Below are 83169 nucleotides of genomic sequence, written 5' to 3' on the forward strand. Positions count from 1 at the left end.
CGCACCCCGCAGCAGGCCTACCTGAACCCGATTACCCAAGAAAACCCGCCAATTTCTTGACTCAAGACACGAATCCATCGAGCAGGATGGCCGCCCGCACACGTCAGCCGCCGCATTGTGGATAGCACCCACACTGGGGATAACCAGCTGGCGGTGATCAAGGCCACCGCGCGACTCGACGGCCTGTTGGCCGCACCGGAACTATCCTGCGTCGCCACGAGCGTTTGGTTCGTCCGGCCAAAGCCCCAAACGCTCCCCGGTTGCCTTCCGCATCCGGGCAAAACCATCACCACAGCCCAGTACCCGCAAAGCGGCTTCGGCCACCGTCCACGGACAGTCACCCGGACAGCTGCCGTCATCGGAGCGGCGGTTGATCACCGACTCCACCAAGCGGAACGGGAGGTCGTCGGCCTCGCCAGGGCCGTGGTGCTCGGCGATGACCGCGCGGGACAGCCCCCGGTAGTACGCCCGCAACTGAGCCCGACGCCAGCGGAACTCGGCGAAACGCTCGACGCGAAGTTCCGGAAGCAGATACAAGGTGCCCAGATTCCAGCGGCCGCCGCACAGTTGGGTGGCGTCGGCGACAACGAGCGTGTGCAGCCGGGGCGCCGCGGGGCCGCCTTCGGCCAACAGCTCGCCGGCCAACTGCAGCGAGATGTCCACGGTACCGGCCAGCAGCGCGTCGAGGATGTCGTCCTTCGCGGCGAAGTGGTGATACAGCGAGGCCTGCTGGATGCCGACGCTCTCGGCGATGCGCCGGGTGGAGGTGGCGGCATAGCCGATGGTGGTGAACAACTCCGCTGCCGCATCGAGGATCTCGTCGCGCGCGCTGTGGCCCGGGCGGCGAGAGGCCACCAGCCGGGGACGTCCGCGTCGATCGCTCTGCATGGCCCCCCGTCCCAGTATTTCTGTCGGGTGATAGATAATCATGTTACGGTGCCGGATGTCGAGAGGAGACACCCCGATGAGTACCGCCTCCACCGGCGGGGCCCGTTCACACGCCCGCGCGCAGGCGCACCAGGCCGAACTGCGGGTACCGGCGGTTCCCGACGACGTCGACCCGTCGACGCTGTTCTGGGCCGAGACCATCCCGGCGGACGGCTACGCCACCAAGGTGCTGGCCCGCGGCAGCCGGATCCGGCTGATCGACGCCGACGGCGGCGCCTGCGCGCATCTTCTGCTCTACCGCGCCGAAGCGCCCTGGGAGCGGCTCAACGTCGCCGACACGATGAAGGTGCCGTGGCAGGCCTACCTGGGCACCGGCCATCCGCTGCTCTCCGATCAGGGCCGCGTCCTGGCCACCGTCGTCGCCGACTCCTCGGGTCACCACGACCTGCTGTGCGGACCCGGCGCCACCGGCAGCCAACTGCTGCTGCTGGGCGCGATCAAGCACGGGATGAACATTCGCGACGTGGCGCCGTCGGTGGCGTTGTTCCGGGGTGTTCGGGTCGATCCGCCCAGCGGCGCAATGGAGTTCACCGGGTCGGCGGGGCCGGGGGCGGCAGTCGACCTGCTGATTCATCTGCCGGTGGTGCTGGTGGTAGCCAACGCCGCGCACCCGCTGGATCCCGACCCGCCCGCGACCGCGCTGGATGTGCTGGGGTGGAAAGCCGGCGAACAACTGAGCGCCCTGTCCAACCAAGACCCGGAATACCTGCGGGCGCTGGAGAACACCGAGGCGGTGGTGGCGGCATGGTGATCATCTCCGAGAATGTGGTGCCGGCCCGCGCGCCCTGGTCGGCGGTGGTGCGCGCCGGGGATCGGCTGCAGATCATCGACCTGCACGGCAACCAGGCGGTGGACTGCCTGCTCTATGACGCCAACGATCACACCCGCCGCTACAGCGCCCAGGCCACCGTCGCCGCCCAGCGCAACATCTTCGTGAGCACCGGTACGGCGCTGCGCAGTGCCGACGGCACCGCCCTGATGACCGTCGTCGCCGACGACGTCGGCAACCACGACACCATCGCCGGGGCCTGCTCGCAGGAGTCCAACACGCTGCGCTACGGCCACCACACCGCCCACCAGCATGCCTGCGTGGAGAACTTCCTGCTCGAAGGCGCCAAGCACGGGCTGGGCAAACGCGACATCGTCTCCAACATCAACTGGTTCATGAACGTCCCGGTCGAAGCCGACGGCACCCTGGGCATCGTCGACGGCATTTCGGCGCCCGGCAAAAGCGTGACGCTGCAGGCCGAGATCGACACCCTGGTGCTGGTGTCGAACTGCCCGCAGATCAACAACCCGTGCAATGGTTTTGACCCGACCCCGGTCCGCATGGTGATCACCCGACGATGATCGGCATCGAGGTGGTCCGCCCGGGCATGTTCACCACGGTGCAGGACTGGCCCGGGCGCGTCGGCTACTGGCATGTCGGAGTGCCGCCGTCCGGACCGATGGACGACCTGTCGTTTCGCCTCGGCAACCGGGTGCTGGGCAACGCCGAAGGCGCCGCCGGTCTGGAATGCACCAAATCCGGTCCCACTCTGCGCTTTTCGAGCCCGGCCTGGGTATGCGTCACCGGTGCGGGGGTGCCGGTCAGCGTGGACGGCGCCCCGGCGTCGCAGTGGCGGCCGGTGCGGGTACCCTCCGGCGGCCTACTGGAGATCGGGACCATTACCGGGCCCGGCATGCGCTGCTATCTGCTCGTCGAGGGCGGGCTATCGGAGCCGGAATACCTTGGCAGTGCTGCGACTTTCACCCAAGGCGCGTTCGGCGGGCACCACGGGCGGGCCCTGGGCGAAAAAGACCTACTCGGCGCGGCCGGCGGCCACGGCACCGCACCGGCGCTCACCCGGATACCCAGCCAGAGCCAGCCCAGTATCGGTCGGCACTGGGAACTGGCGGTGACCGAGGGCCCGCACGCCGCGCCGGAGTTTCTGACCCGCGCCGACATGGACACCCTGACGCGCACCGACTACACCGTCCACTTCAACTCCGACCGCACCGGCGTGCGGCTGGTCGGGCCGAAACCGCAGTGGGCACGTCATGACGGAGGAGACGCCGGCCTGCACCCATCGAACATTCATGACACCGCCTACACCGTTGGCGCACTGGACTTCACCGGCGACACCCCGATCCTGCTCGGGCCCGACGGCCCCAGCCTCGGCGGATTCGTCTGCCCGGTGACGGTGGTACGCGGCGACCGCTGGAAACTCGGCCAGCTGGCACCCGGCGACACCGTGCGGCTGGTGCCGATCCGGGCCGAGCACGCACCACCGGCTGCAGCGCTGAACGCGCAGCGGCGCGCGGCACTGCCCGTCGTGGTCTCGCGCTGCGGCGACGGCGACGACGGCGTGCTACAGCGCTACACCGGCCGTGACGGCACCCCCGTCACCCTGCGACGTGCCGGTGACGGCGGGATCTTACTCGAATACGGGCCGATGACACTGGATTTGGCGCTACGAGCGCGGGTGCAGGTGCTCTACGACCAAGTCCGGCAGCGGGGACTGCCCGGGCTGGCCGAACTGACGCCCGGTGTGCGATCCCTGCAGATCCAGTTCGACACCGAGTTGTCCTCGTGCGCCGAGGTGATCGAGCAAGTGGCCGCCCTCGATGACGCGCTTCCGCCGTGCGATGAGCTCGTCGTGCCGAGCCGCTCGGTGCGCCTGCCGCTGAGCTGGGACGACCCCGCCACCCATGAGGCCATTCGGCGCTATGAGTACGGCGTGCGGCCCGACGCGCCGTGGTGCCCGTCGAACATCGAATTCATCAGGCGCATCAACGGACTCGACGACGTCGCGCAGGTGTACGACATCGTGTTCGACGCGCACTACCTGGTGCTGGGTCTGGGCGACATCTACCTCGGCGCCCCGGTGGCCACCCCGCTGGACCCGCGCCACCGACTGGTCACCACCAAGTACAACCCGGCCCGCACCTGGACCCCGGAGAACGCCGTCGGGATCGGCGGCGCCTACCTGTGCATCTATGGCATCGAGGGACCCGGTGGCTACCAGTTCGTCGGGCGCACCACCCAGGTGTGGAATCACCGACACGCCACCGCAGGCCTGTTCGAACCCGAAACACCCTGGCTGCTGCGCTACTTCGACCGCATCAGCTTCTATCCGGTACCCGCCGAGGAGCTACTGGAGCTGCGCGCCGACACCGCGGCCGGACGCGGCCGGGTCGAGATCACCGACGGCGAGTTCGCATTGTCGGACTATCGCCGGTTCCTGGACGGCAACGCGGAGAGCATCGCCGGATTCCGCCGGCAACAAACGGCGGCGTTCGCCGCTGAACGCAGCGCCTGGCGCCAGGCCGGCGAAATCGGGGCCGCCGCGGGAAGCCCCTAGAGCACCACCGTTTCGTTGTCGACCCGGATCACCCGGTCCTGGCAGTGCCACTGCACCGCCCGCGACAACACCGCCCGCTCCACATCGGCGCCCAGTCGCACCAGATCGCTCACGCTGTGGGTGTGGTCGACGCGCACCACGTCCTGCTCGATGATCGGCCCCTCGTCGAGAACCTCGGTGACGTAATGCGCGGTGGCGCCGATCAGCTTGACGCCACGCTCCCGCGCTCGTTGATAGGGCGCCGCACCGACGAACGCCGGCAGGAAGGAGTGGTGGATGTTGATCAGCGGACAGGCAAGCGCCTCGATGAACTCACCGGTGATGATCTGCATGTAGCGCGCCAGCACCACCAGGTCGACGTTTCCGCAGAGCAGTTGCAGCTGACGCTGTTCGGCTTCGGCGCGGATCTCGCGGGTGGCGGGGATGTGGAAGAACGGCACCCCGAACGGCCGCACCTGTTCGGCCAGATCCGGATGATTGGAGATCACCATCGCCACCGTCATCTCCAGCTCGCCCCGTCGGTTGCGCCACAGCAGGTCCAGCAGGCAGTGGTCGGCCTTGGAGGCCATGATCGCCACCCGCTTGGGCTTGGCGGCTTCGGCGAACCGGTAGTGCATCGCGAACCGCTCGGCCACCGTGGCGCCGAACCGCTGCTGGAGCTCATCGATGGCGGCGGGTAGGCCGGGCAGGTGAAAGATCGCCCGCTGCACGAACGTCCCGTCTTCGGGGGCCGTCGAGTGCTGATCGAGCGAGATGATGTTGGCGCCGGCGTCGGCCAAAAAGGCGCTGACCGAGGCGATGATGCCGTGGCTGTCGGGACAGCGCAGCAGCAGCCGGCCGATGTCGGCCATCGGTTGAGCACCGGACCGGTGCGGATGGCCCTGCGGCGGCTGTGCCGGCGTCGGGGAACCCGCGGGCCCCCGAGCCTCCCCGGAACCGTTCGTCATGGCCGCCCTTCGCCGATCCGGAATATCAACGGGTCAGGCTACCGGTGAAGTGGACCAAAATCCGACACACCGGGCGGCTAACGCAGTCACATAGGTAACAGAGGGCACACTGGTAACAACAACGATGCCTGGAGGGTGCTGCCGTGTACCGAGTGTTCGAAGCCCTTGACGAACTGGGCTCCATTGTCGAAGAAGCCCGTGGCGTGCCGATGACGGCCGGCTGCGTGGTGCCCCGCGGCGACGTCCTGGAATTGATCGACGACATCCGGGATGCGATCCCCGGCGAGCTCGACGACGCCCAGGATGTGCTCGACGCCCGCGACTCGGTGCTCAACGAGGCCAAGGAGCACGCGGACTCGATGGTCAGCTCCGCCACCGCCGAATCCGACTCGCTGGTCAGCCATGCCCGGGCCGAAGCCGACCGGCTGCTGGCCGACGCCAAGGGGCAGGCCGACCGGATGGTGGCCGAGGCGCGCGGGCACAGCGAGCGGATGCTCGGCGATGCCCGCGAGGAAGCCGCCCGGCTGACCGCGACCGCCAAGCGTGAGTTCGAGACCGCCACCAGCCGTGCCCAGGCCGAATGCGACCGGCTGGTCGAGAACGGCAACGCCGCCTACGAGAAGGCGGTTCAGGAGGGCATCAAGGAACAGCAGCGGCTGGTTTCGCAGAACGAGGTGGTGACCTCGGCCCGCGCCGAGGCCACCCGGCTGATCGACTCGGCGCACGCCGAGGCCGACCGGATGCGCGGCGAATGCGACATCTACGTCGACGCCAAGCTGGCCGAGTTCGAGGACTTCCTCAACGGCACGCTCCGCTCGATCAATCGCGGCCGTCACCAACTGCGTACCGCCGCCGGCACTCACGACTACGCCACTCGCTGACCGGCGAGCGTGGTGATGCCCGCTGCGTAGAATCGCGGCATGGCGAGGCATCCGGACACAGGCGTGAAGAGCGGGCGGCGAAAGCTGCCGTCGCCGTTCGTGGTGAACGTCGCCCGGTTGGGCCGGCGTCCCGGCTCGATGATCGCGCTGCACGAGCAGCGCCGCAGCCCGCACCGCATCGGGCTGGACCTGGTGGCGATCCCCTCCGACACCGCCGTCGAGCTGGATCTGCGGGTGGAGTCGGTCTCCGAGGGCGTGCTGGTCACCGGCGCGGTGTCGGGGCCCACCGCGGGCGAATGTGCGCGCTGCCTGCAACCGCTGACCGGTGACATCGAGGTCGAGTTGACTGAGCTGTTCGCCTACCCGGACAGCACCACCGACGCCACCACCGACGACGACGAGATCGGCCGCGTCGTCGACGACGCCGTGGACCTCGAGCAGGCGATCGTCGACGCGGTCGGGCTGGCGCTGCCGCTGTCCCCGCTGTGTGACCCCGACTGCCCGGGCCTGTGCCCGGACTGCGGGATCGTCTTGGCCGACGCCGAACCGGGCCACCACCACGACAAGATCGACCCGCGCTGGGCCAAGCTCGCCGAAATGGCCGGGCCCCCGGGCACGCAGGTGACCGACGACGGTGACCGGTGAGCCGTCCCCGGCAGGCCGTGCTCGACGCACTCGGAGTGGATCTCTCCGACGACCTGCTCACGCTGGCGGTCACCCACCGCAGCTACGCCTACGAGAACGGCGGCCTGCCCACCAATGAGCGTCTCGAATTCCTTGGGGACGCCGTCCTCGGGCTGACCATCACCGACGAACTGTTCCACCGGCACCCCGACCGGCCCGAGGGCGACCTGGCCAAACTGCGCTCCAGCGTGGTCAACACCGCCGCGCTGGCCGCTGTGGCGCGGCGGCTGACCGACGACGGCCTGGGCGCCCACCTGCTGCTCGGCCGCGGGGAGATCAACACCGGCGGGCCCGACAAGGCCAGCATCCTGGCCGACGGGATGGAGTCGCTGCTGGGCGCGGTGTACCTGCAGCACGGCATCGACACCGCGCGGGCGGTGATCCTGCGGCTGTTCGGGCCGCTGCTGGACACCGCGGCCACCCTGGGGGCGGGCCTGGACTGGAAGACCAGCCTGCAGGAGCTGACCGCGGCCCGCGGCCTCGGCGTGCCCGGCTACCAGGTCAGCTCGACCGGACCGGACCACGACCGGGAGTTCACCGCCGTCGTCGTTGTGTCCGGCACCGAATACGGCACCGGTGTCGGACGGTCGAAGAAAGAAGCCGAACAAAAGGCGGCGGCGGCGGCCTGGACGGCGCTGGACGCCTCGGACACCCCGGCCGCCGGCACGCCCGGGTAGCGATGCCGGAGCTTCCCGAGGTCGAGGTGGTGCGCCGCGGCCTGCATACCCACCTGGTGGGCCGCACCATGACCGGTGTCCGGGTCCATCACCCGCGCGCGGTGCGCCGCCACGAGGCCGGCCCCGCCGACCTGACCGGCCGGCTGCTCGGTGCCCGCATCACCGGCACCGACCGCCGCGGCAAGTATCTGTGGCTGCTGCTCAGTACCGACGAGGCGCTGGTGGTGCACCTGGGCATGAGCGGACAGATGCTGCTGGGGGAGCTGCCCGACACCAAACACCTGCGGATCGCCGCGGTGCTCGACGACGGCACGAAGGTCAGCTTCGTCGACCAGCGGACGTTCGGCGGCTGGCAGCTCACCGACCTGGTCACCGTCGCTGGCAGCAGGGTCCCGCTGCCGGTGGCGCACCTGGCCCGCGACCCGCTGGACCCGCGCTTTGACGCCGAATCGGTGGTGAATGTGCTGCGGCGCAAGCATTCCGAGATCAAACGTCAACTGCTCGACCAGACCGTGATCTCCGGGATCGGAAACATCTACGCCGACGAGGCGCTGTGGCGGGCCGGCATCCGCGGCACCCGGATGGCCGACACGCTGTCCCGCCCGCGATTGCGGGCACTGCTGGAGGCCGCCGCGGCGGTGATGGGTGACGCGCTGGCCGCCGGGGGCACCTCGTTCGATTCGCTGTATGTCAACGTCAACGGCGAGTCCGGCTACTTCAGCCGGTCGCTGGACGCCTACGGCCGCGAAGACGAGCCGTGTCGGCGCTGCGGCACCGCGATCCGCCGGGCGAAGTTCATGAACCGCTCGTCGTACTACTGCCCGAAATGCCAGCGCTGACTCGCGCCAGGGAGGAGTTCACTCGAAGATGTCGCGGTACACCCGCCCCGCGGGCAGTGTCGGATCGACGAACCACTCCCGGCCGAACATCAGCCCGGCAACTTGCGGAGGAAGCCGCATCAACACCGCGAACAGGCGTGCCGCCGCGCCGGTGGTGCCGATCTGCGAACGGTGCGCGGCGAGCGCGTCGCGCTTCTGCCGGGCGAACCGAAAGACGTTGATCCGGTGGGTGATCGATGAGCTAGGTGCGTATGCAGCGCGAAGCACGTCACGCCCGTAGGGTGCCGGCAACCGCAACAGCCGAGCGGCATTGGCGACTCGGATCAACATCTCCCGGGGCATGGTCGCCTCCAACACCCGCGGGGTGCCCGCGAGTTCGGCGGCGCGCTTGCCGACGTGATGCACCTGCACGTGGTCACGATGCCCGTAGCCGCCGTTGGCCTGGTAGCTCAACAGCAGGTCCGCTTCCTCCTCGCGCAGAATGGCGGCCAGCCGCTGGGCCGCCTCCTCGGTGTCTGCACGGGCGAATCGGACCCGGCCCGGCGGGTCGGGATAGAACTCCGTGCCGAACCCGCTGTCGGCGTACCCGAGGCATTCGACCCGCTTCGCGCCGAGAGTCCGTGCACTGTTGCGTAATTCGCTGACCCGGTCGACGTCGTCGTTGCGCACGCGTCCATCGGTCGCTGCCACCACCACCACGCGATGCCCGCCGGCGGCCGCGCGTGCCAGGGTCCCGCCGGTCAGCACCACCTCGTCGTCCGGATGAGCATGGAACGCGACGACGGTGGCCATGAACGATCAGTATGCTCGGCGCGCATCCTCACCGCTGCAGCGGGTCAAGGGTGATCAGGAGGCGAACGAGTTCGGCCTGGCGATGCACACCGGTTTTGTCGAACACATGCCGCAGGTGGGTCTTCACGGTATTCGGCGACACGGACAACGCCTCGGCGATCGGAGCCAAGCCCTCGCCCCGCGTCACCAACAGGGCTACCTGCGCCTCGCTTTGCGTCAGCCCGTAGAGGCGCCGCAGCAGCATAGCCGGAGGTTCCGGCTGCCGCTCGGGATCGACGATGATGACCATCGCCCGCCCGTCCTGCGCCGCAACGGGATTCGGCTCGATCGGCAGCACATGCAGAATATAGGGCCGCCGGCCCGAGGCCCGCGCACACAGAAATGAGCCACCCCAGATATCGCAGCCGTCCAGATCCGATGCGCGGCCGATGCTGCGTTCCAACTCCGCGTCGGCGCAGCGGGCCTCAGCCTTGATGCAGCCGTTGTCGATCCGTAAACCGTCACCTGCGCACAGCACTCGCTCCGCGGCAGAGTTGACGTACACCGCCCTGCGCCCTTCGACGATGACGATCCCGTGGCTGACGGCCTCACTGGCCCGGGCGAGGTCGCCGCTGCGGTGATCGAGGTCCTCGAGGCGGCCCTGCATACGCAGCGCCTGCTGCAGATGGGTGCTGAGACAGTCGATCAGTGCGAGGTGCTCCGGACTGTCGAACCGATCCGATCTCTTCACACTCGCGATGGCCAGGCTGGTGACCGCCGGCCCGTTGGTGAGGCGCACGAAGAGCCCGTCGTCCAGCCCGTTCGGGCGCGCCCAATCGGTCTGAAATTCACAATGCTGGTAGGGCCACATCAGTTCTGCGCCCGTTCGCACTGCCCCGACCGGGCCCGCCTCGACCGCGCAGAGCACGTGATCCAACCGGTCGTAATGCGCCGCGTAGGCCTGCGCCGCGGACGGCGGCATCTGAGCGTGCTTGATGATGCGCGAGCCGTTGTCGCTGAACACCAGCGAAGCGGTGTGCGCGTCGAAGGCGCGGGCGATCGCGGCCATGGAGGCATTCCATTGCTCCGGTGCCAGCACCGCGGAGTAAATACCAGCGATCAGTTGTGAGAATTCATCGACCGCGAACATCGCCTGCCCCGAATTCCCCGATCGGACTGCACATCCCACACATCCGCATCTCCCGGTTGCGAAGCGCTAGGAAGACCGCTGTCTTCTTGCCGCAAAAGTGTACTCGGATCTCATCCATTGGGATGAGGCAATTTCGGGGTCGCAGTGCTTGCCTGAAGATGTGTTCGCCGGTGGTTTACGGACACGAAAATATCACTGCCGCAAGGAGGTGACGGCCATGGCGCAATTGGCCCTCAACCCCGGGGTGGCGTCTGCCTACGGCGCCGCCGCACACCATGTGCAACAGCGCGGCCATGAGGCTGCCGCAACATTGTTCGTCGCGATGGGCCGTATCCGCAGATTGCTCGAACCGGGAGATCCTGTCCCGCGATTCGAGTCGGTCTGCATGGAAAACGCGCGGATGTCGCGGGAGATGTACCGGCTGTGACGACGAAAGTCGGCCGGGGCAAGGGAAATTCCCAGGAAAGGAATCGAAGGATGTCTGAGCAGAACATCGAACTGGTCCGGAGCGGTTATCAGGCGTTCGCCAGCGGCGACAACGAAGCCTTGATGGCGCTCTTCGATGACGACATCGAATGGGTGCAACCGGGTGAGAGTGCGGTCAGCGGAACCTACCGGGGCAAAACGGAACTCGGCCAGTTCCTGGCGGGTTTGGCCACCAAGGAGCCGATCATCGCTCCGCATCGTTTCCTGGCAGACGGCGACACGGTCGTGGTGCTCAGTGAAGCCTCGGTCGGTGGCGAACGTGCGCACAGCGCCGAGGTTTACACCATCCGCAATGGCAAGACGCTGCGGGTCGAGGTGTACGGCGACACCGCCATGATGGAACGCCAGTACGGCCGAAAGAACGTCGCGGCCGTCTGATCGGCCGCCGGCGTAGCGAGGCGCCGGGTTGGCGGTAAAAATGTCCCCATGACGCAATTGTGGGTGGAACGAACCGGAACCCGGCGCTACACCGGCCGCAGTTCCCGGGGCGCGCAGGTGCTGGTCGGCAGCGAAGACGTGGACGGCGTCTTCACCCCCGGCGAACTGCTGAAGATCGCCTTGGCGGCGTGCAGCGGCATGTCCAGCGACGCCCCGCTGGCGCGCCGGCTCGGCGACGACTACCCGGCGACGATTCAGGTCTGCGGTCCAGCCGACCGGGACCAGGAGCGCTACCCGCTGCTGGCGGAGACCCTGGAGCTGGACCTGTCGGCTCTGGACGACTCCGAAAAGCAGCGGCTGCTGACCGTCGTGCGCCGCGCCGTCGATCAGGTCTGCACCGTGGGCCGCACGCTGCAATCCGGCACCGAGGTGCGCTTCGAGGTCGCCGATCGTGGCCGGCCCTGACGCCCGGCTCAGCGCCTGGGTCCACGGCACGGTCCAGGGGGTGGGCTTTCGGTGGTGGACGCGGTCGCGCGCGCTGGAGCTGGGGCTGACCGGTTACGCCGCCAACCGCCCCGACGGGCGGGTGCACGTCGTGGCCCAGGGGCCACGCGAGAACTGCCAACGCCTGCTGGAGCTGCTGCAGGGCGGCTCGGCTCCGGGCCGGGTGGAGACCGTGGTTGCCGACTGGGTGGTCGCCACCGAGCCGATCGACGGATTCAGCGAACGTTAGACCGGTAGTCTCACACCCCGTGCACCTCAAGAGTCTGACGCTGAAGGGCTTCAAGTCCTTCGCCGCGCCGACGACTCTGCGGTTCGAGCCGGGCATCACCGCGGTGGTCGGGCCCAACGGGTCCGGGAAATCCAACGTGGTCGACGCGCTGGCCTGGGTGATGGGCGAACACAGCGCCAAGACGCTGCGCGGCGGCAAGATGGAAGACGTCATCTTCGCCGGCACCTCCTCACGTGCCCCATTGGGCCGCGCCGAGGTCACCGTCACCATCGACAACTCCGACAACGCCCTGCCGATCGAGTACGCCGAGGTGTCGATCACTCGCCGGATGTTCCGCGACGGCGCCAGCGAGTACGAGATCAACGGCGCGAGCTGCCGGCTGATGGATGTCCAGGAGCTGCTGAGCGACTCGGGGATCGGGCGTGAGATGCACGTCATCGTCGGTCAGGGCCGGCTGTCGCAGATCCTGGAATCGCGGCCCGAAGACCGCCGGGCGTTCATCGAAGAGGCCGCCGGGGTGCTCAAGCACCGCAAGCGCAAGGAAAAGGCGGTCCGCAAGCTCGACGCGATGGGGGCCAACCTGGCCCGGCTGACCGACCTGACCACCGAGCTGCGCCGTCAGCTCAAACCGTTGGGCCGTCAGGCCGAGGTCGCGCGCCGGGCCGCCACCATCCAGGCCGACCTGCGGGACGCCCGGCTGCGGCTGACGGCCGACGACCTCGTCACCCGGCAGACCGAGTTCGCCGGAACCACTGACGCCGAGGCGACGCTGCGCCGCGAACACGACCAGATCACCGAGCGGCTGACGGCGGCCGCCGACGAGCTGACCGCGCACGAGTCCGCGGTCGCCACCTTGACTCAGCGCGCTGAGGCCGCCCAGCAGACCTGGTTCTCGCTCTCCGCGCTGGCCGAGCGGGTCAGCGCCACCGTGCGCATCGCCAGCGACCGCGCCCAGCATCTCGACGAGGACCCGATCACCACCGGTGGCGTCGACCCGGACGCGCTGGAGGCCGAGGCCGAGCAGGTGGCCGCCGCCGAGCAGCAGCTGCTGGCCGAACTGACCGAGGCCGGCACCCGGCTGCAGGCCGCCCGTGCCGAGTTGGCCGAACGCGAACGGCGCAGCACCGAGGCCGAGAAGGCACACTTGGCCGCGGTGCGCGCCGAAGCCGACCGCCGCGAGGGCCTGGCCCGGCTGACCGGACAGGTGGAGACGATCCGGGCGCGCGTGGAGTCGATCGACGCCCACGTGGCGCAGCTCTCGGCGCGCATCGAGGAAGCCGCCGCGCGCGCCCAGGCCGCACAGGCAGAGTTCGAAACGGTGCAGAGCCGGGTCGGCGAACTCGATCAAGGCGAGGTCGGACTCGACGAACAGCATGAGCGGACGGTGGCCGCGTTGCGGCTGGCCGATGAGCGGGTCGCCGAGCTGCAGGCCGCCGAGCGGGGCGCCGAACGGCAGGTGGCCTCCCTGCGCGCCCGTATCGATGCGTTGTCGATGGGACTGGAACGCCGCGACGGCGCCGCCTGGTTGGCCCAGAACCACAGCGGGTCTGGGCTGTTCGGGTCGATCGCCACGCTGGTCAAGGTGCGCTCGGGCTACGAGGCGGCGCTGGCCGCGGTGCTCGGCTCGGCCGCCGACGCGCTGGCCGCCGAGAACGCCGGTGCGGCGCGCACGGCGCTGAACGCGCTGAAGAGTGCCGACGGTGGGCGGGCCGCGATCGTGCTGGGGGACTGGCCGCTGTCGCCGCCGGTGGAACAGACCGGCCTGCCCGACGGGGCGCAGTGGGCGCTGGAGTTGATCGAGGCCCCCGACCGGCTGCGCGGCGCGATGACCGCGATGTTGTCGTCGGTGGTGGTGGTGCCCGATCTGCCCGCGGCCCTGGATCTGGTGGCCGCCCGCCCCGGCGTGCGTGCGGTGACCGTCGACGGCGACCTGGTCGGGGCGGGCTGGGTCAGTGGCGGTTCGGACCGCAAGCCCTCGATGCTGGAGATCAACAGCGAGATCGACAAGGCGCGCGGCGAGCTGGCCGGCGCCGAAACACAGGTCGGACAGCTCAGTGCGGCCCTGTCGGGCGCGTTGGCAGAGCAGGCCGCCCGCCAGGACGCCACCGAGCAGGCGCTGGCCGCGCTCAACGAATCCGACGCCGCGATCGCCGCCACCCACGAGCGGCTGGGCCGGCTGGGCCAGGAGGCCCGCGCGGCCGAGACCGAGTGGCGCCGCCGGCTGCGGGAACGCGACGAGTTGGAGTCCGGCCGGGCGCAGGCCGTCACCGAGCTCAGCGAGATCGAGGCCCGGCTGCGCAACGCCGAGCAGGACCAGCCGACCGCCGCTGCCGAGCCGGTGGACCGGGAGCAGATCGCGGCCGCCGCCGAGGCGGCCCGCAGCGTCGAGGTGGAGGCCCGGCTGGCGGTGCGCACCGCCGAGGAACGCGCCAATGCCGTTCGGGGCAAGGCGGATTCGCTGCGCCGGGCCGCCGCCGCCGAACGCGAGGCGCGGGTGCGCGCCGAACAGGCCCGCGCGGCCCGTGCGCTCGCAGCGACCACGGCGGCCGCGGTGGCCGAGGCCGGGACGGAGCTGGCCCGGCGTTTGCAGCTGGTGGTGGCGGCGGCGGCGCGGATCCGAGACGGGCTGGCCGGCGAACGCCAGCAGCGGGCCGCCGCGATGGCCGCGGTCCGCGAGGAGGTGAACTCGCTGAGCACCCGGATCACCGCACTCACCGAGTCGCTGCACCGCGACGAAGTCGCCAAGGCGCAGGCAGCGCTGCGCATCGAGCAACTCGAGCAGACGGTGCTCGAACAGTTCGGGATGGGCTCGGCGGACCTGATCGCCGAATACGGGCCGGACGTTCCGTTACCGCCGACCGAGCTGGAAATCGCCGAATTCGAGCAGGCCCGCGAACGTGGCGAGCAGGTGACCGCGCCCGCCCCGATGCCCTTCGACCGGCCCACCCAGGAGCGCCGGGCCAAGCGCGCCGAACGCGAACTTGCCGAATTGGGCCGGGTCAATCCGCTGGCGCTGGAAGAGTTCGCTGCCCTCGAAGAGCGCTACAACTTCCTGTCCACCCAGCTGGAGGACGTCAAGGCGGCCCGCAAGGATCTGCTCGACGTGGTCTCAGACGTCGACGCGCGCATCCTGCAGGTGTTCACCGACGCCTACGCCGATGTGGAACGCGAATTCACCGAGGTGTTCGCGGCGCTGTTCCCCGGCGGCGAGGGCCGGCTGCTGTTGACCGACCCGTCCGACATGCTGACCACCGGCGTCGACGTCGAAGCCCGTCCACCCGGCAAGAAGGTCAAGCGGCTGTCCCTGCTGTCCGGCGGTGAGAAGTCGCTGACCGCGATCGCCATGCTGGTCGCGATCTTTCGGGCCCGACCGTCGCCGTTCTACATCATGGACGAGGTCGAGGCAGCGCTCGACGACACCAACCTGCGCCGGCTGCTGGCGCTGTTCGAGATGCTGCGGGCCCGCTCGCAGCTGATCGTGATCACCCACCAGAAGCCGACGATGGAGGTCGCCGACGCGCTGTACGGGGTGACCATGCAGGGCGACGGGATCACCGCGGTGATCTCCCAGCGGATCCGCGGCGAAGAGCTGGTGTCCAGCCAGGGCTAGCTGGTCAAGTCGGCCAGGGTGAAATTCATCTCGGCAGGCTCGTGCACCTGAACTCTGCCCTCGTGGAGTACGACCAAGGGCCGGTACAGCTCGCCGTCGAGGCGGTAGGCCAGAAACCATGCGGGTGCCTCGGCGTCGACGATCCAGTAGTGCTCAATGCCGGCTTTGGCGTACTCGTGCAGCTTCATGACGGTATCCATCCGGCGCGAGCCGGGTGAGACGATCTCGACGACGAGCACCACATCCGCTGCCGGAAGCCGAACGGTACGTCCGTCGACGCCGTCACTACGGATCACTACGATGTCCGGGTCGCGGACACTGGGCGGAAATGTGGCGCTGGTCGTCACCTCCATTTCGGCTAGCGCCTCCAGCCTGTCGGGCAGGTGATCTTGCAGGAGGCGGGTGAGCTGTCGTGAAATGCGCTGATGGGTGACTTGCGGCCGCGGCGACATGATGAGGGTTCCCTCGCTGAGCTCCCACCGTCGCTCGTGGGCGATTTCCAGGGCGTCCCACTGCTCCAGGGTGATCAAGCCATACGGCAGATCGGCCAGCTCAGACATGGTGCACCTCCTCCCGATGGGAGCTCGAGTAGTTGCAGATTACGCCGGAAGGCGTGTTGACCGCAGTCTGCCGGGCCCCACCGACAAGCCCTGCCCACCACGGCCCTGAAACAATGGCGGGGTGTCTGAAGGTCTCTGGATCGCCATCGCGGTCGCCGCCGCACTCGTCGTCATCGCCGCACTGATCTTCGGCCTGGTGCGCCATCGCCGGCGGCGCATCAGCTTGTCCGCGCCCCAGCGTGAGAGCCTGGACCGCTCGGGCGGCTACGCTGCTTCGTCGGGCATCACGTTCAGCCGGACCGATGAGGCACCAGTCATCGGCGACGACGCGACCGTGCCGCGGGACGCGCCCCGGCGCACCATTACCAATGTCGAACTGCCCGAAGTGGCCCCCGAGGCGCCCCCGGAAGCGCCCGCCGAGCCCCCGGTGGCGCCCGCCGAAGCCGTCGAACCGGACATCGAGCCGGTGGACGGCCGGATGCAGCGCCTGCGCGGCCGGTTGGCCAAGTCGCAGAACGCGTTTGGCCGCAGCATGCTCGGGCTGCTCGGCGGCGGAGACCTGGATGAGGACTCCTGGCAGGACGTCGAAGACACCCTGCTGCTGTCCGACCTGGGGCCCACCGTCACCGAATCGGTGGTCGCGCAGCTGCGCGAACGGCTGGCCGGCGGGCAGGTGCGTACCGAAGCCGACGCCCGCGCGGTGCTGCGCGAGGTGCTCATCGGCGAACTGCACCCCGACCTGGACCGCTCCATCCGGGCGCTGCCGCACGCCGAGCACCCGTCGGTGCTGCTGGTGGTCGGCGTCAACGGCACCGGCAAGACCACCACGGTCGGAAAACTGGCCCGGGTGCTGGTGGCCGACGGCCGGCGGGTGGTGCTGGGCGCGGCCGACACCTTCCGGGCCGCTGCGGCCGACCAGCTGCAGATCTGGGCGGCGCGGGTCGGTGCGGAGGTGGTCCGCGGCCCCGAGGGAGCCGATCCGGCCTCGGTCGCGTTCGATGCCGTCGACAAGGGCGTCGTGGCCGGTGCCGACGTGGTGGTCATCGACACCGCCGGCCGGTTGCACACCAAGACCGGCTTGATGGACGAGCTCGGCAAGGTCAAGCGGGTGGTGACCCGCCGTGCTGCGGTCGACGAGGTGCTGCTGGTGCTCGATGCCACCATCGGGCAGAACGGCCTGGCGCAGGCTCGGGTGTTCGCGGACGTCGTCGATATCACCGGGGTGGTGCTGACCAAACTGGACGGCACGGCCAAGGGCGGCATCGTGTTCCGGGTGCAGCAGGAGCTGGGGGTGCCGGTCAAGCTGGTGGGGCTCGGCGAGGGCCCCGACGACCTGGCTCCATTCGAGCCGGCGGCCTTCGTCGACGCTTTGCTCGGCTGAGCGATCCCGCGCCGATCGTGACCACCCTGTTACCAGGGTCGGCCGCTACGGTAATTTTTCCCTATGCTCCCCTCAGCATTTGGTGCCCTCGCGCGCCGTCTCGCCCCCCTTTTGACTGTTGCGGCCCTCGTCGGCGCCGCTCCGGCCTTCGCCGACGGGGACAACCCGCTGGCCGGCATGCCCTTCTACGTCGATCCCATCTCCAAGGCGATGCATGCCGCCAATGCCCAGCCCGACAGCGCCGAGCTGGCCCGAGTCGCCAACACGCCGCAGGCGTACTGGCTCGACCAGGCGTTCGGGCCCGGTGCGGTCGGCGCAACCGTGGCCCGGCACACCGGGGCGGCGGCCGCGGCCGGTGCCATGCCGGTGCTGGTGCTCTACGCCATCCCGCACCGTGACTGCGGCAGCTACGCAGCCGGGGGTTTTTCCTCCGGCGCGTCCTATCGCGCCTGGGTCGACAGCGTCGCCGACGGGATCGGCGGCAACCCGGCCGCGATCATCCTCGAGCCCGACGCGCTCGCGATGGCCGACTGCCTCTCCGGTGATGCGCGCCAGGAGCGCTTCGACCTGATCAGCTACGCCGTGGATACGTTGGGCCGCAACCCGGCCACCGCGGTCTACGTCGACGCCGGGCACTCGCGTTGGGTGAACGCCGGCGAAATGGCCAACCGGCTCAACCAGGCCGGGGTGGGGCGCGCCCGCGGTTTCTCCCTCAACAGCACGAACTACTTCACCACCGAAGAGCAGATCGGTTACGGCGAAGAGATTTCCGGGATGACCGGCGGCAAGCACTACGTGATCGACACCTCGCGCAACGGTGCCGGCCCCGCCGAGGGCGACCCGTACGGCTGGTGCAACCCCAGCGGCCGGGCGCTGGGTGCGGCGCCGACGACCGACACCGCGGGCGCGCACGCCGATGCCTACCTGTGGGTCAAGCGGGTAGGGGAGTCCGACGGCAGTTGCGGCTCCGGCGAACCCGCCGCGGGACACTTCGTCAGCGACTACGCGATCAACCTGGCGCGTAACGCGGGATAGCCGTCCGCGCCGGCACGGTTCCCGTCGGGTAAACCAGAAGCCATGAGCGCACTTGCCGAAGAACTCCGGTGGACCGATGCCACCGCCCAGGCGGCGTTGGTGGCCCACGGTGAGGTCACGCCGACCGAGCTCCTGGACGCCGCGATCGAGCGGATCGAGCGCTCGAACCCGGCGTTGAACGCAGTGGTCATGGAGTGGTTCGACCATGCCCGGTCGGTTGCCGCCGGCACCGAGCTGCCTCGGGGACCGTTTCGCGGGGTTCCGTTCCTGCTCAAGGACCTCTACGCCGACTTCGCCGGGCAGACGCTGTCCAATGGCAACGCCGCTCTGAAAGCAGCCGGCAGACTCGCCAGTTCGGACAGCACCCTGGTCGCTCGGTTCAAGGCGGCCGGGCTGGTCATCGCCGGGCGGACCAACAGCCCGGAGTTGGGCAGCCTGCCCACCACCCAGCCACTGGCGTGGGGACCGACCCGCAACCCGTGGGCGCCGGAGCGGACGCCGGGCGGGTCCAGCGGCGGGGCGGCGGTCGCGGTGGCCACCGGAATGGTGCCGTTCGCGCACGCCTCCGACGGGGGCGGCAGTATCCGCATCCCGGCCTCGTGCTGCGGGATCGTGGGTCTCAAGCCGAGCCAAGGCCGGATCACGGTCGGTCCGGTCCGGGCCGAGGCGGGGCTGGGGGTGGAACTGTGCGTCAGCCGTTCCGTACGTGACACCGCCGGGCTGCTCGACGCGGTGCGCGGTCCCGGTGTGGGGGACACCGTCATCGCGCCCGAGCCGCAACGCAGCTATGTCGAGGAAGTCGGTGCCGACCCGGGACGGCTGCGAATCGGATTCCTCGATGCGCATCCGCGCGGCGACTTTCTGCACGAGGACTGCCGATCGGCGGTCCGGGCGGCGGCGTCGATGCTGGAGGGCCTCGGGCACATCGTCGAACCGGCCTGGCCGTCCTGTCTTGCCGACAGCGCGCTGGTGCACCGGTTCATGGCACTGTGGGCGACGCAGATGGCGCTGGCCGCCCGCGGTATCGGCGCCACTCTCGGACGCGAGGTGACCGCAGCGGACATGGAGCCGGTGAACTGGGCGCTGGTCGAGCAGGCGCAGCGGTTGACCGCCGTCGACTACGCCGCCGCGCAGGCGGCGGGCTGGACCTTTCGGCGCGCATTGCAGCAGTGGTGGGCGGACGGCTGGGATCTGCTGCTGACACCGACGGTCGCCGAGCCGCCACCACTGCTGAGCGAGTTCGAGAACGATCCCGCGCTTCCGACCGCCCCGCAGCGGCGGGCCGGCCGGTTCGCCGCGTTCACGCCGCCGTTCAACATGAGCGGACAGCCCGCGATCAGCCTTCCGCTGTACCGCAACGCCGATGGACTGCCGATCGGCGTCCAGCTCGCCGCCGACTACGCCCGCGAGGACATCCTGATTCGTGTTGCCTCGCAGCTGGAATCAGCGCACCCGTGGTCGGCGGCGCATCCGCCGATAGCCGGTTGAGCGCGCGAAACCTACTACTACCTACTTCGGGGGCATCCGGATGCCGCCGTCCACCCGGACGACCTCGGCGTTCATGTAGGAGTTGGTGAGCAGCTCGACCACCATCGACGCGAGCTCCTCAGGCTTGCCGAGCCGGTGCGGAAACAGCACGGACTCACCGAGCTTGGCCTTGAACGCCTCCGAGGCCTCGCCCTCGCCGTAGATCGGGGTGTCGATCAGGCCCGGCGCGACGGTGTTCACCCGGATACCGACCGCGGACAGGTCGCGGGCCACCGGCAGGGTCATGCCCACGACGCCACCCTTGGACGACGAGTAGGCGGCCTGGCCGATCTGGCCGTCGAAGGCCGCGACGCTGGTCATGTTGACGATCGCGCCCCGCTCGCCGGTGTCGGTGAGCTCGTTGCGGCCCATCGCGGTGGCCGCGATCCGGATGCAGTCGAAGGTGCCGACCAGGTTGATGTCCAGCACCTTCTTGTACGCATCCAGGCTGTGTGCCGAGGAGAATTCGCCGTCTTTGCCGATGGTGCGCTGGGCCCAGCCGATGCCGGCCGAGTTCACCAGTGCCCGCAGCGGGCCGAGGTCCGCGGCGGTGTTGACGGCGTCGATGATCTGCTCGGTGCTGGTCACGTCCACCGGCACGAACACCCCGCCGATCTCGTGGGCCAGCGCCGTACCTTTGTCCGCCTGCAGGTCGGCCACGACGACCCGGGCGCCCTTGTCGGCCAACTGGCGGGCAGTTGCCGCACCGATTCCTGATGCGCCACCGGTAACGATCGCGCTTGCTCCAGTTATATCCACGGCAGACACTTTACGCGGACGCCTTTCCGGCCCGGGTTTCGGTCGAGGGAATTGGCCGACATTATCACTACGTCCAATAACCGAAGTTATGTCAGCCTGGCTGGCGTTCGGCGGAACGACTGACTAAAACTGTTGCGGGTGGTCTAATTTCGATCAGGTAACGGTTCGATCGCAGGGTCAGTGGGTTGGGAGTTTTCATGGGAGAACTGGTTGCGATGTCGCGTGCGGGGGGAGCGGCTGCGCCCCGCCGTAGGCGCGTAGTCGTCGCTGCCGTAAGCGTTTTCGCCGTGTTCGCCGGCATGGTCGGCGCGTTGCCGCTGACTGCGCGGTCGTCCGCTGCTTTGCCGCCGGCGGTGCAGTTGACCGGCGGGGGTACCGCATTCGTTATGGGCGGCAGCGGTATTCCATTGCCGTCGGACGGATATGTGAACACCGCCGACCTGTTCTATTTGCAGCCGCACGGCTTCACCGGCACCGCGCAATCACTGTTCACGCCCCAGTTGTACTTCCCGGGAAACGTCTCGGAAGTCCAAGGCGCCCAGATCCTGGCCGAGGCGATCAACAAGGAGATCGCCACCGGGCAGGTGAACGCCGACAACCCGGTGTATGTGTTCGGTTACTCCCAGAGTGCGGCGATGTCGTCGATGACGATGGAGCAGCTCTACCACCAGGGGGTGCCGGCTGAGGACGTCCACTTCGTGCTGGTCGGCAACGCCGCCAACCCCAATGGTGGCATCGTCGAAATGCTCAACCTCTGGGATGGCGACGTCAGTTTCTGGAACGGATTGATGCTCGGTCACCCGACTCCGGACTACTTCACCACCGACGTCTACACCCTGGAATACGACGGCTACGCCGACTTTCCCCGGTATCCGCTGAACCTGCTGTCGACTCTCAATGCCATAGCCGGCATGTTCACCCAGCACATCGCATATTTGGGCCTGAGCCACGACGACATCGCCAACGCAATTCAGTTGGACACCACCGACCCGGACAGTCTCACCAACTACTACATGATTCCCAGCGAGCACCTGCCGCTGCTCGAGCTGTTGCGGCTCAACCCGGTCTGGGGTGCCCCTCTGGCTGCGCTGCTGGAACCGAGCATGCGCATCCTGGTGAACCTGGGATACGGCAGCCTCACCGAAGGCTGGAACCAGGGCCCGGCCAACGTGCCCACCACCATCAGCTGGGACCTGTTGCCGAGCAACATCAGCTGGGGCGACATCAACGCCGCCCTGGCCAACGCCTGGACTCAAGGGATCCAGGACGCGTTCAAGGAACTGCAGAATCTGAACACCTATCTCCCCGGGGGATTCCTTGGCGACGACCTGTTCTCGTCGATCTTGACCGCGGCGCAGCGCGTCTACTTCGACATCCAGGACACCGGTTGGTGGTTGGGCGGTTCGGCTGCGGCCACCGACCCTGCGGACGGTTCGGACCTCGCGAGCTCCCTCGGGTCTCTCGTGGACGGCAACTCCGACGCATCCTGGATCGCCGACCTGCTCGGCCTGGACACGATCGCCCCCGCCTAAACCGGCTTCGGCCGGTGGGCACAGCCCAGTCGCAGAAAGGTCAATTGACAATGAATCGTCGTCATCGTCGCAGCTCCGGTGGGCGTGGTCGCGCCGCGGCCGGCCGGTTGTGTCGTGCCGTGGGCGGTGCCGCAGCGGCGTTGGCGCTCGCGCTGACACCCATGGTGACCGCACCGTCGGCCCAGGCGGATTTCGATTTCTTCGATCCCGGAGCCTGGTTCGACCTGTCTGACCTCAACCCGGCTGGCCTGGAGGGGGCCGACATCGGCGTGGCCAGCTTCGACCCCGCCGACATCGGCTCGGTCGACTTCAATGCGTTCGAGCCGGCCGACTGGGCGCAGCTCTACCAGGATGCTTTCTACCTCCCGATCCACAGTGCGCTGCAGAGCTTCCTGCACAACGCGGGCAATCAGCTGGTGATCGACTTGATCAACACGCCGTGGGTGCTGATGTTCGGCCGGGATCTGATCGGCGACGGTATCGATGGCTTTACCGGCGTCAACAACTCGCTGTTCGGCTGGCTCGGGTTGGGCGATCTCGGTGACGGCGGATTCCTGTTCGGCGACGGTGGCACCGGTGCTGCCGGTGTGGCCGGGGTCGACGGCGGCATGGGCGGTGCGGGCGGCGATGCCGGCTTGTTCGGTAACGGCGGTGCGGGCGGTCAGGGGGCCGCCGCCTACCTGGGCGCCGACGGCACGGTGGTCGAGGCCGGTGCCGGTGGCCAGGGCGGCTCGGGTGGTTGGTGGTTCGGCGACGGCGGCGTCGGCGGCCAGGGCGGTACCGGCTTCCACGACACTCTCAGCGGCCCGAGGCTGGTGGCGCATGACGGCGGTGACGGCGGCTCCGGGGGCGACGCCCTGGCCGGGTGGGGCTTCGGCGGAGCCGGCGGCCGCGGCGGATCGGGCTGGGTCGGTGTCAACGGTTCCGAGGTGACCGCCCTCAACGGCGGTGACGCCGGCAACGGCGGGACCGGCGGCAAGGCCGGGTGGTTCCTGGGCATCACCGGCGACGGCGGTGAAGGCGGTACCGGAGGAGCCGGAGCGGCCGGCTCGGCCGGCACGGCTTCCCAGCCGATGGGCGGCCACGGCGGCAACGGCGGCGACGGCGGTCAGGGCGGCGCGGCCGGTGCTAGCAACGCGTGGGTCGGCGGAGCCGGCAAGGCCGGTATCGACGGTGACGGGGGCTCCGGAGGCAAGGGCGGTGCCGGTTTGAACAACCCGCTCGGCGTCGGGGGCCGCGGTGGCGACGGTGGCTCCGGCGGAGCCGCGGGCCACGGCACGACCGGTGGCACCGGCGGTGCAGGCGGCGCCGGCGGAGCCGGTGGAAGCGGCCTGACCGGCGCTGACGGCGGCCGCGGCGGGAACGGTGGCGCGGCGACCAACCTGGTGGACAGTGCCGGCGGGGCCGGCGGTGCCGGTGGGTCCGGCGGCAACGGCATCGTCGGACCGGGCGGCGACGGGGGCCACGGCGGCAACGGCGGAGCCACCGACGGCGCATCCGGCAGCCCGGGCTTGCCCGGTGCATCCAACGACGGCAGGACAGGTGGCGCCGGCGGTGCCGGCGGTGCACCGGGCAATCCCGCCTAGCGTCGCGGGCTGCCGGCGGGAGGTGGCGGCGTGAGCACAGCGATCGTGGTGGGCGGCGGGCCCAACGGGCTTGCCGCCGCCGTGACGCTTGCTCAGCACGGGGTGCAGGTCACGGTGCTCGAGGCCGCCGACGAGGTCGGTGGTGGGGCGCGCAGCAGCGAGGCGATCCTGCCGGGTCTGCTGCATGACGACTGCTCGGCCATTCACCCGATGGCGGTCGGCTCCCCGTTCCTGTCCGGGCTCGATCCGGATCGCTATGGGTTGCAGTGGCGCTGGCCGCAGGTCGACTGTGCGCATCCCCTCGACGACGGCAGCGCCGGAGTGCTGTACCGCTCGGTCGAGCAGACCGCGGCCGGCCTGGGCCGCGACGGCGGCCGCTGGCGACGTCTATTCGAAGGTCCGGTCGCCCGGTTCGATGCGCTCAACACCGACATCATGGGCCCGCTGCTGCGGTTGCCGCACCACCCGCTGACCCTGGCCCGCTTCGGTGCCCCAACGGCACTGCCCGCCTCGGGGCTGGCCCACTGGTTTCGCACCCCGCAGGCCCGGGCGCTGTTCATCGGCGTGGCCGCGCACGCGTTTCGGCCGCTGCACTATCCGATGACCTCGGCGATCGGGCTGGGCATCCTCACCGCGGGCCACCGGCACGGCTGGGCCGTGGCCGCGGGGGGATCGCAGGCGATCGCCGATGCGATGGCCGCCGCGCTGATCGAACTGGGCGGCACCATCGAAACCGGCGTGCGGGTGGCTTCGGCATCGCAGCTGCCGCCCGCCGACGTGACGCTGTTCGACCTGGCGCCCGACGCCGTCGCACAGATCCTCGGCGACCGGTTGCCGCGCCGGGTGGCCCGGGCCTACCGCCGGTTCCGCCGGGGCCCGGGGGCCTTCAAAGTTGACTTCGCCGTGGAGCAGAGAGTGCCGTGGACCAACCACGATGCCCGGCTGGCCGGCACCGTGCACCTGGCGGGCACCCACCGCGAGCTGGCCGCCACCGAACGCGACGTCCACGCCGGACGCATGCCCGAGCGGCCGTTCGTCCTGGTCGGTCAGCAATACCTGGCCGACCCGCAACGATCCGTCGGCGATGTGCATCCGGTGTGGACCTACGCCCATGTGCCCCACGGCTACACCGGGGACGCCACCGCGGCGATCATCGCCCAGATCGAGCGGTTCGCCCCGGGTTTCCGCGACCGCGTCGTCGGTCAGGCCGTGCGCAGCACCGGCGAGATGGCGGTCTACAACCCCAATTTCGCCGGCGGCGACATCATGACCGGCGCAAAAGACGTTCGCCAGTTGGTCTTTGGCCCACGCATCACGCTCTCGCCGTACAGCACCGGAATTCCCGGTACCTATATCTGCTCGGCTGCCACCCCACCGGGGCCGGGAGCGCACGGCATGTGCGGGGCCAACGCAGCGCGCCTTGCACTGCGCCATCTGTAGCCGAATCCGGATGTCGCGGCCTGAATTGTGGCCCCGGCGGTGTGAGCAGGTTGTGACATGTCCGCAACAGCGCGGCGCTGCAGCCGAAACAACCACTACGCATTGTTTGACCAACTTGATCTACATATCGCACAGCTGGGTCGGCGAGGGGGTCTGGACACTTGGATCGTTTTCCGATTTTGGGGGTGCCGGACACCGGCGATACCGCCTGGATGCTGATGAGCGCCGCGCTGGTGCTACTGATGACACCCGGTCTGGCGTTCTTCTACGGCGGGATGGTGCGCGTCAAAAGTGTGCTGAACATGATCATGATGAGCGTCAGTGCCATGGGTGTGGTGACCGTGTTGTGGGTGCTCTACGGGTATTCGCTGGCCTTCGGTGAGGACGTGGGCAATGTGCTTGGCCGCCCTACCGATTACTGGGGCCTGAAGGGACTAATCGGTGTCAATGCGGCGCCCGCCGGTTCGGGCGGCACCAGCTCGGCGGTTGAGATTCCGGTCGTCGGTACCGTGCCGCAGAACGTTTTTGTCGCGTTTCAGTTGATGTTCGCGATCATCACGGTGGCGTTGATCTCCGGGGCGGTTGCCGATCGGTTGAGGTTCGGAAGCTGGCTGCTGTTCGCCGCTCTGTGGGTGAGTGTGGTGTACTTTCCGGTCGCGCACTGGGTGTTCGCGTTCGACGGAGCGGCGGCGGCCCACGGTGGCTGGATCGCCAACAAGCTGCATGCGATCGACTTCGCCGGCGGCACCGCAGTGCATATCAACGCCGGCACCGCCGCGTTGGTACTGGCGGTCATCCTGGGCAGGCGCAGCGGCTGGCCGGCGGCGATGCGTCCGCACAATCTCCCGTTGGTGATGCTCGGCGCGGCGATGCTGTGGTTCGGCTGGTATGGGTTCAATGCGGGGTCGGCGGTCAGCGCGAACGGTGTCGCGGGGTCGACATTCATCACCACCACGGTGGCAGCCGCCGCGGCAATGCTCGGTTGGCTGTTGGCTGAGCGAATCCGAGACGGGCATGCCACCTCGCTGGGTGCGGCGTCGGGGATTGTGGCCGGTTTGGTTGCCATCACCCCGTCGTGCGCCTCGGTGAACGTTGTCGGCGCCCTGATCATCGGTGCCGTTGCCGGCGTCGCCTGCGCCTTTGCAGTGGGCTTGAAATATCGTTTCGGCCTGGATGATTCGCTTGATGTCGTCGGGGTACACCTGGTCGGCGGGTTCGTCGGTACCGTGCTGGTGGGTTTCTTGGCGGCGCCTGCGACCGCTGCGATCGCCGGTGGTGCCGGCGTATCTCCCGGCTTGTTCTACGGCGGCGGTACGCAGCAGTTGTGGCGCCAGATCATCGGCGCGGGCAGCGTTGCGGCCTATTCGGCGGTGGGCACGGCTGCCGTGGCATGGATCGTCAAATACACCATCGGACTGCGTCTGGGCGCGGAAGCTGAAGCCTCGGGCATCGACGAAGCGCTACATGCTGAAAGCGGCTACGACTTCGCGGTCGGCGGCAGCCCGGGTCCTGTCCATTCCGCCGAGGAGAGAAGTGAATATGAAGCTGATTACCGCGATCGTGAAGCCCTTCACGCTGGAGGACATCAGGACCGGCTTGGAACAGGCGGGGCTGCAGGGCATAACGGTCAGTGAAGTTCGGGGTTATGGGCGGCAGAAAGGCCACACCGAGGTCTATCGGGGGGCGGAGTATTCGGTTGATTTCGTGCCGAAGTTGCGGGTTGAGGTCCTGGTCGAGGACGCTGCGGTAGAACAGATTCTGGACATCATCGCGCGCGCGGCACGCACCGGAAAGATCGGCGACGGCAAGGTATGGGTGAGCCCGGTGGAAACCGTGATGCGGGTCCGCACCGGTGAGCGTGGAGCAGATGCCCTATGAGATCTGACCCGAGTTGACCTCGGTGGGCCGCGATGACGCAACGCGAAGGGGAGCCCGCAACACGGTCAGTGCGATCTTTCTGCGCGACTACTGATTTGGCGCGGGCACGGGCAGCGCTTCGCTCAGAGAGCGCGGACCGGCTGGATTCGGCTGGGCTGCGGGATGAGTGGCGACGGCTGCACGAGTGCTGGTTGACCGCGAAGGCGGCGGAGATCGGCATCGTGGCAGACAGCGGATTCGCAGTCGCCGCGACCGGTTCACTGGGCCGGTGCGAGTTGCTACCCCACTCAGACTTGGACCTGTTGCTACTGCACGACGGCAAATCAGCCGAGGCAGTCGAGGAGGTTGCGGCGCTGTTGTGGTATCCGCTGTGGGACGCAGGAGTTCGCCTCGACCACAGCGTGCGTACCGTAGCCGAGGCTATCGAGGTCGCCGGAGCTGATCTGCTTGCGAACCTGGGCATGCTGGATGCGCGCCATATCGCCGGAGATGAGTGGCTCTCGACGCAACTGATCCGCGAGGTACGCCACCGGTGGCGGTACGGAATCGGTTCTCGCTACGGTGAACTCGTCGAAACGACGCACGCGCGGTGGCGGCGTAGCGGCGAAATCGCGCATCGCGTCGAGCCCGACTTGAAATGCGGACGCGGAGGGTCGCGCGATGTGCAGTTGCTCAACGCCTTGGCGATCGCTCAACTCGCGGACCGTGCGACTGTCTGCAGTTCGGAGATCGGAGGTGGTTCGGTCGATGCGTCCTACGTCCGGCTGCTTGACGTCCGTACCGAGTTGCATCGAGTCTCCGGGCGCGGGCACGAGCTGCTGATGGCCCAATACGCCGACGAGATCGGTGCTGCGTTGCGCATCGGCGACCGGTACGAACTGGCGCGCAGCCTGTCGGATGCGGCTCGCACCATCAGCTATCGCGTTGACGCGGGTCTGCGAATCGCTGCCAATGCACTGCCAAGACGCGGAATCTCCGCGGTGCGGCCGCGGCTACGGCGACCCCTGGATGACGGGGTGGTCGCATTCTCCGGAGAGGTGGTACTGGCCCGCGACGCCCGGCCGCAGCGCGATCCCGGTCTGGTGTTGCGGGTGGCGGCCGCGTCTGCCCGCACCGGATTGCCCATCGCGTCAGCCGCGTTGAGCCGCCTGGCCCGCGATCCGCCCGAGCTGCCGGAGCCGTGGCCTCGGGAGGCTCTCGATGATCTTTTGGTGGTATTGGCCGCCGGCCCGGCAATCGTGACAACCATCGAAGCGCTGGATCGCAGCGGGCTGTGGGGTCGGCTGTTCCCGGAATGGGCGACTATCCGCGATCTGCCGCCCCGCGACCCTGCCCACATCTGGACCGTCGACCGGCATCTCATCGAGACCGCGGTTCGGGCCCAGGCGTTCACAACCCAGGTGGCGCGCCCCGACCTGCTGGCCCTAGCGGCCTTGCTGCACGACATCGGCAAAGGCCGGAGTGGCGATCACAGCCTGATCGGGGCTGAGCTGGTGGCCCGGATCGGTACTCGGCTGGGTCTGTGGCCCAGTGATGTCACGATGCTCTCCACTTTGGTGAAGCACCACTTGCTGCTGTCGAAGGTCGTCGCCCGGCACGACCTCAACGATCCGGATGTCATCGCGGGTGTTGCGGCGGCGCTGGGCGGAGACATGGTGACGATCGAGGCGCTGCACGCGTTGACCGAGGCCGACGCGCTGGCAACCGGTCCGGAGACGTGGAACGGTTGGAAGGCAACGCTGGTCGCCGACCTGGTTCGGCGCTGCCGCCTCGTCATGGCCGGTGAGCCGCTGCCGCAGGCCGACCCGATCGACCCCGAGTACGTCTTGCTGGCGAAAGCGGGTGACATACACGTGGACCTGCGCCGCGACGCCGGTGGACGCGGCTACCGCGCGGTCATGATCGCCCCCGCGCAGCGGGGTCTGCTGTCGAAGGCTGCGGGAGTGTTGGCCATGAATTCGTTGCGGGTGCACACCGCGACGGTCAATGTTCGGCATGGGGCGGTGATCACCGAGTTCGTGGTGTCTCCGCACTTCGGCGCACCGCCGGTTGCCCAGCTCGTCGGTGAGCAGTTCCGCCTGGCGCTCGCGGACGGTATCGACGTCCACGCCGGGGTGCAGCGACGCCACGACGAATCGCACCGGACCACCTACGGTGAGGTTCCCGTCGGGGTGCCGGTGAGCGGTCCGGCGGCCCCGCCTCGAATCTTGTGGTTTGACAGCACACCGGGCCGGCCGATCATCGAAGTCCGTGCTGCGGATCGCCCCGGCCTCCTGGCACGGCTGGCCGCGGCGCTGGAACGGGCCGGCGCCGACGTCGTGTGGGCAAAGGTCACCACGAGGGGGTCGACGGCAGACGACGTGTTCTGTGTCGTCCTGCCTGGGCCGGTGGATCGAACAGTGATCGAGAAGCATCTGCTCACCGCATTGGCCTGACTCAGTACGTTTCGGCCATTATTCAGACCGCGGCCCGCCGTTTTCCTGTTCCCGGGTAGGCGTGGAGTTCATCGGTAGTTCGAGTGTGTGCCGATTAATTGGCACTCGCGTTAATTGGCGCTCGCGGAAAAATGTGGCTCCAGGGCTGGTTGTATCTCGGGCAGGATCCCGACGAATTGATCCAATAAGTGATTGGATAGTTGCATTCTCCCGAGATGGGCTTACCGGCGACCGCGGCAGGCCGCTCGGTGAGCGAGCGGCTGGGAGTCAGAGAGCTGCCAGGAATGACGCGTAGCGTGTGAGCAGGGTGAAACACGGACGAAACATCAGGACGTGGTGATGAGGCTTTGCAGCACGATGACGTGCGCGCGGTTGGGTGCTGTCGGCGTGGCCTTGGCGGTCGGGCTCAGCGGTGCCCCCGCGTTCCTGACCGGGCCGGCGAGCGCGGCGACCGCGTCGCCCGGTCGGGTGGTGTCAGCGCCGAGCGCAGGTCCTGTTGGTCCCGAGGCATGCATCATCGGCCTCAACTGTGGCTGCATCCGCTACCGAACCTGTCCGGGGCATCGGCGTCCGCCGGCCCGTACCCCTGAGCCCCAGATGGACGGGAAGGCCCCCGCAGTGACCAGAGACCAAGGGGCCGCTCCGGCAGCTGTCACACGAACACTTGTTTGGGCATCACTGTCGGCTTGATGCCGTAGCGGGGCAGACCTGAACCGGACCCGGAGCGTCCGGCTGAGGTCGCTGACCCGATCCCGGCCGGCACGGCATGCATCGGCGCAGCCTCGTCGGCGGCAGCGGTCCAGCCCGAGCCTGTCGATGCCGCGACTTGCGTTCCCGCCGCGGCCGACCAAGAAGCCGGGACGGACACCTCGCCGATCGTGGCCGCTTGGCCCAGTCCCGCCAACACCGGCGCCGCGCCGGAAGCCACCGCCCCCGCCGGTTGCGCCACGCCGGCCAGCACCGCTGGGCTCAAACCGGCTGCGAGACCTTCGGCGCCGACAACGTCGGAAGCCAGGCTGGCCGGGCCCGCCAAGGCCAGGGTGTGGCCCAGCGACACCGCCGTCGGGATCGCGGTACATACAAACCAAGCCGCAGTGTTCACGCCTCCGTTAATGGCATTCGAGAACAGTGGGGTGCCGAGAAAGAGGTCAACGGCGTTGCCGAGGGGCATGGCCGCCGATGTTGACGATGCCAGCGGTGAGGTGACCGTCTGTAGCGCCCCCTGCAGGGTCGTGAGGGCGTGGGCCAGCTCCTGCTGCAGCCCGACGGCTGCACTGGCGCCGGCGACCGCCGCCCCGGCCGGATTGGTGGGCTGCGGCGCCGGAGACATCGGCGACAACTCAGCTGCGCTGGCCGACGATGTGCTGTAGCCGAACATGGCCAGGGTGTCCTGCGCCCACATCTCCATGTAGTGGGCCTCGGTGGCCAGGATCGCCGGGGTGTTCTGCCCGAGCAGATTCGACGCGACGAGTGCTGCCAGCTGGGCCCGATTGGCAACGATCACAGGCGGGGGCACCGTCGCCGCGTGGGCGGCCTCGAAGGCTGCCGCCGACGCCATCGCCTGCGAACTGGCGTGGTGGGCGGCAGCGGAGGTGGTGTTCAGCCACGCCAGATAAGGCGCTACTGCGGTGGCCATCGCCGCCGCCGCCGGCCCCGTCCACAGTTCGTCGGTCAGCTCCGAGATCACCGACTGGGCGGACGTTGCCGAAGTTTCCAGCTCGGCGGCCAGGCTGCTCCACGCCGAGGCGGCTGACACCAGCGGTCCCGAACGGGCTCCGCTGTACATCCATGCCGACACGATCTCCGGCGGCAATGCTCCGAAATCGAAAGACATGCTGGTATCCCTTCTCGTCGGCTGGACTAGACGGCGGGCTGTCTGGGAATGACGGTGGGCTTGGTGCCGTAGCGCGGTACGCCGAATCTTCCGACGCCACGGTCGCCCGATGCTGCTGACGGCAGGGCGGCCGGCACGGCTGCCATGGTTGGCGCGGTTTGCGGGGCAGCCACGCTCGCGGCCGCCAGGCGAGCCGGAGTGGCGGCCGCGGCCGCGACACTGTCCCCGGCCCAACCCGGCGCGGTTGCGGCGCCCATTGCGGTGGCCGGCGCGACTCCAGCTGCCATCGGTGTCGCGCCCATGCCGGCCGTCGCGATCGGTCCCGCCATCCCGCCCAGCATGGCCTGGTCCAACCCGGCCAATCCGCCGGCATCGGCGGCGACCTCTTCGGGAAAGTCGAGAAGGCCGCCACCGGCCAAGCCGAGCAGGGCCGAGCCGGCTGAGGCCCAGTTGCCCATCCCGATGTTGCCGATGTTGGCGGCGTTTCCGGACAACAGCGAAGAACTGCCACTGGTCGGGACACCCAGGACGTCGGTCAAGAACCCTTGGATCGCCGCGTCCAGCGACGTCGTGGATTGGTTGGTCGCCTCGGCGGCGGAGTACATGACGGCGTTCTGCCCGAGGGCCCGCACAAGCTGCTGGTGAACGACCGCCGCCTGGTCGCTGATCGACTGGTAGAGGCTGCCATAGGTCGCAAAGAGGGCGGCTTGTAGTTGCGAAACCGGGTCCGTGCCGGCCGGGGCGATGGCGGTGGTGGGGATTCGCGCCGAGGCGCTCTGTGCGACGAGGACTTCGCCGATACCTTGGAGTTGTCCCGCGGCTGACGTCATGGCTGCGGGCGCCGCTTTCACAAATGACATGCGTTCTCCTCCCAGATTGCGGGCCCGACCGTCGAGTGATCCGCGGTGTTTGGTGCCACCCGCACGCTGAGAATTTCACGAATTCGGGTGGGCGGAAGAGGCGTAACATCCTGTTAGCGGCTGCATGCAGAAGTATTAACGCAGCCAATGGTCCGTGAGTAGTATGAAACATTGCATTAATCGCCATGATTCGTCGCATTAACTGTGCGATATTTCTAACTTCGCAGTTACATTATCGTCAGGTCCGACTGCCCCCACCGCCTCGACCGCGCCCAGTGGGCCGACACCCTTTAGGCTGGCTGCGTGTTCGAATCACTGTCCGACCGGTTGACCGGTGCTCTTCAGGGGCTGCGCAGCAAGGGTCGTCTCACCGACGCCGACATCGACGCCACCGCCCGGGAGATCCGGCTGGCACTGCTGGAGGCCGACGTATCGCTGCCGGTGGTGCGGGAGTTCATCGGCCGGATCAAGGACCGGGCCAAGGGCGCTGAGGTCTCCGGTGCCCTCAACCCGGCCCAACAGGTCGTCAAGATCGTCAACGAGGAGCTCATCGGCATCCTCGGCGGGCAGACCCGCACGCTCACCTTCGCCAAGACTCCGCCGACGGTGATCATGCTGGCCGGTCTGCAGGGTGCGGGCAAGACCACCCTGGCCGGCAAACTGGCGACCTGGTTGCGGGGGCAGGGCCACACCCCGCTGCTGGTGGCCTGCGATCTGCAGCGCCCGGGCGCGGTCAACCAGCTGCAGGTCGTTGGCGAACGCGCCGGGGTCGCCGTGTTCGCCCCGCATCCCGGTACCTCCGCCCAGGCGCACGAGGCGCAGATCGGCCCCGGTGACCCGGTCTCCGTCGCCGCCGCGGGCCTGGCCGAAGCCAAGGCCAAGCACTTCGACGTCGTCGTCGTCGACACCGCCGGTCGCCTCGGCATCGACGAGGAGATGATGGCCCAGGCCGCCGCCATCCGCGATGCCGTCCAGCCCGACGAAGTGCTGTTCGTGCTGGACGCGATGATCGGCCAGGACGCCGTCACCACCGCCGACGCCTTCCGCGAGGGGGTCGGTTTCACCGGTGTGGTGCTGACCAAGCTCGACGGTGACGCCCGCGGTGGTGCGGCGCTGTCGGTGCGTGAAGTCACCGGCGCGCCGATCCTGTTCGCTTCCACCGGGGAGAAGCTGGAGGACTTCGACGTCTTCCACCCCGACCGGATGGCCGGTCGCATCTTGGGCATGGGCGACGTGCTGAGCCTGATCGAGCAGGCCGAGCAGGTCTTCGACGCCCAGAAGGCCGAGGAGGCCGCCGCCAAGATCGGGACCGGCGAGCTCACCCTGGAGGACTTCCTCGAGCAGATGCTGGCGATCCGCAAGATGGGCCCGATCGGCAACCTGCTGGGCATGCTGCCGGGCGCGGGCCAGATGAAGGACGCGCTGGCCGCCGTCGACGACAGTCAACTCGACCGGCTGCAGGCCATCATCCGTGGCATGACTCCCGCCGAGCGGGCCGACCCGAAGATCATCAACGCCTCCCGCCGGCTGCGTATCGCCAACGGCTCGGGGGTTGCCGTGTCGGAGGTCAACCAGCTCGTCGACCGGTTCTTCGAGGCCCGCAAGATGATGTCGTCGATGATGGGCGGGATGGGCCTGCCCGGCATGGGCCGCAAGAGCAGTACCCGTAAGGCAAAGGGCAAGGCGGGCAAGAAGGGCGGCAAGAAGCGGGGGCCCACCCCGCCCAAGGCGCGCAACCCGTTCGGTGCCATGCCGGCCGGTTTCCCCGACCTGTCGCAGATGCCCGAGGGGCTCAACGAGCTGCCGCCGGGGCTGGCCGATTTCGACCTGTCCAAGCTGAACTTCCCGGGACAGAAGTAATTTGGCGGTGCACGTTCGCGGCCGCGGGCTGCCCGATGACGAACCGGTCGAGTATTGGATCGTCGACGGCGCGGTCAGCCTCGAGCCGGTCGACGACGCCGAGACGGTGTTCTCCGACGGCTGGATCATCCCGGGTCTGGTCGACGGGCACTGCCACATCGGGATCGGACCCGGCGGTCCGGTCGACGCCGAGGAGGCGTTGCGCCAGGCCGAAACCGAGCGTCGCGCCGGGGTGCTGCTGATCCGCGATGCCGGCTCACCGATCGACACCCGCGGCTTCGACGACCGCGCCGATCTGCCGCGCATCATCCGAGCCGGGCAGCACCTGGCCCGCACCAAGCGCTACATCCCCGGCTTGGGCCTCGATATCGACGACGAGAGCCGGTTGCCGGAAGCTGTTGCGGCCCAAGCCCGTCGGGGCGATGGCTGGGTGAAGCTGGTCGGGGACTGGATCGATCGGGGGATCGGCGACCTGGCGCCGCTGTGGTCCGACGAGGTGCTGAAGTCGGCCATCGACGCCGCGCACGTCAACGGCGCCCGGGTCACCGCGCACGTATTCGGTGAGGACGCCCTGCCCGGTCTGATCAACGCCGGTATCGACTGCATCGAGCACGGCACCGGGATCACCGACGACATCATCGCGCTGATGCTGGCCCATGGCACCGCCCTGGTGCCGACGTTGATCAATATCGAGAACTTCCCCGGGATCGCCGATTCGGCGGCCAGGTACCCGGCCTACGCGGGGCACATGCGGGCGCTGCACGCGAGCTGCCGGGAGCGGATCGGCGCCGCCCGAGAGGCCGGGGTGCCGATCTATGCCGGCACCGACGCCGGCGGCATGATCGCCCACGGCCGGATCGCCGACGAGGTGCACGCCCTGACGGGTGTGGGGCTCAGTGCCACCGAGGCGCTCGGTGCGGCCTGCTGGGATGCCCGGCGCTGGCTGGGAGCACCGGTGCTGGAACACGGCGCTTCGGCCGACCTGCTCTGCTTCGCCGAGGACCCGCGCGGCGGGCCGGAGGTGCTGAGCCGGCCGGATCTGGTGATGCTGCGCGGGCGCGTGTACTGAGTCGCGCCGGCCTACAAGCTGCCGACTCCCGACATCGGGCCCTGCGCGAAACCCCAGTCCAGCAGCGCGGAGGCCTGATCCCAGTAGGTCGGACCACCCTCGTGGATCAGCCCGTACATCATCGCGACCACCAGCCGCCGGCCGTCGCGGGACGCGGCGCCGACATAGGTTTTGCGGGCCGCGTCGGTGAATCCGGTCTTGCCGCCGAACGCACCCGGATAACGGGCCAGCAGCTCGTTCATGTTGACGATCGGGCGCTCGCCGGACTCGGTGGGAAACATCGCCGACGGCTGCGCGGTGATCTGCGCGAACACCGGGTTGGCCATCGCCGCCCGGAAGATCGCCGCCAAGTCGTGCGGGGTGCTGCCGCCGGGGCCGCCGGGGCCGTCGAGACCGGACGGCGTGCTGGCGTGGGTGTTGGTCGCGCCGACCGCGGCGGCCTTGGCGTTCATCTTCGCCACGGTCACCTCGGGCCCGCCGAGCATGTCCGCGAGCGCATTTGCGGCGTCATTACCCGACACCAGTAGCAGGCCTTCGAGCAACTGACGCGCGGTGTAGCTGCGGCCCGGCTTGAGCCCGACGCAGTTGCACTCCACCGCGGTGTCGGCCGGGGTGGCGACCACGGCGTCGTCGAGGTTGAGCTCATCGAGCACCACCAGCGCGAGCAGCACCTTGATCGTGCTGGCCGGCGGGGTGACGGCGTACCCGTTCTGCTCGGCGAGCACCTGCCCGGAGTCCAGGTCGGCGATGAGCCAGTTCGGCGCGGGGCCGGCCGGAACCGGTGCGGAACCCAGCGGCTGGGCGACATCGGCGGAGGCGGTCACGGCGGTGGCGGCGAGCACGGTCAGCACAGCCGCGATTGCGGCCAGAAGTTTCCGCATGGCGGGTTACCTTACCGTCCCCTACCACTGCAGTGTTGAATCGAGAAATGCTGAGCCAGGCCGAAATGTCGGATCGGTGGCAGATCCAGCAGCTGCTGGTCGACTACTCCACCGCCATCGACACCCGCAGCTTCGACGACCTCGACGCGGTCTTCACCGAGGATGCCTACATCGATTACCGCGCGATGGGCGGTATCGAGGGGCTTTATCCCCAGGTGAAGGCCTGGCTGGCGGAGGTGCTGCCGAATTTCGCCGGCTACGCCCACATGCTGGGCCTGCCGTCGATCCGGGTCGACGGGGACACGGCCACCGCGCGCACCTTCTGCTTCAACCCGATGGTGTTCGGCGGGGAGAAGCCGGCGACCATGCTGCTGGGCCTGTGGTACGACGACGCCTTCGTCCGCACCGCCGACGGCTGGCGGATGACCCGCCGCGTCGAGACCAAGTGCTTCGAGAAGCTGCCGTAGGGCGATTTCTGCGCAGCGGGCCGGTTCTGGCACAATGGGCGGCTGTCCGTCGTGTGACCGTGCCCGTATCGGGCGTGCGGTCTCCCGGCGCAACACGCGAGGCAAAACCGGAGGTGGGCAATCCGCCCGCATCGCTGAATTGCAGCGTGCTACCCAGGAGTGATTCATGGCTGTCAAAATCAAGCTCACCCGGCTCGGCAAGATCCGCAACCCGCAGTACCGCATCGCGGTCGCCGACGCGCGCACCCGCCGGGACGGCCGGTCCATCGAGGTCATCGGCCGCTACCACCCCAAGGAAGAGCCGAGCCTGATCGAGATCGACTCGGAGCGCGCCCAGTACTGGCTGTCGGTCGGGGCTCAGCCCACCGAGCCGGTGCTCAAGCTGCTGAAGATCACCGGTGACTGGCAGAAGTTCAAGGGCCTGCCCGGTGCCGAGGGCAAGCTGAAGGTCAAGCCGGCCAAGCCGAGCAAACTGGAGCTGTTCAACGCCGCGCTGGCCGAGGCCGAGGGTGGCCCGACCACCGAGGCGACCACGGCCAAGAAGAAGAAGGCACCTGCCAAGAAGGCCAAGGACGACGCCAAGGACGATGGCGCCGAGGCCAAGGACGAGGCTCCCGCTGCCGAGGCCGCCGAGCCGGCCACCGAGAGCTGAGTGCGGCCGTGAGTGCCGTGGTGGCAGATGCCGTCGAGCACTTGGTGCGCGGCATCGTCGACAACCCCGATGACGTTCGCGTCGACATGGTGACCAACCGGCGTGGCCGCACCGTGGAGGTGCACGTCCACCCCGACGACCTGGGCAAGGTGATCGGTCGCGGCGGTCGTACCGCCACGGCGTTGCGCACCCTCGTCGCCGGTATCGGTGGACGCGGTATCCGCGTGGACGTGGTCGACACCGACCGGTAGCCGGCCGGCTCATGGAGCTGACGGTCGGGCGGGTGGTCAAAGCCCACGGGATCACCGGCGAGGTCGTCGTCGACGTCCGCACCGACGATCCCGAAGAGCGATTCGCTCCCGGCGCCGTGCTGTGTGCCAAGAAGCGCGGCGAGCGGCCGCGCGATCACGTGGTCGAAGCCGCGCGCCCGCACGGTGCCCGGCTGTTGGTGCGCCTGGCCGGGGTATCGGACCGGGAGGCGGCCGACGCCCTGCGCGGAAGTCTGCTGGTGATCGACTCGGCCGACCTGCCGCCGATCGACGAGGACGACACCTACTACGACCACCAGTTGGAAGGTCTGCGGGTGCGCACCGAGGCGGGCGAGGACCTCGGCACGGTGACCGAGGTGCTGCACACCGGGGCGGGCGAGCTGCTGTCGGTCCGGCGTACCGGTGGCGGTGAGCTGCTGGTGCCGTTCGTGTCCGCGATCGTCACCTCGGTGTCGCTGGCCGAGCAGCTGGTGTGCATCGACCCCCCCGACGGCCTGCTGGACCTGTCACCGTGAGGGTCGACGTCATCACCATCTTCCCGGACTATCTGGACCCGATCCGGCAATCGTTGCCGGGCAAGGCGATCCAGACCGGACTGGTCGAGCTGGCCGTACACGATCTGCGGCGTTGGACCCACGACGTACACCGCTCGGTCGACGACACCCCGTACGGCGGCGGGCCGGGGATGGTGATGAAGGCACCGGTGTGGGGCGAAGCGCTCGACGAAATCTGTTCGGAACACACGGTTCTGGTCATACCCACGCCGGCGGGCACGCTGTTCGACCAAGCCACCGCCCAGCGGTGGAGCCAGGAACGGCATCTGGTGTTCGCCTGCGGCCGCTATGAAGGCATCGACCAGCGGGTCGCCGACGACGCTGCCCGGCGGATGCGGGTCGAAGAAGTCTCGATCGGCGATTACGTGCTGGCCGGCGGCGAGTCCGCGGTGCTGGTGATGCTCGAGGCGGTGCTGCGGCTGATGCCCGGAGTGCTGGGCAATCCGGTCTCCCGCCACGATGATTCGCATTCTCCGGATCGCGATGGACTGCTGGAGGGGCCGAGCTATACCCGGCCGCCGAGCTGGCGGGGCCTGGAGGTGCCGGAGGTGCTGCTGTCGGGCGATCACGCGCGAATTGACGCCTGGCGCCATGAGGCCGCGGTGGCGCGGACCAGAAAGCGCCGCCCGGACCTACTCGGCGGCGACGCAGCCCGCTAGATCCGGCCGCCGGGGAAGATCGTCTTGACGGCCTGGGTGATGGTGGCACGCGCGGTGGCGTCGTCGCTGGGCTGCAGCGACTCGATCACCACCACGTAGCGACGGTCCGCGCCGACCACGCCGGTCGACAGGTGCATCCAGTTGTTGCCGATGCAGCACATCCAGCCCTGCTTGACGGCCACCGGCTCGTTGTACAGGCCCTCGGGTATCCCGAACCGCTGCGGGTAGCCGTCGATGCCGGTCGGGGTGGACTGCGCCAGGTCGTTGACGATCATGTTGGCCCGGTCCGCCGGCAGACCACCGGAGCCGTTGAGCAGCATGTCGTAGTAGCGCGCCAGGTCCGGCGCGGTGCTGATGGTGTTCCACCAGGCGCCGTTGGACGGCGGCGCTGTGCCGGCCAGGCCGTAACGGCTCGCCACCCGGGTGATGATGGCGTTGCCGCCGCCGGAGTTCCAGAACGTCTCGGCGGCCCCGTCGTCCGAGGCACGCAGCATGACTTCCAGGGCGGCCTGATCATCGGCCGACAGGGCGGCCTCCGACTGGTGGATCAACAGGTCGTCGGCGATGAACAACTTGGCCACCGAGGCGGTGGCGATCGACCGGGTGTTGCCGTTGGTGACCAGTTGATGGGAGATCCGGTCGAGCACGGCCACCGAGATGTCGGCGCCGACCTTGGCTGCTTCCTCGGTCGCGTCCTGCATGCGTGCCGCCAGCCCGTCGACCACGGCGGCCGGGGGAATCGCGGGTGCGCGGGGCACCTCGATCGCGGTCGCCACCGGCGCCACCTCCGGCGCCCGGTACTGCGGGGGCCGCGGGGCGGCGGCGCCGTAGACCTTCTCGTCGCAGCCAAACACCACCGTCGAGATCACCATGACGATGGTCAGCATCAGCATCGATGGCCGCACGGCGGGTGGCCTCCTCAACAGGTGTTAGTCGCGTAAGACGCCGACATCTACGGGCTCGCCACACGTGCTGCCATCGGCCCGCCGGATAGGTTACCGCGAGCGCACCCAGATCGCGCAGTCCGCCTTCTCATCAGGCTTATCACGATCCGGATGCTTCCGGCGGGAGCGACCAGCGGCGATTTGCACGATTTCGCTGGTTGCGTCGCGTCTGGCACAATTGAGCAGTTGTTGCCCGGCAGTTGATTCTGCAGCGGGAGCCCGACGGCTCACCGAACCGCACGATGCGACAATATGCCCGAACCCATCGGCTCGGTTACCGTCTGCACGCGCACCGGCGTGCGGCCCGGTCGGCAGCCGCGACCCGCGAGGAAGTGTTTCCGCAATGAACACGCTGGACATCGTCGACAAGGCGTCGCTGCGCGACGACATCCCGGCCTTCGCCCCCGGCGACACGGTCAACGTGCACGTGAAGGTGATCGAGGGCACCAAGGAGCGCATCCAGGTGTTCAAGGGCGTGGTCATCCGCCGGCAGGGCGGCGGCGTGCGTGAGACCTTCACCGTTCGCAAGGAGAGCTACGGCGTCGGTGTGGAGCGCACCTTCCCGGTGCACTCGCCCAACGTCGACCACATCGACGTCGTGGTCCGCGGTGACGTCCGCCGGGCCAAGCTGTACTACCTGCGCGAACTGCGCGGCAAGAAGGCCAAGATCAAGGAGAAGCGCTGACCCGCACCTCCGCTCGGGCGATAGCCTCCGGTCGGTCTTCGGCGCTGCCGACGCGGTCACTACCCTGATCACGTGACCGAAACCACGGGCTCGTCACCCGAGAACTCTCCCGAGGCCGACCAGCCCGAGGCCCCCGAGGTCGCCGAGGCCCTTGAGGCCGATGCCACCGAGGCCGCCGAGGCGCCCGATGAACGCAAGCACTCCACGCTGCGCGAGTCGGTCGTGCTGGTGGCGATCGCGCTGGTGCTGTACTACCTGGTGCTGACGTTCGTCGCACGCCCCTACCTCATCCCGTCGGAGTCGATGGAACCGACGCTGCACGGCTGCCACGGCTGCGTCGGCGACCGGATCATGGTTGACAAGGTCACCTACCGGTTCAGCGCCCCGCGACCCGGCGACGTTGTCGTCTTCCGCGGCCCGCCGGCGTGGAACGTGGGGTACAAGTCGATCCGGTCCGACACCACCGCGGTGCGCTGGGTGCAGAACGCCCTGTCCTTCATCGGATTCGTCCCGCCCGACGAGAACGATCTCGTCAAGCGGGTCATCGCAGTCGGCGGCCAGACCGTGCAGTGCCGCAACGACACCGGCCTCACCGTCGACGGCAAGACACTCGACGAGCCCTACCTGAACCCGGCCACCCTGATGGTCGACCCGATGGTCTACCCCTGCCTGGGCCCCGAATTCGGTCCGGTGACCGTACCGGATGGCCGGCTGTGGGTGATGGGCGACAACCGCACCCACTCGTCGGACTCCCGCGCGCATTGCGACACCGTGGCCATCCAACCCGATCTGCAGCGCCGGACCCTGTGCACCGGTGAGAACGTCGACGCCGGCACCGTGCCGGTGAGCAACGTGATCGGCAAGACCCGGTTCATCGCCTGGCCGCCGTCGCGGTGGGGGCCGGTGAGAGCGATAAACCCGCAGCAGGGGCCGTAGACGATGGCCCCGGCCTGGCCGCCGCGCACGGTGATCCGCCGCTCACCGGGGCTGCGCACCCTGGAGTCGGCGCTATACCGCAGCGGGCTGGGGCCCGTGGCCGGGGTCGACGAGGTGGGCCGCGGCGCCTGCGCCGGACCGCTGGTGGTGGCCGCCTGTGTGCTCGGGCCGAGCCGGCCCGCCGCGCTGGCGGCGCTCGACGACTCCAAGAAGCTCACCGAGAAGACCCGTGAACAGCTGTTCCCGGTGATCCGCCGGCACGCGCTGGCCTACCACGTGGTGTTCATCGCACCGGCCGACGTCGACGTGCGCGGCGTGCACGCGGCCAACATCGAGGGCATGCGGCGCGCGGTGGCCGGGCTGGCCCTGCGCCCGGGTTACGTGCTCTCCGACGGGTTCCGGGTGCCGGGACTGCCGATGCCGTCGCTTCCGGTGGTCGGCGGCGACGCCGCGGCGGCCTGCATCGCCGCGGCGAGCGTGCTGGCCAAAGTCACCCGCGACCGGTACATGGCGGCGCTGGACGACCCCGGCTACGGCTTCGCCGAGCACAAGGGGTACTCCACCGCCGCGCACGCCGCGGCGCTGATGGCGCTGGGGCCCAGCAGTCACCACCGCTACTCATTCATCAACGTGCGCAACGTGGCGGCGCTGGCCGCGCCGGCGACAGGGACAATGGAGACGAACCGAGCAGAAGGACAGCTGAGCCGATGAGTGCCGAAGATCTCGAGAAGTACGAAACCGAGATGGAACTCTCGCTGTACCGCGAATACAAGGACATCGTGGGGCAGTTCAGTTACGTCGTGGAGACCGAGCGGCGGTTCTATCTGGCCAACAGCGTGGAGATGGTGCCGCGCAACGCCGACGGCGAAGTGTATTTCGAGCTGCGTCTGGCCGACGCGTGGGTGTGGGACATGTACCGACCGGCGCGGTTCGTCAAGCAGGTACGGGTGGTCACCTTCAAAGACGTCAACATCGAAGAGGTCGAAAAGCCCGAGCTGCGGCTGCCCGAATAACACCGCAGCGGCACCGGCGGCTTCGGTCTAGGCTGACTGGCATGACCGCTGTCGACCGTGCCGTCTCCCGTCGGGAGATCACCGATGCCCTGCTCAAAGCCATGGAACGTCGCCACGAGGTACTCGACGTGATCGTGGACGCCGAGGACCGCGCGTCGGCGGTGCGGGCGATCGCGAACCTGCTCGGCACCTCACCGGCGGGCTGCGAAGCGGTGATCGGGATGTCGTTGGATCAGCTGACCAAGGATTCCCGGAGCCGGATCGCCGCCGAACTCGACGACCTCAACAACGAGCTGACCTTCACCCTGGGCGACCGCCCGGCCAGCTCCGGGGAGACGCTGGTGCTCCGGCCGTTTGCCGGTGAGTCCGATCGTGACATCTTCGAGCTGCGCACCACCGACGTCGGCGCCAGCGGCGACGGGTCCGGCGCTCCGGCCGGGGTTCTCGACGACGAGATCCGCTCGGCGCTGTCCCGGGTCGATGACGAGGACGCCGCGTTGTTCGTCGCCATCGACGGTGCGCAGAAGGTCGGCATGGTCTTCGGCGACCTCAGCCGCGGCGAGGTGAACGTGCGGATCTGGATCCAACCCGAACACCGCAAGAAGGGCTACGGCACCGCCGCGCTGCGCCGTGCGCGCACCGAGATGGCCGCGTTTTTCCCCGGTGTGCCGCTGGTGGTTCGGGCACCGGGCGCCCACGCCGGCTAGTTGCTAGTCGCCGGTCGCTGAGCGGCTGTGGATGAAGGCGCCGCTGGGGATAACTGACCGGGCTGCAGCCGTTTTCGCTGCGGCGCGGCTCGACGCCGTCGGTTCGATGACCGAATCTGACCGGCATGACAACCATGACGCGCGCCGAGCTCGGAGCGCTTGGGGAACAGCTGGCCGTTGACCACCTGCTCGAGCAGGGGTGGACGATCCTGGCCCGCAACTGGCGGTGCCGGTACGGCGAACTGGACGTAATAGCTGCCGATCCGGCCGCGCGCGCCGTGGCGTTCGTCGAGGTGAAAACCCGCACCGGTGACGGGTTCGGCGGGCTGGCGTACGCGGTCTCGCCGGAGAAGGTCCGCCGGGTGCGCCGGCTTGCCGGATTGTGGCTCGCCGGCCAGCAATCGCACTGGGACGAAGTCCGGGTGGATGTGATCGGCGTTCGGATCGGGCGGTGCCGCACGCCGGAGATCACCCACCTGCGGGGAGTGATCTGATGACGCTGGGGCGGGCCTTCTCGGTCGCGGTGCGCGGCCTGGACGGACTCATCGTGGAGATCGAGGCCGACATCACCTCGGGGCTGCCCGGCGTGCATCTGGTGGGCCTGCCCGATGCCGCCTTACAGGAGTCGCGGGATCGGGTGCGGGCAGCGATCACCAACAGCGAACAGAATTGGCCGCAATCCCGTCTGACGCTGGCGCTGTCGCCGGCGACGCTGCCGAAGATGGGGTCCGTCTACGATCTGGCGCTGGCCGCCGCGGTGCTTTCGGCGGATCGTGGCACGCCCTGGTCCCGGCTGGAGAAGACGGTGCTGCTGGGCGAGCTGGCGCTGGACGGGCGGGTGCGACCGGTGCACGGGGTGCTGCCGGCGGTGCTGGCCGCCAAGAACGAAGGCTGGGCGCGCGCGGTGGTCCCGGTGGACAACCTCGCCGAAGCCAGCCTGGTGGACGGCATCGAGGTCCTCGGGGTGGCGACACTGCGCCGGCTGCACGACTGGCTGGAGGGCTCGGCACGGCTGCAGGAACGGATCACCACCGTGGCCCCGGTGGTGGAGCCGGCCGCGGACCTGGCTGAGGTGGTGGGCCAGGCCCAAGCCCGGTTCGCGGTCGAGGTGGCTGCGGCCGGATCGCACCATCTGCTCCTGACCGGTCCGCCCGGCGTCGGCAAAACCATGTTGGCGCAACGCCTTCCGGGCCTGTTGCCGCCGCTGACCGAAAGCGAGTCGCTGGAGGTCACCGCGATCCACTCGGTCGCCGGACTGTTATCCGGTTGTGCGCCGTTGATCACCCGGCCGCCGTTCATCGCACCGCACCACAGCTCCAGCGTGGCGGCGCTGGTCGGGGGCGGCTCCGGAATGGCCCGGCCGGGCGCGGTGAGCCGCGCGCACCGCGGAGTGCTGTTCCTCGACGAGTGCGCCGAGATCCGGGTCAGCGCCCTGGAAGCGTTGCGCACACCGTTGGAGGACGGCGAGATCCGGCTGGCCCGCCGCGACGGGGTGGCCTGCTATCCGGCCCGCTTCCAGCTGGTCATGGCGGCCAACCCCTGCCCGTGCGCACCGGCCGACCCGCGCGACTGCACCTGCAAGTCGATGCAGAAGCGGCGCTACCTCGGCCGGCTGTCCGGGCCGCTGCTGGACCGGGTGGACCTGCGGGTGGAGATGCATCCGGTGCGCGCCGGCGCGTTCTCCGCCGCCGCCGATGGCGAGTCGACCGCCGCGGTGCGCGCCCGGGTGGCAGAAGCGCGTACCGCCGCGGCGACGCGCTGGGGACCGCACGGTTTTCACACCAACGCCGAGGTCAGCGGCGCGTTGCTGCGCCGCAAGTTTCGGCTCTCCGGCGCGGCGATGGCCCCGCTGCGCACCGCGCTGGACCGCGGCCTGCTGTCGATCCGCGGCGCCAACCGCACCCTGCGCGTGGCCTGGACGCTGAGCGACCTGGCTGGCCGGAACTCGCCCGGCCTCGACGAGGTCGCCGCGGCCCTGAGCTTCCGCCAGCCTGGGGCGGCCCGGTGAGCGCCGAGGAGGCCGTCCTGCGGGCCTGGGCGTATCTGTCCCGGGTGGCCGAACCGCCGCGCGCGGATCTGGCCGCACTGGTCGAGCGGGCCGGCCCGGTCGAGGCGGCCGAACGCATCCGGTGCGGCGCTGTCGAACCGGAACTGGCCAAGCACACCGAAGCCAGACGCGAGATCGACTCTGCCGCCGCGGATCTGGAGTTGCTGGCCCGCCGCGGCGGCCGGCTGGTCACGCCCGATGACGACGAATGGCCGCTGCTGGCGTTCGCCGCGTTCGACGGCACCGCGGTCGCGCGAAAGCCGGATTGCCGCGCGCCGCTGGCGCTCTGGGCGATCGGCCCGGCGCGCCTGGATGAGGTCGCCGAACGCGCCACCGCGATCGTCGGGACCCGGGCCGCGACCGCCTACGGCGAGCTGGTGGCCGCGGATCTGGCCGCCGGGCTGGTCGAACGCGACGTGGCGGTGGTCTCCGGCGGCGCGTACGGCATCGACGGTGCGGCTCACCGCGCCACGCTCGCCGCCGACGGCACCACGGTGGCGGTAATGGCCGGCGGCATCGATATCAGTTATCCGGCAGGCCATTCCGCGCTGCTGCACCGCATCGGCGGCAACGGACTGCTGGTCACCGAATATCCGCCCGGGGTCCGTCCGGTCCGGCACCGGTTTCTGACCCGCAACCGGCTGGTGGCGGCGCTGGCCGGCGCGACGGTGGTGGTCGAGGCCGGCCTGCGCAGTGGCGCGGCCAACACCGCCGCGTGGTCGCGGCTGCTGGGCCGCCCGGTGGCCGCGGTTCCCGGGCCGGTCACCAGTGCGGCGTCGGCCGGCTGTCACGTCTTGCTGCGCGCCGGCGCCGAACTGGTCACCCGAGTCGACGAGGTGATCGAGTTGGCCGGGCGGGTGGGGGAGCTGGCAGACGAACCGCCACATCCGGTGACCCCGCTGGACGGGCTCAGCGCCGCCGAACGTCAGGTCTACGAAGCGCTGCCGGGGCGTGGCACGGCGACCGTCGATCAGGTTGCGGTCGCATCCGGGCTGGCCCCGGCACAGGTGTTCGGGCCGTTGGCGATGCTGGAGGTGGCGGGTCTGGTCGAGCGCCGTGACGGCAGTTGGGCGATAGTCCGGCGCAGACGGTAGCTCGTATAGTCGGCGGGAACAGCAATGGGGAGGCAGCGTGGCAGGAAGACCGGTTCACACCTTCGCAGTGGTCCGCACCGAGCAACTCTCGGAACATATGGTGCGGGTGGTGTTGGGTGGCACCGGGTACGACACCTTCCGCCCGAGTGAATTCACCGACTCCTACGTCAAAGTCGTCTTTGTGCGCCATAGCGTCGACGTTGCCGCGCTGCCGCACCCGTTGACGCTGGACAGCTTCGACGGCCTGGCGGACGAGGACCGTCCGGTGATCCGCACCCTCACGGTGCGGCGCGCCGATCCGGTCGCCCGGGAGATCGCCATCGACGTCTCGGTGCACGGCGACCACGGCGTCGTCGGCCCGTGGGCCACCGGCGCTCAGCCCGGCCAGGCCGTCTATCTGATGGGCCCCAACGGCGCGTACGCGCCCGACCCCGCGGCCGACTGGCATCTGCTGGCCGGTGACGAGAGCGCGCTGCCGGCGATCTCGGCCGCCCTGGAGGCGCTGCCGGCCGACGCGGTCGGCAAGGCGTTCATCGAGGTCGCCGGCCCGGACGATGAGTTCACGCTGACCGCCCCGGAGGGGGTGCAACTGAACTGGCTGCACCGCGGCGGACGTGCCGATTTGGTCGGGCAGGACCGGGCCGGCGACAACGCGCCGCTCGTCGAGGCGGTCACCACCACCTTGTGGCTGCCCGGCCAGGTTCAGGTGTTCATCCACGGCGAGGCGCAGGCCGTCATGCACAACCTGCGGCCCTACATCCGCAAGGAGCGCGAGGTGGAGGCCAAGTGGACCTCGATCTCGGGCTACTGGCGGCGCGGTCGCACCGAAGAGACGTTCCGGCAGTGGAAGAAGGAACTCGCCAGCAAAGAAGCAGCAGAAGCTGCGGCGGGCTAGCGACATGGCGTTCGGGGACTACCAGTTCGAGATCTATCTGCAGGGCTTGGCCGGGGTGGTGCCTGGGCTGCCGATGACCTACACCGAGTTGGAGGCCAAAGCCGCGGCGGCGCTTTCCCCCTCGGTGTGGTCGTATGTGGCCGGCGGTGCCGGCGACGAGCGCACCCAGCGGGCCAACGTGACGGCGTTCGACGGGTGGGGGCTCATCCCGCGGATGTTCGTCGGGGCCACCGAGCGGGACCTGTCCATCGAGATGTTCGGATTACGGCTGCCCTCACCGATCTTCATGGCACCGATCGGTGTCATCGGTATCTGCGCCCAGGACGGCCACGGCGACCTGGCCAGCGCCCGGGCCGCGGCGGCCACCGGCGTCCCGATGATGGTGTCCACCCTGACCGCTGATCCGCTGGAGGACGTGGCCGCCGAATTCGGCGACACCCCAGGGATTTTCCAGCTGTACACGCCCAAGAACCGGGAGTTGGCCGAAAGCCTGGTGCGCCGTGCCGAGGCGGCGGGATACCAAGCCATCGTCGTCACCCTGGACACCTGGGTTCCGGGCTGGCGCCCGCGTGACCTGGCGACGTCGAACTTCCCGCAGCTGCGCGGGCACTGCCTGGCCAACTACTTCTCCGACCCGGTATTCCGCGCGGGGCTGGCCCAGCCGCCCGAAGAGAACCCGCAGGCGGCCGTGTTGTCCTGGGTGCAAACCTTCGGCAACCCGCTGACCTGGGACGACCTTCCATGGCTGCGGTCGTTGACGGATCTGCCGCTGATCGTCAAGGGGATCTGTCACCCCGATGACGCCCGCCGCGCCAAAGACGGCGGCGTGGACGGCATCTACTGCTCTACCCACGGCGGGCGTCAGGCCAACGGCGGGCTGCCGGCCCTGGACTGTCTGCCGGCGGTGGTGGCGGCCGCCGACGGGCTGCCGGTGCTGTTCGACTCGGGCGTCCGCACCGGCGCCGACATCATCAAGGCGCTGGCGCTGGGCGCGACCGCGGTGGGAATCGGCCGGCCGTACGCCTACGGGCTGGCGCTGGGCGGGGTCGAGGGGATCGTGCACGTGCTGCGCTCGCTGCTGGCCGAGGCCGACCTGATCATGGCGGTCGACGGTTATCGGTCACGGCTTGATCTCACCCCGGACACGCTGCGGCGCGTCACCTGAGCACGTGGACGCCTTCTGCCACCGTGATCGGCGTGGACGCGATTCTCCAGGAGTTCGACGAGCACCTGGCTTTGGAGCGGGGACGTTCCGAACACACCCGGCGTGCCTACCTCGGTGACCTGCGGTCGCTGTTCATGTTTCTCGCCGAGCGCGGGCACAGCGGTATCGAGGCCCTGAGCCTGCCGCTGCTGCGCAGCTGGCTGGCCCAACAGGCCGGCGCCGGCGCGGCCCGCAGCACACTGGCCCGGCGCACTTCGACGGTCAAGACCTTCACCGCCTGGGCGGCCCGGCGCGGCCTGCTGGCATCCGATCCCGGGGCGCGTCTTGCGCTGCCCAAGGGCCGCCGGACGCTGCCCGCGGTGTTGCGCACTGACCAGGCGCACGCCGCGATGGCGGCCGCGAAATCCGGTGCGCAGCAAAATGACCCGCTGGCGTTGCGGGATCGTTTGATCGCCGAGTTGCTGTATGCCACCGCCGTGCGGGTCAGCGAACTGTGCGGTCTGGACCTCGACGACGTCGATTCCGGACGTCGGCTGCTAAGAGTGCTCGGCAAGGGCAACAAGCAGCGGACGGTGCCGTTCGGCGAGCCGGCCGCCGAGGCGCTGCAGGCCTGGCTGGCCCGCGGGCGCCCACTGTTGGCGACGGCGGAGTCCGGCCCGGCCCTGCTGCTCGGTGCCCGCGGCGGGCGCCTGGACCCGCGGCAGGCCCGCACCGTCGTGCACCAGACCGTCGCGGCGGTCGGGGGCGCCCCCGATATGGGGCCGCACGGGTTGCGCCACACCGCGGCCACCCATCTGCTGGAGGGCGGGGCGGATCTGCGCATCGTGCAGGAACTGCTCGGGCACTCCAGCCTGGCCACCACCCAGCTCTACACCCATGTCACGGTCGCGCGGCTGCGTGCGGTGCACGAGCGGGCCCACCCCCGGGCTTAACGCAGCGGCTTGAGCCGGATCGGCGTGGCGGCCAGCAGTCCCAGCGGGTCGAGGTAGTCGGCGCGCGCGGCCGGGCCCCACATCGCACCCCAGTGCAGGCAGGCCGCGGCACCGCAGCCCGGATGGCCGGGTTCCAGGGCGCCGATCACCGTCGTCGTCGCCACTCGCTGGCCGGGCCGCACCGACGCGCGAACCGGCTGATAGCTGGTGCGCAGTCCGCCGGGATGGGCCAGCGACACCACCGGCACGCCACCCGCCAACCCGGCGAAGACCACCGTCGCGCTCCCGGCGGCATACACCGGTTGACCTGCGGCGCCGGCCAGATCCACCCCCCGATGGCCGCGCTGCCAGTCCGGCCGCGGCGCATCAAACCCCCGCACCACCGCCGGCCGCGGGCGCAGCGGCCAGTCCAGCCGCACCGCGTCGCCGCGCGCCGGGGCGGCCAGCAGCAGGCTTGCGACCAGGAACAACGCCACGCACCGCATTCGCCCAGTTCACCCCGGCGGCCCGGAAACCGGCCAGTCACCGCTGTGGACAAAGCACCTGTTCGGGCGGTGTAAACTCATCTGCGCAGTTCGCGTATGCGGGCTGACTTCGCGTGTCTGCCATACAACCGGATGCCGGCGGTCCCCGACAGGGGTCCGGCATCTCAGCAGGCACCAGGGCCCGGCCTCACCCGTCGCCGGGCGACAACCGACACAAAGGAACCATGGACTCATGGCTGTTGTAACCATGAAGCAGCTGCTGGACAGCGGCGCACACTTCGGGCATCAGACCCGTCGTTGGAATCCCAAGATGAAGCGGTTCATCTTCACCGACCGCAACGGCATCTACATCATCGACTTGCAGCAGACGCTGACCTTCATCGACAAGGCGTACGAGTTCGTCAAGGAGACCGTCGCGCACGGCGGGTCGATCATGTTCGTCGGCACCAAGAAGCAGGCGCAGGAGTCGGTCGCGGCCGAGGCCACCCGGGTCGGGATGCCGTATGTCAACCAGCGCTGGCTGGGCGGCATGCTGACCAACTTCTCCACCGTGCACAAGCGTCTGCAGCGCCTCAAGGAACTCGAGGCCATGGAGCAGACCGGCGGCTTCGAGGGACGCACCAAGAAGGAAATCTTGATGCTGACCCGCGAGAAGAACAAGCTGGAGCGCAGCCTCGGCGGTATCCGCGACATGGCCAAGGTGCCGTCGGCGGTCTGGGTCGTCGACACCAACAAGGAGCACATCGCCGTCGGCGAGGCCCGCAAGCTGGGCATCCCGGTCATCGCGATCCTGGACACCAACTGCGATCCCGACCTGGTCGACTACCCGATCCCGGGCAATGACGACGCGATCCGCTCGGCGGCGCTGCTGACCAAGGTCATCGCCTCCGCGGTGGCCGAGGGGCTGCAGGCCCGGGCGGGCCAGGGCAACGGCGAGGGCAAGGCTTCGGCCGAGGCGGTTGAGCCGCTGGCCGAGTGGGAGCAGGAGCTGCTGGCGGGCGCCACCACCTCCGCGCCCGACGCCGAGGCCGCAGCTGCCGGCCCCGAAACCACCACCGACGCATCGTAGGAAAGGCACACAGTGGCGAACTACACCGCTGCCGACGTCAAGCGGCTTCGGGAACTGACCGGCGCAGGCATGATGGACTGCAAGAACGCGCTGGCCGAGAGTGACGGCGACTTCGACAAGGCCGTCGAGGTGCTGCGAATCAAGGGCGCCAAGGACGTCGGCAAGCGCGCTGAGCGCGCCACCGCCGAAGGCCTGGTCGCCGCCAAGGGCGGCGCGCTGATCGAGCTGAACTCCGAGACGGACTTCGTCGCCAAGAACGACGAGTTCAAGGCGCTGGCCGAGGAGGTCGTCACGGCCGCCGCGGCGGCCAAGACCTCCGATGTCGAGGAGCTCAAGAGCGCCAAGACGGGGGAGCGCACCGTCGGTGAGGCCATCGAGGCGCTGTCGGCCAAGATCGGCGAGAAGCTCGAACTGCGCCGCGTCGCCTACTTCGACGGCACCGTGGAGACCTACCTGCACAAGCGGGCCTCCGACCTGCCGCCGGCGGTGGGGGTGCTGGTGGAGTACTCCGGCTCGGACAAAGAGGCGGCCCACGCGGTCGCGCTGCAGATCGCCGCGCTCAAGGCCAAGTACCTAACTCGCGACGACGTGCCCGCCGACCTGGTGGCCAACGAGCGGCGCATCGCCGAGGAGACGGCCAAGGAGGAGGGCAAGCCGGAGGCCGCCCTGCCCAAGATCGTCGAGGGCCGGGTGACCGGCTTCTTCAAGGACGTCGTGCTGCTGGAGCAGTCGTCGGTGTCCGACTCGAAGAAGACGGTCAAGGCGCTGCTCGACGAAGCGGGCGTGACGGTGACCCGCTTCGCGCGGTTCGAGGTCGGCCAGGCCTAAACGGTTCTGGCGGCCTTGCTAGCGTCAGGACATGCAACATGTCCACGCTTTCGGCGACGACGCGCTCGGCGACTCCGACACGGTCGGCTTGGTTGAGCGGATCCGATCAGGCGATGTGTCGCCCGCCGACCTCGTCGACGCCGCGATCGCGCGCACCGAGGCGGTCAACCCGCAGCTGAACGCGCTGGCCTACCGGGCGTTCGACCGCGCCCGGGCCGAGGCGACGGCACCTCGCGAGGGCTACTTTGCCGGTGTCCCGACGTTCGTCAAGGACAACGTCAATGTCGCCGGGATGCCGACCATGCAGGGCACCGACGCGTGGCAGCCGCACGCCGCTGCCGCCGACGGCGACTTCGCCCGGCTCTACCTCGGTACCGGGCTGATCGCGCTGGGCAAGACCCAGCTGTCCGAGTTCGGGTTCAGCGCCGCCGCCGAGCACCCGCGGCTGGGCGCGGTGCGCAACCCGTGGAACACCGACTACACCGCGGCGGCGTCGTCGTCGGGTTCGGCGGCGTTCGTCGCTGCCGGGGTGGTGCCGATCGCGCACGCCAACGACGGCGGCGGCTCCATCCGAATCCCGGCGGCGTGCAACGGCCTGGTCGGCCTCAAACCGTCGCGGGGCCGGCTGCCGCTGGACAAAGACCTGCGCGCCATGCCGGTGCGCATCGTCTACAACGGCGTGGTCACCCGCTCGGTGCGGGACACCGCGGCCTTCTACGCCGAAGCGGAGCGGATCTGGCGCAACACCAAGTTGCCCCCGATCGGCGACGTCCGGGCGCCGGGTGCCCATCGGCTCAAGGTCGCGGTGATCACCCAGTCGATCCAGCGCGAGACGTCGACGGAGATGCGCGAGCTGACCTTGAAGACCGCCGCGCTGCTCGAGGAGCTCGGCCATCACGTCGAATACCTCGACCATCCGCCGGTGCCCGAGTCGTTCGCCGACGACTTCCTGCTCTACTGGGCCTTTCTGGCGACCGCGCTGGTGCGCGGGGGGCGGCGGATGTTCGGCCCCACCTTCGACCGCAGCCGGCTGGACAACCTGACGCTGGGCCTGGATCGCCATGCCTCCCGGCGCCTGTACCGGCTGCCGCTGGCGATCGCCCGGCTGGCGAGCATGCGCCGCCACACCGCGCGATTGTTCCGCAACTACGACGTGGTGCTCACCCCGACACTGGCCCACGAGACCCCCAAAGTCGGCCACCTGGATCCCACCGCCGACTATCAGCAGATCATCGACCGGCTGATGGACTGGGTGGCGTTCACCCCGCTGCAGAACGCCTCGGGCGACCCGGCGATCTCGCTGCCGCTGGCCGAATCCGCGGCCGGGCTGCCGGTGGGCATGATGTTCAGCGCCCATTTCGGCCAGGACGCCCGGCTGCTGGAGTTGGCCTACGAACTGGAGGCGGCCAAGCCCTGGCCCACGATCACCGGCCGGGGCTAGCGGCGGTCGCAAGCGCGGCGAAGCCGGGCGAAACGGGCCGCCGCCATCAACACTGGTCGCCGATCCGTTCCAGCATCTGCCGGAACCGGTGCTGCTCGGCCGGGCTCAGGGCCGCCAGCACCCGGCCGTCGGCGACCCGCACCGCCTCTTCGGCCTGGGTCAGTAGCTCGCGACCGGCATCGGTCAGCGTTGCCGGCAGCGCCCGCCCGGACGGCACCGACTGCGGCCGGCTCACCGCGCCCCGGTTCTGCAGCCGGTGCAGCACGGTGTTCATGGCCTGCGGTGTGACGCTGGTGTGCCGGGCCAACTCGGCGCTGGACAACCCCGGGCGCACCGAAAGCACCCGCATGCACACGAATTCGGGAAGCGTCAGCCCCAGTGGTCCGAGCACCGCCGAGACCTGCGGGCGCAGTGCCGAGCTGACCCGGTACAGCAGATAACCCAGCGGAGCGCTGTCCACGTCACCCATATCAAAGATCCTGACATACGCGGTCGCGGTTACGAGCCGCTATAAATCGTTTCCCGCGTACGACAGGTTGAAGCTTTTGTTCGTCAGCGGGAAGTCCGGGACGATGGTGTCGTCGCTCAGGCAAACCGGCAGTGCGGGCCAGTTGAACCAGGACGGGTCGACGATCTTGGCGCGGGTGATGACTCCGTCGGCGCCGATCTCCACCCGGTGCACGATGGTGCCGCGCCAGCCCTCGACGATCCCGATACCGGACCCGCCCGCGGCGGGTATCTCCGCTGTGAACTCAAGCGGCCCGCGATGGTTCTCGATCAGGTTGCGGCACAGCGCCACCGAGGCGGCGAACTCGTCGCGGCGGACGGTATAGCGGGCGAGCACGTCGCCGGTTGACGCCGTCGCCTCGGTTACCGGCAGGTCGGTCAGCGGATGGTCGAGGCGGGCATCGGTGACCAGCCCACTGGCCCGTGCCACATAGCCCAGGGTCGCAAGCGCTTTCGCATCGCCCCGATGCAGCACCGAGGTGCCGGCGAACCGGTCGTAGATCACCGAATTGCCCAGCGTCAGTTCGGCGATCTCAGCGATGTCGTCGGCCAGCTCCTGCAACTGCTCCGGATCGGGGAGTGTTTGCAGCACAACGCCACCCGGCCGGATCGCCTGGCGCAGCAAGCGGTGGCCGGTCACTTGCGCGTTGATCCGCAGTAGCTGTTCGCGGGCGCGTTGGGCGTGGACGTTGGCCAACCCGAAGCTGACATCGTTGGCCAATGCGCCCAGGTCGGCGGCGTGGTTGTAGAGCCGCTCGAGTTCGACGAGCAGAGCGCGCAACCGGTGCGCCGGATCCGGCAGCTGGAGCCCGAGGGCGTCCTCGACGGCCAGGCTGTGCGCCAGGGCGTGGCCGGCCGAGGTGTCACCGCTGATCCGCTCGGCGAGTTCGACGGCGGCGCCGGCGGCCCGGCCGGCGAACAGTCGCTCGATTCCGCGGTGCACGAACCACAGCCTCGCCTTGAGCCGCAGTATGGATTCCCCGACCACCGAGAAGCGGAAGTGTCCCGGCTCGATCAGGCCGGCGTGCACCGGCCCGACCGGAATCTCGTAGACACCGGCCCCCTCGACATTGAGGAACGGGAAACGGCCCGCCGCAACGAAATCCGGCGGTGGCCCGGCGTCGTTGCGCATCGGGTGCCAATTCTCCGGCCAGTGCGCGTGCCGTACCAGGCGGCGGGGCTGCGGATGGCCGACCGGGGTGATCCCGTAGAGGTCGAGCATCTCCCGTTCGAAGCGGCCGGCCTGAAACGACAGGCCGGCCAGGGAGGGAACTGACGGGTGCTGCGCCGAAACGGTCAGGGTCAGCTCGGTACGACGGTCCGGGCGGCCCGCCAGGAACAGATACACCACCCGCAGGCTGTCGCCGTCGTCGTGGGCGGCAACCAGTGCGAGCCGGAAGCCGTCGGCCAGCAACCCCGCGGCCGCGTCGGGCAGCTCGGTGTCGGTGACCGCAGCGCGGGTAACCGTAGCTGTCACAGTGCCCCCAGCTGGGTTGCGGCGGTGGTGAACAGGCCCGCCAACGGGCCCGCGGTGATTCCCAGGGCCACTGAGACCAGCACACCGGCCACCAGCGCGGCCGCGACTGTGGCCGGCACGAGGATCTGCGGGCCCTCGGCGCTCGCGGCGCCCAGCAGCATGCGGCCGGAGTTCGCGGTCAGCGCGGCGAAGGCCACCAACAGCGCCGTCAGTGCCAGTGCCAGGGCCCAGGCCAGCTGGGCGTCGGCCAGCGACATCGCGATCGCCAGCTCACTGGCGAACATCGCGAACGGCGGCAAGCCGAGCAGCACCACCATGCCGACTGCGAATGCGCCGCCCACCAGCCGTGATCTGCCCAACACCGCGGTGATCTCGCCGATCGCCGTGGTGCCGTGCGCGGCCTGCAGCTGGCCGCCGGCCAGGAACAGCACTGTCTTGCCGACCCCGTGCGCCAGCACGTGCAGCAGCAGCGCGGCGATTGCCGGCACGGTGCCGGCCGACGTGGCGACCGCGATCAAACCCATCGTCTCCATCGACGAATAGGCCAGCATCCGTTTGAGATCGGCGGTGACGGTCAGCAGCAGCGCGGCGATGAGCATCGTGGCCAACCCGGTGGTCAGCAGCGCGGTCCGCAGAAAAGTGGGGCCCACCGCGGCGTCGATGATCGGTTTGAGCCGGATCAGCACCGAGAACGCGACGGACAGCAAGACCCCGCTCATCAATGCCGAAACCGGCGCCGGTGCCTGACTGTGCGCATCGGCCAGCCAGCTGTGAAACGGTGCCAGACCCATCTTCGCGCCGTAGCCGATCAGCAACAGCGCACCGGCCAGTCGGGTGACCGCCGGGTCGAGTCCGGCGGCATGGGCCACCAGGACGTCGAGGTGCAGGGCGTCCTCGCTGCCGGCACCGGCATGGCGAGCGGCGAAGTGCAGCAGCACGGTGCCCAGGAACGCGATGGTGATGCCCACCGAACACACCATGACGTACTTCCAGGTGGCCTCCAGCGCGGCCCGGCTGCGGTGGTGCCCGACCAGGAACGCGGTCACCACCGTGGTGGCCTCAACGGCGACCCACACCACCCCGATGTTGTTGGCCGACACCGCAAGAGCCATCGCAGCCAGAAACGCGGGGGTGAGGATGCCGTACAGCCGTGCGCCACGACGATCGGTCACCCCGCGGGCCAGCTCGGCGTCGACGTAGCCGATGCTCGCCCAGGTCGCCAGGCTGCCGACCACACCGATCACGATCAGCATGGTCACCGACAGCGCGTCGGCGCGCAGCAAGCCGTTCAGTGCCAGATGCGCGCGGTCGTCCAGCCGAATCCCCAGGGCGACCCCGCTGCCCAGAATCGTCAGCGCCGACACCAACGTCGCGACAGCGCTGAGCCGGCGCCAGCCGACCACGACGGAGATCAGCGACGCCACAACGGGTGTCAGAAACGGAAGCAGCATCAGTGGTGTCATCAGTCGCGCAACTCCCGCAGCAGGTCCAGATCCACTCCGCCAAAGGCGTTGCGCAAACGGCCGGTCAGCACACCGAGCACGATCAACACGAACAGCACATCCAGCGACGCGCCGAGTTCGACGATCAGCGGGACACCGGCGGTCAGCAGGAAGGCGGTGGCGGCGATCCCGTTGTCCAGCATCAGCAGTCCGACCGCCTGCGAAATGGCATGGCGGCGGGTCGCCATCATGAACAGTGCGACCAACACGGTGGCGATAGCTGCCGGGGCGGCGTTGGTCGCGGTGCTGCGCTGCAGGTCGACGACCGGCTGGGCGATCGTGAACGCCGCGACCACCAGCGCGGTGACTACCAGCAGTGATGCGGCGGTGCTGACCAGGGGGGTGGCTTCGCGGCGTTCCTGCCGTTCGGCACCCAGCGCGCGGGCCAACAGCCAGGGCAACGCGACGGCGCGCACGGCGAACACCCCGACCCCCACCGCGATCAGGGCCCGATCATGGTCCTGTACACCGCGAACCACCGGGATGGCGGCCAGCGCCGCGCCTTGGGCCACGAGCAGCACCCGCACGATCGCCGACAGGTCGCGGCGCCAGACGGCCAGCACCGCGGCCAGCAGCACTCCGCCGGCGGCCAGATCCAGCATGTTGTCGTAGCTCATCCGCCCGCTCCGGTGAAGAAGTTCGCTGCCGTCACTGCCAGCAACGCCAACACGAAGGACCCGGCCAGCAGTTCGGGCACCCGGAACAGCCGCAGTTTGGCGATGAACACCTCGATGCCGGCCAGGGCGCCCGCCAGCACGGCCACCTTGATCGCGATCGCACCGGCGCCCACCGCCACGTCGATCAGGTCCGGATTCGCCCCGGCGATGCCCCACGGGAAGAACAGGTTGGCCAGCAGCGCAAGCAGCACCGTCAGCCGCATGCCGGCGGCCCACTCGATCAGCGCGAGCTTGGGACCGGCGTATTCCAGCACCATGGCCTCGTGCACCATCGTCAGCTCCAGGTGGGTGGACGGATTGTCCACCGGCAGCCGGCCGGTCTCGGCGACGATGACGATGACCAGCGCGACGAACGCCAGCGCACTGGCCAACGTGATCACCTGGCCGGGGTGCTCCATGGTGTTGCCGACGATGGCGCCCAGATTGGCCGACCCCGCCGGAATCGACAGCGCGAACACCGCCAGCAGAATGGTCGGTTCCACCAGCGCTGCGATGGTGATCTCGCGGCTGGCGCCCATCCCGCCGAATGCCGTGGCGGTGTCGATCCCGGCCAGCGTGAGGGCCACGGTGCCCAGGAACAGCAGCCCTACCACGGTGACCAGGTCGGCGACCGGGTCCAGCGGCGAACCCGTCGCCACCAGTGGGGCAGTGGCGACGATGACCAGCGTGGTGGCGGCCAGTGCCGCCGGCGCCGCGGCGAACACCCAGGTGGTGCCGAGTGGCTTGAGCACCTGCTTGCCGAGCAGCTTGCGCAGGTCGCGCCACGGCTGCAGGACTCCGGCGCCGGCGCGGCCCTCGGCGCGCGCCCGGACCTGTCGCATCAGGCCGATCACCAGCGGGGCGCCGAATATGACACCGGCGACCTGCACGAAACCGGCCAGATAAGTCATCGCGTTCATCGCGCCACCAGCGCAGCGATCAGGACGCCGAGCGCGCCGTAGGCCAGGTACAGGTGCACGCTGCCGGTGTGGGCGCGCCGCACCAGCTGCGCGGCTCCGGCGACGGCCCGCAGCACCGGGGCATACCAGCGCTCCTCGATGACGTCGGCGAGCCGTGCCCGGTAGGCGATCCGGTCGACCACATAGGTCGAGGCTGCCTGGCCGCTCACCTCGACGTCGGTGTCGAAACGCAGCACATCGTCGAAGACCTGCTGCAGCGGTTGGGCGAACGACGTCGCGGTGTACTGCATGCGGGGGGTCAGATCGTCGGCGCCGCAGGCCCACAGCGGCACCGTGGCCGGCTCGGGTCGTTGCCGCGAGCGCCATCGGGAGCCGATCGCCACGATCAGCACGGCGGCGGCCAGCGCGGCGGCCAGCAGGGCCGGTGCCATGGAAGCGCGCAGACCCGGCAAGTGCAGGAACACCCCGAGCGCCGGCGCCTCGCCGAACACCGGCAGGGCATCGAGCACCCGGTTCAGCATCGGGCCCACCACACCGGGGGCGACGGCCAGCACCACGCAGGCGGCCGCGGGCAGCGCCATCGCGGCGATCATCGTGCCGGGGGATTCCCGCGCCGCCGCCGCGGCATCCGAGCGCGGACGGGCCAGAAAACCGATCCCGAAGGCCTTGACCATGGCGGCCACGCCCAGCCCGACGGTCAGCGCCACCGCCCCCACCGCCAGCGGCATCACCAGCGCGATGGCGACATCGTGGCCGGCCCGGGCGTTCATCAGGGACTGGATCAGCAGCCATTCGCTGACGAAACCCGCCCCCAACGGCAGACCGGCTGCGCCGAGGGCGGCCACCCCGAACAGCGCAGTGGTCACCGGCATCCGGCGGGCCAGGCCGCCGAGCCGGTCCAGGTCGCGCAGGCCGGTGGCGGCCAGCACCGATCCGGCGGCGAAGAACCCGAGGCTCTTGAACGCGCTGTGGGCGATCAGGTGCAGCAGTGCGGCGGTGACGTCCACCGCCGCGGCCGGCTGCGCGCCGGCGCCCGCCAATAAGGTCGCGGTGCCCAGTGCCAGGGTGATCAACCCGATGTTCTCCGTTGTCGAATAGGCAAGCAAGCGTTTGAGATCGGTGGCCACCGATGCCTGCAACACCCCGTACATCGCCGACGCGCCGCCGGCGATCAGCAGCGCCCACGCCCACCAGCGGGGGCCGGGCCCCAGCAGCTGCAGGTCGATGCGGATGATGCCGTAGACACCGAGATTGACCATGGCAGCACTGAGCAGCGCGGAGACCGGGCTCGGCGCCTCCGGATGCGCCCGTGGCAGCCAGGCGTGCAACGGCAGCAGACCGGCCTTGGAGCCGAAACCGATCAGAGTCAACACGAAGACCGTGTTGCGCACGCCGTCGGGCACCGCGCCGATCCCGGCGAACTCATCACCGGCGGCCGCCGCCAGCATCACCATCCCCACCAGCAACGTCACGAAGCCCAGCTGCGTCATCACCACGTAAATCAGCGCGGCCGAGCGCACCTCGCTGCGCTGTTGATCGGTGAGCACCAACACCAGTGAGCTCAGCGCCATCAGCTCCCAGGCGAGCAGGAATGTGGTCACCGAGCCCGCTGCCGGGACGGCCAGCAGCGTGCCGACGAACACCGGTAGCGCCGTCAGCGGGACGGCGCCGAATTTCTCGTGCCGGGAGTAGCCGATCCAATACAGGCCGGCCGCCACTGCCACCGCGCCGGTCAGCACCATGAAGAAGCCGCCGACCGGCTCCACCCGCAGCTGCACACCCAGCAGCGGAAGCAGCCAGCCGATCCGGATCGCCGGCACGGCGCCGAACACTCCGGCCAACCCGACACCGGCTCCGGCGGCGCCCAGTCCGATCGTCGTCGCACCGCTGAGCAGTGGGCCGACGGCGTTGCTACGCGAGAGATGGGAGTCAGTCACCTTCCGGTCACCGACCGTAGGGCGGCGACGATCTGGTCGGGGGTGGGCGGGCAGCCGGGAATCTCGACGTCCACCGGCACGACCTCACCGACGGCGCCCACCGCCCCGTACGCCTGCGCGAACACCCCCCGGTTCAGCGCACAGTCACCGCAGGCGATGACCCGCCGCGGCTGGGGGGTGGCCTCGACGGTGTTGCGCAGCGGTTCGGCCATGTTGCGGGTGACCACCCCGGTGACCAGCAGTGCGTCGGCATGCCGCGGGGAGGCGACGAGCCGGGCGCCGAACCGTTCGGCGTCATACACCGGACCGAAGGCCCCGGCGATCTCGATCTCGCAGCCGTTGCATGAACCGGCGTCGACGTGGCGTACCTGTACCGAGCCGGCCAGCCCGGGGGGCGGGTCGGCGGGCGGGCGGGTGCCGGCCGGTTCGGTGATGCGGCCGAGCCTCAGAATCCTGCCGAGCCAGCTCATCGGCCGGCCCGCAGATCGTCGAGCAGGGCGACCTGATCGTTGAGCAGTCCGGTCAGCGCCTTGCGTGCGACCGCGAGCAGTTCGGTGATCACCGGCGACGCGATGGAGTAGAGCACCGTGTTGCCCTCCTTGGTCGCCACCACCACTCCCGCCCGCCGAAGCACCGCCAGCTGCTGAGACAGGTTGGACGCCTCCAACCCGATCTCGGTCAGCAGCTCGCCGACGGCGCGGTCGCGTTCCGCCAGCAGTTCGAGTACCCGAATTCGGGCAGGGTGGCCCAGCGTCTTGAAAAATTCAGCCTTCAGCTGGGGCAGCGAGTTCGGCACGGACCGACAATAGCAGCGAAAACATCAATTGAAAAAGTTTTCATCTGTTGTGGTCTTTTGCCGTCGGGGTCACCACCCCCGCGCACCGTTTGACCGGCCCGGTAGGGCAGGATGACAACTGCCGTCGCGGACGATTCTGCGATGGCGCTGTCATGCGCGGAGCCCCGAGGAGCCTGATGACGGAGCCGACGAGTACCGACCCGGTGTCACCGACCGGCCGCCCCCATTACTCCCGGGTGCTGCTCAAACTCGGTGGGGAGATGTTCGGCGGTGGGCAGGTCGGGCTCGATCCCGACGTCGTCGCCCAGGTCGCCCGTCAGATCGCCGAAGTGGTCCGCGACGGTGTGCAGGTCGCGGTCGTCATTGGCGGCGGCAACTTCTTCCGCGGTGCCCAGTTGCAGGAGCGCGGCATGGAGCGGATGCGCTCGGACTACATGGGCATGCTCGGCACCGTGATGAACAGCCTTGCGCTACAAGACTTTCTGGTAAAGGAAGGCATCGACACCCGGGTTCAGACCGCGATCACGATGGGCCAGGTCGCCGAACCCTACATTCCGCTACGCGCCCAGCGGCACCTGGAGAAGGGCCGGGTGGTGATCTTCGGTGCCGGCATGGGCCTGCCGTATTTCTCCACCGACACCACCGCCGCCCAGCGAGCGCTGGAGATCGGCGCTCAGGTGGTGCTGATGGCCAAGGCGGTCGACGGCATCTTCACCGCGGACCCGCGCCTTGACCCCGAGGCCGAACTGCTCACCTCGATCAGCCATCGCGAGGTCATCGACCGTGGGCTGAAGGTGGCCGACGCCACCGCGTTCAGCCTCTGCATGGACAATGGCATGCCGATCCTGGTGTTCAACCTGTTGACCGACGGAAATATCGCCCGGGCCGTCGCGGGTGAGAAGATCGGGACACTGGTCACCACCTGAAAAGAGGAGAGGCGCACATGATCGACGAGGCTCTCTTCGACGCCGAAGAGAAAATGGAGAAGGCCGTGGCGGTGGCTCGCGACGATCTGGCCACCATTCGCACCGGCCGGGCCAACCCGGGCATGTTCTCCCGGATCGTCATCGACTACTACGGTTCGCCCACCCCGATCACCCAGCTGTGCAGCATCAACGTGCCCGAGGCGCGGCTGGTGGTGATCAAGCCGTACGAGGCGTCCCAGCTGGGCGCCATCGAGACCGCGATCCGCAACTCGGATCTGGGCCTGAACCCCAGCAACGACGGTGCGCTGATTCGGGTGGCGGTGCCGCAGCTCACCGAGGAGCGGCGCAAGGAGCTGGTCAAGCAGGCCAAAGCCAAAGGCGAGGACGCCAAGGTCGCGGTGCGCAACATCCGCCGCAAGGCGATGGAGGAGCTGCACCGCATCCGCAAGGACGGCGACGCCGGTGAGGATGAGGTCGGTCGGGCGGAGAAGGAGCTGGACCGCTCCACCCAGCAGTACGTGAGCCAGATCGACGACCTGGTCAAGCACAAAGAAGGCGAGTTGCTGGAGGTCTAGCGGCCGCCAGTAGTCAAAACCCGTGGCAGACAACGACACCGGTGCACCTACCGGTCAAAAGCAGTCGCGGGCGGGACGCAACCTCCCCGCCGCGATCGTGGTGGGGGCGCTGCTCGCCGGGATGCTGGTCTACACCCTGTTGTTCGCCCCGCGCTTCTGGGTGCTGATTCTGGCGGTGGCCACGCCGATCGCCACCCATGAGATCACCAGGCGGCTGCGTGAAGTCGGCTACGACGTGCCGTTCATCCCGCTGGCCCTCGGCGGCCAGGCAATGCTGTGGCTGTCGCTGCCGTTCGGGGCCAGGGGAGTGCTGGGCGCGTTCGGTGCCACCATCGTGATTTCCATGATGTGGCGGCTGGTCGACCAGGGGCTGCACCACACCCCGGTCAACTATCTGCGGGACGTGTCCGCGATGGTGTTGATCGCGGTCTGGGTGCCGCTGTGCATGAGCTTCGCGGCTCTGCTGGTCTTTCGCGACGACGGCCCCGGCCGGGTGTTGTGCCTGCTGTTCCCGGTGGTCTTCTCCGACATCGGCGGGTACGCCGTCGGGGTGTTGTTCGGCAAGCACCCGATGGCGCCGGCGATCAGCCCGAAGAAATCCTGGGAGGGTTTCGCCGGATCGATGGTGCTCGGTGTCGCCGCGGCGGTGTTCGCGGTGACGATGTTCCTCGACCGGCCGTGGTGGGTGGGGCTGCCGCTGGGGGTACTGCTGGTGTTCACCGGCGTCTTCGGCGACCTCATCGAGTCTCAGGTCAAACGCGATCTGGGCATCAAGGACATGGGCCGGCTGCTGCCCGGCCATGGCGGCATCATGGACCGGCTTGACGCGTTGCTGCCGTCGGCCGTGGTGACCTGGATCGTGCTGACCGTTCTGCACTGAGTCACCGGCATACTGGAACCGATCATGACGCAACAGCTGGTGTTCACCGCACCGCGGCGGGCCCTGCCGCCGCGCCATCTGGCCGACCTCGACCCGGCCGGCCGTGCCGCCGCCGTCGCCGAACTGGGCCTGCCGGCATTCCGGGCCAACCAGCTCGCCCACCACTACTACGGCAGGCTGATCGCCGATCCGCAGCAGATGACCGACCTGCCGGCCGGGGTGCGCGCCGCGGTGGCCGACGCGCTGTTCCCCACCCTTCTGACCGCGGCCAGCGAAATCGAATGCGATGCCGGCGAGACGCGTAAGACGTTGTGGCGGGCACACGACCACACCAAATTCGAGTCGGTGCTGATGCGCTACCCGCGCCGCAACACCGTGTGCATCTCATCCCAGGCCGGCTGCGGCATGGCCTGCCCCTTCTGCGCGACAGGCCAGGCCGGGCTCACCCGCAACCTGTCCACCGCCGAGATCCTCGAGCAGGTACGGGCGGCGGCGGTGGAACTACGGGATCGGGATCACGGGCGGCTGTCCAACATCGTGTTCATGGGCATGGGGGAGCCGCTGGCCAACTACGCCCGGGTGGTGGCCGCCGTCCGCCGGATCACCGAGCCGCCGCCCAACGGGTTCGGCATCTCGGCGCGATCGGTGACGGTGTCGACGGTCGGGCTGGCCCCGGCGATCCGCAAGCTCGCCGATGAGGGGCTGGGGGTCACCTTGGCGCTGTCGCTGCACACTCCGGATGATGAGTTACGCGACACGCTGGTCCCGGTCAACAACCGCTGGAAGGTCGACGAAGCGCTCGACGCCGCCCGCTACTACGCCGACGTGACCGGCCGGCGGGTGTCGGTGGAATACGCGCTGATCCGCGATGTCAACGACCAGCCCTGGAGGGCCGATCTGTTAGGCCGCAAGCTGCACAAGACGCTGGGGCAATTGGTGCACGTCAACCTGATTCCACTCAATCCGACCCCGGGCAGCGACTGGGATGCCAGCCCCAAGCCGGTGGAGCGGGAGTTCGTCCGGCGCGTGCGGGCCCAGGGCGTGGAGTGCACCGTGCGTGACACCCGCGGGCGCGAGATCGCCGCGGCCTGCGGTCAATTGGCGGCGGACAGCGAGTAGCTAGCGCAGCCAGCCGCGCTTGCGGCCGATGATGTCCCGCAGCACGACGAACAGCGCCAGCGCGGCGAATCCGAGCAGGAAATAGTCCTCGACGTGGCCGATGTGGTTGCCGCGCAGCATCAGCAGCAGGAAACCCACGATGCCGAGGCCGACGATGTGCCAGGTGCGGTGGTTGATCGCGCTCCAGCCCCAGGCCGCCGAGGGCACCTCGGCGGTGTCCACACCATGGCGTTCCAGTTCGGTACCGGCCACTTCGACTCCCCACTTTCAGCTGAGCGACTGCGCAACATTCTGGCATACCGCCCCACCATGACGGCCACCCGCTGCGCCCGCCCCCCGCTTGCGATCGCCTAGATCTCGAATGTCCGGTAGGCGGCCCGGCCGACGATTTCGGCCAGACCCTCGGGACTCCACTGCTGCTCAACATCGAGCAGCATGCGCGCGGCGGCCTCACAGATGGCCAGGAACACCTCAGTGAGCGCTGCCAGGGCGCGATCGGACTGCGCCCGTTGCTCCAGCAGCGGTCGCATCACCATGGCGACCCGCTCGGTGAGGCGGGCCCGGCCGGAGACGACGGCGGCGGCCAGAACCGGATCCTGGTCCGCGGCGAAGATGATCCGCCACGACGCAGGGCGCTCCCGCACGGTGGACAGGAAAGCGCAGAACCCCGCGACGAACCGGTCCTGCACAGTGCTGGCCCGCTGGGGCGGTAACGCCGCGAGCAGGCTGGTCAGCATCAGCTCGGTCTCCCGGTCGAGCAGCGCGGCCAGCACCTCGCCCCGGCCGTCGTAGCAGGCGTACACCACCGGCCGGGTGACCCCGATCCGCTCGGCGATGGCCGCCATGGTCACCCCGGCAACGCCGTGCTCGGCCGCGATCTGCAGGGCGGCGTCGAGCACCTGCGGCCGACGTCGCTCGGGGCCGAGATGCTCGGCTCGCGACCGGTTGGCGGCTGGTTCCGGCACCGGTTCAGCGTAGTTGGATGTCGGCGATGATCAGCACCGGCCAGGCGACGATCTCCCCGAGTATGGAGAACACCTTGTCCAGCCCACGGACGTCGTGCAGGTGCTGGTAGTGGCTGCCGGCCCAGAACACTCCGATCACCAGGTAGGCGCCCAGCAGCACCGAGCCCATGGCGCCGAGGTAGAACAGCTGGCGGATGCTGAGCTCGCGGTCCAGCAGGCGTTGCAGGCCCGAAAGCCTCATCGGATGCTCCCCAGGATCGGCTGGGACTCGATGAGTCCCTCGTCGCTGGGTGCGAGGCCTTCACCGAAGACCCGATTCGACTGTTTGGCACGGAATTCCAGGTGGGCCTGCGCCGGCACCGCGTAGCCGTAGCGTTTCTGGGCCTCCCGCGGAGTCGTGGTGACCTGGTTCACCGGCCGGATCGAGCGCAGCACCCGAGTGCCGATCGGAAGCGTCATCGGTGAGGTCAGCCGCAGCAGCATCAGCTGCACGCGCGGGCTCAGGCTTAGCAGGGTGAACGCGGCACTCAGCGGCGGCACGATCAGTGCGTCCAGCAGCCGGGAGGTGCCCACCCCGCCGAGCTTGCGCATCCAGCGGGGCATGGTCGCCAGGGTGCCGCGGCGCAGGAGTGCGGTCACGATCAGCATGCCTGGCCACACCAGCCGTGGCAGTGTCGGCGGCAGGATCACTTCGGCGCGCAGCAGGTGTGCCATGGCGCGCCGGGCGATGTCGGAATTGATCAGCTGGGGGCGCATCTCCTCGAAGTACTCGCGGATGCCCTCCCGGGTGCGCGGCACGTCGGCCGGGTCGAGGGTCTGCAGTTCGGCCGCCTTGGCGCACTCGGCCCAGTAGGACGCTTCCTCCTCGGCCGACAACGGACCGGGGCCGTACTTCTCGTAGGCGTAGAGGATCGAGTGCCAGGCCGTGAGGTGGATCCACAGCTGGGCGGCGGGGTCGTTGGCGTCGTAGTTCTCACCGGTGACCGGGTCGATGCCGATGGCCTTGGAGTGGATCCGTACCAGCATGTCGGCGGCCTCGACGGTGCTGCGGCTTTCGCCGAAGGCCACCATCGCGAAGTAGCGCAGGGTCCGGTCGTAGCGGGTGCGCGGCCGGTCGTAGATCGCCTGGGTGTGATCGACGGAGGCGACGAGCCCGGGGTCGAGTTCCTCGATGACCACCGCGCGCTGGAAGCCGATCGACAGCGAGGTCGGATAGCTCCACACTTTCCAGGTCACCGAGTCGGGACCGAAGAATCCGTAGTCCTCGGCGGGCTCGGCATCGGGCAGGGTCAGCCATTCGCGCAGGGTGCTCAATGTCGTCCGCCTTCCGCCATTTCCTGGCTCGTTCTATTTCCTACACTGTGTAGGAATATTGCACCCAGCGGGACGGGCCGTCAAGGGTGTGGTTGCGCCGCTACCGTGGGAGCCATGGCCTCCGATGTCGAGGAAGCGCGCCGGATCTGGGATTTCGTCGTGGCGCCGCCGCGCACTGCGCCGGGCGTGACGTCGATGGTGGGCTACCGCGCGCTCGACGTCCCCGAGACCGTGCACCGCGGACTTCCGTCGTCGACCCTGACCTTCATCGTCAGCCTCGACGAGGGGGTCGAAGCCGCCCGGACCGCCGACGCGCTGCCGACGGCGCGGCCGACTCCGATCATTCTCGGCGGCCTGCACGAGCAGGCCAGCCACGTGCGCCAGCGCCGCGGACAGGCCGGCGTGCAGGTGGCCCTGCACCCGCTGGCCGCGCGGGCGGTGTTCGGCGTACCGGCCGCCGAGCTGAGCGTGACCGACTTCGACGCGGCGCCGGTGCTGGGCCGTGCGTCGGAGCGACTACATCACCGGGTTGCCGACACTCGCGGGTGGCCCGGCGCGTTTGCGCTGGTTGCGCAATATCTGTTGGCCGGCCGCCGGCGCCACGCCAGCGTGCGACCCGAGGTCGCCTACGCCTGGCATCTGCTGGGGCGCAGCCGGGGGCGCACGCCGGTGGGCGTCGTCGCAGACCAGGTCGGGCTGAGTCAGCGGCACCTGACCACGCTGTTCCGCCGCGAGGTGGGGCGCACCCCGAAGACGGTGGCGATGCTGATGCGCTTCGAATACGCCACCGCCCGGATGGCGGACGCGGCGCGCGGACGCCGCCGTGTCGATCTGGCCGGTATCGCCGGCGAGGCCGGTTACGCCGACCAGGCCCACCTGACCCGCGAGTTCGCTCGGTTCGCCGGTGTGCCGCCGGGGGTCTGGCTGGCCGAGGAGTTCCAAAACATTCAAGACGGCGGCCACGCCGCAAGGTCACAGTGGTGTCATGACGAGTTCGAATCCAACCGTTTGGTTGACCCTGCAGGCGCATGACGCGCGCAAACTCATCGACTACTACGTCGACACCTTCGGGTTCGTCGTCACCGCCCGCCACGGCGTCGACGGCGACACGGTCAGACATGCCGAACTGCTCTGGCCCGAGGGCACCGGCGGCATCATGCTGGGCAGCTACCGGCCCGGCAACGAGTGGTGCCGTGAGCCCGGCACCGCCGGCGGCTACATCGTCACCGCCGACCCCGACGGCATCTACGAGCGGATCGTGAGCCGCAACGCCGACGTCGTGTCGCCGTTGGCCGACACCGACTACGGGGCCCGCGAGTTCGTCGTCCGCGACCCGGAGGGCAACCTGTTCAGCTTCGGCGACTACGCCGGGGAGCCACGCGACTGATCTCGGGCACAATGGGCAGGTGAGTGTGTCTGCGCGGCGTCGGACCAAAGTCCTGCTGTTGGGCTCGACCGGTTCGATCGGCACCCAGGCGTTGCAGGTCATCGCCGCCAATCCGGATCGCTTCGAGCTGGTCGGGCTGGCTGCCGGCGGCGGCCAACCCGAACTGCTGGCCGCCCAGTGCGCCGAGACGGGCGTCGCCAACTTCGCCGTCGCCGACTCGCAGGTCGGTGACGCCCTCGACGCCCCCTACCGCGGACCCGAGGCCGTCACCCGGCTGGTGGAAGACACCGAGGCCGACGTGGTGCTCAACGCCCTGGTCGGCGCCCTGGGCTTGCGTCCGACGCTGGCCGCGCTGGACACCGGGGCCCGCCTCGCCCTGGCCAACAAGGAATCTTTGATCGCCGGCGGTCCGCTGGTGCTGCAGGCCGCCCAGCCCGGCCAGATCGTGCCGGTGGACTCCGAGCACTCCGCGCTGGCGCAATGCCTGCGGGGCGGCACGCCCGATGAGGTCGCCAAGCTGGTGCTCACCGCCTCCGGCGGGCCGTTCCGGGGCTGGAGTGCTGCGGATCTTCAACATGTCACGCCCGAGCAGGCCGGCGCGCACCCGACCTGGTCGATGGGCCCGATGAACACGCTGAACTCGGCGTCGCTGGTGAACAAGGGACTTGAACTCATCGAGACCCACCTACTGTTCGGCGTGCCCTACGACCGCATCGACGTCGTCGTGCATCCGCAGTCGATCGTGCATTCCATGGTCACCTTCACCGACGGGTCGACGATTGCCCAGGCCAGCCCGCCGGACATGCGCCTACCGATCGCGCTGGCCCTGGGCTGGCCGGCCCGGGTCCCCGGTGCGGCCGCGGCCTGCGACTTCACCAGCGCGTCGACGTGGGAATTCGAGCCGCTGGACCAGGCGGTTTTCCCGGCCGTTCAGCTGGCCCGCCACGCCGGCCAGACCGGCGGCTGCATGACCGCGGTCTACAACGCCGCCAACGAAGAAGCAGCAGAAGCATTCCTGCAAGGCCGGATCCGCTTTCCCGCGATCGTCGACACCATCGCCGATGTGCTGGCCGCGGCCGACCAGTGGGCGGCACAACCCGCTACCGTGGACGAGGTACTCGACGCGCAGCGCTGGGCCAAGGAACGAGCGGCTCGCGCCGTCGAGGCGACAGCTACGAGAAAGGTCGGAAGCACGCGATGATGTTCGCGATCGGCATCGCGCTGTTCGCGCTGGCCATCCTGGTGTCGGTGGCGCTGCACGAATGCGGTCACATGTGGGTGGCCCGCGCCACCGGCATGAAGGTGCGGCGGTACTTCGTCGGGTTCGGCACCACCTTGTGGTCGACGCGCCGCGGCGAGACCGAATACGGCCTCAAGGCGATCCCGGCCGGTGGCTTCTGTGACATCGCCGGCATGACCGCGGTGGAGGAACTGGCCCCCGACGAAGTCGACCGCGCCATGTACAAGCAGAAGACCTGGAAACGGGTGGCGGTGCTGTTCGCCGGGCCCGGGATGAACTTCATCATCGGCCTGGTGCTGGTCTACAGCATCGCAGTGATCTGGGGCCTGCCCAACCTGCACGCGCCGACCACCGCAGTCATCGGCGAAACGGCTTGCGTGGCACCGGAAGTCGTCAAAGGCGAGCTGGGCCCTTGCACCGGTCCCGGTCCGGCGGCGCGGGCCGGCATCCAGTCCGGCGACGTGGTGGTCAAGGTCGGCGACACGCCCGTGTCGACCTTCGAGGAGATGGCCGCCGCCGTGCGCAAGCAGCACGGCGTGACGCCGGTCGTCGTCGAACGCGACGGCACCGAACTGACCAAATACGTCGATGTGACCCCGACCCAGCGCTGGATCGCCGATGGGCGCGACAGCGCGGCCGTGCCCAGCACCGTCGGCGCCATCGGGGTGGGGGCCGCCCAGTTCGGGCCCACCCAATACAACCCGTTGACGGCGGTGCCGGCCACCTTCACTTTCAGCGGCGACCTGTCGGTGCTGCTGGGTAAGTCGCTGGCCAACATCCCGTCCAAGGTCGGTGCGCTGATGCACGCGATCGGCAACCCGAACGGGGAGCGCGACCCGGAAACCCCGATCAGCGTGGTGGGCGCCTCGATCATCGGCGGCGACACCGTCGATCACGGCCTGTGGGTGGCGTTCTGGTTCTTCCTGGCGCAGCTGAACTTCATTCTGGGTGTGCTCAACCTGGTGCCACTGCTGCCGTTCGACGGCGGGCACATCGCGATCGCGCTCTACGAAAAGCTGCGCAACGTGGTCCGGTCGGCACGCGGGAAGGTCGCCGCCGCACCGGTGAACTATCTCAAGCTGATGCCGGCCACGTACGTAGTGTTGGTAGTGGTGGTCGGCTACATGCTGCTCACCGTGACCGCCGACTTGGTCAATCCGATCAGGCTGTTTTGACAGGAGAGCCCTCATGAGCGTCGGCCTCGGTATGCCGGCGGTGCCGGCCCCGACCTTGGCGCCGCGCCGCAAGACCCGCCAGCTGATGGTTGGCGGTGTCGGGGTGGGCAGCGACCACCCGATCTCGGTGCAGTCGATGTGCACGACCAAAACCCACGACGTCGACGCGACGCTGCAGCAGATCGCCGCGCTGACCACCGCCGGCTGCGACATCGTGCGGGTGGCCTGCCCGCGTCAGGAAGACGCCGACGCGCTGGCCGTCATCGCCAAAAAGAGCAACCTGCCGGTGATCGCCGACATCCACTTCCAGCCGAAGTACATCTTCGCCGCGATCGACGCGGGTTGCGCTGCGGTGCGGGTGAATCCGGGCAACATCAAGGAATTCGACGGCCGGGTCGCCGATGTCGCCAAGGCGGCCGGCGCCGCCGGGGTGCCGATCCGGATCGGCGTCAACGCCGGCTCGCTGGACCGGAGGTTTCTGGCCAAGTACGGCAAGGCCACCCCCGAGGCTCTGGTGGAGTCGGCGCTGTGGGAGGCGTCGCTGTTCGAGGAACACGGCTTCGGCAACATCAAGATCAGCGTCAAGCACAACGACCCGGTCGTGATGGTGGCCGCCTACGAGCAACTGGCCGAGCAGTGCGATTACCCACTGCACCTGGGCGTCACCGAGGCCGGCCCGGCGTTTCAGGGCACCATCAAGTCCGCAGTGGCATTCGGTGCGCTGCTGTCCCGTGGCATCGGCGACACCATCCGGGTGTCGCTGTCGGCGCCGCCGGTCGAAGAGGTGAAGGTCGGCACCCAGATTCTGGAGTCGCTCAACCTGCATCCGCGGGGCTTGGAGATCGTGTCGTGTCCGTCGTGCGGGCGGGCGCAGGTCGACGTCTACAAGCTGGCCAACGAGGTCACCGCGGGGCTGGAGGGGCTCGACGTCCCGTTGCGGGTCGCGGTGATGGGCTGTGTGGTCAACGGGCCCGGTGAGGCCCGCGAGGCGGATCTGGGGGTGGCCTCCGGCAACGGCAAGGGCCAGATCTTCGTCAAGGGCGAAGTGATCAAGACCGTTCCCGAGGCGCAGATCGTCGAGACCCTGATCGAGGAGGCGCTGCGCTTGGCCGCAGAAATGGGAGCGATGGGCGATGGCGCATCTCCCGGCGGCCCGCCCACCGTCGCCGTAAGCTGAACGCAGCCGATCCGCCGACGGCGTGCGGCGGTTGAGTTCGCAAGAAAGAGTCACCATGTCGGCTCCGCCGGATTCTCGTCTCGAACAGCGACGGGTATCCGTCGTGCGTGACGCCGCGGCGGTCTGGCGAGTCCTTGATGCGGATCCGGTCGGCTCCTGCATGGTGGCCGCCCGGGTCGCCGACCACGGGGTCGATCCCCGCGCGATCGGCGGTGAGCTGTGGACGCGCGGCGGTGTCGAGGAATCACTGTGCTACGCCGGGCCGAACCTGATTCCGCTGCGCGGGGCGCCGGCTGACCTGACCGCGTTCGCCGACAAGGCGGTCAGCGCCATCCGCCGCTGTTCGTCGCTGGTCGGCCGCGCCGAACTCGTGTTGCCGATGTGGCAGCGCCTCGCCGAGGTCTGGGGCCCCGCCCGGGATGTGCGCGAGAGCCAACCGCTGATGGCGCTGCACACCATGCCCGGCTGTCCGATGGATCCGGAGGTGCGTCAGGTGCGCCCGGACGAGCTCGACGCGTACCTGGTGGCCGCCGTCGACATGTTCATCGGCGAGGTCGGGGTGGATCCGCGGCTCGGTGACGGCGGCCGGGCCTACCGCCGGCGGGTGGCCAGCCTGATCGCAGCGGGCCGGGCCTGGGCGCGCTTCGAGCGCGGCGAGGTGGTGTTCAAGGCCGAAGTGGGCTCGCAGTCGCCGACAGTGGGCCAGATCCAGGGCGTCTGGGTGCATCCGGATCGACGGGGGCAGGGCCTGGGCTCCAGCGGCACCGCCATGCTGGCCGGGGTGATCGTCGGCACCGGGCGCATCGCCAGCCTGTATGTCAACGATTTCAACGCGGTGGCCCGCGCCGCCTACGAGCGGGTCGGGTTCACCCAGGCCGGCACGTTTGCCACCGTGCTGCTGGACTGAGCTGTTCTTCGTCGAGCCTGTCGTTGGCGCGGAGAAGTTCGAGTGGCGAGCACGCCAACTCTCCCCCCGCAAGCGGGAGGTGCCCCTGCCTCGGTGCGCCTCCGCGCGTAGCCCGTGTCCATTTCGTAACATCAGCATCAATGGCAACAAAAACAACTTCAGTATCAGCTGTTCTGCTGATGGTGTTCGCTCTGGCGGCCTGCACGCCCCGCCCGGACGGACCCGCGCCCACCGCCGAAAGGTTCTTCGCCGCGCTGGCCACCGGTGACACCGCGACCGCCGCCGAGCTCAGTGATGACCCCTCGACCGCCCGCAGCGCGCTCAACGCCGCCTGGGCCGGCTTGCAGGCTGAGCACCTCGACGCGCAGGTGCTGGGCGCGCGCTACAACGACGACACCGGCACGGTGTCCTATCGCTACACCTGGCAGCTGCCGAAGAACCGGACCTGGTCGTATGACGGTCAGCTCAAGATGGTGCGCAACGAAGGCCACTGGGCGGTCCGCTGGACGGCCACCGGCCTGCACCCCCGGCTGGGGGAGCACCAGACCTTCGCGCTGCGGGCCGACCCGCCGCGGCGGGCCTCGGTCAACGAGGCCGGCGGCACTGACGTGCTGGTGCCCGGCTACGTCTACCACTACGAGCTGGACGCCGGCCGGGCCGGGAAGAACCTGATGCACACCGCGCGGGCGGTGATCGACGCGCTGCGACCGTTCGACGACACCCTGGGGGATCCGCAGTGGCTCGCCGAGCAGGCCAGCTCCTCGGTCACCCCGCTGGATCTGATCACGCTGCGCAAGAACGACCACGACCGCGTCGAAGCCGCCATCGGCAAGCTGCCCGGAGTGGTGATCACCCCGCATGCCGACCTGCTGCCCACCGACGACCGCTTCGCGCCGGTGCTCATCGGCGAGGTCAAGAAAACCGTCTCGGCTCAACTCGAGGGCGCGGCGGGCTGGCGCGTGGTCAGCGTCAACCAGAACGGCGTCGACGTCGCGGTGCTGAACGAGGTGGATCCGTCCCCGGCGCCGTCGCTGACGATCAGCCTGGACCGATCGGTGCAGCGCGCCGCCCAGAACGCGGTCAACACCCGCGGCGACAAGGCGATGATGGTGGTGATCAAACCGTCGACCGGCGAGCTGCTCGCGGTCGCGCAGAACACCGCCGCCGACGCCGACGGCTTGATAGCGACCACCGGCCTGTACCCGCCCGGGTCGACGTTCAAGATGGTCACCGCCGGCGCGGCCATCGAACGGGACATGGCCTCACCGAACTCGATGGTGGGCTGTCCCGGCGAACTCGACATCGGCCAGCGCACCATCCCCAACTACGGCGGGTTCGACCTCGGCCTGGTGTCCATGTCGCGGGCGTTCGCCAACTCCTGCAACACCACGTTCGCCGAGCTGGCCAGCCGGATGCCGCCGCGGGCGCTGTCGCAGGCGGCCAGCCGCTACGGGATCGGGGTGGACTACCTGGTGGACGGCATCACCACCGTCACCGGTTCGGTGCCCCCGACGGTTGATCTGGCCGAACGCACCGAGGACGGGTTCGGCCAGGGCAAGGTGCTGGCCAGCCCGTTCGGTGTCGCACTGGCCGCGGCGACGGTCGCCGCCGGCAAGACCCCGGTGCCCCGATTGATCCAGGGACGGCCTACCGCGGTCAACGGCCCGGCGGTTCCCCCGGTGAGCACCGAGATGCTCGACGGTCTGCGCCAGATGATGCGGCTGGTGGTCACCGACGGCACCGCGCGCGACATCGCCGGCTGCGGGCCGGTGTTCGGCAAGACCGGTGAGGCGGAGTTCGCCGGCGGGTCGCATTCCTGGTTCGCCGGCTTCCGGGGCGACATGGCCTTCGCCGCGCTGATCGTCGGCGGCGGCAGCTCGCAGTACGCGGTGCGGATGACCAAGGTGATGTTCGACTCGCTGCCGGACAACTTCCTACTCTGACGCGACGCTGCGCACGGCGGTAAGTTGAGAAGCCATGACGGGCATTGATGACGACGTGGCGGCGGTGCTGCGCATCTCGGATGCCGACCGCAACGGGACGCTGCGCCGCCTGCACAATGCCGTCTCCCTCGGGTTGATCGACATCGGCGAATTCGAGGAGCGCGCCGCCCAGGTCTCGCAGGCCCGGATGCGCTCGGACCTCGACACGCTGATCGGGGACCTGCCCGGGCCGCGTGCCATTGTCACCTCGGCGGCCGACCGGGTCGAACTGCGCGGCTGGGCCGGCTCGCTCAAGCGGCACGGCGAATGGATCGTGCCCACCCGGTTGGCGTTGGTGCGCCGCCTGGGCTCGGTCGACCTCGACCTCACGAAGGCCCGCTTCGCCGGGCCGGTGGTCGTCATCGAACTCGACATGCGGTTCGGCTCCGTGGACATCCGGTTGCCCGACGGCGCGAGCGCCTCGATCGACGACGTCGAGATCTATGGCGGCAGCGCCCGGGATCGCCGTAGCGACCCACCCGCCGAAGGCACCCCGCACCTGGTGCTGACTGGGCGGGTGGTGTGCGGCTCGGTGGACATCAAGGGCCCGCGGCGGCCCTGGCTCAGCCGGCACCGGCTGCGCCGCTAGCGCCCGAACAGCGCCGTTCTGAGCCCGCAGCAGCCGGTCCCGGCCGCGGGGCGCGGATCTACTCCGAGCCGTCGTTTTCCCCGAGGCCGTTAAGCTGGCGTGATGCCCGTTCGTGCCCCGCTTTCCCCCGGCGTGCTGTCTCCGACGCTGCCGGTCCCCAAGTCGATCCCCCGTCCGGAATACGTCGGCCGGTCCACCGCCGCGGAGGGTAGCGAGCCGTGGGTGCAGACCCCCGAGGTGATCGAGAAAATGCGGGTGGCGGGCCGGATCGCGCCGGGCGCGCTGGCCGAGGCCGGCAAGGCCGTCGCGCCGGGGGTGACCACCGACGCACTCGATCGCATCGCCCACGACTACATGGTCGACCACGGCGCCTACCCTTCGACGTTGGGCTACAAAGGCTTTCCCAAGTCGTGCTGCACCTCGCTCAACGAGGTCATCTGCCACGGCATCCCCGACTCGACGGTGATCGCCGACGGTGACATCGTCAACATCGACGTCACCGCCTACATCGACGGCGTCCACGGCGACACCAACGCCACCTTTCTGGCCGGAACCGTCGCGCAAGAGCACCGCCTGCTCGTCGAGCGCACCCGGGAAGCGACGATGCGGGCCATCAAAGCGGTCAAACCGGGCCGTGCGCTCTCGGTGATCGGCCGGGTCATCGAGGCGTACGCGAACCGATTCGGCTACAACGTGGTCCGCGACTTCACCGGACACGGGATCGGGACGACCTTCCACAACGGACTGGTGATCCTGCACTACGACCAACCCGAGGTCGACACCGTCATCGAGCCGGGGATGACCTTCACCATCGAGCCGATGATCAACCTCGGCAGCCTGGACTACGAGATCTGGGACGACGACTGGACTGTGGTCACCAGCGACGGCCAGTGGAGCGCCCAGTTCGAGCACACCCTGCTGGTCACCGACGACGGCGCCGAGATCCTCACCCTCGCGTGATCATGGCCGGTGAGCTGCTGAGGGCCTGCGAAAACCGCCCGGTGAGGGCCCGCTGGCTGTAGCGTAGCGGAGATGCCTGGCACGATGATGACGATCGACGGGTTTCCGATCCCGGTCGATATCGCCGGCCCGCACAACGGGCCCGTCGTCGTCGTGCTCGCAGCCGCCCAGCACCCGCTCACCGCCTACGACGCGGTTTGTCAGCGGCTGCACACCGCGTCGTTGCGCACCATCGTGATCGGCGCCGACCCACGGCTGACGCCCAAGTCTGTGGTCGGGATCCTGGATTCCCTGGGAGTCCAGTGCGGCGTGCTCGTCGGGGATCGGACCGGCGGTGACAATGCCTGGGAGCTGGCGGCGACGCGCCCGGACCGCTTCACCGGCCTGGTGGTACTCGATCGGGGGCATCCGCGGGCACCGGATCTGAGCGGGGCGATCCGCGACGAACGCTGCCCACCGGTGGAGATCAACACCACCGTTCTGGTCAGTTCCCGGGCGTCGGCCTCGGTGGCCGACGCCAGCAAGCGGTTCGTTTATGGCGAACATCGTCTGGTGATGCTGCCGGGGCGCCGTAGCGCCCAAGAGTTCACCGCTCAACTCGCGATGGAGATCGTTTTGCGGGCCAGTACCTGGTAACGGTTGACAAGAAGAGTATTTTCAGAGGGCTGGGCGTCGTTGGGGGACTTTCGGCTGAAAAGAACCGAATAATCACAATGGGGGGGTTCAAGTGTCGTCGGCACAATCGATACCGGCACTGCTGCGTCAACGCGCTGAGCAGTGGTCGGACCAGCTGGCCTTCACCTTCATCGACTACGAGGTCGACCAGGCCGGGTACTCCGAGACCCTGACCTGGTCGCAGCTGCTGCAGCGCACCGAGGCTATCGCCGTCGAGGTGGCCGCGGTCGCCTCACCGGGCGACCGGGTCGCGCTGCTGGCGCCGCAGGGCCTGGAGTACGTCGTCGGGTTCTTCGGGGTGATGGAAGCCGGCTGCATCGCGGTGCCGTTGCCGGTGCCGGCGTTCGGCAGCCACGACGAGCGGGTCACCGGGGCGCTCAACGATTGCGCACCGGCCGCGGTGCTCACCACCTCAGCGGTGGTCGGCGATATCCAGAACTGCGTCGGCGCGATCGGGGGCCGTCCGCCGGCGGTCATCGAGATGGACTTGCTCGACCTCGACGCGCCGACCGGGTGGAGCGGCGCCGGGGCGCTGACCACCAAGACCGCGCTGCTGCAGTACACCTCCGGCTCCACCGGCTCGCCGCGGGGCGTCGTGGTCTCCCACCGGAACATCTTCGCCAATATCGAGCAGGTGATGGCGGACTATTTCGCCGACGACGGGGGAGCGCCGCCGCCCGACACCACCCTGGTGTCCTGGCTGCCGTTCTACCATGACATGGGCCTGCTGCTCGGCATCATGGGTGCGGTCTTGATGGGCTGCCGCTCCGTGATCATGAGTCCGATCGCCTTCCTGCAGAAGCCGGCGCGCTGGATTCAGCAGTTGGCCATTAACTCCTGCTCGTTCACCGCCGGGCCGAACTTCGCCTTCGAACTCGCCGCGCGCCGGACCACCGACGAGGACATGGCCGGGCTCGACCTGAGCGGCGTGCACACCATCCTCAGCGGCAGTGAACGCATCCATGCCGCGACGATCCGCCGCTTCAACGAGCGGTTCGCCCGCTCCAATCTGCCTTCCAACGCGCTCGCGCCGTCGTACGGATTGGCCGAAGCGATGGTCTACGCCGGGTCGGCGCCTCGCGCCAAGCGGCCGGTGACCTTCCGGCTCGACTACGAGAAGCTGGTAGCCGGTGTCGCCGAGGCCGGCCCGGCCGGCGCCGAGCTGGTCAGCATCGGCCCGCCGCGCGCCTGCACGACGCGCATCGTCGACCCCGAGACGCGCACCGAGAACCTGCCCGGCCAGGTCGGGGAGATCTGGCTGCACGGCGGCAATGTCTCCAGCGGCTACTGGCACAACCCGGAGGCGACCGAACGCACCTTCGGCGGGCGGATCGAGGATCCGTCGCCCGGCACGCCCGCCCAACCCTGGTTGCGCACCGGCGACCTCGGCGTCATTCACGAGGGCGAGCTGCTGGTCGTCGGCCGCATCAAGGACATGTTGATCGTCGACGGCCGAAACCACTACCCCGACGACATCGAGGCGACGGTGCAGGAGCTCACCGGGGGCCGCGTCGCTGCCATCCCGGTCAGCGGGGAGGGTCGTGAGCAGCTGGCCGTCATCGCCGAGCTCAAGAGCCGCGGCACTCCAGAGGAGGAAACGCGGCGACTGGCGGAGCTGAAACGCGATGTGGCAGCGGCGGTTTCGCGATCACACGGGGTGCGAGTGGCCGACCTCGTGCTGGTCGCTCCCGGCTCCTTGCCGATCACTACCAGCGGCAAGATTCGCCGGTCGACGTGCGCCGAGCGCTACCAGTCGCAGGAATTCAGTCGGCTGGAGCCGATCGGCTGAGCACGGGCAGGTAACCTGACAGCACTCAAACGTCAGGGGGGCTGTCGTCGGTGAAGGAGCGCAATGACCCGGCCCGCGATGCTGTCCCAGGTCGAACTGCAGCAGCTGGTCGGGTGCGGCGAGATCGACACTGTCGTGGTGGCGCTCACCGACATGCAGGGCCGGCTGGTCGGTAAACGGGTCACGGCGCAGCACTTCCTCGACGAGGTCGCCGGGCACGGCGTGGAGTGCTGCAGCTATCTGCTGGCGGTCGACGTCGAGATGAACACCGTTCCCGGCTATCCGATCGCCGACTGGGGCACCGGTTACGGCGATCTGGTGCTGCGACCGGACTTCGCGACGCTGCGGCGCATCCCGTGGCTGCCCAGCACCGCCCACGTGCTCGCCGACGCCTACTGGCCCGATGGCAACCCGGTGGCGGTGTCGCCTCGCCAGATCCTGGCCGCGCAGCTCGCCCGGCTGGCCGAGCGCGAGCTGGTCGCTTACGCCGCAACGGAACTGGAGTTTCTGGTCTTCGACGACAGCTACCGGCAGGCGTGGGCCGGCGGTTATCGCGGCCTGACACCGGGCACGGACTACAACGCCGACTACGGCCTGGTCGCCGGCACCCGGCTGGAGCCGCTGCTGCGTGACATCCGCCTGGGGATGACCGGCGCGGGCATGCGCTGTGAGGGCGTCAAGGGGGAGTGCCACACCGGCCAGCAGGAGATCACCTTCCGCTACGACGAGGCGCTGGTGGCCTGCGACAACCACAGCGTCTACAAGAGCGGCGCCAAGGAGATCGCCGACCAGCACGGCAAGAGCCTGACGTTCATGGCGAAGTTCGACGAACGCGAGGGCAACAGCTGCCATGTGCACCTCTCCTTGCGCAGCACGGACGGATCCGCGGTGTTCGCCGACCCGGCTGCGCCGCACGGCATGTCGGCGATGTTCCGCAGTTTCCTGGCCGGCGTGCTGGCCACCTTGTCCGAGCTGACGCTGTGCTACGCGCCGAACATCAACTCCTACAAACGATTCGTCGGCGGCAGTTTCGCTCCCACAGTGGTCGGCTGGGGTCTGGACAATCGCACCTGCGCCTTGCGGGTGATCGGCCGCGGCGACTCCCTGCGGATGGAGTGCCGGGTCCCCGGCGGCGACGTGAACCCCTACCTGGCGGTGGCGGCCCTGATCGCGGCCGGCCTGCACGGAATCGACAACGAGCTGGAATTGCCCGACCCGGTCGAAGGTGACGCCTACCATGCCGGGTTACCGCATCTGCCGTCGACGCTGGCCGAGGCCGCCGGGGCTTTCGCCGAATCGGCGATGGCGCGCAAGGCTTTCGGCGACGACGTCGTCGCTCATTACCTGCACGGTGCGCGAGTCGAGTTGGACGCGTTCAACACCGCGGTGACCGACTGGGAGAGAGTTCGCGGATTTGAACGGTTCTGAACCCGACCGTCCGGTGGTCGGGCTGACCACCTACCTCGACCGGGCGCAGACCGGCGTCTGGGATGTGCGCGCGGGCCTGCTGCCCGCCGACTACCTCGAGGGCATCACCGCTGCCGGCGGTATTGCGGTGCTGCTGCCGCCGCAGCCGGTGACGCCCGAGATCGCCGCACGGGTGCTCGACGGTGTTTCCGGCCTGGTGATCACCGGCGGCAGGGATCTGGACCCCGCCGGTTACGGCCAGGCGCCGCACGCCGAAACCGATCGGCCCGACACCACCCGGGACGCTTGGGAGTTTGCGCTGCTGGCCGAGGCGCTGCGGCGCGGGCTGCCGGTGCTGGGTATCTGCCGCGGCGCCCAGGTGCTCAATGTCGCGCTCGGCGGCACGCTGCACCAGCATCTGCCCGACGTGCTCGGCAACAACGGGCACCGGGCCGGCAACGGCGTGTTCACCCCGATGCCGGTGCGAACCGTGGCCGGTACCCGACTGGCCGAGTTGGTCGGTGAGACCTGCCGGGTGCAGTGCTACCACCATCAGGCGATCGCCGAGCTGGGTGACAAGCTGATCGTCAGCGCGCGCGATGACGACGGGTGCATCGAGGCGATCGAGCTTCCCGGGGAGAATTTCGTGGTCGCGGTGCAGTGGCATCCCGAGGCGTCGCTGGATGATCTGCGGCTGTTCAGCGCGATCGTGGGCGCGGCGGAAAGGTATGCATGAGTACTGATCTCATCAACCCGGCCACCGGGGCGGTGTTCACTTCCGTCGAGCATGTCGACGCCGCGGCCGTCGACGACGCGGTGCGCCGGGCGCAGGCAGCGCAGAAGCGGTGGGCGCGACTGGCGCCGGCCGACCGCGCGGCAGCGCTGCGCGCCTTCGCCGCGACCGTCGACGCCCACATCGGCGAGCTGGCCGCACTGGAGGTGACCAACGCCGGACACCCGGTGTCGGCCGCCGAATGGGAAGCCGGGCATGTCCGCGACGTGCTGCAGTTCTACGCGGCCAGCCCGGAACGACTGTCGGGTCAGCAGATACCGGTGGCCGGCGGGCTGGACGTGACCTTCCACGAGCCGCTCGGCGTCGTCGGGATCATCACCCCGTGGAACTTCCCGATGCCGATCGCCGCGTGGGGCTTCGCCCCGGCGCTGGCCGCCGGGAACGCGGTGTTGATCAAGCCCGCCGAGTGGACTCCGCTGACCACCATCCGACTGGGCGAGCTGGCCGTCGAATCAGGTTTGGAGCCGGACCTTCTGCAGGTGCTGCCCGGCCCGGGTGCGGTGGTGGGCGAGCGACTGGTCACCCATCCGGATGTGGCCAAGATCGTGTTCACCGGTTCCACCGTCACCGGCACCCGGGTGCTGACCGCCGCGGCGGCCGGAATCAAGCGGGTCACGCTGGAGCTCGGGGGCAAGAGCGCCAACATCGTGTTCGCCGACTGTGATCTGGAGCGTGCGGCGGCGACCGCGCCCTACGGCGTGTTCGACAACGCCGGGCAGGACTGCTGCGCCCGCAGCCGGATTCTGGTGCAGCGCAGCGTGTATGACCGGTTCATGGAATTGCTCGAGCCCGCGGTGTCTGGTGTCGTGGTCGGCGACCCGGCCGCCCGCGATACCGAGATGGGCCCGCTGGTGTCGCAGCCGCACTGGGACAAGGTGGCCTCCTATGTGCCCGACGACGCACCGGTCGCGTTCCGCGGTCAGGCGCCGGCCGGACCCGGGTTCTGGTTCCCGCCGACGGTACTGACCCCGGCGCCCACCGACCGGTCCGTCACCGAGGAGATCTTCGGCCCGGTGGTGACCGTGTTGCCGTTCGAGGACGAAGCCGATGCGGTGACGCTGGCCAACGACACCGTGTACGGGCTGTCGGGCTCGATCTGGACCGATGACCTGTCGAGGGCGCTTCGGGTGTCGCGGGCGGTGGAAGCCGGGAATCTGTCGGTGAATTCGCATTCCTCGGTGCGCTTCAACACCCCGTTCGGGGGTTTCAAACAATCCGGGCTGGGCCGGGAGCTGGGGCCGGATGCCCCGCTGGCCTTCACCGACACCAAGAACGTATTCATCGCAGTAAAGGAGATGTGAGTGACCGATCTGACCCAACGTCTGGCCGGGCGGGTTGCCGTGGTGACCGGTGCGGGCGGGGGAATCGGCCTGGCGGCCGCCCGGCGCATGCGCTCGGAGGGCGCCCGCATCGTGGTCGGTGACCTCGATCCATCGACGGGCGCCGCGGTCGCCGACGAGTTGGACGGTCTGTTCGTGCCGGTCGACGTCTCGGATCAGGAACAGGTCGACGCGCTGTTCGACACCGCGGCGGCGACGTTCGGCGCGGTCGACATCGCCTTCAACAACGCCGGGATCTCGCCGCCGGATGACGACCTGATCGAAAACACCGAATTGCCGGCCTGGCAACGGGTTCAAGACGTCAACCTGAAATCGGTGTACCTGTGCTGCCGGGCGGCGCTGCGGCACATGACGCCGGTCGGGCGCGGCTCGATCATCAACACCGCGTCTTTCGTGGCGGTGATGGGTTCGGCGACTTCGCAGATCTCCTATACCGCCTCAAAGGGCGGCGTGCTGGCCATGTCGCGGGAGCTCGGGGTGCAGTACGCCCGGCAGGGTATCCGGGTCAACGCGCTGTGCCCCGGGCCGGTGAACACCCCGCTGCTGCAGGAGCTGTTCGCCGCCGACCCGGAGCGCGCCGCGCGCCGGCTGGTGCACGTACCGGTGGGCCGGTTCGCCGAGCCGGAGGAGATCGCGGCCGCGGTGGCGTTTTTGGCCAGCGACGACGCATCGTTCATCACCGGCTCGACCTTCCTGGTGGACGGCGGGATCAGCTCGGCGTATGTGACGCCGCTGTAGGCGGTTAAGGCCCGTCGGCGTGCCCGTGCTGGGGGCGACCAACCCTGGCGACGCATCTTCGGGTGTGGCGCGCCCCGGTTTCCCAACGCGGCGTCCACTTTTCGGGTTGCTGGAACCGGCACGGGGCGCGAAAGTCAAACTCGTTCTCGCCGTTTCTTCGGTAGATCACGCGCATCAGCCAGGAGCTCGTGTCTGCCACGAACCCCTTACTTTCACCTTCGCTGATGAACAATGTGATTGACTCCCGCATCATCCGTAAACCCACCAGCGCCCTGCTGACATGAGATAACTACTTCTCGCTCCTGCTTCGGTCAGTACGTCCGTAGGCCCAGAGGATCGGGTCGGTGCCCCGGAGCGCCAGGAACGCGTCTTCATGCGGCCGGACGCTACGGCAGGCTACCGACAGTGGCTAGGGAATGTCGTCGTCGCCGTTGTCTTCGCGGTCGGCGAGCAGTTTTTCGGGGTGGTGGTAGTGGTTGGTGCGGGGTTGGCCGTGGTCGTGGTGGGGT

The 83169-nt window shown here is 69.1% G+C and carries 84 protein-coding genes and 1 pseudogene; 61 read left to right on the top strand and 24 right to left on the bottom strand.

Features of this window, described 5'->3' with window-relative positions; genetic code table 11:
- Window positions 1-201: 201 nt before the first annotated feature.
- Window positions 202-888 carry a TetR/AcrR family transcriptional regulator gene (locus tag A5771_RS00635; protein ID WP_064853275.1) on the bottom strand — a complete coding sequence of 229 codons (687 nt, stop codon included), beginning with the start codon at window positions 886-888 and terminating at the stop codon, window positions 202-204.
- A gap of 76 nt (window positions 889-964) precedes the next feature.
- Between A5771_RS00635 and A5771_RS00640 the strand changes: the two genes are divergently transcribed.
- The 3 genes from A5771_RS00640 to A5771_RS00650 are packed head-to-tail and all read left to right on the top strand — an operon-like array spanning window position 965 to window position 4292.
- Window positions 965-1699, top strand: a complete 735-nt coding sequence (locus A5771_RS00640; protein ID WP_064853276.1) for a DUF1989 domain-containing protein — start codon at window positions 965-967, stop codon at window positions 1697-1699.
- Complete coding sequence (locus A5771_RS00645) at window positions 1693-2298, top strand: urea amidolyase associated protein UAAP2 (protein WP_064853277.1); 606 nt, start codon at window positions 1693-1695, stop codon at window positions 2296-2298. The genes A5771_RS00640 and A5771_RS00645 overlap by 7 nt, the downstream gene beginning before the upstream one ends.
- Window positions 2295-4292 carry a 5-oxoprolinase/urea amidolyase family protein gene (locus A5771_RS00650; protein ID WP_064853278.1) on the top strand — a complete coding sequence of 666 codons (1998 nt, stop codon included), beginning with the start codon at window positions 2295-2297 and terminating at the stop codon, window positions 4290-4292. Before A5771_RS00645 ends, A5771_RS00650 begins: the two co-directional genes overlap by 4 nt.
- Here A5771_RS00650 and purU read toward each other — a convergent pair.
- Window positions 4289-5239 carry a formyltetrahydrofolate deformylase gene (gene purU, locus A5771_RS00655; protein WP_428844371.1) on the bottom strand — a complete coding sequence of 317 codons (951 nt, stop codon included), beginning with the start codon at window positions 5237-5239 and terminating at the stop codon, window positions 4289-4291. The two genes, A5771_RS00650 and purU, sit on opposite strands and share 4 nt — an antisense overlap.
- 143 nt (window positions 5240-5382) lie before the next feature.
- Between purU and sepIVA the strand changes: the two genes are divergently transcribed.
- Genes sepIVA through mutM form a run of 4 tightly spaced genes read left to right on the top strand, consistent with a single transcriptional unit; the run spans window position 5383 to window position 8320 of the window.
- Entirely contained in the window at window positions 5383-6120 is a 738-nt protein-coding gene (gene sepIVA, locus A5771_RS00660) for a cell division protein SepIVA (protein WP_064853280.1), read from the top strand.
- 39 nt (window positions 6121-6159) lie between these two features.
- The gene (locus tag A5771_RS00665; protein WP_064853281.1) at window positions 6160-6765 is read left to right on the top strand and encodes a YceD family protein; all 606 of its coding nucleotides are present in this window, start codon (window positions 6160-6162) and stop codon (window positions 6763-6765) included.
- On the top strand, window positions 6762-7481 hold the full coding sequence (gene rnc / locus A5771_RS00670) for a ribonuclease III (protein ID WP_064853282.1): 720 nt from the start codon (window positions 6762-6764) through the stop codon (window positions 7479-7481). The genes A5771_RS00665 and rnc overlap by 4 nt, the downstream gene beginning before the upstream one ends.
- Window positions 7482-7483: 2 nt before the next feature.
- Window positions 7484-8320 carry a bifunctional DNA-formamidopyrimidine glycosylase/DNA-(apurinic or apyrimidinic site) lyase gene (mutM, locus tag A5771_RS00675; RefSeq protein ID WP_064853283.1) on the top strand — a complete coding sequence of 279 codons (837 nt, stop codon included), beginning with the start codon at window positions 7484-7486 and terminating at the stop codon, window positions 8318-8320.
- A gap of 18 nt (window positions 8321-8338) precedes the next feature.
- Here the strand turns inward: mutM and A5771_RS00680 are convergent, their stop codons facing one another.
- The gene (locus A5771_RS00680) at window positions 8339-9112 is read right to left on the bottom strand and encodes a PIG-L deacetylase family protein (protein ID WP_064853284.1); all 774 of its coding nucleotides are present in this window, start codon (window positions 9110-9112) and stop codon (window positions 8339-8341) included.
- A gap of 28 nt (window positions 9113-9140) precedes the next feature.
- Window positions 9141-10241: a helix-turn-helix transcriptional regulator gene (locus tag A5771_RS00685; RefSeq protein ID WP_064853285.1), complete on the bottom strand. Its 1101-nt coding sequence runs from the start codon at window positions 10239-10241 to the stop codon at window positions 9141-9143.
- Window positions 10242-10458: 217 nt separating this feature from the next.
- Between A5771_RS00685 and A5771_RS00690 the strand changes: the two genes are divergently transcribed.
- Genes A5771_RS00690 through smc form a run of 5 tightly spaced genes read left to right on the top strand, consistent with a single transcriptional unit; the run spans window position 10459 to window position 15448 of the window.
- Window positions 10459-10668, top strand: coding sequence for a hypothetical protein (locus tag A5771_RS00690; protein WP_131808875.1), 210 nt, complete (start codon window positions 10459-10461; stop codon window positions 10666-10668).
- A gap of 50 nt (window positions 10669-10718) precedes the next feature.
- On the top strand, window positions 10719-11105 hold the full coding sequence (locus A5771_RS00695; protein ID WP_064853287.1) for a nuclear transport factor 2 family protein: 387 nt from the start codon (window positions 10719-10721) through the stop codon (window positions 11103-11105).
- Between the two features lie 48 nt (window positions 11106-11153).
- Window positions 11154-11570, top strand: a complete 417-nt coding sequence (locus A5771_RS00700) for an OsmC family protein (RefSeq protein ID WP_064853288.1) — start codon at window positions 11154-11156, stop codon at window positions 11568-11570.
- Window positions 11557-11838: an acylphosphatase gene (locus A5771_RS00705; protein WP_082946981.1), complete on the top strand. Its 282-nt coding sequence runs from the start codon at window positions 11557-11559 to the stop codon at window positions 11836-11838. The genes A5771_RS00700 and A5771_RS00705 overlap by 14 nt, the downstream gene beginning before the upstream one ends.
- A gap of 19 nt (window positions 11839-11857) precedes the next feature.
- Window positions 11858-15448: a chromosome segregation protein SMC gene (gene smc / locus A5771_RS00710; protein WP_064853290.1), complete on the top strand. Its 3591-nt coding sequence runs from the start codon at window positions 11858-11860 to the stop codon at window positions 15446-15448.
- Here smc and A5771_RS00715 read toward each other — a convergent pair.
- Window positions 15445-16008, bottom strand: coding sequence for a Uma2 family endonuclease (locus A5771_RS00715; protein ID WP_064853291.1), 564 nt, complete (start codon window positions 16006-16008; stop codon window positions 15445-15447). The genes smc and A5771_RS00715 overlap by 4 nt on opposite strands.
- A 121-nt stretch (window positions 16009-16129) precedes the next feature.
- Between A5771_RS00715 and ftsY the strand changes: the two genes are divergently transcribed.
- From ftsY to A5771_RS00730, 3 genes are all read left to right on the top strand, one after another.
- A complete protein-coding gene (gene ftsY, locus A5771_RS00720) occupies window positions 16130-17389 on the top strand; it encodes a signal recognition particle-docking protein FtsY (RefSeq protein WP_064853292.1) in 1260 nt (419 codons plus the stop codon).
- A gap of 63 nt (window positions 17390-17452) precedes the next feature.
- Entirely contained in the window at window positions 17453-18424 is a 972-nt protein-coding gene (locus tag A5771_RS00725; RefSeq protein WP_082946982.1) for a glycoside hydrolase family 6 protein, read from the top strand.
- Window positions 18425-18466: 42 nt separating this feature from the next.
- Complete coding sequence (locus A5771_RS00730) at window positions 18467-19912, top strand: amidase (protein ID WP_064853293.1); 1446 nt, start codon at window positions 18467-18469, stop codon at window positions 19910-19912.
- Window positions 19913-19933: 21 nt separating this feature from the next.
- Here the strand turns inward: A5771_RS00730 and A5771_RS00735 are convergent, their stop codons facing one another.
- A complete protein-coding gene (locus A5771_RS00735; protein WP_064853350.1) occupies window positions 19934-20710 on the bottom strand; it encodes an SDR family NAD(P)-dependent oxidoreductase in 777 nt (258 codons plus the stop codon).
- A 287-nt stretch (window positions 20711-20997) separates the two neighbouring features.
- Between A5771_RS00735 and A5771_RS00740 the strand changes: the two genes are divergently transcribed.
- The 6 genes from A5771_RS00740 to A5771_RS00765 all read left to right on the top strand — a co-directional run bounded on the left by A5771_RS00740 (window position 20998) and on the right by A5771_RS00765 (window position 29581).
- Window positions 20998-22242, top strand: coding sequence for a PE-PPE domain-containing protein (locus A5771_RS00740; RefSeq protein ID WP_234782884.1), 1245 nt, complete (start codon window positions 20998-21000; stop codon window positions 22240-22242).
- A 50-nt stretch (window positions 22243-22292) separates the two neighbouring features.
- Window positions 22293-23828 carry a hypothetical protein gene (locus A5771_RS24240; protein WP_165612849.1) on the top strand — a complete coding sequence of 512 codons (1536 nt, stop codon included), beginning with the start codon at window positions 22293-22295 and terminating at the stop codon, window positions 23826-23828.
- A gap of 30 nt (window positions 23829-23858) precedes the next feature.
- Window positions 23859-25268, top strand: coding sequence for a phytoene desaturase family protein (locus A5771_RS00750; protein WP_064853295.1), 1410 nt, complete (start codon window positions 23859-23861; stop codon window positions 25266-25268).
- Between the two features lie 161 nt (window positions 25269-25429).
- Complete coding sequence (locus A5771_RS00755) at window positions 25430-26902, top strand: ammonium transporter (protein ID WP_082946983.1); 1473 nt, start codon at window positions 25430-25432, stop codon at window positions 26900-26902.
- Entirely contained in the window at window positions 26808-27146 is a 339-nt protein-coding gene (locus A5771_RS00760) for a P-II family nitrogen regulator (RefSeq protein WP_064853296.1), read from the top strand. Before A5771_RS00755 ends, A5771_RS00760 begins: the two co-directional genes overlap by 95 nt.
- Before the next feature lie 32 nt (window positions 27147-27178).
- Window positions 27179-29581, top strand: coding sequence for a [protein-PII] uridylyltransferase (locus A5771_RS00765; RefSeq protein ID WP_064853297.1), 2403 nt, complete (start codon window positions 27179-27181; stop codon window positions 29579-29581).
- Between the two features lie 326 nt (window positions 29582-29907).
- Here A5771_RS00765 and A5771_RS22925 read toward each other — a convergent pair whose 3' ends face one another.
- The 3 genes from A5771_RS22925 to A5771_RS00775 form a co-directional block, all read right to left on the bottom strand.
- Entirely contained in the window at window positions 29908-30099 is a 192-nt protein-coding gene (locus A5771_RS22925; protein ID WP_131808876.1) for a hypothetical protein, read from the bottom strand.
- Window positions 30100-30233: 134 nt separating this feature from the next.
- Window positions 30234-31415: a PPE family protein gene (locus A5771_RS00770; protein WP_064853298.1), complete on the bottom strand. Its 1182-nt coding sequence runs from the start codon at window positions 31413-31415 to the stop codon at window positions 30234-30236.
- A gap of 26 nt (window positions 31416-31441) precedes the next feature.
- Window positions 31442-32275 (bottom strand): PE family protein, encoded by an 834-nt coding sequence (locus tag A5771_RS00775; protein ID WP_064853299.1) that lies wholly within the window; start codon window positions 32273-32275, stop codon window positions 31442-31444.
- Window positions 32276-32578: 303 nt separating this feature from the next.
- On the opposite strand from A5771_RS00775, the gene ffh reads away from it, so the two are divergent.
- Window positions 32579-34135: a signal recognition particle protein gene (gene ffh, locus A5771_RS00780; RefSeq protein WP_064853300.1), complete on the top strand. Its 1557-nt coding sequence runs from the start codon at window positions 32579-32581 to the stop codon at window positions 34133-34135.
- Between the two features lies 1 nt (window position 34136).
- Entirely contained in the window at window positions 34137-35204 is a 1068-nt protein-coding gene (locus A5771_RS00785; RefSeq protein WP_064853301.1) for an amidohydrolase family protein, read from the top strand.
- 11 nt (window positions 35205-35215) lie between these two features.
- Here the strand turns inward: A5771_RS00785 and A5771_RS00790 are convergent, their stop codons facing one another.
- Complete coding sequence (locus tag A5771_RS00790) at window positions 35216-36085, bottom strand: D-alanyl-D-alanine carboxypeptidase family protein (RefSeq protein ID WP_064853302.1); 870 nt, start codon at window positions 36083-36085, stop codon at window positions 35216-35218.
- Between the two features lie 47 nt (window positions 36086-36132).
- On the opposite strand from A5771_RS00790, the gene A5771_RS00795 reads away from it, so the two are divergent.
- From A5771_RS00795 to trmD, 5 genes are all read left to right on the top strand, one after another.
- Entirely contained in the window at window positions 36133-36552 is a 420-nt protein-coding gene (locus A5771_RS00795; protein WP_064853303.1) for a nuclear transport factor 2 family protein, read from the top strand.
- A 166-nt stretch (window positions 36553-36718) separates the two neighbouring features.
- Entirely contained in the window at window positions 36719-37204 is a 486-nt protein-coding gene (rpsP, locus tag A5771_RS00800; RefSeq protein ID WP_064853304.1) for a 30S ribosomal protein S16, read from the top strand.
- An 8-nt stretch (window positions 37205-37212) separates the two neighbouring features.
- Window positions 37213-37455, top strand: a complete 243-nt coding sequence (locus tag A5771_RS00805) for an RNA-binding protein (RefSeq protein WP_019736217.1) — start codon at window positions 37213-37215, stop codon at window positions 37453-37455.
- Window positions 37456-37466: 11 nt separating this feature from the next.
- On the top strand, window positions 37467-37988 hold the full coding sequence (rimM, locus tag A5771_RS00810) for a ribosome maturation factor RimM (RefSeq protein ID WP_064853305.1): 522 nt from the start codon (window positions 37467-37469) through the stop codon (window positions 37986-37988).
- Entirely contained in the window at window positions 37985-38686 is a 702-nt protein-coding gene (gene trmD, locus A5771_RS00815) for a tRNA (guanosine(37)-N1)-methyltransferase TrmD (protein ID WP_064853306.1), read from the top strand. Before rimM ends, trmD begins: the two co-directional genes overlap by 4 nt.
- Here trmD and A5771_RS00820 read toward each other — a convergent pair.
- The gene (locus A5771_RS00820) at window positions 38683-39579 is read right to left on the bottom strand and encodes a serine hydrolase (RefSeq protein WP_064853307.1); all 897 of its coding nucleotides are present in this window, start codon (window positions 39577-39579) and stop codon (window positions 38683-38685) included. The genes trmD and A5771_RS00820 overlap by 4 nt on opposite strands.
- 394 nt (window positions 39580-39973) lie before the next feature.
- Here A5771_RS00820 and rplS point away from each other — a divergent pair, with 394 nt between their 5' ends.
- The 11 genes from rplS (at window position 39974) to A5771_RS00875 (ending at window position 49104) form a co-directional block, all read left to right on the top strand.
- On the top strand, window positions 39974-40315 hold the full coding sequence (rplS, locus tag A5771_RS00825; RefSeq protein ID WP_019736221.1) for a 50S ribosomal protein L19: 342 nt from the start codon (window positions 39974-39976) through the stop codon (window positions 40313-40315).
- A 72-nt stretch (window positions 40316-40387) separates the two neighbouring features.
- Window positions 40388-41251 carry a signal peptidase I gene (gene lepB / locus A5771_RS00830; protein WP_064853308.1) on the top strand — a complete coding sequence of 288 codons (864 nt, stop codon included), beginning with the start codon at window positions 40388-40390 and terminating at the stop codon, window positions 41249-41251.
- Window positions 41252-41254: 3 nt separating this feature from the next.
- On the top strand, window positions 41255-41962 hold the full coding sequence (locus tag A5771_RS00835) for a ribonuclease HII (protein ID WP_064853309.1): 708 nt from the start codon (window positions 41255-41257) through the stop codon (window positions 41960-41962).
- A complete protein-coding gene (locus A5771_RS00840; protein WP_012393608.1) occupies window positions 41959-42264 on the top strand; it encodes a DUF2469 domain-containing protein in 306 nt (101 codons plus the stop codon). The genes A5771_RS00835 and A5771_RS00840 overlap by 4 nt, the downstream gene beginning before the upstream one ends.
- Window positions 42265-42305: 41 nt before the next feature.
- On the top strand, window positions 42306-42971 hold the full coding sequence (locus A5771_RS00845) for a GNAT family N-acetyltransferase (RefSeq protein WP_064853310.1): 666 nt from the start codon (window positions 42306-42308) through the stop codon (window positions 42969-42971).
- Window positions 42972-43096: 125 nt separating this feature from the next.
- Entirely contained in the window at window positions 43097-43465 is a 369-nt protein-coding gene (locus tag A5771_RS00850; protein ID WP_064853311.1) for a YraN family protein, read from the top strand.
- Window positions 43465-44979, top strand: coding sequence for a YifB family Mg chelatase-like AAA ATPase (locus A5771_RS00855; RefSeq protein ID WP_064853312.1), 1515 nt, complete (start codon window positions 43465-43467; stop codon window positions 44977-44979). Before A5771_RS00850 ends, A5771_RS00855 begins: the two co-directional genes overlap by 1 nt.
- 17 nt (window positions 44980-44996) lie before the next feature.
- Window positions 44997-46112 (top strand): DNA-processing protein DprA, encoded by a 1116-nt coding sequence (gene dprA, locus A5771_RS00860; protein WP_109400980.1) that lies wholly within the window; start codon window positions 44997-44999, stop codon window positions 46110-46112.
- A 37-nt stretch (window positions 46113-46149) separates the two neighbouring features.
- A complete protein-coding gene (locus A5771_RS00865; protein WP_064853314.1) occupies window positions 46150-47007 on the top strand; it encodes a siderophore-interacting protein in 858 nt (285 codons plus the stop codon).
- Between the two features lie 4 nt (window positions 47008-47011).
- Entirely contained in the window at window positions 47012-48172 is a 1161-nt protein-coding gene (locus A5771_RS00870) for an alpha-hydroxy-acid oxidizing protein (RefSeq protein WP_064853315.1), read from the top strand.
- Between the two features lie 32 nt (window positions 48173-48204).
- A complete protein-coding gene (locus A5771_RS00875; protein WP_064853316.1) occupies window positions 48205-49104 on the top strand; it encodes a tyrosine recombinase XerC in 900 nt (299 codons plus the stop codon).
- A 2-nt stretch (window positions 49105-49106) separates the two neighbouring features.
- On the opposite strand, the pseudogene A5771_RS00880 reads toward A5771_RS00875, so the two are convergent.
- Window positions 49107-49574, bottom strand: a pseudogene (locus tag A5771_RS00880) (M23 family metallopeptidase); the annotation flags it as partial.
- 247 nt (window positions 49575-49821) lie between these two features.
- Here A5771_RS00880 and rpsB point away from each other — a divergent pair.
- From rpsB to A5771_RS00895, 3 genes are read left to right on the top strand one after another with little or no spacing between them, the layout of a single operon-like run.
- On the top strand, window positions 49822-50658 hold the full coding sequence (gene rpsB / locus A5771_RS00885; protein ID WP_064853318.1) for a 30S ribosomal protein S2: 837 nt from the start codon (window positions 49822-49824) through the stop codon (window positions 50656-50658).
- A 12-nt stretch (window positions 50659-50670) separates the two neighbouring features.
- Window positions 50671-51486: a translation elongation factor Ts gene (gene tsf / locus A5771_RS00890; RefSeq protein ID WP_064853319.1), complete on the top strand. Its 816-nt coding sequence runs from the start codon at window positions 50671-50673 to the stop codon at window positions 51484-51486.
- A 31-nt stretch (window positions 51487-51517) separates the two neighbouring features.
- A complete protein-coding gene (locus A5771_RS00895; RefSeq protein WP_064853320.1) occupies window positions 51518-52927 on the top strand; it encodes an amidase in 1410 nt (469 codons plus the stop codon).
- 46 nt (window positions 52928-52973) lie between these two features.
- On the opposite strand, the gene A5771_RS00900 is transcribed toward A5771_RS00895, so the two are convergent.
- From A5771_RS00900 to A5771_RS00935, 8 genes are read right to left on the bottom strand one after another with little or no spacing between them, the layout of a single operon-like run.
- A complete protein-coding gene (locus A5771_RS00900) occupies window positions 52974-53396 on the bottom strand; it encodes a MarR family winged helix-turn-helix transcriptional regulator (protein ID WP_064853321.1) in 423 nt (140 codons plus the stop codon).
- A gap of 39 nt (window positions 53397-53435) precedes the next feature.
- The gene (locus A5771_RS00905) at window positions 53436-54911 is read right to left on the bottom strand and encodes an NADH-quinone oxidoreductase subunit C (protein ID WP_064853322.1); all 1476 of its coding nucleotides are present in this window, start codon (window positions 54909-54911) and stop codon (window positions 53436-53438) included.
- A complete protein-coding gene (locus tag A5771_RS00910) occupies window positions 54908-56374 on the bottom strand; it encodes a proton-conducting transporter membrane subunit (RefSeq protein WP_064853323.1) in 1467 nt (488 codons plus the stop codon). Before A5771_RS00910 ends, A5771_RS00905 begins: the two co-directional genes overlap by 4 nt.
- Complete coding sequence (locus A5771_RS00915; RefSeq protein WP_064853324.1) at window positions 56374-57030, bottom strand: hypothetical protein; 657 nt, start codon at window positions 57028-57030, stop codon at window positions 56374-56376. Before A5771_RS00915 ends, A5771_RS00910 begins: the two co-directional genes overlap by 1 nt.
- Entirely contained in the window at window positions 57027-57980 is a 954-nt protein-coding gene (locus A5771_RS00920) for a respiratory chain complex I subunit 1 family protein (protein WP_109400981.1), read from the bottom strand. The genes A5771_RS00915 and A5771_RS00920 overlap by 4 nt, the downstream gene beginning before the upstream one ends.
- A gap of 5 nt (window positions 57981-57985) precedes the next feature.
- Complete coding sequence (locus A5771_RS00925; protein WP_082946984.1) at window positions 57986-59926, bottom strand: proton-conducting transporter membrane subunit; 1941 nt, start codon at window positions 59924-59926, stop codon at window positions 57986-57988.
- Window positions 59923-60396: an NADH-quinone oxidoreductase subunit B family protein gene (locus A5771_RS00930; protein ID WP_064853326.1), complete on the bottom strand. Its 474-nt coding sequence runs from the start codon at window positions 60394-60396 to the stop codon at window positions 59923-59925. The genes A5771_RS00925 and A5771_RS00930 overlap by 4 nt, the downstream gene beginning before the upstream one ends.
- Window positions 60393-60722: an ArsR/SmtB family transcription factor gene (locus A5771_RS00935; RefSeq protein ID WP_064853327.1), complete on the bottom strand. Its 330-nt coding sequence runs from the start codon at window positions 60720-60722 to the stop codon at window positions 60393-60395. The genes A5771_RS00930 and A5771_RS00935 overlap by 4 nt, the downstream gene beginning before the upstream one ends.
- 176 nt (window positions 60723-60898) lie before the next feature.
- On the opposite strand from A5771_RS00935, the gene pyrH reads away from it, so the two are divergent.
- The 4 genes from pyrH to rlmN are packed head-to-tail and all read left to right on the top strand — an operon-like array spanning window position 60899 to window position 64222.
- Entirely contained in the window at window positions 60899-61648 is a 750-nt protein-coding gene (gene pyrH / locus A5771_RS00940) for a UMP kinase (protein WP_064853328.1), read from the top strand.
- A 17-nt stretch (window positions 61649-61665) separates the two neighbouring features.
- On the top strand, window positions 61666-62223 hold the full coding sequence (frr, locus tag A5771_RS00945; protein ID WP_064853329.1) for a ribosome recycling factor: 558 nt from the start codon (window positions 61666-61668) through the stop codon (window positions 62221-62223).
- Window positions 62224-62245: 22 nt separating this feature from the next.
- Entirely contained in the window at window positions 62246-63103 is an 858-nt protein-coding gene (locus tag A5771_RS00950; RefSeq protein WP_064853330.1) for a phosphatidate cytidylyltransferase, read from the top strand.
- Window positions 63104-63127: 24 nt separating this feature from the next.
- The gene (rlmN, locus tag A5771_RS00955; protein ID WP_064853331.1) at window positions 63128-64222 is read left to right on the top strand and encodes a 23S rRNA (adenine(2503)-C(2))-methyltransferase RlmN; all 1095 of its coding nucleotides are present in this window, start codon (window positions 63128-63130) and stop codon (window positions 64220-64222) included.
- Here rlmN and A5771_RS00960 read toward each other — a convergent pair whose 3' ends face one another.
- The 4 genes from A5771_RS00960 to A5771_RS00975 all read right to left on the bottom strand — a co-directional run bounded on the left by A5771_RS00960 (window position 64223) and on the right by A5771_RS00975 (window position 66501).
- Window positions 64223-64474, bottom strand: coding sequence for a DUF2631 domain-containing protein (locus tag A5771_RS00960; protein ID WP_064853332.1), 252 nt, complete (start codon window positions 64472-64474; stop codon window positions 64223-64225).
- Window positions 64475-64572: 98 nt separating this feature from the next.
- Window positions 64573-65187, bottom strand: a complete 615-nt coding sequence (locus A5771_RS00965; protein WP_064853333.1) for a TetR/AcrR family transcriptional regulator — start codon at window positions 65185-65187, stop codon at window positions 64573-64575.
- A gap of 4 nt (window positions 65188-65191) precedes the next feature.
- Window positions 65192-65428: a hypothetical protein gene (locus A5771_RS00970; protein ID WP_064853334.1), complete on the bottom strand. Its 237-nt coding sequence runs from the start codon at window positions 65426-65428 to the stop codon at window positions 65192-65194.
- A complete protein-coding gene (locus A5771_RS00975) occupies window positions 65425-66501 on the bottom strand; it encodes an oxygenase MpaB family protein (RefSeq protein ID WP_064853335.1) in 1077 nt (358 codons plus the stop codon). The genes A5771_RS00970 and A5771_RS00975 overlap by 4 nt, the downstream gene beginning before the upstream one ends.
- 195 nt (window positions 66502-66696) lie before the next feature.
- On the opposite strand from A5771_RS00975, the gene A5771_RS00980 reads away from it, so the two are divergent.
- From A5771_RS00980 to A5771_RS01050, 15 genes are all read left to right on the top strand, one after another.
- On the top strand, window positions 66697-67533 hold the full coding sequence (locus A5771_RS00980; protein ID WP_064853354.1) for an AraC family transcriptional regulator: 837 nt from the start codon (window positions 66697-66699) through the stop codon (window positions 67531-67533).
- Window positions 67487-67888, top strand: coding sequence for a VOC family protein (locus A5771_RS00985; protein ID WP_064853336.1), 402 nt, complete (start codon window positions 67487-67489; stop codon window positions 67886-67888). Before A5771_RS00980 ends, A5771_RS00985 begins: the two co-directional genes overlap by 47 nt.
- 19 nt (window positions 67889-67907) lie before the next feature.
- Window positions 67908-69089 carry a 1-deoxy-D-xylulose-5-phosphate reductoisomerase gene (gene dxr, locus A5771_RS00990; protein ID WP_428844372.1) on the top strand — a complete coding sequence of 394 codons (1182 nt, stop codon included), beginning with the start codon at window positions 67908-67910 and terminating at the stop codon, window positions 69087-69089.
- Window positions 69086-70303, top strand: coding sequence for a M50 family metallopeptidase (locus A5771_RS00995; RefSeq protein ID WP_064853337.1), 1218 nt, complete (start codon window positions 69086-69088; stop codon window positions 70301-70303). Before dxr ends, A5771_RS00995 begins: the two co-directional genes overlap by 4 nt.
- Window positions 70304-70316: 13 nt before the next feature.
- On the top strand, window positions 70317-71480 hold the full coding sequence (gene ispG / locus A5771_RS01000; protein WP_064853338.1) for a flavodoxin-dependent (E)-4-hydroxy-3-methylbut-2-enyl-diphosphate synthase: 1164 nt from the start codon (window positions 70317-70319) through the stop codon (window positions 71478-71480).
- A 55-nt stretch (window positions 71481-71535) separates the two neighbouring features.
- Window positions 71536-72387 carry a GNAT family N-acetyltransferase gene (locus tag A5771_RS01005; protein ID WP_064853339.1) on the top strand — a complete coding sequence of 284 codons (852 nt, stop codon included), beginning with the start codon at window positions 71536-71538 and terminating at the stop codon, window positions 72385-72387.
- Between the two features lie 140 nt (window positions 72388-72527).
- A complete protein-coding gene (locus A5771_RS01010; protein WP_064853340.1) occupies window positions 72528-74330 on the top strand; it encodes a penicillin-binding transpeptidase domain-containing protein in 1803 nt (600 codons plus the stop codon).
- A 34-nt stretch (window positions 74331-74364) separates the two neighbouring features.
- Window positions 74365-74958, top strand: a complete 594-nt coding sequence (locus tag A5771_RS01015) for a DUF1707 SHOCT-like domain-containing protein (RefSeq protein ID WP_064853341.1) — start codon at window positions 74365-74367, stop codon at window positions 74956-74958.
- A 102-nt stretch (window positions 74959-75060) separates the two neighbouring features.
- A complete protein-coding gene (gene map / locus A5771_RS01020; protein ID WP_064853342.1) occupies window positions 75061-75918 on the top strand; it encodes a type I methionyl aminopeptidase in 858 nt (285 codons plus the stop codon).
- Window positions 75919-75990: 72 nt separating this feature from the next.
- Entirely contained in the window at window positions 75991-76554 is a 564-nt protein-coding gene (locus A5771_RS01025) for an alpha/beta fold hydrolase (RefSeq protein ID WP_064853343.1), read from the top strand.
- A gap of 91 nt (window positions 76555-76645) precedes the next feature.
- Entirely contained in the window at window positions 76646-78382 is a 1737-nt protein-coding gene (locus A5771_RS01030; RefSeq protein WP_064853344.1) for an AMP-binding protein, read from the top strand.
- A 63-nt stretch (window positions 78383-78445) separates the two neighbouring features.
- Window positions 78446-79810 carry a glutamine synthetase family protein gene (locus A5771_RS01035; protein WP_064853345.1) on the top strand — a complete coding sequence of 455 codons (1365 nt, stop codon included), beginning with the start codon at window positions 78446-78448 and terminating at the stop codon, window positions 79808-79810.
- Window positions 79797-80525, top strand: coding sequence for a gamma-glutamyl-gamma-aminobutyrate hydrolase family protein (locus A5771_RS01040; RefSeq protein ID WP_234782886.1), 729 nt, complete (start codon window positions 79797-79799; stop codon window positions 80523-80525). Before A5771_RS01035 ends, A5771_RS01040 begins: the two co-directional genes overlap by 14 nt.
- On the top strand, window positions 80522-81883 hold the full coding sequence (locus A5771_RS01045; RefSeq protein WP_064853347.1) for an aldehyde dehydrogenase family protein: 1362 nt from the start codon (window positions 80522-80524) through the stop codon (window positions 81881-81883). The genes A5771_RS01040 and A5771_RS01045 overlap by 4 nt, the downstream gene beginning before the upstream one ends.
- A complete protein-coding gene (locus tag A5771_RS01050) occupies window positions 81884-82660 on the top strand; it encodes a 3-oxoacyl-ACP reductase (RefSeq protein WP_064853348.1) in 777 nt (258 codons plus the stop codon). It abuts the gene before it with no gap.
- Window positions 82661-83169: the final 509 nt, after the last annotated feature.

This window comes from Mycolicibacter sinensis, assembly GCF_001667375.1.
Classification (GTDB): Bacteria; Actinomycetota; Actinomycetes; order Mycobacteriales; family Mycobacteriaceae; genus Mycobacterium; species Mycobacterium sinense_A.

Bases quoted from the DNA above. Each gene is read 5' to 3' on its own strand.
- A5771_RS00795 (WP_064853303.1), top strand. From the start codon at position 36,133: ATGCTGAGCCAGGCCGAAATGTCGGATCGGTGGCAGATCCAGCAGCTG.
- map (WP_064853342.1), top strand. From the start codon at position 75,061: ATGCCCGTTCGTGCCCCGCTTTCCCCCGGCGTGCTGTCTCCGACGCTG.
- rpsP (WP_064853304.1), top strand. From the start codon at position 36,719: ATGGCTGTCAAAATCAAGCTCACCCGGCTCGGCAAGATCCGCAACCCG.
- A5771_RS00855 (WP_064853312.1), top strand. From the start codon at position 43,465: ATGACGCTGGGGCGGGCCTTCTCGGTCGCGGTGCGCGGCCTGGACGGA.
- rpsB (WP_064853318.1), top strand. From the start codon at position 49,822: ATGGCTGTTGTAACCATGAAGCAGCTGCTGGACAGCGGCGCACACTTC.
- A5771_RS01010 (WP_064853340.1), top strand. From the start codon at position 72,528: ATGGCAACAAAAACAACTTCAGTATCAGCTGTTCTGCTGATGGTGTTC.
- A5771_RS01045 (WP_064853347.1), top strand. From the start codon at position 80,522: ATGAGTACTGATCTCATCAACCCGGCCACCGGGGCGGTGTTCACTTCC.
- A5771_RS00895 (WP_064853320.1), top strand. From the start codon at position 51,518: ATGCAACATGTCCACGCTTTCGGCGACGACGCGCTCGGCGACTCCGAC.
- A5771_RS00835 (WP_064853309.1), top strand. From the start codon at position 41,255: ATGGCCCCGGCCTGGCCGCCGCGCACGGTGATCCGCCGCTCACCGGGG.
- A5771_RS00850 (WP_064853311.1), top strand. From the start codon at position 43,097: ATGACAACCATGACGCGCGCCGAGCTCGGAGCGCTTGGGGAACAGCTG.
- A5771_RS00985 (WP_064853336.1), top strand. From the start codon at position 67,487: ATGACGAGTTCGAATCCAACCGTTTGGTTGACCCTGCAGGCGCATGAC.
- A5771_RS00845 (WP_064853310.1), top strand. From the start codon at position 42,306: ATGACCGCTGTCGACCGTGCCGTCTCCCGTCGGGAGATCACCGATGCC.
- A5771_RS00665 (WP_064853281.1), top strand. From the start codon at position 6,160: ATGGCGAGGCATCCGGACACAGGCGTGAAGAGCGGGCGGCGAAAGCTG.
- A5771_RS24240 (WP_165612849.1), top strand. From the start codon at position 22,293: ATGAATCGTCGTCATCGTCGCAGCTCCGGTGGGCGTGGTCGCGCCGCG.
- rlmN (WP_064853331.1), top strand. From the start codon at position 63,128: ATGACGCAACAGCTGGTGTTCACCGCACCGCGGCGGGCCCTGCCGCCG.
- mutM (WP_064853283.1), top strand. From the start codon at position 7,484: ATGCCGGAGCTTCCCGAGGTCGAGGTGGTGCGCCGCGGCCTGCATACC.
- A5771_RS01005 (WP_064853339.1), top strand. From the start codon at position 71,536: ATGTCGGCTCCGCCGGATTCTCGTCTCGAACAGCGACGGGTATCCGTC.
- A5771_RS00995 (WP_064853337.1), top strand. From the start codon at position 69,086: ATGATGTTCGCGATCGGCATCGCGCTGTTCGCGCTGGCCATCCTGGTG.
- A5771_RS00770 (WP_064853298.1), bottom strand. From the start codon at position 31,415: ATGTCTTTCGATTTCGGAGCATTGCCGCCGGAGATCGTGTCGGCATGG.
- ispG (WP_064853338.1), top strand. From the start codon at position 70,317: ATGAGCGTCGGCCTCGGTATGCCGGCGGTGCCGGCCCCGACCTTGGCG.
- A5771_RS00695 (WP_064853287.1), top strand. From the start codon at position 10,719: ATGTCTGAGCAGAACATCGAACTGGTCCGGAGCGGTTATCAGGCGTTC.
- A5771_RS00650 (WP_064853278.1), top strand. From the start codon at position 2,295: ATGATCGGCATCGAGGTGGTCCGCCCGGGCATGTTCACCACGGTGCAG.
- A5771_RS00775 (WP_064853299.1), bottom strand. From the start codon at position 32,275: ATGTCATTTGTGAAAGCGGCGCCCGCAGCCATGACGTCAGCCGCGGGA.
- A5771_RS00870 (WP_064853315.1), top strand. From the start codon at position 47,012: ATGGCGTTCGGGGACTACCAGTTCGAGATCTATCTGCAGGGCTTGGCC.
- A5771_RS00790 (WP_064853302.1), bottom strand. From the start codon at position 36,085: ATGCGGAAACTTCTGGCCGCAATCGCGGCTGTGCTGACCGTGCTCGCC.
- A5771_RS00820 (WP_064853307.1), bottom strand. From the start codon at position 39,579: ATGCTGATGCTGACCATCGTCATGGTGATCTCGACGGTGGTGTTTGGC.
- A5771_RS00640 (WP_064853276.1), top strand. From the start codon at position 965: ATGAGTACCGCCTCCACCGGCGGGGCCCGTTCACACGCCCGCGCGCAG.
- A5771_RS00915 (WP_064853324.1), bottom strand. From the start codon at position 57,030: ATGAGCTACGACAACATGCTGGATCTGGCCGCCGGCGGAGTGCTGCTG.
- A5771_RS00635 (WP_064853275.1), bottom strand. From the start codon at position 888: ATGCAGAGCGATCGACGCGGACGTCCCCGGCTGGTGGCCTCTCGCCGC.
- A5771_RS01025 (WP_064853343.1), top strand. From the start codon at position 75,991: ATGCCTGGCACGATGATGACGATCGACGGGTTTCCGATCCCGGTCGAT.
- A5771_RS00680 (WP_064853284.1), bottom strand. From the start codon at position 9,112: ATGGCCACCGTCGTCGCGTTCCATGCTCATCCGGACGACGAGGTGGTG.
- A5771_RS00980 (WP_064853354.1), top strand. From the start codon at position 66,697: ATGGTGGGCTACCGCGCGCTCGACGTCCCCGAGACCGTGCACCGCGGA.
- A5771_RS00725 (WP_082946982.1), top strand. From the start codon at position 17,453: ATGCTCCCCTCAGCATTTGGTGCCCTCGCGCGCCGTCTCGCCCCCCTT.
- A5771_RS01035 (WP_064853345.1), top strand. From the start codon at position 78,446: ATGACCCGGCCCGCGATGCTGTCCCAGGTCGAACTGCAGCAGCTGGTC.
- A5771_RS00920 (WP_109400981.1), bottom strand. From the start codon at position 57,980: ATGACTTATCTGGCCGGTTTCGTGCAGGTCGCCGGTGTCATATTCGGC.
- A5771_RS00690 (WP_131808875.1), top strand. From the start codon at position 10,459: ATGGCGCAATTGGCCCTCAACCCCGGGGTGGCGTCTGCCTACGGCGCC.
- A5771_RS00840 (WP_012393608.1), top strand. From the start codon at position 41,959: ATGAGTGCCGAAGATCTCGAGAAGTACGAAACCGAGATGGAACTCTCG.
- rimM (WP_064853305.1), top strand. From the start codon at position 37,467: ATGGAGCTGACGGTCGGGCGGGTGGTCAAAGCCCACGGGATCACCGGC.
- A5771_RS00760 (WP_064853296.1), top strand. From the start codon at position 26,808: ATGAAGCTGATTACCGCGATCGTGAAGCCCTTCACGCTGGAGGACATC.
- A5771_RS00930 (WP_064853326.1), bottom strand. From the start codon at position 60,396: ATGAGCTGGCTCGGCAGGATTCTGAGGCTCGGCCGCATCACCGAACCG.
- purU (WP_428844371.1), bottom strand. From the start codon at position 5,239: ATGACGAACGGTTCCGGGGAGGCTCGGGGGCCCGCGGGTTCCCCGACG.
- A5771_RS00900 (WP_064853321.1), bottom strand. From the start codon at position 53,396: ATGGGTGACGTGGACAGCGCTCCGCTGGGTTATCTGCTGTACCGGGTC.
- A5771_RS00910 (WP_064853323.1), bottom strand. From the start codon at position 56,374: ATGACACCACTGATGCTGCTTCCGTTTCTGACACCCGTTGTGGCGTCG.
- A5771_RS22925 (WP_131808876.1), bottom strand. From the start codon at position 30,099: ATGATGCATGCCTCGGGACCAACAGGACCTGCGCTCGGCGCTGACACC.
- A5771_RS00645 (WP_064853277.1), top strand. From the start codon at position 1,693: ATGGTGATCATCTCCGAGAATGTGGTGCCGGCCCGCGCGCCCTGGTCG.
- A5771_RS00700 (WP_064853288.1), top strand. From the start codon at position 11,154: ATGACGCAATTGTGGGTGGAACGAACCGGAACCCGGCGCTACACCGGC.
- frr (WP_064853329.1), top strand. From the start codon at position 61,666: ATGATCGACGAGGCTCTCTTCGACGCCGAAGAGAAAATGGAGAAGGCC.
- A5771_RS00730 (WP_064853293.1), top strand. From the start codon at position 18,467: ATGAGCGCACTTGCCGAAGAACTCCGGTGGACCGATGCCACCGCCCAG.
- A5771_RS01015 (WP_064853341.1), top strand. From the start codon at position 74,365: ATGACGGGCATTGATGACGACGTGGCGGCGGTGCTGCGCATCTCGGAT.
- A5771_RS00715 (WP_064853291.1), bottom strand. From the start codon at position 16,008: ATGTCTGAGCTGGCCGATCTGCCGTATGGCTTGATCACCCTGGAGCAG.
- A5771_RS00970 (WP_064853334.1), bottom strand. From the start codon at position 65,428: ATGAGGCTTTCGGGCCTGCAACGCCTGCTGGACCGCGAGCTCAGCATC.
- pyrH (WP_064853328.1), top strand. From the start codon at position 60,899: ATGACGGAGCCGACGAGTACCGACCCGGTGTCACCGACCGGCCGCCCC.
- rplS (WP_019736221.1), top strand. From the start codon at position 39,974: ATGAACACGCTGGACATCGTCGACAAGGCGTCGCTGCGCGACGACATC.
- A5771_RS00685 (WP_064853285.1), bottom strand. From the start codon at position 10,241: ATGTTCGCGGTCGATGAATTCTCACAACTGATCGCTGGTATTTACTCC.
- A5771_RS00765 (WP_064853297.1), top strand. From the start codon at position 27,179: ATGACGCAACGCGAAGGGGAGCCCGCAACACGGTCAGTGCGATCTTTC.